Below are 115,343 nucleotides of genomic sequence, written 5' to 3'. Positions count from 1 at the left end.
CCTCACACCGGCATAGCCACTCACGACGTCACGAGTTCAACCTCAGTAACCAACCCGGTAGACGGGAATGCGGGACGAAGATCCACACATCGGCGACGACGCTGTCGCCTGCGTACTCGCGAATCACGGGGTCGGGGTCACGCAGAAGCAGCCGAAGGGTTTCCAATGTCACGTCGTCGATCTCACCGGTACGGCGGACCATGTGCGACACGGCGGTCAACCCCTGGCAGCGAAGCTCCTGCTTGCCGGAGGCGATGGCTCTGCGAGCCCGGGGAGCGATGACCTTGGCATCGTCGTGACACAGGGACAACCCAATCACGGCCACTCCGACCAGAGGATCGCCTCGATCAAAGGCGGCGTCGACCTGGTCGGCACACCTCGTGGGGTCATGCTGAATGTTTGCCCAATCCACTGGTCTCCCGACTACGCATTCTTCGTCCGCACCCATTGTGTGCGGAACTACAGTCTTCTAAGTAGGTCATGTCCGTGGACGCAACCCGCGCCTGACCAGAATCGATACCGGTTCTGACTGGTGGCTCTGGTTTCCCGTGATCCGTGGTTGTTCACACCTGTCCGCAGTCGTGTCACTGAGCTGGTTACCCGGAACTCGCACTTCCCTCGCGGTCCTTTGGCTCCTCCGCCCAGACGTCCCGGCCGTTGCTCCACAACTCTGAGGCGTGGTAGCCGAACCGATCGAACAGGCCGTCGTCCTGGTAGCGGCGCAGGTGCATCATCGGCGAGTCGTGGCCGACCAGCTTGGCCAGGTGCGGCGTCACGAGCATCTCGGAGTCGAAGCGGAAGACGCTCATCGCGATGTGCTCGTCTCCGAACCTCGCCTCGATGCCGGGCACGTTCCGAACCTGCTCGATCTCCGAGAGGGTGATCCGGATGCGGGTGGAGACCGTCAGCGGGACGTTCTCCACTTCCTCCCTGCGGCGGGTGACCTCGCTGTCCGGGTCACCGATCAGGAACCGGATCTTGCACCCCTGCTCGGCCTTGCGCTTGAGGACCTTGGCGAGGTTAGGGTGCTCCAGCCACAGGAAATAGTTGGTGTACCCGGCGAAGACGATCTCGTTTCGGGCCGAGGTGATCAGGTTGCGCCAGATCGACTTGGGGCACGCAGACCGGTACGGATAGACGGTCAGAACTTCTCGATCCGGGCCGGTCTTCACGGTGTTACGGATAGCCTCTGGCCACAACACGGACGTATCAACTCCTAATGCCTCAGCGGCGGCCAACTGGTGCCGGAGGTGCGGGACTCGCGCCTCATCCTGTAACCAGCGTTCCACCGTCTTAACATCCACTTCGCAGCGATCCGCCAGGTTCTGGTTGCTCAGCTTCGCATCGAGCATGGCGCGGCGTAAGGGGACGTTGGCCACGGTGCACCTCGGGGAGTGAGGACGTCAAGGACGTTTTCGACTCTAACTTTGAAACGTCCTGGACGTCTCTGGAACGCGGTGGGTTCGTCACTCAAATGGAATGACGCTTACTCCATGTCAACACCCGTGATTCTGGAAGACCTCCAGGCAGCATTTCCCGGATGGTGTATTTGGCGTAGTTCTGCGGGTCGTTTGTGGGCAACCCGGAATGGCCGACACCTCACCAACGAAGAGATAAATAAGGGCCTCTACCGGACAATCGACGCCGACGACGTCACCGAACTCGCCCAGCAGCTCCGCGACCAGGAGGGGCTGGAGGCATGAGCACTCTCGACGGGAAAGGGCTGCCTCAACGATGCCCGGCGGCCCTGGCTGCTGAGCGCCTACGCATCGGCCTCGAACACTGCGGCGTCTCGGCCGACATCCACGAGGGCCACGGTGTCGCCCTGGTCTCCGTCTGGACCGACCTCCTGGTCTGGACGGACGGACGTGCCTACCGCTGGTGGACGGGAAAGACCTCGACGAAAACGGGCCGCCGCCTGTACCTGGTCCACGGCGTGGACAACCCGATCACCGTCGCCCACTACGTCGCCCAACGGTACGAAGAGCTCCTCAAGGCGGCCTATCAGTGTGGAGACGTCGCGGAGCGCACGTCGTGATTCTGCTCGATGAGTGCCTGAGCCCACACGTGGCAATGCCTCAGCGAGATCACATCCGACTGGACTGGCAGCAGCCCTACCCGACACTTGAGCGGGCACGCTCGGTGACCTGGACCTGTTGGTGCCGTGCCACGGTCTACGAACTGTACGAGGGCGCCGGTCGGGCGTTTGTCCGGCGAACCATTCAACTCGACAGCGGCCATCAGGTCCAAGAGACCCTTCCCTGGCCAATCAATGAGGCTCGGGCGATCTGGATGGCCCTGCTGTCCGGAAGAGCCCGGTAGAACGGGCGTGGCGGCGCGGGATCTGGAGGGACCCATGTCGCCGCGCCTTCAGCAGACAGGAATACGACCGTCCGCTTTTCAGGCGGACTAATCACCCTGCTCGACTGATCAAGGCCGTGGTCAGGCGCGTGTGTGCGGTGGCACGGATGCGTCGGCGTGTGGGGACGTTGCTGTCAGTGCTGCTGTCGCCTCAGCCACGGTCACCCGGTGCCGGGGCCCGACGAAGGAGGGCTTCGGCGTCGATCGCCCCAGCCCCGGTCGGTGAGAACCGAAGTCTGCGATCGTCACGGCCCTGACCACCTCGATGCGAACAAAAACCCTGTCAGCCTTCAAGGCCAGCGCTTATCAATCCTCACGGAAATTTGCATCTAGATCGATGGCGAAGACCCTCAGTATCCTGGCACCCCCACTGACCACATGGCAGGTTAGGATACCGGAGTGACCCGTGAGTAACTTCAACTATAAGTGCACGGCCACATTAATCAAGTTTGCGCTCGTCGTCCTATCTGCATTAATCTCGCTCTCCGGCTGCGGCCGTCTCTTTTTCCATGAGACGTTCAAGGTGGACCCTGCCGCCGTCGAAGAAGTGCGCAGTGTGGGCAGAGTGGTACTCCAGGTCCAGTCGGACTGGACCTGGGAGGGTTCGACCCAGATTGACGAAATCTTACTGATGGACGTCGGATCCCCTACTTATGAAGAATCTCGCAATATCGCATACGAACGCTTACGTCAGCTCGGCTGGGCTGAACGCGCCAATGAGGTCCTAGAGTCACATAAATGGGGCCACATAGCAATTTCTTTCGATTCGCTCGATGGCCTAGACGCGTATGGACCCTTGGAGCAGCCATTGCGGGATGCAGCTCTGGCGGATCAAGCAGTATCTTCTTCGCTCATACTTGTTGATCTTGCTCCCCTGAGTTGAGCCTCCGCTTGTTGCATAGCTCTCTCGAAGAGACGATCGAGGAGAATTCATAGGCAGGATTCGCCATACCATTGTTGCGCATCCGTCAACTCGCGGTATGGAGTAGAGGGGTAAGTGGCGTTGATCCGACCCGATACTTGTTCAGCTTTCTCGCTGCAACTAATTAGGTAGGTGCGTGGGCGGCGCGGCCGCGACCGGCCGGAGAGCCGCAGCGCGGCCAGCGACCGCCCGACGCACGGCGAGGCGCCGAAGGCGGCTCGCCTTTAAACCAGTAAAGAAACTCTGAGCCCACTACACCCTGAGTGACACCTGTCCGTCTGATCCGGCCTGGTCATGCTCACTGGCTGCTGCGGCTTCGAAGCGGTCGCCGGGGGCCTCGATCTCGGTGAACTCCAGCGGGCGGCCGTCCTTGCTGAGCATCAGCCGGCGAACCAGCAACAAGGGTGTGCCGATGGGCTCCATGTTGAGGTCCTCGTAGGTCTCGCCGTAGGGCATCTGGGTGTGAACCGAGGTGATCCAGCGCAGTGGCCCGTGGGTTCGCTCCAGGTGGACGTAGTAGTCCTCGGGTTCGATCTCAGAGTCGATCTCCATACCTCTGCCTTCACCAGTGATCGTGGCGACCTGGTCGGCCAGGAGGTAGGAGCACAGGTGGATGCGGGCGCGGGTCTTGGTGTGCTGCCAGTAGGCGTAGCGGTAGACACCCATGCGGCCTCGGCGCACGCCCAGGACATCGGCTTTGCTGCCCTCGATGGTCATGAACAGCGCCGAGTTGGGAGTGACGCGGCCTGCGGTGCGTTCGGCCTCGCTGGCGACGGTGACGTGTTCCCATCCCTGCTTGGCGGGGTCGTACGTGGGGCTGAGCAGATCTTCGCGCTCTGAGCCGCCCATGAGGATCAGGCGGCGGTCAGGGGTGGGGCGAACGAAGGTGCCTCTGCCGTGGGCGACGGTGAGCAGTCCTTCGCCGACGAGCTGGGCGATGGCCTTGCGGATCGTCGGGCGTGAGGTGGCGTACTCAGAAGCGAGGAACGCTTCGCCGGGGAGTGCCTGTCCTGGCTGGTAGTGGTCTTGCACCACGTCGGAACGCAAGAGGTCGGCGATGATTCGCCACCGGGCGGCGCCCTTCTCGTCGGTCATGCCGAGTTCTCCTTCTTCCACGTTTGCTCTTTACAAGAGGTAGCACGTGTTGTTTACCATGTCCACATGGGCCAAGACGTAGCACGTGTTGGAGTACCTGTCGGGAGCGAGCGAAGGAGGACGTCATGAACAGCAAGGAGGAACCACAGCACCACACCGCCGACCAGCAGCCGGAATGGCTGGTCGATCTCGCACGGGTGATCAACGATCCGGGCTACGACCGATGGCGCTCGATGGTCGCGGCGACCGGAGGATGCGCCCACCCGGTGCACCTGGCGGGCGAGTCGCTGATCGTCAACGCGACCAGCGGTGAGGTGCTGTACAACTACCGCACGACGGATGAACCGTCCGGGCATCTGCTGGTGGCCTGCGGCAACCGGCGGGCCTCGGTGTGTCCGGCCTGCTCGGAGGTCTACCGGGCCGACACCTTCCAGTTGATCCGTGCGGGCCTGTCCGGCGGCAAGGGTGTCCCGCAGGAGGTGAGCGGGCATCCTCGGGCGTTCGTCACGCTCACCGCTCCCTCCTTCGGACCGGTGCACACGCGGCGGGAGAAGAACGGGACGCTGCGAGCCTGCCGTCCCCGTAAGCGGGACAAGGTCTGTGAGCACGGGCATCCGGTCGGCTGCCATGCTCGCCACGAGCCGGGAGACGGACGGCTCGGGCAACCCATCTGCGACCGGTGTTACGACTACGTGGGCGCGGTGCTCTGGCAGGCGCACGCGGGCGCGCTGTGGCATCGCTTCACTCTGGAAGTGCGGCGTACCCTCGCCAGCGAGGCGGGGCTGAGCCGTCGGGAGTTCGCCAAGCGGGTCCGGGTGTCGTTCGCCAAGGTCGCCGAGTACCAGCGGCGCGGCCTGGTGCACTTCCACGCCATCGTCAGGCTCGACGGTCCGGGCGGCGGAAGCGAGGTTCCTCCGGGCTGGGCCGATCACGACCTGCTCAGCCGGGCCATCCCTCCGGCGGTCCAGCGGGTCACGGTCGCCTCTCCCCCGAGTGATCTCGGCCGGTGGGATCTGGTCTGGGGCGATCAGCTCGACATCCGGCCCATCCTGCTCGACCAGACGGCGGACGGGCTCAGTGAACGAGCGGTGGCCGGCTACATCGCCAAATACGCGACGAAGGGTGCCGAAGCCTCCGGCACCGTCGATCATCGGCTGTCGTGCCCGGCGTGCGGCGGTCGGGGGCGGTTGAGCCTGATGGCGTCCTGCGGTCGCTGCCACGGGACGGGCTTGAAGCCAGGGCTGCACCTGGACACGCTCCCGGTCAGCGAGCATGCCCGGCGGATGATCCGCACCTGCTGGGAACTGGGCGCACGTCCTGAGTACAAGGCTCTACGGCTGCGGCCTTGGGCACACATGCTGGGATTTCGGGGCCACTTCTCCACCAAGTCGCGCCGCTACTCTACCACCCTCGGCGATCTCCGGCAGGTGCGCACCACGCACAGGGCCACCGAAGCACGCGAGCGGCACGGGCTCCCGGCCCTCGGTGACGAGACGACTCTCGTACTCGGTCACTGGCGGTTCGCCGGATCGGGCTACTCCCCCGGTGAGGCGATCATGGCCGAGCACATCCGCCAGAAGGTCGCTACCGCTCGAAAGATCGCCGCCGAACGGGAGGGCGGGTGACAGCACCCGGACCGCCCGGCGAACGGCGGCTCTACCGCATATGCGACGTCATGCACCTGCTCAGCATGAGTCGCAGCGTGATCTACGAGCAGATCAGGGCGGGCCGTCTGCGCTCCGTCACCCAGGGCCGTACCCGGCTCATCCCGGCCTCGGCCATCTCCGACTACATCGCTCTACTCGAACGGGAAGCGAGGGCATCATGACCGCACGACGCAGCCGAGGAGACGGCGGCCTGCACTGGGACGAGCAGCGAGAGCGCTGGATCGCCTCGGTGACGGTCGGCTACACCCCTGCCGGAAAGCGCATCGTCAAGAAGGCCAGCGGCAAGAGCAAGACAGAGGCGAAGGACAAGCTCAAAGAGATCATCCGCGACTATGACGACGGCCTGGCCATCGCTCCGGCCCATTACACGGTGGCCGACGCCGTGAAGTACTGGTTGCAACATGGCCTGGGCGGGCGCTCGGCGACCACGGTGAAGATGTACACCACGTTCGCCGACAACCACGTGATCCCCGCGGTGGGAGCGCGCAAGCTGCGTGACCTGTCGGTGGAGGACGTCGACCGTTGGCTTGCGAGCAAGACGGGTGAGCTGAGCACCCGTTCTCTCAAGCTGATCCACGGCATCCTCAACCGGTCGGTGAAGAGCGCCATGCGCCGCGACAAGGTGAAGCGGAACGTGGTCGATCTCTGCGAGATCCCGGAGGGGCGTGAGGGCCGTGCCTCCAAGGCGCTCACGCTCGCGCAGGCCGGCTCCATCATCGCCCTGGCTGAGCAGGCCAACCCGCGCATGCGAGCGTACGTGGTGCTCTCGCTGCTGATCGGTGCCCGTACGGAGGAACTCCGCGCGCTCCTGTGGTCTCACGTCGTCGCGTTCGATGAAGAGCGCAAGGCGTGGTTGCCGGTTACTGAGACGGGCTGGGAGAACGAGCAGTTCGCGATCTATGTGTGGCGGTCCGTGCGGCAGAAGGGAGACACCAAGACCGTCAAGTCGCGCCGTTCTCTCAAGCTCCCTCGGCGATGCGTGGACGCGCTGCGGACGCTCCGGGAAGAGCAGGAGAAGGCGGGGACAGAAGCGGGCCTCGTGTTCTGTACGTCGAAGGGCACCCCGATGAGCGCGGGCAACGTGCGCCGCGACGTACGGAAGATCATTGAGAAGGCGGGACTCCGTGGCACCGACTGGACTCCCCGCGAGATGCGGCACAGCTTCGTCTCGCTGCTCTCCGACTCCGGCGTCCCCATCGAGGACATCTCACGGCTCGTCGGCCACCGGAGCACGGTGGTCACGGAGACGGTCTACAGGAAGCAGATCCGGCCGGTGCTCATGCAGGGTGCGGAGGCCATGGACGACATCTTCGGGAGTTAGTCACCCAATTAGTCACTCACGCCCCGTCCTGAAGATCAGGAACGGGGCGTTTTGGCTGGTGGGCACTACTGGGTTCGAACCAGTGACATCTCGCTTGTAAGGCGAGCGCTCTACCGCTGAGCTAAGCGCCCGGGGTAATCCCGTTGGACAGACGGGACAACACCTTACGCCACCCGAGGGGTTTTCAGCACATCGGGAGACCAGGTGATCCCCGCGTCGGCGAAACCGGCGGCGCGCCAGCCGAGGAGGGCGGCGCCGAGCATGCCGGCCGACATGCCGAGAGCGGCCTGACGCAGAGGTGGTGCGTCGCGGAAGGCGAGGCGTTTGCCAAGGCGCTCGGCCAGCGGGACGGAGAGGAGGGAACCCGCCTCGGCGAGGCCGCCGCCGAGGACGATGGCCGAGGGGTCCAGCAGGAGCGTGTAGCTGGCCAGGGCCAGGGACAGCGCCTCGACCGCCTCGTCCCAGATCTCCATGGCGAGAGGATCTCCGGAGGCGGTCAGGGCTGCGACCTGCTCGGCGGTGACGGGAGCGGCGGATGAGGTGGCGCGGGTGGAGTAGCGACGTGCTACCGCGGAGGCGGAGGCGTAGGTCTCCAGGCAGCCGATCTGACCGCAGGCACACGGCTCGCCCTCCGGGAAGACCGGGATGTGGCCGATCTCGCCGCCCCAGCCGGTGTTCCCGCCGTACGGCTCGCCGTGCAGGATCACAGCGCCCGCGATGCCGGTGCCGATGGGCAGGAACAGGAAGTCGGAGAGCTCGCGACCGGCCCCGAGGACGCTCTCCGCGAGGCCTCCGGTGCGGACGTCGTGGCCGAGCATGACGGGGACGTCGAGCGGGACGAAATCCGTCGCGGGGACGTCCCTCCAGCCGATGTTCGCGGAGTAGAGAGCCGCATCCGCGGTGACCAGGCCGGGTACCGCGAGTCCGACACCCGCGGGGGCGCCGCCGCCCGCGGTGGCGAGGTCGTCGATGAACGATCGGATCGTCGCGACGACGGCGGCCGGGCCCCGATCCCGCGGGGTCGCGCGGCGGTCGGTGCGGATGATCTCGCCGGAACGGGTGACGAGGCCGCCCTTCATTGACGTTCCACCGACGTCAAGGGCAACAACGAAGGAGCTCATGCACCCATCCAGCGGCTCGAAGGAGCGGGACCGAGCCCGACCCTAGCGCACGGCGTACGCGCGCGGATGAGGGAGATCCACCGCTATGGCGAGGATCCACCAGAAAATCCGGCCACGGCCTCATACGCGACTTACGGGGACCTGAGTCCCGGTCTCGAACACCACGTACGCGTAGTCCCCGGGCGAAAACGGCCCCTCAGGGGACCCGGCGCAGCACCCTGGCCAGGGCGGCCTCCACCTCGTCGGCCAGGCCCGGGGCGCAGGCGACGGCCGGTCGGCCGTCGGCACGGGCGAGCCGCACCGAGCCGCAGGAGCGGCACTCCACCTCGCCGAGCCGGCAGATGAGCGCGACGGAGCCGCATGAGGAGCACGTGTCGAGCTCGACTTCATGGGTGCGCCGGCAGTCCGGGCAGATCAGCACCTGCGTCTCGTCGCACACCCCGCGCGTCCACGGGCTGGCACCACGGATCGGGTCGGTCTGCCTGGCCCCGCAGGAGAAGCAGGGCATGATCGCCTCCGAGAGGTCGGACCGGCGGGCGCCGCGCGAACGGGCGGTCGCCGGATCACCGCTTAGGGAAGTTCGGCGAGCACCTTGCGGTACTCGGCGATGTCGCGGGCCTGTGAAATCGGATTCACGACACGCCAGCGGACCACGCCCTCGCCGTCGATGACGAAGGTCCCGCGCTCAGCGATGCCCTTCTCCTCATCGAACACACCGTACGCCCGCGCGACCTGTCCGTGCGGCCAGAAGTCGGAGAGCAGCGGGAAGGTGTAGCCCTTCTGATCCGCCCACGCACGGTGAGCGAAGATGGAGTCAACCGAGATGGTGAGAACTTCAACGTCCTCGGGCATGTCGGCCATGAACTCGTCGCGGAGGGCGTCGAGTTCGCCGCCGCAGACGCCGGTGAACGCGAGAGGATAGAAGATCAGCACGATCTTTTTGCCCCGGTGGTCGGAAAGCTTGACCGGGGTGCCGTGCTGGTCACTCAGCTCGAAGCCCGGAGCCCGGGTCCCCACCTCGATCGCCATGGCCGGGGTTCCTTTCGTCGCATGAGGCATGCGTCATCATCCTGCCGTACGGCTCACGCGAGCCGTACGGCAGGGCGGACCCTTAGCGGCGCGCCTTGGGCGTCGCCAGACGCGTCCCCGACCAGTCGGGGGCCGCACTGATGCTGCTGGTCTGCGAGAGACCCGCAGTGGTGGCGTCTTCCCCGATGTCGCTCGGCTCCACGTGCCCGTCCCGGCCGGCTTTGGGAGTGAGCAGCCAGATCTGGCCACCATCGGTGAGGTTGGTCACCACGCTGCTCAGGGCGTCGAACAGATCACCGTCACCGTCACGCCACCAGAGCAGCACGACGTCGACGACGTCCTCGAAGTCTTCATCGACCAGCTCGTTACCGGTCAGCTCCTCGACGGAGTCGCGCAGATCGTCGTCAGCGTCCTCGTCCCATCCGACTTCCTGCACCACCTGACCCTGCTTGAGGCCGAGTCGTTCGGCCAGGCCGCGTTCGCCCTGGGCCTGACCCGCGGTCGCGCTCACGTTTGTCCCTCCTGCTTGGATGGCCCCGCAATCACACGGTGCTCAAAGTGCTTCGGCACAGTCCACACGCTGTGACCCTTAGTCGTCAACGGTCGCCACGGCAACGACTGGGCTACGTATGAATTAGTCCGACAAAAATGACAAACGGACCTGGCGTTCCAGATTGTCGACGTTGAGATCCACCACGGCGATGGACTGCCAGGTTCCCAGCGCGAGCCGTCCCGACAGGACCGGGACGGTGGCGTACGGCGGAATGAGGGCGGGCATGACATGCGACCGTCCATGCCCTCTTGAGCCGTGCGCATGCCTCCATCTGTCATCGGCGGGAAGCATGGCCTCCAGCGCCGCGAGCAGATCGTCGTCACTGCCTGAGCCCAGCTCCAGCAGCGCGACCCCGGCGGTCGCGTGGGGCACGAAGACGTTCAACAGACCGTCGCCCCCGCATGACCGGACGAAGCTCTCGCACTCGGAGGTGATGTCGTGCACCCGTTCCCGGGAACCCGTTACCACCTCGATCGTCTGAGATCTCACATACCGATCCTACGATCCATCGTGAGCTGCGATGACGACCGCACCCGGCGCGGAGCGCATCAGGTGCCCCATCCGTCACGCGCCCGTGCCGGGTAGATCACCTTATACGGGACGCTCCAGCGCTCCATGGGCGTATGAAAGGGGCGCGGAGGGCACTATGAGGGAGGGCCACTCGTTACACATATGCAAGGTTTCAGTCGCTCCTCCCCGCCCTGGGAGCCCTCCCCTCGTGAGGGCTCCGGATCCCGCCGGACGGCGGGATCCGGATTCACAGGGAGGGGACCTGTAAAAAAGAGGGAACCTCGATGTAACCTTTGACGGCAATTCGTCCTACCATCGGTGGTCTAGGCCACTTATGTACCCCTGCCAGCAGGGATCTCCTGGTTACCGGTAAGTAGAGATGCACTTTCCGGGGTAAGCGACCAGGATGGAAGACGACCTACACCAGACAAAAGTCCATCCTCGGAAGGCGAGACCCAGTGGCTTCCGGACGCCAGCGTTTCTCGATCATCAGCGACGGCCTACCCAGCCAGCTTCCTGATGTCGACCCCAGTGAGACCCAGGAGTGGCTCGAGTCGCTCGACAACGTCATCAAGACGGAAGGTCGCACTCGTGCTCGTTACCTGATGCTTCGGCTGTTGGAACGGGCCCGCGAGCACCAGGTCGGCGTGCCCGGCCTGCGTAGTACCGACTACATCAACACCATCCCGCCGGAGCGTGAGCCCTGGTTCCCGGGCGACGAGTACGTCGAGCGCCGGATTCGCGCCTACACGCGCTGGAACGCGGCGGTCATGGTGACCCGGGCCAACGCCCGCACCAACGTCGGCGGGCACATCGCCACCTACGCCTCGGCCGCGTCGCTCTACGAGGTGGGTTTCAACCACTTCTTCCGCGGCAAGGACCACGGCGAGTCCGGAGACCAGGTCTTCTTCCAGGGCCACGCCGCGCCTGGCATCTACGCCCGCGCCTTCCTTGAGGGCCGCCTCAACGAGGCCCAGCTCGACGCCTTCCGCCAGGAGCTCTCGCACGGTTTCAAGGGCCTGCCCTCCTATCCGCACCCCCGCCTGATGCCCGACTTCTGGGAGTTCCCCACTGTCTCCATGGGTCTCGGGCCGATCGGGGCGATCTACCAGGCCCGGTTCAACCGCTACCTGCTGAACCGGAAGATCAAGGACACCAGCCGGAGCCACGTCTGGTGCTACCTCGGTGACGGCGAGATGGACGAGCCCGAGTCGCTCGGCGCGATCGGCCTGGCGGCCCGTGAGGAGCTCGACAACCTCACCTTCGTCATCAACTGCAACCTGCAGCGTCTCGACGGCCCGGTACGCGGCAACGGAAAGATCATCCAGGAGCTGGAGTCCTACTTCCGCGGCGCCGGCTGGAACGTCATCAAGGTCGTCTGGGGCCGCGACTGGGATCCGCTGCTGGCGGCCGACGTCGACGGCGTGCTGGTCAACAAGATGAACACCGTCCCCGACGGCCAGTTCCAGACCTACTCCGTCGAGACCGGCGAGTACATTCGCGAGAACTTCTTCGGTGACGACCCGCGCCTGCGCAAGATGGTCGAGCACCTGTCGGACGAGGACATCCGCAAGCTGTCGCGCGGCGGCCACGACTACCGCAAGGTGTACGCGGCCTACAAGTCGGCCCGCGAGCACGTCGGCCAGCCGACCGTCATCCTCGCCCAGACCATCAAGGGCTGGACCCTCGGCAAGGACTTCGAGGCGCGCAACGCGACGCACCAGATGAAGAAGCTGTCCAAGGCCGACCTGAAGGAGTTCCGCGACCGGCTCTACCTGCCGATCCCCGACTCCGCTCTCGAGGCCGACCTCCCCCCGTACTTCCACCCGGGCGAGAACGACCCCGAGATCCAGTACATGAAGGAGCGGCGCGCGGCCCTGGGCGGTTTCCTGCCCAAGCGTGTGATGCGGGCCAAGCCGGTCAAGCTTCCCGGCGACGCCGCGTACGCGCAGCTGAAGAAGGGCTCCGGCAAGCAGAACGTCGCCACCACCATGGCGTTCGTCCGCCTGCTCAAGGACCTCATGCGCGACAAGGAGATCGGCCACCGGTTCGTGCCGATCATCCCTGACGAGGCGCGCACCTTCGGTCTCGACGCGATCTTCCCGACGGCGAAGATCTACTCGCCGCACGGTCAGACCTACGAGGCGGTCGACCGCGAGCTGCTGCTGTCGTACAAGGAGTCGACCGAGGGCCAGATCCTGCACGAGGGCATCAGCGAGTCGGGCTCGATGGCCTCCACGATCGCGGTCGGCTCGTCGTACGCCACGCACGGCGAGCACATGATCCCGATCTACATCTTCTACTCGATGTTCGGCTGGCAGCGCACCGCCGACCAGATGTGGCAGTTCGCCGACCAGATGGGCCGCGGCTTCCTGCTCGGCGCCACCGCCGGCCGCACCACGCTGAACGGCGAGGGCCTGCAGCACGAGGACGGCCACACCCCGCTGATCGCCTCGACGAACCCGGCGGCGGTCTCGTACGACCCGTCGTGGGGGTTCGAGGTGGCCCACATCGTCAAGGACGGCCTGCGGAGGATGTACGGCGAGCAGCCGGAGAACGTCTTCTACTACCTGACCGTCTACAACGAGCCCTACCTCCAGCCCGCCGAGCCCGCGGACCTGGACGTGGCGGGCCTGCTCAAGGGTCTGTACAGGTTCGCCCCTGCTCCGGCCGTCTCGGGCCCGAAGGCCAACATCCTGGCGTCCGGCGTGGCCGGGCCGTGGGCCGTGGAGGCCCAGCGGATGCTGGCCGAGGACTGGGGCGTGGCGGCCGAGGTCTGGTCGGCCACCTCCTGGACGGAGCTGCGCCGCGAGGCGCTCGCCGCCGAGGAGCACAACCTGCTCAACCCCGAGGCGGACAAGCGCGTGCCGTACGTCACGCAGGCGCTGTCGAAGGCCCAGGGGCCGTTCGTGGGCGTGAGCGACTACATGCGGGCGGTCCAGGACCAGATCGCCCAGTGGGTTCCCGGTGACTGGAGCTCGCTCGGCACCGACGGCTTCGGCCTGTCGGACACCCGGTCGGCGCTGCGCCGCCACTTCCACGTGGACGCGGCCTCGATCACCCTGGCCGTGCTCACCCAGCTGGTCGAGCGCGGTGAGCTCGACCCCGAGGTGCTGGGCGACGCCATCTCCATGTACCACCTGAAGAACGGCGTGACCGAGGCAGGGGGCGCCGAGAGCAACGACACCCAGTCCATGGGCGTGTGATCCTTTCCGGGCGGGTTCTCCTTTTCCATGGGGGCCCGCCCGGTTAGGGTGGAATCGCTTCCCCCGGCGAACGATTCCCAGGGGGAGCTTTTCCATGGCAAGAATCCTTAGGGCGGCCGCGACGGTCACCGCCCTGTCAACCGCGCTGGCCGCCTGCGGCGGTGGCGACGACGGAAAGCATGTCGCCGCGGGCGCCTCCGCGACGGCCGCGCCCTCGGGGACGCCCTCGGCCGCGCCTTCAGGGACGATCGCCTGGGGTCCGTGCACCGACATCAAGCGACCCGGCGGCCAGCCCCCCGCGCGGTCCGAACGCGCGCAGCAGTGCGGGAAGCTCAAGGTCCCGCTCGACTACACCAGGCCGGACGGCGAATCCATCGACATCGCCGTCATCCGCGTCAAGGCCTCGGGTCCCGGTAAGCGAATCGGCTCGCTGGTCTTCAACTTCGGCGGCCCCGGCGCCTCGGGGGTCGACACCCTCGCCCAGGCCGCCAAGGCCTTCACCAATCTGAACCGCCGCTACGACCTGGTCAGCTTCGACCCCCGCGGGGTCGGCCGCAGTTCGGGCGTCCGGTGCGACGGCAACGCGATGATGGACAAGTTCACCTCAATGAACACCCTGCCCACCAACGACGCCGATCGCGCCGAGATCCGGCAGACCACCAGGGAGTTCACGACGGCCTGCGGGCAGACCTCGGGCAGGCTGCTCCCCTATGTCGGCACGGTGAACGCCGCCGCGGACATGGACCGCCTCCGCGCGGCCCTGGGCGAGAGGAAACTGAACTACTTCGGCATCTCGTACGGGACGCAACTCGGCGCGGTCTACGCGACCAGGTTCCCGAAGAACGTGGGCCGGTTCGTGCTGGACGCCCCGCTGGACCCGAGCGTGTCCCTGGCCGATCGCACGATGGTCCAGACGAAGGGCTTCCAGCAGGCCTACGACGCCTTCCTGAAGGACTGCGTACAGGAACCCGGTCAGTGCGAGATCGGCACCGACGTGACCCTCGCGAACAAGAACGTCGAGAAACTCATGGACGACCTGAGGGACGAGCCGCTCAAGGTCGGTGACCGCACCCTGACGCAGGGGCTGGCGGGCACCGGCATCGCCGCCGCGCTGTACTCGGAGATGACCTGGCCGCTGCTCGACCAGGCGCTGGGTCAGGCGATCAAGGGTGACGGACGGATCCTGCTGGCGATGGCCGACAGTTACAACGGCCGCCTGCCCGACGGCAGCTACACGACGCTCATGAGCAGTTTCCCGGCGATCAGTTGCGTCGACACCGCGGAACGGCCCACCCCCGAGCAGCTGGCCACGGTCGAGGCCGAGACGATGAAGGTCTCCCCGCTGTTCGGCGGCAGCGGGATGGGCCTGATCTGCTCGATGTGGCCGGTCCCCGGCAGTGACGAGGCCAGGCGGGTCAACGCCACGGGCTCGGCCCCGATCATGGTGATCGGCGGCACCGGTGACCCCGCCACCCCGTACGAGTGGGCTCCGAAACTGACCTCGGAACTCAGGACGGGCGTGCTGGTGACCTACAAGGGCGAGGGGCACGGCGCCTACCTGTCCGGTGACGCCTGCATCGGCAAGGTGACCGACGCCTACCTGATCGACGGGAAGGTTCCCGCGAAGGGGGTCACCTGCTCGAACTCCTGAGGTGAGCCTCACCTGAATCCTCTGCCCGCCGCGGTCGCCCTGGTGACGCCTCCCACGTTGCCGGCGGGCCTAGCAGGTCTCCAGGCGGGGCAGCTCGGTTTCGAAGCGGAAGTCGACTCTGCCCAGGTGACTTTCGAGCAGGCTCGCGTGGACCTCCTCGATGAAGCGCATGCGCAGCAGTTTGATGGCGGCGAGCTCACCGCCCTCGGACTCCCCGAGGTAGACGACCGTTCGCTGATTCTCAGTGTTTGTCAGTGAGGACCAGCGAGCCGCCACGTTGCCGCAGCGGCGTTCCCCGTTGCCGGGGTTCCCGTTTCACCGGTGCGTGCCCGGCACGAATGCCGGGTCCTACCGCTCCTCGGCGGGCGTTTAACGTCTCCCCGCGACTCTGGGCGACGTCGGCCACGAGCGCGGCCAGGTTACGGGCGGCGTTCAGATCCCGATCCAGGACCAGACCACACGCCACACAGCTGTATGTGCGTTCAGACAGGGGCAGCTTGGCTTTCACCACACCACAACCCGAACACGTCTTACTGGACGGGTACCACCGATCGGCTGCCAGCAGCCGGCCGCCACTCCAGCCGGTCTTGTAGGTGAGCTGCCGACGCACCTCACCCATCCCGACATCGGCAACCACGCGGGCCAAGCGCCGGTTGGCCAGCATCCCGGACACGTTCAGATCCTCGACTACGACCGTGCCATACGTGGCCGCCAGCTTGGTGGTGAGCTGATGCAGGCCGTCGCGCCGTTGCCAGGCAACGCGGGCATGTGTCTTACCCAGCGCGGCCTTGGTCTTGCGCCAGCGCGCCGACGGCTCCCGGCGGCCACCCTCGGGAGTGCGCGGCCCGGTCCGGCGGGCCAGTTGCTTGTTCAGCCGCCGCAGCCGTTTCAGAGCCGTCCGATGATGCTTAGGGTTATCGATCACCTGACCGGTGGACAGCACCGCCAGCGCCTTGACCCCTAGGTCCGCCCCCACCACCGCCCCCGGCCTGGCCGGGGCGCTTTCGGCATGGTCGATCTCGCAGGTGAACGACACAAACCACCGACCGCCCTCCAACCGGACCGTCGCCGACAGAATCCGGCCGGTGCCCCGCTCCAGATGGCGGGCTAGTTTACGGGTGGACTCACACGTGCGGATCGTGCCCAGTCGCGGCAACGTGACGTGATGACGGTCGGCCTCGACGCGGATGGTTCCGGTGGTGAACCGACACGCGGGGGTGGTGCGGTGCTTGGGCTTGAAGCGGGGGAATCCGACCTTTCTGCCCTTGCGCTTGCCGGTGCGCGAGTCGGCCCAGTTCCTCAGCGCCCTTGCCAGTGTCTCCAGGCCACTGTTGTAGGCCTCTTTGGAGTTCTCACCCCACCAGGGCGCGACGGTGTCCTTGGCCGCATTCCACAGCCTGCGCAACGCATACAGGGACCAAGGAACCTCGGTCAACAACTCAGCAGCCACCCCGTAGCTCTGCTCCGCCTCCCGCTGTGACCAAGCCGCTTTAACCCGGTGCAGCGCCCAGTTGAACGCGAACCGCGCCGCCCCACCATGCGAGAGCAACCCGAACTCCTGCGCAGGAACGGGATCGAGGGCATAGCGATAGGCCTGATGAACCCGCACTACCCACCCCGCTCTTCACTCAGCGCGGTCAACTGATTACGTTAACCCTACCTTTGGGGGTGATCGACAGCTTCCAATAACGGGAAACCCGCCGCCGGGCACAGGACCGAACCCCGGCAACACGTACCGTCCCTCCGACATCTCGGTCCACCAGACAGAGAATGCCAAAGAACCGGTAAACACTGATGAGGCAATCAGCAGTCCATACCTCCTGACCGCCCTCCCCCAGCCTGCCCCTGAGCGAGTACTCCCCCAGTCGCGGCGGGTCCCCCGGCCGCAACGGTCTGATCTCCGGCACCGCGGACCCCTCGTTCCCTGTGCTTTGCCAGAACATTACACATCGGACGGGGGAACGATCACCCTTCCTCGCCGGGACGGTCGGACGAGATCTCCCATGGATGCGCCACGGTGATCCCCACCCTGACTCCATCCGGCGGTTGAACCGACAAAACAGCATCGATAGCCTAGGCCGACGCATCTCATTGGAGCTCAATGGCCCAACCACCAAAACACCCACTAGCCGCACCGCAGAACCTTCCCGGCAAACCGCCTGCCAAGCCCTCCGGGATCAAGGCTTCCACGGTGGTCACCATCACCGGGATCGGTGTCGTCTCTCTGCTTCTGGTCGGCTACTGCTCCGCGCAGCAGGACTACGAGGAGGTGGGCGCCGAGTGCGTCGACCTCAACAGCCGCCAGCCGGACGGTACGTACGAGGTGGTGGACGAGGACCTCTGCGACGACGACGGCGGTAGCGGTTACCACGGGTCACGCGGCGCCTACAGCTGGTACTACGGCGGCGTCAGGAACGGCGCGTACATCCGGCAGGGGACCACCGTGCGCCCCTCGGACGTCAAAATCACCAGCCGTAAGGGCACCGTGATCCAGCGGGGCGGCTTCGGCGGGCGCAGCGGGTCAGGTAGCGGGAGCTGATCCGGCACAGATGAGACGCGAGACCTCGCTCCCCCGTGCCGACTGGGAGAGCATCATCGAGGGCCACGGCCTGGCCTACCACCGCTCGGCACACCCGGTAGGCCTCACCCGCCCGTACTGGGACGAGGCCGTGCAGTACGTCTTCTCCATGGACGAGATCCTGGACCTGGAGAACCAGGTCGAGGATCTGCACCGGATGTGCCTGCACGCCGTGGAGCACGTCATCGAGAAGAACCGCTACGCCGACTTCGCGCTTCCGGACTGGGTGGCCTCGGAGATCGCCGCCTCCTGGGAGCGGAACGACCCGCACCTGTTCGGCCGGTTCGACCTGCGCTACGACGGGACCGGTCCGGCCAAGATGCTGGAGTACAACGCCGACACCCCCACCAGTCTGCTGGAGAGCTCGGTGGTGCAGTGGTTCTGGCTGCGCGACCGCTATCCCGACGACGACCAGTGGAACTCCATCCACGAACGACTGATCGCCAGGTGGCAGCAGATCTCGACCGGCCTGCCCACCGGACCCACGCACTTCGCCTGGACCAACATGGACACCTCAGGCGAGGAGGCGATGACCCTCGCCTACCTGCAGGAGACCGCCGACCAGGCCGGCCTCAAGACCGTCGCGCTGGCCATGGAGGACATCGGCTGGGACGACCTCAACCTGCGCTTCGTCGACATGGAGCGCCGGGTGATCCGCTCGCTCTGCAAGCTGTACCCGTGGGAGTGGGCGGTCGCCGATCCGTTCGGAACACGGGCGGTGCGCCAGCAGGCCTCGATGACCTGGATCGAGCCGCTGTGGAAGATGCTGCTGTCCAACAAGGCGCTGCTCGCGGTGCTCTGGGAGCTGTATCCGGACCACCCGAACCTGCTGCCCGCCTATCTCGACGGCCCCCGCGACATGTCCTCGTACATCGCCAAGCCGTTGCTCGGCCGCGAGGGCGCGAACATGCGGATCGTCGCCCCCGGCGAGCGCGTCGAGACCTCGGGCGGCTACGGCGCCGAGGGGCACGTCTACCAGGAGTTCCGGGCACTGCCTGTCTTCGACGGCTGGCGTCCCGTGCTCGGCGCCTGGGTGGTCCACGACGAGGCGGCGGGTGTCGGCATCCGCGAGACCTCAGGGTTCATCACCGACGACACGTCGTCATTCGTTCCGCACCGCATCGAGCTCTGAGTCCTGGAAAGAGAATGAAGCCATGAGTCCCACCCCCATCCCGGCCGTGACGCTCCTGCCCTCCGCGCCCGGCGGCGAGACGCTGTCGATCGCCGAAATCCTCGGACGCGGCGCGCTCGCGATCGCCTCCTACGCCGCCCTCGGCGTGATCCTGCTGATCATCGGCTTCTACGTGATCGACCTGGCCATCCCCGGTAAGCTCAGCCGGCTGATCAAGGAGGACCGCAACCCCAACGCCACCCTGCTCGCCTGCTCCGGGCTGGCCGCCCTCGGGCTGATCGTCGCGGCCTCCATCTGGTCCTCCGGCGGCGCCCTGCACGAGGGCCTGCTCGCGACGTTGGTCTTCGGCCTGGTCGGCATCGCCGTACAGACCGTGGCGATGATCGCCTTCGACAAGGTGGCGGGGGTCTCGGTGCGCGAGCTGGTCAAGGAGCCGGACCTCCAGCCGGGCGCCCGACTGCTGGCGGTCACCCACCTGGCCATCGGACTGATCACCGCCGTCGCGGTCGTCTGAGCGCGGTCGCGACCGCCGCGAGGACCCGATCGTGCCGGATGTACAAGATCGAGGGTCTTGCGCTGTCGGGAACCATGGCTGGTGCATCTCCGACGACCTGGCACTCTTAGTGGCGTGAGGGAACGGAGCGAGCGAGCGGTCAGGCACAGCGACGTCGTGACCGGGTCGGATGAGAGGGATCTCGACTCCGACCGGGTCAGGGAGGACACCACGCGCCGGCTGGAACGGGCCATGGGCACGCTGAGCACGGCCGCCATGTCCCGGATGGACGACCGGCTGATGTGGTTTCGCGCGCTCTCCGCGGAGGACAGGTCCTGGGTCGGGCTGGTCGCCCAGGCCGGGATCGCCGCCTTCGTGGAGTGGTTCCAGCACGCCGGCGAGGGCCGCCCGACGCCCAGCATCGAGTTCTTCGGCACCGCGCCCAGGGAGCTGAAGCGGTCCATCTCGCTGCAGCAGACGGTCGACATCGTGCGGGTCGTGGTCGAGGTGGTCGAGGCACAGACCGAGGAGCTGGCGGCGCCCGGCGGCGATGACCAGCTCCAGCAGGCGATGCTCCGCTACACCCGCGACGTCGCGTTCGCCGCCGCGCAGGTGTACGCGCGGGAGGCCGAGGCGCGCGGCGCCTGGGACGCGCGGCTGGAGGCGCTGATCGTGGACGCCCTGGTCAGGGGGGAGGTCGACGACGGCCTGCACTCCTGGGCCGCCGCGCTCGGCTGGACCTCCACGCCCGTCGTGGTGCTGGCGGGACAGACGCCCGACGACGACCCGCAGGCGGTGATAGACGCGCTGCGCGACCGGGGCCGCAGGTCCGGTCTGGACATGCTGGCCGGGGTGCAGGGCGACCGGCTGATCGTGATCGTGGGCGGTGCGGACAGTGTCGCCGCCGCGGCCAGGCACGTGGTGCCGCGTTTCGGAAACGGGCCGATCGTGATCGGGCCCGAGGTGGCGGACCTGCACTCGGCCGCCAGGTCGGCGCGGGCGGCGATGGCCGGGCTGCGGGCGGCCGCGGGGTGGCCGGACGCGCCCAGGCCGGTCCACGCCGAGGACCTGCTGGCCGAACGGGCCCTGGACGGTGACGCCGACGCCAGGGCACAGCTGATCGAGAACGTCTACCAGCCGCTGATCGGCACGCCACTGCTCGACACCCTGGCGACCTACCTGGAACAGGGCACCTCCCTGGAGGCGACGGCACGGCTGCTGTTCGTCCATCCGAACACGGTGCGCTACCGTCTGCGTAAGATCACCGAGTTGACCGGTTACCAGCCGACCGAGGGGCGATCCGCCTTCACTCTGCAGGTGGGACTGATCCTCGGACGCCTATCGGAAACGCCGGTGACGTAGCAGGCTTTACTTAACTTCCACGAAACCCCCACTGTAGGTTCCCTACAAAAAACTGGGGACAAACTTCGTCTGGATCTCTATCCGAGTATTGAACCTCTACAGGGCAGGCTGGATTTCGTGCTCGTCATCGTCGCTCCGGGCCAGGGTGCCCAGACTCCAGGCTTCCTCAGTCCATGGCTCGAACTACCGGGCCTGGCCGACCGGCTGACCGCTTGGTCGGAGCTGGCCGGACTCGATCTGATCGCCTACGGGACCACCGCCGACGCGGACGAGATCCGTGACACCGCCGTCGCGCAGCCCCTGCTCGTGGCCGCCGGACTGGCCGTCGCCGAGGTCCTGGGAGCCTCTCCCGACATCGTCGCCGGACACAGCGTGGGTGAGTTCACCGCCGCGGCCCTGGCCGGGGTGCTCACGCCCGAACAGGCCCTCGGCCTCGTCCGCGAGCGCGGCCAGGCCATGGCCAAGGCCGCGGCCATCACCGAGACCGGCATGTCCGCCGTCCTCGGCGGGGTCGAGGAGGAGGTCCTCGCGGCCATCGCCGCCAACGGGCTCACTCCCGCCAACGTCAACGGCGCCGGGCAGATCGTCGTCGGCGGCACGCTGGAGCAACTGGCGGCCTTCAAGGCGGAGCCGCCCGCCCGCGCCCGGGTGATCCCGCTGTCGGTCGCCGGCGCGTTCCACACCGTGCACATGGCCTCCGCCGTCGACAGCCTGCGCGAGGCCACCTCGGGCCTCACCCCGGCCGACCCCGCCGTCACCCTGCTGTCCAACAGCGACGGCGCGGCGGTCACGAGCGGCGCCGACTTCCTGGAGCGCCTGGTCACCCAGGTCGCCAACCCGGTGCGCTGGGGCGCCTGCATGGCCACGATGGCCGAGCGCGGCGTCACCACCATGATCGAACTTGTCCCCGGCGGCACGCTCACCGGCCTGGCCAAGCGTGCTCTGCGCGGGGTGACGACCGTCGCCCTGAAGACCCCCGACGATCTGGGAGCCGCGCGAGCCGCTCTCCAGTCGAATGAGGAGCGGTGACAGACGAATGAAGATCCCTCAGGGTTCTCCGGGCGCGAAGATCCTGGCCTTCGGCCACTACCAGCCTTCCCAGGTGGTCACCAACGACGACCTGTCCGCGACCATGGAGACCGACGACGCCTGGATCCAGAGCCGGGTCGGCATCAAGGAGCGCCGGATCGCCCCGGACAGCGAGTCGGAGATCGACCTGGCCGTGCAGGCGGGCGGCAAGGCGCTCGCCGCGAGCGGCCTGTCGGTCTCCGACATCGACCTGGTGATCGTCGCCACCTGCACGCTGGAGACCCAGATCCCCAACGCCGCAGGCCGGGTGGCCACCCGGCTGGGCATCGACGCTCCCGGCGCGTTCGACGTCAACACCGCCTGCTCCGGTTTCTGCTACGCGCTCGCGGTCGCCAACGACGCGATCCGCGCGGGTTCGGCCACCAACGTGCTCGTCGTCGGCACCGAGAAGCTCTCCCAGTGGATCGACTGGACCGACCGCGCCACCGCGGTGATCTTCGCCGACGGCGCGGGCGCCGCGGTCGTCGGCCCCTCCGACACCCCGGGGATCGGTCCCGTGGTCTGGGGCAGCGCCGGTGACAAGTTCGACGCGATCATCATCAAGGACCGCGACTCCTTCCTGCACCAGGAGGGCCAGACCGTGTTCCGCTGGGCGACCACCGCGCTGCACCCCGTCGCCAAGGAGATCTGCGAGCGTGCCGGAGTGGACCCCGCCGACCTCGCGGCCTTCGTGCCCCACCAGGCCAATCTCCGCATCATCGAGACGATCGCCCGCAAGCTCGGCGCCGAGAACGCCGTCATCGCCAAGGACATCGTCCTGGCGGGCAACACCTCAGCCGCCTCGATCCCCCTCGCCCTGTCCCGGATGATCGAACGCGGCGAGGTCCAGCCCGGCGGGCTCGCCCTGCTGCTGGGCTTCGGTGCGGGCCTGACCTACGCCGGTCAGGTCATCGAGATCCCCTAGAACTTCCGCGCGGCCCCGCCGCACGGAAAGCCAGAAGAAAACCCATTTCAAGGAGAACACGCGACATGGCTCTGACCGAGCAGGAGATCCTCGCCGGCATTGGCAAGATCGTCAACGAGATCACCGGAATCCCGGCCTCCGAGGTCACCCCGGAGAAGAGCTTCGTCGACGACCTCGACATCGACTCGCTGTCCATGGTCGAGATCGCCGTCGCCGCCCAGGACGAGTTCGGCGTGGAGATTCCGGACGACCAGCTCAAGCACCTCAAGAACGTCAAGGACGTCATCAACTTCATCCAGAACTGAGACGTCTCGATCCTTACCCCTAAGACCAGCGATTCATAAGGAGCGCAGAACGTGAGTACAGGCCAGGTACGTGTCGTCGTCACCGGGCTCGGCGCGACAACGCCTCTCGGTGGAGACGTCGCCTCGACCTGGTCGGCGCTCCTCGCCGGTCAGTCCGGGGTCCGCGACATCACCGAGGACTGGGTCGACTCCGTCCCGGTGAAGTTCGCCGCCTTCGCCGCGGTGGACCCGACCGAGGTCCTGCCCCGGCCGGAGGCCCGGCGGCTGGACCGGGTCGAGCAGTTCGCACTGGTCGCGGCACGCGAGGCGTGGGCGCACGCCGCGATCGACAAGGTCGACCCCGAGCGGCTCGGTGTCGTCGTGGGCAGCGGTATCGGGGGTATCACCACGATCCTCACCGCCTACGACGCCTTCAAGGAGAAGGGCTGGCAGCGGCTCTCACCGTTCACCGTGCCCATGCTGATGCCGAACGGCGCGGCGGGCTGGATCGGCATCGAGGTCGGCGCCCGCGCCGGCGTCCACGCCACCGTGAGCGCCTGCGCCACCGGCGCCGAGTCGATCGGGTACGCCATCGAGATGATCCGCTCCGGCCGGGCCGACGTGGTCGTGGCGGGCGGCACCGAGGCCGCCATCCACCCGATGAACATCGGCTCCTTCGCCGCCATGCGCGCCATGTCGACCCGTAACGACGAGCCCCAGCGCGCCTCCCGGCCGTGGGACAAGGGCCGGGACGGGTTCGTCCTCGGCGAGGGCGCCGGCATCCTGGTGCTGGAGTCGGAGGAGCACGCCCGCGCGCGGGGCGCCACGATCTACGCGGTGGCCGCCGGAGTCGGGTACTCGGCCGACGCCCACCACATCGCCCAGCCCGAGCCGACCGGTGCCGGGGTCATGCTCGCCATGCGCCGCGCCCTGGAGAACTCCGGCCTCACCGGCGGCGACATCAAGCACGTGAACGCGCACTCCACCTCCACCCCCGCCGGCGACGTGGTGGAGACGGTCGCGATCAAGGAGGTCATCGGTGACCACCCGCTGGTCAGCGGCACCAAGTCGATGACCGGTCACCTGCTCGGCGGCGCCGGCGGCATCGAGTCCGTCTTCACGGTTCTCGCCCTTCACGAGCGCCGCGCACCTGGAACGATCAACCTGGACGACCTCGACGACGGCGTCGAGGTGGACATCGTGCGCGATGGGCCCCGTGCTCTGCCCGGTGGCCAGATCGCCGCGATCAACAACTCCTTCGGGTTCGGCGGACACGACGTCGCCGTGGCCTTCACCAGCGTCTGACAGGAGCTCGCGATGACCGTGCTCGACGACGGGGTGGTGAGCGAGGCCTCCGAACAGGAGCCCCTTGATCCCCGTGACCCCCAGGTACGCCTCTCCGCTCTGCTCGACGAGGGCTCGCTCCGGCTGATCTCACCGGTCGACCGCAGCGGCATGCTCGCCGCGACGGGCCGGGTGGAGGGCGTGCCGGTCGTCGCGTTCGTCAGCGACGCCCGCGTGCAGGGCGGTGCGATGGGCAGCGAGGGGTGCGAGCACATCGTGCACGCCTACGACGTCGCGGTCCGCGAGCGGGTCCCGATCATCGGCGTCTGGCACTCCGGCGGCGCCCGCCTCGCCGAGGGGGTCGAGTCACTGCACGCGGTCGGCCGCGTCTTCGCCGCGATGACCCGCGCCTCAGGGGTAATCCCGCAGTTGTCCGTCGTCGTGGGTCCCGCCGCGGGCGGCGCCGCGTACGGCCCGGCGCTGACCGACATCGTGATCCTGGCCGACGAGGGCCGTATCTTCGTCACCGGTCCCGACGTGGTCCGTAGCGTCACCGGCGAGCAGATCGACATGGCCGGCCTGGGGGGTCCCGAGCCGCACAGCAAGCGCAGCGGCGTCGTCCACGTGGTCACCAAGACCGAGACGGAGGCCTACCTGCAGGCCCGCCGCCTCGCGGTGCTCCTCGGCCACCAGGGCCGGGTGCGCACCGAGGTCGAGGAGGTCGACTTCTCCGGCCTGCTGCCCGAGAACGTGCGCCGCGCCTACGACGTGAAGCCGCTCGTCAAGGGCCTGCTCGACGAGCCGGGCGTGGAGCTGCACGCCAAGTGGGCGCCCAACATCGTCACCACCCTGGGCCGTCTCGGGGGCCGGACCGTGGGCGTGGTGGCCAACAACCCGATGCGCCTGGGCGGCTGCCTCGACTCCGCCTCGGCGGAGAAGGCCGCACGGTTCGTCCGGATGTGCGATGCCTTCGGGGTGCCGCTGGTCGTCCTGGTCGACGTCCCCGGCTACCTGCCGGGCGTCGGGCAGGAGCACGACGGTGTGGTCCGCCGCGGCGCCAAGCTCCTGCACGCCTTCGCCGAGGCCTCCGTGCCGCGGATCACCCTGGTCACCAGGAAGGCGTACGGCGGCGCCTACATCGCCATGAACTCCCGCTCGCTGGGCGCGACCAAGGTGTTCGGCTGGCCGACGACCCAGGTCGCGGTCATGGGCGCGGTCGCCGCGGTCCGCATCCTCAAGCGCCGCGAGCTCGCCGCCGCCCCCGAGGAGGAGCGCGCCGCCCTGGAGACCAGACTCGCCGAGGAGCACGAGATCCTCGCCGGCGGCCTCGATCGGGCCATCGAGCTCGGCGTGATCGACGAGGTCATCAAGCCCGGGGAGACCCGGGGCGCCATCGCCAGGGTCCTGGCCAAGGCGACCCCCGCACGGGGCGCGCACGGCAACATCCCGCTCTGAACATCGCTCGCCGAGCCCCCGTCCCGGTCCCCGGGACGGGGGCTCACCCGTTGTGGCGAAATTCGAAGCGCCGACGGCGCCACCGGTACCGCTGAGCGGCGGATGAGCATGGGAGCCCGGTCTCCGAGCGGGTTCTCAGGGCCGAAGGGGACCTCACACTCCCCGTGCGAGGACTCCACGACCCGGTCTCCGGGGCCCGCGGGGCCGACGCCACCTGGCGGGATACCCGGTACGGGGACCGGGGTCAGACGGCGGCGTGCAGCCAGCGGACCGGTGCGCCCTCCCCCGCGTAGCGGAACGACTCAAGCTCGGCATCCCACTGCTTGCCCAGCAGGCGATCGATCTCCTCCTCCAGCACCACGCGGCCCTGGCGTGCCATCAGCATGGCGGAACGCAGCCGGTCTTCCGGGATCAGGATGTCGCCCGTGGCCCCGACGACGGCCGTGAAGGCACCGAGAGACGGGGTGTAGGCGTGCCGGGACCCGTCGACACCCGGTGAGGCGTCCTCGGTGATCTCGAAGCGGATCCGCTGCCAGCCCATCAGGGATGAGGTGATGGCCGCCGCGGTACCCACACGGGCCTCCCACTCGGCCTGTGCGCGCACGTGACCGGGCGCGGCGGGCTGTGGAGTCCAGGTCAGGTCTACGGGGACGCCAAGAACACCTGCGACCGCCCATTCAATATGAGGGCACAGCGCAGGCTGCGCTGAGTGGACGTAAAGCACGCCACGAGCAGACACCGGACCTCCCGTTTCGGTACGAGGTGCGCCTTCCCCAACGGCCTCGTCCCAGGATGATCACAAGTGACTGAAGGAGAGACTACCGTCGGTTGTGACATCGCACCAGAGGGGGGTCATACCAAGATGTTGCGACGCGGACGCTTGGCCAGGGCATCCTCGGAGCGACGAGAACCCCCACAAGCTGGTGAGCACCCCCGGAGGACCAGATGGACACCGATATGGAACGGGTCGAACCCATCCCTGGATCGCCCGCTCTGATCAGAAAAGGTCAGCTGCTGACCGACGCCTCGGGCATGGCCGCCACCGCCCGCTGGGCCGACGCCGTCACCGAGGCTCAAGGGATCTACCGGGTGCGGCTCTCATCGGGCGTGGACGTCTGCGACCTGGTGGCGTCGTTGCGGGAACGGGGGTTTCCCGCCTCCCCCAACCATGTGCTGACAGGCCAGCCGCTCTATTTCGGAGGTCCGGCCTCCCGCCCCTTTCCCAGCCGCGCCCTCCCGATGCCCGAGCCCGCCGCGGACGGGTCCGCCGCGGCCGCCGTGACGGTGGCACTGGCCGACACGGGCCTGGTGTCGCACCCGTGGTGGCGGACGAGCCCGTGGTTCCTGGAACGGGGACAGGAGGCCGCGGAGGTGCCCGACTCGGACGGCGACGGCGAGCTGGACCCCCAGGCGGGGCACGGCACGTTCATCACCGGGCTGGTCCTGCGGTCGGCCCCGGCGGCGAGGCCACGGCCGATCCGGATGCTGAACAGCCACGGCATCGGGGACGAGGCCGGGCTGCTGAGCGTCCTGGGCCGGCTCAGGGCCGAACCGCCCCGGGTGCTCAACCTGTCCTTCGGCGGGCACACCTTCGACGACGGCCCCTCCCCGCTGGTCGAGGCCGCCCTGGCGGAACTGGCCGGCACGGTCACGGTGGCCTGCGCGGGCAACACCGCCTCGGATCGCCCCTTCTGGCCCGCCGCCTCGCCCGGGGTGATCGCCGTCGGAGCACTGGACGCGGCGGAGCGGGCCAGGGCCCCGTTCTCGGCGTACGGCCCGTGGGTCGACGCGTGCGCCCGCGGCGAGTGGCTGTCCAGCACCTTCCTCGAACACGGCGCGTTCCGCGGCTACGCCTGCTGGAGCGGGACCTCCTTCGCCGCCGCCCTGGTGAGCGGGGCGATCGCGGCGGCGTCGGCGGACCGGCCCTCGCGGGAGGCCGCGGAACACGTCCTCGATCCGGCGAGGGCCGGGCGGATCCCCGATTTGGGAGTCGTCGTGCCCACGCCCGGCTAAAGTCTCACCCAGAGTGTTCTCTCGAATACCCACAGCGCTCCATGTGGTCCGGAGGTGCCGGTGAGCGATCAGCCCACGATCGAGGCCGTCCTGGCCGGCGACCAGGCGGCCTGGGACGCGCTGGTCACCCGCTTCACCGGCGCGCTGTGGTCGGCGGTGCGCGCCTACGACCTGAACCCGGCGGACGCCGCCGACGCGGTGCAGGGCACGTGGCTACGGCTGCTCGAAAGCCTGCACACCATCCGCGACCCGGACCGGATCGGCCCCTGGCTGTTCACCACGGCCAAGCGCGAGGCGTCCCTGCTCCGCCGGCGGCACCGGGGCGAGCGGCTGGTCGCCGACCCGGTGGACGCGGAACGCGTGTGCCTGGACACCGAGCCGGCCGACGCCGGGCACGTCCACGCCGATCCGGCGCTGACCGTGCTGACCGCCGACGAGAGCCGTCGCCTGTGGCAGGCCGTCGACCGGATGCCCGAGCCGTGCCGCTCGCTGTTCCGGCTGATGGCCACGGCCCCCGACGCGGGCGTCCGCCAGCTGGCCGGGCGTCTGGGCATGCCCAGCGGCAGTTACGGCCCCACCCGGGGGCGCTGCCTGAACCGACTACGCACCATGCTCACCGCTCGGGAGGCGACATCGTGACGCGGCATCCGACGACGATCGACGACGAGTCCCTGATAGCCGCGCTGCGCCTGGCCTCCGGGAACGACCCGGTGCCGGCCCAGGTGATGGCCGCCGCCCGCGCGGTCTTCGGTCTGCGGCTGCCCGGCGCCGACACGGCCCGCCCCGTGGTCACCTCCGCGCCACAGGGCGTCCGGTCCACCGAGGAGCCCCGGCTGCTGAGGTTCGTCGCCGCCGGGCTCACGGTGGAGTTGGAGGTCACCTCCCTGGACGGTCTGGTCGATCTGGCGGGCCAGATCTCCCCTTGTCCCGGGGCGGGCACGCTGGTCGAGATCCGCACGCCACACCTCACCGAGTCGCGCCCCCTGTCCCCGACGGGCCAGTTCGCCGTCACCGGCCTGCCGCCGGGCTGGTTCAGCGTGGTGTGCCACCGGCCGGAGAGCCTCCCGGTGGTCACCAGCTGGACCCGGATCCGCCCGTAGTTGGCCTTCGACGAGGCGCTCGCCGCCGCCGAGCGCGCGGTCGACCTCTCGGGCGGCGACCCGGCCCGAGCCCTCGCTCTCGCCCGTACCGTGCTCGCCTCGCTCCCCGCGTCCTGCCGGGGAAAGACCGGTCAGACGGGTGATCCGGACGGTGGCGGCGCGGTGCCGGAACGGGCCTCGGGCTGCCGGCACTGCGAGGCGGAGGCGGTGGCGCACCGGGCGCTGGCGGTGGCGGCGCGTGAGCTCGGTGACCTGCCGTTCGCCGAGGAGCGGCTGCACCGGGCGGTGGAGATCTCGCTGCGGGCCGGGCTGCCGCACCGGGCGGCCCAGGCGCGCCTGTCGCTGGTCCACATCCGCACCGAGCTGGGGCACCCGGAGCAGGCGCTGGCCATCGCCGCGGACGCCGAATCCGGCCTGACCCCGGCCGAACTGGGCAAGCTCGGCGTGCATCGCGCGATGGCGCTGGCGAGGCTCGGCCGCTACCGCGAGGCCGTCGAGCACTGCGACCGGGCCATGACCGTCCTCGGCGACGACGTCAGGTTCGTGGCCGGGGCGATGCTGAACCGCGGGCTCGCCCGGGTGTTCCTCGGGGAGTTCGAGGCGGCGGAGGCCGATCTGGGCCGGTGCGCGGAGCTGGCGAGGGACGCGGGCCTCGCGCACGTGCTCGCGCTCGCCGAGGGCAACCTGCCGTTCCTGGCCGCGCGGCGCGGCGACCTGCCCGCCGCCTTCACCGCCTACCGGCGTGTCCAGGACATCCTGCTCGACTACCCGGAGCGGCTGGCGACGGTCCGTTGCGACCTGGCCGAGGCACTGATCGCCGCCCATCTGCCCGGCGAGGCCCGGGTGCTGCTGGACATGGCGGTTCCCGAGCTGGCGGCGGCGGGCGCCGGAGTGGCCTTGGCCGAGGCCCGCCTGCTGCTCGCCAGGGTCGAGCTGCGCACCGGAGATCCGCGCCGTGCCCGGGAGAGCGCGGAGCTGGCCGCTCGTGAGCTGGCCGCGCAGGGGCGGACGGTCCTGACGCCGCTCGCCGAGGAGATCCTGCTGCGGGCCAGGCTCGCGCTGGACCCGTCCTCCGCCGGGCTACCGGCGACGGTGCCGGAGATGCTCTCGTGCGCCGAGGCCCTCGACTCCGCCGGACACCGGGATGCCTCCGCGGCGCTCAGGCTCAACGCCGCCGAGCTCGCGCTCCGGCTGGGTGACCGGCCGTCCGCCGAGGGGCAGTTGGCCCTTCTCGCCCGCTCGGGTCGCGGAGTGGTCGCCCGCCAGGCGACGGCACTGCGGCGGTCCCTGGCCGGCGACCGGCGGGGGGCGTTCGCGGCGGTGCTGGCGGGCCTCGCGGAGGTGGGGTCCGGAACGAAGGCGTTAGCGGACCCGGTGGTGCGCGCGCACGCCGCCAGGGAGGGTGCGCCGCTGGCCGAGTTCGGGCTGGCCCTCGCCATGCGGACCGGGCGAGGCCGCACGGTCCTGGCGTGGGCCGAGCGGTGGCGGGCGGTCACCGGGGGTGCGGGCCGGCCGCTCGCGCCCGGCCTGGCCGCGCTGCGGTCGGCGCTCGGCGAGTCGGTCCTGGTGGAGTTCGTCCGCCACGAGGCGGAACTGGCCGCCGTCGTGGTCACCGGGGAGCGCGTGACGCTGCGCCGGCTCGGCCCGTTCGCGACCGTCGCCGAGGCCACCGTCCGCCTCCGGTACGGGCTGCGCAGGACACATCTGCTCGATGGCCGGGCTCCGGAATCCGGCGCGGAGGCCGCGGAGCTGGAACGGCTGCTCTTCCGCCCGCTGCGTGACCGGCTGGGCGACCGGCCGCTGGTGATCGTGCCGACGGGGACGCTGCACATCCTGCCCTGGCCACTGCTGCCGATGAACGCCGACCGGCCGGTGAGCGTGGTGGCCAGCGCCGCCGCCTGGCTGGCCGGCGGGCAGGTGCCGGCCGTGCGGGGCGGGCGTGTCGTCGCGGTGGCGGGGCCGGGGCTGCGGTGCTCGGAGGCCGAGGCCCGCATGGTCGGCGAGTGCCACCCGGGGACCGAGCGGGTGGCGGCTCGGCGGGCGGAGGTGATGACGGCACTGGAGCGGGCGGACGTGGCGCACCTGGCCGCGCACGGAATGTTCTCCCCGCGCAGCCCGCTGCTGTCGAGCATCGATCTCGACGACGGCCCGCTGATGGCGTACGACCTGCTCCGGCTGCGCACCCCGCCGGGCCTGGTGGTGCTGTCGGCGTGCGACGCGGGGATGGCGCACGCCCCGGCCGACGGGGCGCCGCTGGGGCTGGCGGGCACGTTCCTGTCGCTGGGGACGCGCTGCGTGGTGGCCAGCCTGGTGCCGGTGCGCGACGAGGAGACGCTGGCTCTGATGACCGCCTTCCACGGGGCGCTGGCCGCCGGTGCCCCGCCCGCACGGGCACTGGCCACCGCGAGCGGGAGGACCGGGGTGGCGGGCTTCGTCTGCTTCGGGTGCGGGGATCAGCCGGTGGCGACCGGCCCCGGGTGATCGGCCGTTCGGCCGGCGGGCCTACCTGCTGCTCACCTCCAGGAGGGGGACGTGCTGCTCGGCGGGTGTCAGCGAGCCGTGGAAACCGACGAGTCCCGCCTCGTGCGGCTGGGCGACCGAGGCGGTGATGACGCAGTCGGTGTACGGGACGGCGAGGACATCCCCGATCCTGGGCAGCCACTCGGAGCGGATTCGCGGCCCGAACCAGCCGGATTCCACCGCCTCCTCCCGGGACGTCACCCACGCCTTTCCGGCGAGAACCTCACGCCAGGTGTCGAGAACCGCCTCTGCGGCGCCGGGGTCGGTGTAGATGTGGCGGGCCCTGGCCTCCCCACCGAGCAGGGCGACGCCCTGGCGAAGCTCGGGAACGGCGTCGACGTCGACGTACTCGGTGGCGTTGACCATGCCGTGGTCGGCGGTGACGTACATCGCGGAACCGGGTGGGAGCGTGTCGGCCAGTCGCTCGGCCATCCGGTCGACCAGGGCGAGCTGGTGGAGCCAGGCCGGGGTGCCCCAGCCGCTCACGTGGCCGGTGAGGTCGAGATCGCCGTAGTAGACCGTGACGTGGGCCCGGGGCTCGGCCAGCGCGTGGCGAACCCCGGCGATCCGGTCGTCGACCTCGTCGGCTCCGATGAAGCGCACACCACGCTGGACCGCCATGTTGAAACCGGTGGCCTCGAATTTGGAGGGGCCGACGTAGCTGACGGGGATTCCGGCCGCCGCCACGCGCTCGTAGACGGTCGGGTTCGGCTGCCACTCGTTGGGCGGGACCACGGGGCCGGAGGCGGTCCAGCGCAGGCAGTTGAGCAGGTAGCCTGCGCCGGGCACGGCGAGCTGACAGCTGAGCATGCCGTGCTCGCCCGGCGGCAGGCCGGTGCCGAGCGTGGCCAGGCTGGTCGCGGTCGTGGCGGGGAAGCCCGCGGCGAGCACCCTGTCGAGCATGGCGGACATGAACGGCGCGGTCTCCGGGTGGGCGCGGAGCAGTTCGGCGCCCATTCCGTCGACGAGGAACAGCAGAACCCGCTCGGCCGGGGCGAGGCCCAGGGGGTTGTCGCCGTCCATCCCGACCGCGGCCAGCAGTGAGGAGGAGAGGTCCGCGAGAGTGGCCGTGCCGTATGCGGGGATCTGTGCCCTCACGAGGCGGCCGTGCGGGCCGTTGCCTCTGACAGCGCCTTGGCGAAGGCCAGTACGTGGGAGACGGCCTCTGGCCCGTCGGCCGCCTCGCTCACCCGCAGGGAGAGGTCGTCGGCCGTGATGGCGCCGGTGTATCCGTGGTCGGCCTCGCAGTTCTCGTCGCCGCAGGTGGCCGGCTCCAGGTCGACATGGGAGATGGCGCCCCAGCCGATGGTGAGCGTGACCTCCGTGGGCGGCACGCCCGGCACGTAGGAGGCGGGGTCGGGGACGACCCTGGTGACCGCGACCGACTGGATCCGGCTGAGCCGCACCGCCTCGGTGGTCGTGGAGGCGTGTGACGCCGACACCCCCTCCACGGGCGGGTGCTCGTCGGTGTGGCAGACGAGTAGCCGGGTGGGTGAGAGCACCAGCACCGTGACGTGCCTGCGCACCTCCATGGCCGGGTCGAAGGTGGCCTCGTGATGCACGACGTAGGCGCCCACCTGCTCCTTGCCGAGCGCGGACTCGACCGCGTCGGCGACCAGATCGGGGTAGTAGCCACTGCGGTCGATGGCGTCGCGCAGGCCGGCGGACGAGAGTCGGGTTTCCCTCATGGGTCCATCCTGCCCTGTCCGGGGCAGCGCTTTCACCGGGAGCGCGCGACCTTTGGCAGGCGATGCAAATCGTGATCCGGCCCACCAGGGCCCCTTCCCGGCCGCGAGGACGTCCGCACCGGCCCTCGTCTTTCCCCTTCGATCGGTTTGGCGTGATCCTTTCGGGGCTACCGGGAGCAGTGGCGGTGGCGCCTGCCGCCCCAAGCCGCGACGGCGGGCGGTTCACCGCGTTCGGCGCCTGTTTCGCATATCCAAGAATGTTTTTCACCGCATCGAAATTTGGAAGCGGTGGATTTCCGGTGGAATCGGGGGATGAGGAAATATGACCGACGAACGTCAAGATCCGACGCGACGAACCGGTCTCGTGCTGACCGTCACGGCGGCCGTCGTGACGGCCGTCATAGGCGCGTCGCCCGCCCTGGGAGCGAGGTTCCCCGGCGACCTGATCCTCACCACGGTCCATGACGGCCCGTTCGAGGCGGGGGGCACCGGCACGTTCTCCATAGACGTCACCGCCGACCCCGCCTCCGCCGGGATCGGGTATCCGACCGAGGTCACCTACCGCTTCCCCGCGGGCCTGACCCCGGTACGGGCCTCCGGCGCGGGCTGGAGATGCCGGATCACGGCCGACGACATCGGCTGCGAAACGCGTGAGCTGGCCTCCCCCGGCTTCCAGCTTCCCCGGATCACGGTCGGCGTGGCCGTGGCGGGGGACGCCACCGGCACGCTGACCGCCTCCGGCAGGGCGGTCCAGGCCGTGGCCGTCCCCACCGGGACCCGCCCTGCGGCCGCCACCGTCGCCAGCACGGTCCAGATCGTCCCCGCGACGCCCGCGACCTGACCGAGGCCGGGGTACGCCGTGCTCTCCTGTCGTGGACCGCGGGAGAGCACGCTAGCCGAGGCGCCGGGGGCCGCCGTCCGGACGCGGTCCCTCGTGGCTGCGGAGCACGACCCGGGCGCCCAGCACGGTCACCCCCGACTCCCCCACCAGCACCGGGTCGAGGGTGAGCCGCGCCACCTCGGGGAGATCGTCCGCCAGCCGCCCGAGCCGGATCAACAGGTCCTCCAGCGCCTCGACCGCGACCGGCGGGTAGCCGTACTCGCCGAGGAGCAGGGGGGCGGCGCGCGGCGACCTGACCAGTGCCGCCGCGTCCTCGCGGGCCAGCGGGGCCAGCCGGTACGCCTCGTCGCGCAGCAGCCGCGCGGTGATCTCGCCGAGCCCGAAGGAGACGACCGCGCCGAAGGCGGGGTCCTCCATCACACCGGCCACGGTCGGCACCGCGGGCTGCGGAGCCATCCGCTGCACCGTGAGCACGGCCTCGGGTTCGAGTTGGCGCGTCAGGTCGGCGTAGGCGTCACGTACCCCGTCGGGTCCCGACAGTCCCAGGCGCACGGTCCCGGCGCGCTTGGCCGCCTCGGATCCCGCTGCCTTCAGCACCACCGGCCAGCCGAGCCCGGTCGCGGCGTCGACCGCCTCCTGGGGCGAGGTCACCGTCTCCGACGGCCAGACCTCCACCCCGTAACAGGCGAGCAGCCGCGAGGCGTCCATCTCGGCCGGGGCGTCGCCGAGAGCGGCGAGCACGAGGCTCCGTGCCGCGCCGGTGTCCACCCCCTCGATCTCCTCGGGCACCCCCGCGGGCTGCTCCAGCCAGCGCGCGTGCCGCACGACGTGGGCGAGCGCGCGGACCGCCTCCTCCGGCGCCGTGTACGAGGGGATGGAGCCCCGCTCGGGGGTGGCGCCGACCCGGAGTTCCCCGAGCATGCCGATCTTGCCCTCGAAGGTGGCCAGCACCGGTTTGCCGCAGCCGCGAGAGACGCGCAGCAGTTCGGCGCCGACCTCTTCGGCGTTGCCCGGGATGGGCGGCATGTAGATCGCGACCACCGCGTCCACGTCCGGGAGCACCGAGGCCAGGGCCGCGCCGAACTCGGCGGCGCCCGCCCGGGCGCCCAGGTTGACCGGCGGGCGGGGCTCCAGGCCGACCCGCACGCAGGCGTCGGCCGCCAGCAGCGCCATCGCGTCGGAGTTGCTGACCAGACCGACCCTGGGGCCGGCGGGCAGCGGCTGGTAGGCCAGTAGCTGCGCCACGTCGAACTGCTGGATCAGGTCGTCCACCCTGATCACCCCCGCCTGCTCGAACAGCGCGCTGAGCGCGGTGTCCGGCAGGCCGAGCACGGGCGCGGCGTGACCGGTGGGCACCCCCTGGGTGGTGCCGCCGCTCTTGACGACCACGATCGGCTTGCGGCGCGAGATGCGCCGCGCGAGGCGGGCGAACTTGCGGGGGTTTCCCAGCGACTCCAGGTAGAGCAGGATCACGTCGGTCCGCGGATCCTCCTCCCAGTACTGGAGCAGGTCGTTGCCCGACACGTCGGCGCGGTTACCCGCGGAGACGAACGAGGAGATGCCCATGCCCCGCTGGGCCACCCGCTGCAGCAGTGCGGTGCCCAGGGCTCCGGACTGGCTGAAGAAGCCGACCCTGCCGCGCTCGGGGAGGGTGGCGGCGAGCGTGGCGTTCAGCCGTACCGATGGGTCGGTATTGGCGACGCCGAGGCAGTTGGGGCCGACGACCCGCAGGCCGTACGCGCGGGCGATGCGCACCATCTCGTCCTGCCTGGCCCGCCCCTCGGGGCCGGTCTCACCGAACCCGGAGGAGACCACGATCAGCCCGCGCACCCCCTTCTCCGCGCACTCCTTGACCACGTCGATCACCCCGTCGGCGGGTACGGCGAGAACGGCGAGGTCCACCTCCCCGTCGATGTCCGTCACACTCGGGTAGGCCCGCACCCCCGCCACGGCTCGCACCTCGCGGTGCACGGGGTAGACCGGACCGGTGAAATCGGCGCCGAGCAGGTTGCGCAGCACGGTCTGGCCGACGCCGCCCGGCTCGCGGCCCGCTCCGACGACCGCCACCGAGCCCGGCGAGAGCAGGCGCTCGATCGAACGGGACTCGGCGCGGTGCTCGCGGGAGGCGGTCACCTCCTGGGCGGTCTCGGTCGGGGTGAGGTCGAGGGTCATCCGGACCACGCCGTCGGCGAAACTGCTCTGCGCGGTGTAGCCGACCTGTTTGAGGACCGCCATCATCTTCTGGTTGGCGGGCAGCACATCGGCGACGAAGCGGGCGATCCCTCGCTCCCTGGCGGTGGCGGCCAGGTGTTCGAGGAGCACCGAGGCGACCCCCCGGCCCTGGTGGGCGTCCTCGACGAGGAAGGCGACCTCCGCCTCGCCGGGTTCGATCCGGTCATAGCGGACGACCCCCACCATCTCAGTGCCGATCGTGGCGATCAACGCCACGCGGTCCACGTAGTCGACGTTGGTGAACCAGGTGATCTCCCGATCCGACAGCCGCGGCCGGGGGCCGAAGAAGCGGAAGTAGATCGACTCGGCGGACAGCCGGCTGTAGAAGGAACGCAACCGGTCGGCGTCGGCGGGCCGAATCGGGCGTACGTGGGCGGTTCCGCCGTCCGACAGGACGACGTCCGCCTCCCAGTGAGCAGGGTACTGAGCAGCCTCCACAGCCCCGAGAGTAGACGCGAATCTCACAAGACGGACCAGCGGCACGAATTCACGCAACGCTTGTGCATCGACTATGGTCCGGTGTCTGGTCAAGACCCCACACCCTGGCCGGAAGCTGTTAAGTTTTTCGCGACTAGAGGTACGGCTAGAGGCACGTCGGCATCGAAGGCAGCAAGGTGGTGACATCATGACGCGGGTGGTCGTGGTGGGCGATCTCATGACCGACGCGGTCGCGAGAGCTCGCTACCCGTTGGCGAGGGCCAGCGACACACCGGCGGTCGTCACCATGCACGGCGGTGGTTCAGGGGCCAACATCGCCTCCTGGCTCGCCGTCGAGGGCACGGAGGTCGCCTTCATCGGGCGGCGCGGCGCCGACATCACCGGTCGTAACCGCGACATGGAGCTGATGGGCTACGGCGTCGACGCCCGCCTCGTCATGGATCCCGAGCGACCGACCGGCACCTGCGTGGTGCTCGTCACCCACAAGGGCGAGCGCACCATGCTGTCCGATCCCGGCGCGAACGCGGCCCTGTCCCCCGAGGATCTGCCCCGCGACCTGTTCTCCCAGGGCGGGCACCTGCACCTGTCCGGCTACACACTGATCAACGAGGGTTCCCGCGACGCCGGCATGGCGGCGCTGGAGATGGCTCGCCGCTCCGGGATGTCCGTCTCGGTCGACTGCTCCTCCTCCGCTCCCCTGGAGCGCACCGGCGCCGAACCCTTCCTGGAGTGGACGCAGAGCGCCAAGCTGCTGTTCGCCAACGCCGACCAGGCGAAGGTCCTCACCGGCCGCGACGATCCCGCCGCCGCCGCCAAGGTCCTCACCGCCTGGTTCCCGCAGGTGGTCGTCAAGCTCCGCGACGAGGGAGCGCTCTGGTACGGCAACAACCGCCCCGACCCGATCAAGGTTCCCGCCGGGAGCGTGGAACGCGTGGTCGACGGCACAGGCGCCGGTGACGCCTTCACCGCGGGCTTCCTGCCGGCCTGGCTCGGCGGCAAGCCCCCGGCCGAGGCCCTGGCCTCCGGCTGCCACCTGGCCTCCCGGGCCATCTCGCACCTGGGCGCCCGCCCCCGCCTCTAACCGGGTCCGCCTGGCCGACAGGCCCGATTCGGCGGTCGTCTCACCTGGCCCCAGTCCCGCGACAGGGCACGGCCGTGCGGTTCGTGATCGTCACCGGTCAGGCACGCCGGCCGGTGGCGGGAACCGGAAGAGCTGATCGCGGCGTGCACGCCGCCGCAGGACGACCGCGTGCCGGTGTCGAACAAGACCGGCGCGACCCGGTGCGGCCTCAACCTGTTTCGGCTCCGGCGGCAGGCAGGTTCCGGACAGCTCTTTCCCGGCACCGCTTGCAGGGGAAACACAATACGGGGACGGAGAGCGTCCCACTTTCGACTGAGCCGAAATCCGCCGCACGAGTGACGAGGCGGAGACGGGTTTACGGCGACCATGGGAAAAGGTGGTGAACCACTCTTCGCCAGGAGGCAGTGTGCGGGGCAGCGAAGCGGAGCACTCGGAAAGCGGGATCGAGAGGTACGGGCGACCAGGCGACGAACGGAGCGTCGAGTTCCGGGTTCTGGGCCCCTTCGAGGTCTATGCCGCCGAGGACTCCGTCAGCCTCGGCGGCCCGCGGCAGCGAGCCGTCCTGGCCCGGCTGGTGGCCGCGGCGGGTACGGTCGTCTCCACGGACACCCTGATCGAGGATCTGTATCACGGCGCGCCGCCGGTGAACGCGCTGGCCTCGATCCATGTCCACGTGTCGAACCTGCGCCGGGCGATCGAACCGGCCCGGGCCCCGCGCACCCCGCCGCGGCTGCTGGTCGCCCGGCGGCCCGGCTACATGCTCGCCACCGCGAACATCGACGCGCTGCGCTTCGGCAGGCTCGTCTCCGACGCGGAACAGCGCCCGCCCGCGGAGTCGCTCACCCTCCTGGAGGAGGCGCTGCGGTTGTGGCGCGGCCTGCCCTACGGCGAGTTCGCCGGCGAACTGTGGGCGATCGCCGAGGTGAACCGCCTGTACGAGCTGCGCCTGACCGCGGTCGAGCGCCGGGCCCGGGCGTTGCTGGATCTCGGCCGCCCGCAGGCGGTGATCCACGAGCTGGAGTCCGAGATCGGGGAACATCCGCTTCGCGAGCGGCTGTGGTGGTTGCTCGCCCTGGCCCGCTACCGCAGCGGCCGGCAGGCCGACGCGCTGGCCACGCTGCGCCGGGCGCGGAAGGTCATCGCCGAACAACTCGGCCTCGATCCGGGCCCCGAGCTGCAGGCGCTGGAGAAGGACATCCTCCAGCAGTCGCGGTCGCTCACCTTTCCGCCCGAGCCCGCCTCGCTGCCGCGTCCCCCCTGGCCTCCCGTGTCCGCCGAGGTCCCTCCGCCGGGACCGGCCCACGTGCATCTGATCGGGCGGGATCGGCAGCTCGCCACATTGACGACCCTCCCCATCCGGATGGACCGGAACGGCATGGTGACCGCCGCGATCAGCGGTGAGCCCGGCATCGGCAAGACCCGGCTGCTGCAGGCGTTCCGCGACGACTGCGCCGATCTCGGCTACCTGGTGCTGTGGGGGCGCTGCCACGAGGGCGAGGGGGTGCCGCCGCTGTGGCCGTGGCTGCAGGTGCTGCGCGCGCTGGCCGAGTCCGTCCCGCCCCCGGATCGCCAGGCGCTGGGGGGACTGCTGAGCGACGAGCGGCTCACCGGCGCACCCGGGACGGCGTCACGCCACAGCAACCAGCTCATCGCGCAGTGGCTCATCGAGGCCGCGCGGCTCCGGCCTCTGGTGATCATCCTGGACGACCTGCACTGGGCCGACTCCGCCACGCTCGAACTGCTCCGGAACGTCGTCCTGCTGTCCGGGGCGCAGGCCAGGGACGTCTCGCTGACCCTGGTCACCGCGTTCCGCGAGGCGGCGTACCGCGACCTGACGGGTCCCCCCGGCGCCTCCCCGAACGATGCCTTCAAGCTCTCGGTGGACGAGGTCCTCTACCATCTCGCCCGTTACGATCTGGTGCGCATCCGGCTGAGCGGCCTGACCACCAGCGAGGTTCGGACCCTCGCCGAGGAGCTGGGCGGCAAGGTGGACGGCCCCGCGGCCGAGAGGCTGGCCGAGCGGACCGGCGGCAACCCGTTCTTCGTCTGCGAGAGCGCCCGCCTGCTGGCCCAGGGCCAGGACCTGGACATCGTGCCGGACGCGGTGGCCGATCTGATCAGGCAACGGCTGGCCATGCTCGGGCCGCAGACCACCGAGGTGCTCGGCATCGCCGCGGTGATCGGCAGGAGCTTCGATCCTGGCCTGGTCGCGGAGGTGTGCCAGGCATCGGAGCCGGGCGCGACGCACACCTACGGTCTGCTGGACCGGGCCGCGCAGGCCGGGCTCATCGTCACCGGCGACGGGTGCATGACATTCGTCCATGATCTGGTCAGGGAGACCCTGATCCACGACGTCCCGCCGCTGCGGAAGGCGATGATCCACCGGGAGGTGATGGCCGCGCTGTCGGCCAAGCCGAGCGCCGACGTGACGACCATCGCCCACCACTCGGTGGAGGCGGGCCCGGCGGCGTACCGGGAGACGGCGCACTGGGCCCGCGCGATGGCCCGGCAGGCGAGTTCCTGCGCGGCGTACGAGGAGGCCGCCGCCTGGTGGGGCCGGGCCGTCACCGCGCACGGCGCCTGTGGCGGCGACCTCGCCGAACACGTGGAACTCCTGCTCCAGCAGGTGCGCGCCCTGCTGGAGGCGGGAGACGCGATGGGCGCCCGCCAGGTCCGCGCGCAGGCCCTGCGGGTCGCCGGCCGCGCCGGAGCGGGCCCCGAGCTGACCGCCCGCGCCCTCACCGCGCTGGACGCCCCGGCCATCTGGACGCTGCGCAACCCGTACGAGCCGGTGGAACTGCGGCTGGTGGAGCAGTTCGAGCAGACCCTGCGGCGGCTGCCCGAGACCGACAGCGCCGAGCGGACGTTGCTGCTGGGCGGCCTGGCCCAGGAACTGTACGACGGCGGCGCCGGAAACCGGCGCTGCCTCTCCCTGTCCGCCGAAGCGGTCGCGATGGCGCGCCGGATCGGTGACGCGCACCTGCTCATGCGAGCGCTCAACGCCCGGGCGCTGTCCGTGCCGCAGGCGACCCGCATCGGCGAGCTCATGGAGATCACCGACGAGCTGCACGGGCTCGCGCTGAGTACCGGCGCGCCGGGATTCGAACTGCTCGCTCACATGATGGACACCCACTACAAGCTGGAGATGTCCGACCTGGAGGGGGCGGACCGAGTCGCCGCGCGCTGCGATGTCATGTTGGACCAACTGCAACTCCCATGGCCGCGGTTCCAGCACACCATGTGGCGGGCCAACCGGCTCACCCTGGCCGGCCGGTTCGACGAGGCCGACACCCTGTACGACGACGCCGAGCACCAGGCCCAGCGGCTCGGCATGTGGTACGCGGGCGCGGTCGTGGCGAGCGGCCGCCTCATGCTGTGCTACCAGCGCGGAGCCATCGCCGACGCCGGACCGTTGATCGACCAGATCGCCGGCATCCACCCCAGCGTGGACCACGACGCCCGGGTGCTGGAACTGTGCGCCCAGGGCCGCCTGGACGAGGCTCGGGCCCTGGCCCGGAAAGGATGGCCGACCCCGCCGATGGACTGGTCGTGGCTGACCATGACCTGTCTGCAGGGCGCGGCCCAGGCCGCCGTCGGCGACCTGCCGGCATGCCAGGTGACCTGGAGGAGGCTGCTGCCCTACGCCGGGCGGATCTCGGGCGGATCCGCGGTGGCCTGCATCGGTCCCGTCGACCACTTCCTGGGCCTGCTCGCCGCCGCCCTCGGCGAGACCGTCCCGGCCCCCGGACGCCCGGCGCCGCCGTAGCCGCCACGGTGGCCATCGTCAGGGCCACGCCCGCGGACAGCGGGCCGGGTGCGGGCCCCGGGCTCACACGGGCTGCGCGGCCGGCCACAGCGGGCGGCGATCGATGCGCGCGAGCACCTCCGGGGATCCGAACCGGCGGTCGATACGCCGGACCGCCTCGGCCCAGTCGGTCATGGAGCGCACCTGGGACAGCGTCTCGACCACGAAGGGATCGCTCCATCGCTCGACGGCACGCCGCCAGAGCACCTCCGGTGCCTCGGTCAGCAGGTTTCCCACGCACCCCTCGTAGATCGGCATGGCGCGCACCTCGCCGTCGGGCTCGATCTGCATCAGCGGGAAACCATGGCTCGCGACGAAGCCGGGGTGCATCATCAGGATGAAGTTGTCGGAGGTGGTCACCGCCAGCGACGCCGGCGCCAGTGACCGCAGCCGCTCGGTGTACTCCTTGCCGGTCAGGGTGCCGAGCTCCTTGTTGTCGAGCAGTTCGGTCTCGGCGAAGCCGGGCCGGCCGGCCAGTCCGGCCGGCACCGCGGCGGCCAGGTTGAGGAAGCGCATTCGCGGGAACCGGGGGGCGATGTCGGTGCAGAACTCCGCCAGCTGGTGGAAATTGCTCCGCAACACCGAGCAGTCGATTCCGAAGATCAGTGGAGTGCCGCCCTCTGCCGCGCGCCGGGCGGCGATGGCGTCCAGCAGGGCCAGGGCGTTCATCGTGCGATCGAAGGAGCCGGCCCTGCCCCGTACCCGGTCGTGCACCTCCGCGTCGGCCCCGTCGATGCTGACGGTGATCCGCTGGAACACCTGGGCCGCCTCCTCGGCGGCCTCGGGGGTGAGTGTCCATCCGCCGGTGTAGAGGTTGACGGCGATCCCCGCCCGGCCGATGTGTCCGGCGACCTCGTGGATCCCCTTGACCACCAGGGGTTCGCCGCCCGCGAACTCCACCGAGTCCGGGCGCATGGCGATGATCGCGTCGGCGAGCCGCAGCATGTCGCCGTGGCTCAGCTGCCGGGCCGGGCGCCTGCCCGACTCGGAGTAGCAGTGGACGCAGCGCAGGGGGCAGGCGTAGGTGACGTCCCAGATGATGTCGGTGGGCTTGTTCACAGGGGCGCTCATGAGAACCTCCTCGTCGAGAGCGGATGCCCGGGACGGGCGCCGGGCGCTTGGTCGTTCGTCCAGTGCCCGACCAGGTCGGCGTACAGGGGGGAGCGGGTCAGCAGGTCCGCGTGGGTCCCGGTGTGGGCGGCGGTGCCGTCCATCAGCAGGATGCGCCGGGCTCGGATCGCGGAGCTGATGCGGTGCGCGATGACGATGAGGGTGCCGGGCCGGGCGGCGAACGCGTTCTCGGCCTTCGCCTCGGCGGCGGGATCGAGATGACAGGTCGCCTCGTCCAGAACGACCAGGCGGGCCGGGGAGGCGTAGGTCCGTGCCAGGGCGATCAGTTGCCGCTCTCCGGCCGACAGCGCGCCGGGTTCGTCGATCTCGGCGTTGAGGCCGCCGAGCCGTTCGACGAGCGCCCACGCGCCCACCCGGTCCGCGGCTTCGCGCAGCCAGGCGTCCACGGTGCCGGCCGGGCACAGGTAACCGAGGTTCTCCCGGACCGTGCCGGCGAAGACGTACGCCTCCTGGGGCACGAGCGCCATCATGGAGCGCAGGCCGCGTTCCGCTATCGCCTCCAGCGGGAGCCCGCCGAGCAGGATCTCCCCGCGGGTCGGCCGCCGCAGCCCGGTGAGCAGCAGGGACAGGGTGGACTTGCCGATGCCGCTGGGGCCGACCACGGTCAGGTGGTCCCCCTCTGGTACCACCAGGTCGAGGTCGTGCACCACGGGCGTGGCCTGGGGGGCGTAGGCGAAGCCCAGCCCTTTGGCCCGCAGTTCGCAACCGGCGGGCGAGCCGGTGCCGAACGGCGGAGCGGGCACGTCGGCTGGGTGGGCGGTGCCGAACGGTGCGACGCCGAACGGTGCGGCGGCGGAGGGCGTGTCGTCGGCGGGCATCGCGATGGTCTCGGCGATGCGGCGCAGGGTGACGGCGAGGGCCACACCCCAGCTCGAGAGGATGCCGGTCAGCGACTGCAGGGCGGGCTGCAGGCCGGTCACCAGGTAGGTCACCGCGCCGACGACCTCGCCCACGCTCAGATGCCCCTGCCGCGTCAGCGGCTCAGCGGCGATGACCAGGCCGAGCAGCGGCAGGTGGGCGCCGATGGCGACGATCAGCCGCCGGAACACGCCGGCCCGGGCCAGGGCGTGCGTGGCCGCGGCATGGGCGTCCACCGCGGCCCGCACGGTGGCGTACGCCTGCTCGCGCGCCCCGCAGGCGGCGATGTCACGCGTGCCCTCCAGGATCGGGGTCGCCTCGGCGGTGAGCGTCTCGTCGGCGAGGATCAGCCGTCGCTGCCGGACCAGCAGCACCCGCAGCAGCCAGACGCACACCGCCACCGCCACCAGAACGGGCCCGGCGACGATGGCCGCGGCCAGGGGCGAGAGCACCAGCAGCCCGGCCAGCGCGGCGATCAGCGAGATGCCCAGCCCGTGCGTGGTGCGCAGCAGTGCGGACACCAGGTTCCGCAGCGTCTCCACCTGCCCGGTGAGACGGCTGACGGCGGCGGTGTCCGGCCTGTCCCCACGGGCGGCGCGGGTCACCGTGGCCGTGACGACGGCGCGCACGAGGTCGTCGCGCAGCGGCTCCACCACCGCGGCCAGGTGGGGGAACATCAGTCGCGTGGCCGCTGTCTTGAGCAGCATCGCGATCGCGAGCAGGCCGAGCCAGGCCAGGCCGGTACCCGGGCGTCCGGCGAGGAAGCCGTCGTCGATGGCGCCGGCGATGAGCAGCCCGGACAGCAGTCCCGGGACGGCCTCCACCAGGGCCCAGGCCAGGGCGAAGGCCAGGGGCCGCCTGCGGGGGCGCAGCAACGCGAGCAGCAGCCGGAACCCGCCGGGGGGATGCCCGTCCTCTCCCAGACGGAGGACGAGCGCCGCCGTGAGCGGGGCGGATGCGGGGGTCACAGCCGAGCCGGGCACGATTCCTCACTCCATGAGCTGTCGTCGCGGGGGTCTGGGCCGACGGCGAACAGGGCGCGGTACGCCGGGTCCTGCCACAGCGCCCGGTGCGTGCCCCGACCCCGGATCCGGCCGCCGTCCAGCCACACCACGTGGTCGGCGCGGGCGGCGGTGGCCGCGCGGTGGGCGATGACCAGGCGGGTGGTCCCGCGCATGCCCTCGACCAGCGTGCGGGTCACCTGGGCCTCGGTCGCGGTGTCCAGGCTGGACGTGGCGTCGTCCAGCACGGTCAGGCGGGCCCGCCGCACCATGGCGCGGGCCAGGCCCAGCCGCTGGAACTCCCCGCCGGACAGCGGGGCGGTGGCGGCGGGGGTGTCGTAGCCCTCGGGCAGGCGGCGGATGACATCGTCGACATGTGCGGCCCGCGCGGCCTCGCGGACGCTGTCGCGGCCGAGCGCGGGCCGGCCGTAGGCGATGGCCGAGGCGAGGTCGCCGCCCAGCAGGACGGGGCGTTCGAAGGCGTAGGCGACCGCGCCGCTCAACGCCTCCGGAGCCACATCTGCCAGGTCGCAGCCGTCCAGCAGCACCTGCCCGCGCTCGGGGTCCAGCAGCCGCCCGGCCAGCATGGCCAGGGTGCTCTTGCCCGCCCCGGACGGCCCGACCAGGGCGGTCAGCGCTCCCGGGGTGACGTCCAGATCGATGGCGTCGAGAAGGTGGGAGCCCTCGCGGGTCACGGTGACGCCGCGGAACGACAACGCGCCGGGGCCGTCCGGCAGCGGGCGGGTGCCGGGCACGAGGGGCGGCAGCACGAGGACCTCCTGGATGCGGCGGGCCGCGGCGCGGGCCTCGGCGACCCCCAGGAGCGCGTCGACCTGTTCGATGAAGCCCACGCCCATCGCCGCGTAGCCGGCCACGGCGAGCAACTGCCCCGGCTGCAACCGGCCGTCGGTGACGCCGAGCCCGGCCACAGTGAGCACGAGCACCTCGATGACGGGCAGCAGCAGGGTGATCTGCCAGACGCCCCGCGCCTGGGCCCGCCACATGGCGTGACCGGCGTCCGACAGGTCGGTCAGCGGGCTCAGCACCCGGGTGATCTCGCGATCGGCGGTGCCGGACGCCCGCACCGTGCGAATGCCGGCCAGGGTGTCGGTCAGGCGTGCGGCCAGACGCCCGTGCGCGCTCTGATACCGCTCGTACACCCCGGACAGCCGGTTGACGAAGAGCCGCACGATCACCAGCGCGACGGGTACCCCGATCAGGAAGGCGACGCCCGAGCGCCAGTCGGTCACCAGCAGCATGACGATGCCGCCGCTCGTGCTGATGATCTCGGCGACCGTGTACAGCAGGGTGAGCGGTACGCGCCCGGCGCTCGCCGTGTTGCTCACCAGCCGGTTGGCCAGTTCCCCGGCCGGGAAACGGCGGGCGCCGGCGGCGTCGAGCCGGAGAAGGTGGGAGGTGAAGCGCAGGCGCAGGGACGCCGTCGCGGACGCGGTGGTCGCCGCGCCGGCGATGGCGCCGATGAGATCGGCGCAGGTGGCAACGGCCAAGACGAGCGCGAGGAAACCGGCGGCTCGCGCGCCCTCGCCGGACACCACGCCGTCCACGGCGGTGGCCAGCGCGGCCGGCAGGGCCAGGGCGGCGGCCGTCGACAGGGCGACGGCCGTCGCGGTCACCGCCAGGGGCGCCCAGAGGCCGCGCGCGGTGGCGGCGAGGAGGCGATCACCGTCCCGCCGTGTCACCTGCCCGGCGTGGGAATCCGAGGCTTGGTCCGGCATTAGAGGGCCGCGATACCGGTTATGAAGCTCGGCAACGTGCAGGTGCACCCGCAGGGATACAGCCTGGTCTCCTGGGCGGCCGGGAGCAGGTCAAGAGCGGTGATGTCGAGTTCCATCGGTTTTCCTTTCTTCTCTCACGCCACCGGGTCGAGGCGGCTTGGGTACCGTCCGGCCGGCGGAAGGGCACAGCCGGAACGCACGTCCCGGGGAACCGGTTCGGCGGCTCGCGCCTCAGTCGGCGCGGTCCTGCCCGCCGCGCAGGAAGCCGAGCACGCGCTCCCTGACGGCATGCCCGCCGATGTCGGACAGCGGGTCGTGGCCCGCGCCGGGAATCTCCAGGTAGGTCACCGGCTCGGCGTCGGCCCGGTGGGTTCGCCGCAACCGCTCGTGCAGGCGGCGGGAGTGGCCGACCGGGATGATCGGGTCATGCTCGCCGTGCACGATGAGCAGCGGCAGCCGGATGCGGTCGGCCAGCCGGAGCAGGTCGCGCGGCCCGAGGTCGTCATCGTGGATCTCCTCGCACCCGCCCAGCCGGTCGATCAGGTTGCGGACCGAGGCCGGCCCGTCCTCGTAGAGCAGCCGGCCGGACAGGAACGGCGCGACGGCCACGGCCCGCTCCCACAGGTCCGGCTCCGCCGCCGCGGCCAGCAGCGCCAGGTACCCGCCGTAGCTCGCGCCGTAGAGCATGGGCCGCGGCCGGCCCGGGCCGCGCCCGGCCGCCAGGTGGCGGCCCAGCCGCAGGATGTCGGCGAGGTCGGGACCGCCCCAGACACCCTGGATGCCCTCGCGGTGTGCCGCGCCGTAGCCGGTGCTGCCCCGCTGGTTGGGCGCCACCACCGCGATCTCCTCGGCGGCCAGGCGCTGGAACAGCGGGTCGAAACTGAGCTGCCACGCGGCCTCGGGGCCGCCGTGCAGCGCCACCACCAGGCGCGGGTCGTCGGCCGGATCACCGTACACGACGGCCTCCGTGCTGCCCGCCGGTGCCGGATACTCCCTCGCCCGCGGCGAGGCCCACCCGGACCAGTGCTCGCCGGTCGCGGCGAGGACGCGCGGCCGGGACGGGTCCGGGATCGTGATGACGCCCGTCGGGCGGTCGGCGGCGCTGTGCACCAGATGCAGGCCGGCGTCGGACCAGTGGGCCATCGGATGCAGGGCGCCGGGCGGCAGCTCGATCTCGCCGGGGGCGTCCGCCGTCAGATCATGGACCAGCAGGTGGGAGCGGACACGGCGGGTGACCGACAGGGCCAGGAGCCGCCCGGTGGGGTCCAGCGCCAGCGGGGCCACGCTGCCCTCGACGGCGTTCAGCCGATCCGGGAAGGCCGTCGGCGCCGGGTCGTCGAGGCGGCGCACGCCGAGCCGGTAGCCGCCGCCACTCGGCGCGGCGGTCAGCAGCACCCCGCCGCGGGGCGCGGCCAGCAGCAGGTGCTCGCCGTCGGGCAGGCCGAGGGACGTGATGGTGCCGCGCGTCAGATCCAGGACCACGGTGCCCGCCCCCGGATCGGCGGCGGCCAGCGCCAGGGTGTGCCCGCGCTCGTCGAGCCAGGCCGCTCCGCCGATCGGGTGCGGCACCCGGGTGATCTGTTCCGGCGGCACGACCCCGCCGGGCAGGCGCCACACCGCGGTGCCCCCCTCCCCGTCCATCTCCAGCACCAGGGCGGGAGTCCGCGCCGTGCCGGGGAGGAGCCGCAGACCGCCTCTTCGGACGGCGATCAGCTCGGTCTCCTCGACCGGCCGCCCGCCCTCCGCACAGGACCCGGCGAAGGTGAGCCGCGAGCCGTAGGCGCCGGACCGGCACAGCAGCAGGCCGCCGTCGTCCGTGGGCAGCGGCACGCTCGCCGCGGTCTCGCCGTCCCGGGTGCGCACCGCCCGAGGCCGGGGCTCGGGACCGGTGAGATCCCACAGCTCCGGATACATCGCGGGGTCGCGGTCGTCGGCGGCCAGGCAGGCGGCATACCTCCCTCCGGGGGAGAAGCGGAAGTTCAGCCGGTGAACGAACGACCGCTGCCGCCCGCCGGCCGCGGCGACCGGGCTCACCGTCTCGGAGGTCATCACGCCTCGCCGCCGCGCGTCCACACCTCGGCGCCCGTCTCGGCCATCCACCGGCGCGGACCGCCGTGCCGCAGCCGGTACAGGAAGTCCAGTATCCCGGCCAGCCCGGTGTTCCAGGCGACGGAGACGTCCTCGCCGGAGAGCTCGTCGGGCACCACCATGAGCCCGTCGCGCAGGACGGCGCGTGCCCACAGGGACGCCGCCAGTTCCTCCGCCTGGTCGTGGTAGGCGCGCTCGCCGAGCAGGTCGGCCATGTCCAGCAGGAACTGTCCGTCGCCGGCGATCCCGTGACACGCGGCCGTCCCCGAGGCCAGCCGGCTGCCGTGGACGGCCAGCGTGGCCGCGTGGGCGGCGTCCCGGAAGCGCTGGTCCCCGGTCGCCGCGTACAGGCGCACCAGGTAGGTACCGACGCCGGAGGAGCCGTTGCACCAGTGCGGCAGCTTCGCCCCGCCGCCCGGGCCCTCGGCCCACCAGGCGCTCTCCCCGTGGTAGTCGGCCACGCCGAGCAGGGTCTCCCCGGCGAGCAGGGCGGTCTCCAGGCAGTCGTCCCGGTCGAGCGCGACCCCGGCGGCCAGCAGGTACGCGCCGACCCCGGCGACGCCGTGCGCGAAGCCGTAGTGCTCCGCACCCGCCAGCACGGAGGCGAAGTCCGCGGGGATGGGCCACAGCACACCGTCCGGGGTCCGCCGCGCCGCCTTGAGCAGGCCATCGGCGCAAGCGTCCGCCTGGTCCCGGAAGCGCGTGTCGCCGGTGGCGCGCCACAGGTGCAGCAGGGCCGTCCCCGTCCCGGCCGCGCCATGGCAGATGTCCGGGTTGGGCCAGGTGACCGGCAGGTCCAGCCCCAGCTCCACACCGGCGGTGCGCAGGCTCTCCTTGTCGAGTGCGCGGCCGGCGTCGTGCAGGGCCACGGCGATGCCCGCCCGGCCGAAGTACAGCCCCGGGGAGGGGCGCTGTTCGCGCGCCAGCCGCCGCACCGTCCAGTCCGCCGCGTCCCGCAGGGCGGCGGTCAGGCTGGCCCGGGTGTCCGGCGGCAGCGCGTCGTCCGCCCGGGCGGGGTCCAGCACGGCGGCCCACAGCGCCATCACCCCGGCGGAGCCGTACTGGACGGCGCACGGGTCGGAGGTCAGGCCGAAGCCCCAGTTGGGCCACAGGCGGGCGACCGGCTGCCCGCCGCTACCGGGTGACATGGTGCGTAACGTGTAGGTGAGCCCGTCGTGGAGCAGACGGTCCTGCTCGGCCGTGCCCAGGCGGAAGCCGGCGGTCCGGGTGGCCGGCCCCAGGGCGGCGACGTCCACGTTCTCCAGGAACTCCCGCACCCGCGGCAGGTCCCAGCGCTGCGCGGGATCCTCGCGCATCAGGCCCAGGATCAGCGGGGACAGCGCGGTGGCCAGCGGGTCACCCGCGGCCGCCACCCGCACCACCGTCTCCACCCGCTCGTCCCAGGACCGCGCGTCGGCGGGCCGGTCCCGCAGGTGGGGCGGCTGGCAGGAGGTGGCCGTGAACAACGTCGTCGCCCCGAGCGCGTACAGGTCGGCCTCCACGCCGAGCGCGGGAGCGTACAGGGCGGAGTTCACCTGCTCGGGCGGCGCGTAACCGGGGGTGAACGCGCGCCCGGCCGGCGTGCCGGGCACGGCGGCCATCTCCAGGTCGATCAGGCGGCAGTCGCCGTCCTCCGTCACCATGATGTTGTTGGGCGTCAGGTCACGCAGCACATGGCCCTGTTCGTGCACGACGGCGACCAGCGCGGCCATCCGGCGCAGGACGCCCAGCACGGCGCCGGGCCGGTCGTCCTTGGAGGCCTCCCAGCCGTTCAGCGGGGTGCCCGCGATGTGTTCCTGCGCCAGGAACAGGTTGTCGTTCTGTTCGAAGAGGAGCACCTTGCGCGCCGTGACGCCCAGCGGTCCGAAGATCTCCAGCATGCGCGCCTCGTGGCGCATCCGGTCCCGCTCGTCGGTGCCGTCGAGCCCGGCGCCCAGGTGGGGACGCGCCTGCTTGATCACCACCTGGCCGTCGTCCGCGCGGTCCTCCGCCAGGAACACCCCGCCCTTGGCGCCGTGCCGGATGGCCTCGCGCACCACGAACCGATCGGCCAGCAGCACCGCCTGCGGTGCCGTGGTCCGCACCGGAGCCTGGCCCGACTCGAAGGGACACTCCGCCCAGGCCGGCGGGGAGTACCACGCGTTGCGCTCATCGAGCGCCTGGGTACCGTCGGGCGCGGTCAGCCGGGAGGCGTAGGAGCCGTCGTTGTCGAGCACGCTGGGCGCCGAGAACACCCCCAGGCGGTAGTACACCAGGCTGCCCGGCCGGTAGATCCGGTCGGAGAGGATCGGCGCGCCCGGCAGGCCGTAGGTGGCCTCGTGCAGTTCCTCCGCGATCTCCACCGCGCTCGCGTCGTCGGGCGGGTAGACCGTGATGAACTTGCCCACCGATCCACGGTCCTGGTTGCGCGCCACGAGCCGGCCCAGTTCGTCGAGGTCGGTGGCGTACTTGAAGGGGCAACGGCGGCGCCCCAGCACCCGCACCGCCCGCGCCAGCACCACCGAAGCCGACAACGGCGTCGCCGCCACATGCAGCTTCCAACCCTGCGCCCGTGTGGTCGCGTCGGCCGGAGTCACGTACGTCCAGGGCGAATCAACGTGGAAATCCCAATCCGGGACGCCGTCGATCCCGGGCATCGAGTCCTTGTCACCCGCTACGCGGCGCAATGTCGCACGGGCGATGTCCTCCAGGACGTAACGGTCTGCGCCGGAGACGCCGTCCCCCGCCGAGCCACGTTCACTCACGACGCCGAATCTCCATTCGTGTTCTCCGGCATGGGCCGGTGCCGAGCCATTGGTGTGATCCCCCGGACGCGGACCAGCCTGTCAGCGGCGCCTAATGGTGGTCTTAAGGTCTTCACGCCCGTGGGCCGGCCCGTGCCGGGGTGCGCGTTAAGAGCGGCTAAGCGGCCGGTAAGAACCTCTCGATTGTCTTCGGCATCGTCAGGAACACACACCAGCAACTCCCCGACCCCCCCAGAGGAGAGCTCGTTGAGCACCAAGTTGGACGAGTACGAGGCAGCGCTCGAGGAAAGCCGTCAGGGGCTCACGGTCGATCCGGCCATAGCCCCGCTGTTCTCCGTCGGCTGCGAGGACCGGCTTTTCGCACGGTGGATGCTGCGGTACAACGCACACGGCGTTCACATGACGCATGACGTCGAGCGCTGGATCGCCGGTGCGGGCGAACGGTGCGCCGAGCTGGGCATGGACCGGCTCGGAAAGGCACTCAAGGCGCATTCCCGCGCGGAGGCCGGCCACGACCGGATGATGGTCGACGACACGAAGGCCATCGCGAACTGGTGGGAGGAGCGCTTTGGCGGCCCTGTCGACGCCGACGCGCTCCTCGCCCAGCCTCCGCTGGCCAGCGCCGGCTTCTACGGCAAGCTTCACGATCAGGTCATCGCCGGTCCCGTGCCGTTCGCCCAGCTCGCCATCGAATACGAGATCGAACGGCTCTCGATCACCATCGGACCCATCCTGCAGGCCAACTGCCGGCGGATCTTCGGCCCCGACACCTCCTGCTACAGCTTCCTGGCGGAGCACGTGGAACTTGACGCCGGTCACACCGCCTTCAACCAACGCCAGCTCGACGGCATCCTGACGGAATCCCCCGAGCATCTGGGCACGATGGTGGAGACCGGCAGGGCCGCGCTGGCGTCCTACGCCGCCTTCATGGCGGAATGCATGGGGCTGGCGCAGGGCGACCTGGAAGCCGAACGGGTCGGCGCGTGAACCTCGCGTTCACCGGCGCCTCGCCGCGCCGTGCCGCCGGTGAACGCAGCGGTGTGAGCACGCGTGCTCACACCGCTGAGCTACGGGTTCGCAGGCAGTCCGCCGGCGAGCCGGCCGCTGACTGGCTCGCGGAGATCCGCCGCTTCCGCGCCGAGGTCTTCTACGACCGGGGCCGCAGGCCCGGCTTCCAGGTCGGAGACGCGGAGTTCGACGACCCGCAGGATCTCGATCTCGACGCGTTCCACCTGACCGCGTACGTGCCGGACCGGGAGGAACTCGCCGCCTGCGTCCGCCTGGCGCCCCCCGGCGCAGCCGCCCGGTTCCAGGTCCGGGAGCATCTCGGCGAGCAGGCGTACATCCGGCTGCTCGCCGAGATCGGTGCCGACCCCGCGTCGCTCTTCGAGGCCGGGCGGCTCGTCGTCGCACCGTGGACGCGGGGCCGGGGACTGGGAGCGCGGATGGTGGCCGCGGTGATGGCGGCCGGCCAGGCCCTCGGCGCCTCGATCATGGTCTGCACCTCCGGTACCGACGACGGGCAGGACATGCTGTTCGGCCGCCTCGGCTGGCGCCCCTGCCCCGGTGGAGAGCGGTACTCCGCGCACTACCGGGACACCGTGCGCGTGCTCGCGCATCGGGTGTCCGAAGGGGCCCACGAGTTCGAGACCGTCGCGGCGCGACTGCGGCGCCACTTCGTCGACCTGCCACGCGCCGAAGCCACTCGCGTCCCGCTGTGACGTATCCGACGCCGTGCCGGGCCGCACTGCGCGGCCCGGCACCTGCCGTAACCTGAGAAAGGGCTGGGAAGCTGAGCACGCTCCCCGTTTTCAGTCCGGAATTCTTTCGGAATCCGTATCCCACCTACAAACTGCTGCGCGAAAAACATCCCGTCTGCCGCACGACCATCCCGTTCACCGATGTCGACGTCTGGCTGGTCAGCCGGTACGAGGACGTCCAGGAATGCTTCGCCGACCCCCGCCTCAGCAGCGACTACGCGAAGGCGCCAGTCAATTTCCACAGGGCCGGACTGGCGTTCGGCGGCGACACGGTCGGGTCGCGCACCATGCTGAATCTGGATCCCCCGGACCACACCCGGATTCGGAAACTGGCGGCCGCGACCTTCACCGAACGGCGCATCGCGCAGTGGCAGACGGCCATGCGGTCGATAACGGATTCCCTCCTCGACGCCGTACCGGCGAAGGAGCCGGTGGACCTGCTGGACGCGATCGCCGCCCCGCTCGCGGTGCAGGTGATCTGCGCCGTGCTGGGGGCTCCCCCCGGTGACAGCGTCTCGCTCCGCGAGTGGGGAGACCTGATATTCACCGCCGACCCGGCCCATCGCCATCTGGCGGTCGAGGCCATGGAATCACTGATCGCGTACTCGGGCGACCTCATCGCCCACAAGAAGAAGGATCCGGGCTCCGACCTGCTGTCGGAGTTGATCGAGGCGAGCCGCGGGCCTGGCCTGCTCGGCGAAGACGAACTGCTCGCCACAGTGCTCGGGCTCGTCGTGGCGGGGTACGAGTCGACCATCGCCATGGTCGGTGACATCTTCCTGGCCTTGCTGGATCACCCGGACCAGCTCGCGCTGCTCCGCCGGGACCTCGGGCTCGCCGATGCCGCGATCGAGGAGGTGCTCAGATACGACGGCCCCCAGGCGTCGTCCTTCTGGCGCTTCCCCACCGAGGACGTGAAGATCGGCGGAGTGCCGGTGGCGGCACAGGAGACGGTCCTGCTTCTCGTCGGATCCGCGCACCGCGACCCCGCCCGCTATCCGGATCCCGATAGATTCGACATCCTCCGGGAGGACAAGCGCCATCTGGCGTTCGGGCATGGCATTCACCGCTGCCTCGGCGCGCAACTGGCCCGCCGGAACACCAGGACGCTCCTCACCAGGACGCTGGAACGGTTTCCGGCGATGTCGCTGGCCGTCGACCGCGCCGACATCGAGTACAAGCCGAACCTGATCGTGCGCGGGCCCGCCTTCCTGCCTCTGATTCTTGATCACTGACCGCGCTCACGGACTCCGCCGGCCTCACCGGCGGACATCGAGACCCCGCATCACCGGCGGAGGTCTTTCCCCAACGGAAGGAAGATCACGATGGAACTCGACATCCAGGCTCTGGACATGCTCCCCGCCCAGGCGGAGAGCTCCCTTATGCCGTGCCTCGGCGTCACCTGCATCAGGTGGAGCTGCCTCACCGACATCACCACCATCACGACCGGCCTCTAGTCCACGACGATCCGCGGCGGATCAGCACGGATTCCCGCGAACCGTTTCCCGAAGGAGAACGATGGAACTGGACATCCAGGCTCTGGACATGCTCCCCGCCCAGGCGGAGAGCCCCCTTTTGCCGTGTGCCAGCACCTGCTCCCCGTGGAGCCTGGTCATCGACATCATCACGTACACCAGTCGCTTTTAGTATGCGGCGATCCGCGCACATGTATCGAGGCGGGTCTCCCCGGTAGGAGCGTCGGCTGAGAAAGAGGATCGCGGGGAGCATGTCCAGGCTCTGGACATGCTCCCCGCCCAGGCGGAGAGCCCTCTTCAGACGATGCGCAGCCCGTTGCGCGGCGTCACACGCGCGCTCTCGGCGGTGTTCACGAACGGACCACCTCACCGTGGGAGAGCAACTGCCCGGCGTCGGCCGCGTCGATCACGTCGGCGACGAGCTTGAGGTACTCGACGAGGACGTCGTGCCATTTCATGTAGGCGGCGAAGTCGTGCAGGTGGGTCAGGAAACGCAGCGCGGCCATCCTGCCCACGGCGGCGAGGTCCAGGGCGGCGGTGTAGCCCTCCAGGACGCGGCCGATGAACATGTCGAAGTCGAAGTCCCGGCGCCCGCCGAATCGGCGGATCGACGCGCGAAGCTCCACCAGCTCGCCGATGATCCACCCCACGTCGGACTCCGGCGGACCGGCGGCCAGGTTCTCACCGGTCAGCAGGCCGCCGTCCATGTCGGAGGTCAGGGGCAGGAGAATGCCCAGGCCGGGACCGCCGTGCAGCAGGGCGTGCGGTGCCTCCGCCGCCGGGACGCACCACGCCGCCACCGTGGCCATCCGGTCCCGGCCCAGCATCTCGGTCGCGCGGCGGTGCAGATCGGCTGCGGCGCCGGGCCCCAGCCCGCCCCGCAGCCAGGAGAGCAGCCGCAGCAGGCCGTCGGGGAGCGGTAGGTCGGCCTGCGGCAGGGGGACGGCGTGCAACCGGGCCAGGGCCGCGCCGGTCTCCGCGAAGGTGTCCGCCGCGATCCGCGCGATGTCGGTGTCGCTCCCGCCCGACCTCGGACCGAGGATCATGGCCGCGAGCGATCGAGCCTGGCCGGTCCGGTACGTCACGCCGGTGGCGTCCGCCCGCTCCGGAAGCGTGAACCCGACCCGCCCGCGGGCCGCGATCCGGACGGCGTCCAGGACGGCGGGATCCGGTGTGCGCAGCGCGCCGCCCCTGTGCGGCCCGGGACGCCGGGTCCACCGGTAGTCCCCCTCGGCCGACCGGGCGATCGCGGTCAGCACGTAGCCCGTGCCGTAGGAGTCGGTGGCTCGGCTCACTGGTCCTCCTTCCCGCGCGTGACGCGCAGCTCCGTCAGTCGTTCGATCAGGGTGGGAAGCGGGGCGGCCCCCAGAGCGTCCCGTCCTCGGGTGTGGGTGCTCAGGACCGGCACAGGGTCGGCGACCACGACGTTGGGCCGGTCCTCGATCGCCGTACGGTGCTGCCGGTAGGCGTACGAGCGGGCGGCTCCCGGTGGCGGGGCCGGCGCGATCCCGATCAGCGCGGAGGTGCACTGGAGCGCCAGCAGCATGGGAGTGTCGGCCAGACCGTTGGCGAACCGGCCCAGGAAGTGATAGGTCGCCGGGTAGACCATCACGGTGTCGGGCCAGCCGGCGTAGTCCACGTGCGGTGATTCCGGCTGCGGAGCGTCCGGCCAGGCGTCGACGGGAACGTCCTTGCCGACGAGGGATGCGATCGCCTGCCTGCTGACGAACCGCTCCGCGCTTCTGGTGACCACCACCCGGACGTCCAGGCTTCGGTAGGAGTGCCGCAGCCAGTTGAGCCAGTACGGCAGGAAGGCGGCGCCGAGCGAGCCGGTGGCGAGGATAAGCAGGCGCTCGGCGTGGAACGGCGGCGGGCCCTGGGGCCGCCCGGACTCACTCATCGGCGTCCGCCATGGCGTGGAGCAGGCACTCGGCGTCCGCGAGCGCCGCCCGGAACCCCTCGGTCCCCGCGACGCCGGCGAGATTGAGGATGATCTCGTCGACGCCCGCCTCGCGGTAGTCGCGCAGCCGTTCGACGACCTCCTCCGGCGTGCCGTACACGTAGACACCCGCCTCGACCAGGGCCGCGGCGCCGGCGCGCGGGTCGGCCGGGTCGGCGGGCACCCCGGCCCGGCGGAGCATGTCGGTGTAGTGCGGGGCCCGCAGATGGTCCGCGGCCGCGCTGTGCGCGAGTCTGCGGGGATCGCGGCCGGGGCCGGCCAGCGCCACATGCACGACGGTCGCGACGCGGGGCGGTGTGCCGCGGCCCGCGGCTCCGGCGACCAGGGCGGGAAGCAGCGTGTCCCGGACGTAGTGGGGCGGCGTCATCCAGGTGATGGCCACGTCGGCGACGGCGCCCGCCGCCCGCGCCATACCCGGCCGAATGACGCCCAGACCCACCTCGACGGGCGGGTGGTGCATCGGGGGCAGTCCGGTGGCGGCGACGCAGGCCTCGCAGGCGTGCTCGACGGTGCCGCCGTCGAGGAAGGCGCGCACCGCTCGGGCGTACCCGGCCGCGGCCGCGGCCGGCCTGTGGTAGGGCGCGCCGCGCAGCGCCCGGACCAGGTCCGGGGTCGCGGCGCCGTATCCGGCGACCACCGGCCGGCCGGTCAGCACCGCCAGGCTACGCGCCTGCACCGCCGCCTCCATCGGGTGTCGCAGCGGCATCAGCGTCACGCTCAGCCCGCACGGCACCCTGATCCCCCGGCCCGCCAGGTAGGCGATCGTCTGATGCGTCTCGGTCAGCACGGATTGTCCCAGCCAGAGTCGGCCGGCCAGCCCGCTCATCACCAGCTCTCCGAACGGCACGACCGTGTCGGGGCGCGTGTGCTGGAGCGGGAACAGCAGCCCGGGCGCCATGGCCCCCCTCGTTTCCTGAAGCCTTGGCGGTGCCGCGGGTCACCGTCGGGTGCCCGCGACACCGACACCGTCACCCGAATCCGTCAGCAGCCGGACTCGATGGTGTACGCAATGAGGCAGATGTGCGCGGTGAGGTAGCTCGTCCGCGGCCAGGCGCCGGGAGCGTCGCTACCGGGGACCGCGGCGACCTCGGCGAGCGAGGTGTACGCCTCGGCCCCCTCCATCAGCAGCTCAGTGGACATGTGTGTCACCTCCTTTCCTGGTCCTCGTAGGGTCCGGACCCGGGTTCGGGCCCGGAGGTCTCGAAGGGCAGCGTCGGCGAGCCGAGGTTGCGGTACACCGCGCCGGGTTCGACCCCGGCGGCCCGCAGCGCCTCGCGCAGCGCGTCGTCCCGGTCGCCGCCGAGCTCGGCGTGGGCCAGCAGCCCGGCCGCGATGGCGTGCGAGCGGTGCTCGCCGAAGCTGAGCCTGTGTGTCCCGGGCCGCGGATCCTGCGGCTCCCACGCCCAGCCGACGCCGCCGCCGAGCGCGGCGACATAGGCGGACAGATCCTGGCGCAGCCCGCCGGTCGCGGTGGCCGCCGCGCCGATCTCCGGCACCGCGTGCCAGGCACGGCGTCCCAGGTAGACCACGATGCTGTCGCGGCGCGGATACAGATCGCGGGCGGAGAGCACCTTGGCCCGGTAGGGGAGTCGCAGCTTCTCCAGCCGTTCGAGCACCGCGCCCCACAGGGCGGGGGCGGCGTCGGCCGTCTCGGCGCCCAGGTACAGCCGCAGACACGCGCCCTCCTCCAGGCCGTGCCCCGCCGAGCCGTTCACCAGCAGGAACCCGGGCGAGACCATCGGCTGTACGGCCGGCAGGCCGACCCGGCGAGCCGGCCCCGCGGGGGTGGCGACCTCGTCGCCGAGCCGGGACTCGGGGATTCGCACGCGCACCCCGTTCAGCCGGACCACGCCGGGCGCTCCGGGCTCCACCATGGCCAGGGCCGGGGAGTCGTGGTGCGGGACCACGGCCCGCAGCCGGTGCTCGAAGTCCGGGTCGCGCAGCGACTTGTGCTGCGCTCCTTCCGTGGGCTCGCGGCCGGTGTGGAAGGCGTCGTACAGCGCGTCGGCCAGCGCGCTGCGCAGCGCCTTGGGGCCCTCGGCGGTGATCTCGCGGCCGTCGACGGTGGCCGAGGTGAGATCCGCGTCGACGCGTACCCGGTCCAGCGATCGCTTCATCGTTCCTCTCCCAGCCCCAGCGTGGTGGTGAGCTCGGCGGGTCGGAGCAGGGCGGTGCGGCCGACGCCGGCCACCGCGCGTTCCAGGGCGCTCAGCCGGCCGCGCTGGTGGGCCGCGACGACGATCCGGTCGATCAGGTGCCATCCGGCGAAGGCCGCCGCCCGAGCCGCCAGCTCGTGGTCGTCGCGGGCCGCGGGCCTGGCCTCGAGGTAGCCGGTCCAGAACGCCTCGACGTAGGGGCGCAGGGCCTCGAAGCGGCGGGCGCCGTTGGCGATGACCTCGCGTTCGCTCATGCCGTCCTCCGGGCCGGCCATGCCGAGCACGCCGCGGTAGAGCCATTCGCCGGCGAAGGCGCCCACGTCCCGTGCGGCATCGGCGAGCCGGGCCTCTTCCCAGTCGGTCAGGTACAGCGTGCCGTCGTGGTGGAGGAACTGGTCGAGCCGCAGGTCGCCGTGGACCAGGACGTGCGGGCCACGGCTTTCCCGGTCGCACAGGTCGCCGATCGCCTTGGTGATCACAGGATCGCCGTGCAGGATCGCCCACGCCTCCAGTTCCGCGCCACTGGCGGCGGTATAGACCTCAAGCGGCAGGGCCACCAGGCGGTCGCGCGGCGGCAGCGGCGGCTCGGAGGTGTCCGCCTCGATGGGCCGCGGCGCGCGGAGGGTGTGGAGCGTTCCGATCTGGATCCCCGCGGCGTGGGCGAGGTCCCAGGTGAAAGCGTCCTCCCCGGCGAGGTCGGCTCCGCTGTCCGCGTCTTGCAGCAGCGTGAAGGCCAGCAGTCCGGAGGCGTCGTCGCCGCCCAGGAAACGGGGCGCGTTGATCACCGGGTGCGCGTCGAGCGCCATGCCCATCGCCCTCGTGCGGTCCACCCTCCGGCGGACCTGCTCCGCCTCCCCGATGGTCCGCTTGACGAAGACGGGGACGCCGGCGTCGGTCACGCCCGCCCAGGAGTCGTTGCGGCCGAAGAACGCGGTGACCATGTCCTCGCGCAGAACTCCAAGCCGGAGCGCCGTGAGGAACTCCGCGACCTCCGGGACCTGGTCGAGCGGCACCGGGATCGGCTTCGGCCCCTCACCCACGGCCATCACCGGCCCCTGGGCGGGAAACGCGGCACGACCGGACGCCGGTGGCCTCGCCGGTGCGCGAGCACCGGCATTCCGTAAGCATGACTGTGTCTCTTTCGAAGCCCGATGAATGACGATCGACGGCAGCGCCGCGCGGGAATGACGGGGACGAGCCCGAGGTGGGACCTGCGGCCTCGCCGCGGACTCGTCGTCGCACGCACCGCGGGGTCCGCGGCCGACGCCGTGGTGACCTCGCCTACGCGGCCGGGGGAACACGGGCGGCGGACCGCCGTCATGAACGTCCTCCCCTGCCGTTCGGCGTTCGTCAGCGGACGGTTTCGGCGCAGGTGTTGTTCGTCCTGCAGGTGTGGCCGCAGGTGACCTCGCAACCGGCCAGGGAGCTCTCCGCCTGGGCGGGGAGCAGGTCAAGAGCGTTGATGTCGAGTTCCATCGGGTTCGTCCTTTCTTTGGTGAGAGATCTCCGCCTGCGCCGCGGCGGCCCTCATGGCCGCCCATCGGCCGGCGGAGTTCGCGGGGCCGCCTGGGCGTGATGGTCGCCAGGCGCGCCCTACGACGGAGTCAGCTGATGATGAGGTGCATGAAGGTGACGCCGCAGGTCGCCAGGCAGGTGACCTCGCAACCGGCCAGGGAGCAGGTCCAGGGCCTTGATGTCGAGTTCCGCCACCTTCCCCCTCACCTACTGGCTCGTGACTTTGCAGGTGTAGCTGCAGGTGCCCTTCGGCGGGCAGGTGATCTCGCACGCGGCCAGGTGGCTCTCCATCTGGGCGGGGAGCAGGTCAAGGGCGTTGACGTCGAGTTCCATCTCGTTCTCCTTCCATGCGCGATCATTTCGCCGGTGCGGCGAGTTCATCGCACAGGGAAAGCATCGCGACGGGTGCTTAGGAATCGCTTTCGGCTGGAATGACACCGTGGCCCGGACTCTTGTCTCCAGCTCTTGTCAAAGAACCAGACGAGCCTCGCGAGAAGCGCTCCGGCTCGCCTTTTTCCTGGTCACGGCGGTGCCCGGGATGCTTACGAAGCTAAAGGGGTTCTCACATCGTGAGACCGGAGGCGATCGACGGACCGGCGCGTGGCCTGCCGGGCCTGCCGGGCCTGCCGGGCCTGCCGGGGCACGTCGTGCGACGCCGTGCGGACGAGCCGTTCCTCGGTCGCCCGGTCGGCCACGGACGTCTTCCAGAGCCTGGCGAGGGCCGTGATCGGCGAGGCCGGCGCCCGCGGGCAGGCAGGCCTCGACCTGGCCGTCGTGGACTCCACGGCGGCCCGTGCCCGTCATCACGTCGCGGGGACGGTCCTCCACCGGAGCCACCGCAGGGGAAAGGGGCTCTACAAAAGGGACAAGAACCCATGCCAATGAGCCGGGCGGGGACGGGCCCGAGGCACGGGCCGAACGCCGGCGGCTGCCGGGCCTTCTCCCGATTCGGCAGGCCGGGGCAGGCGGTGGCCGCCTTCGGATCGCCGGACCCCGGCCTCGGCCCATACCTCCGGACGGGAGAACCGACCTCCGCCCGGCGCTCCCCTAGCTGGTTACCGCCAGGGCGAGGGGCAGCACGGCGGGGGCTCCGGCGTGGCGGAGCATGGCGGCTCCCAGGGTCATCGTCCAGCCCGTGTCGATCCGGTCGTCGACCAGCAGGAGCGGCCCCTGGGCCGAGGCAACGGCCGCGCCCAGGGCGGAGGGCATGGCGAGGGTGCCCCGGATCGCCTGGACCCGCTGCGCGCTGTTGAACTGCCGTCCCGGCGGGCCCGACCGGTAGCCGAGATCGCCCAGATAGGACAGGCGCCCCACCTGGGCCAGCCGCTCGGCCAGGCTGCGGACGAGCTGCGGGCGGCTGCTCGAGGGCACCGCGACCACGCCCACCGGGCGCTGCGCCCACTCCCAGGACGACAGCACCTTGACCATGGCGGCGAAGACGTCGTCGGGGATCGGCCCGTCGGAGGCGCCATCGGCCAGCAGGCCGCGCAGGCGGTTGCCCCAGCCGATGTCGGTGAGCCTGCCCAGCACCCGCCCCGGCTCGGCGCCCAGTTCCGGCCTGATCCGGCCCTTGAGATCGGTCAGCCCCGTCGGCCACTGCCTGCGCGCCTCGACCTCCACCCCGGGCCTGCGGAGCCGGTCGGCCGCCGAACGCACGGCCTGGGAGTCCACCTCGGGCGAGCGGTGCGCGCCGGTGCAGTTGTCGCAGCGCCCGCACGGGGCGGCGGTGTCGTCGTCCAGGCGGCGGCGGAGGAACTCCTCGCGGCAGCCGGTGGTGTCGAGGTAGTCGAGCATGGCCCGCTGCTCGGCCTCCCGCTCGGCGGCGACCCTGGCGTAGCGCGGGGCGTCGTACTCCCAGGGCTCGCCGGTGGACTCCCAGCCGCCCCTGACCCGGCGCACGGCGCCGTCGACGTCGAGGACCTTCAGCATGGTCTCCAGGCGGCTCCGGCTGAGATCCACCCGGTTCTCCAGGGCGGCCGTGGACATCACCCCGCCCTCCTCCAGCGCGGCCAGCACGGCCCGCACGACGGGCTCCGGCGGGAAGGCCAGCGAGGCGAAGTACGCCCAGATGTCGCGGTCCTCGGCGCCGGGCAGCAGGATCACCTCTGCCCGCTCGACCCCGCGGCCCGCCCTGCCGACCTGCTGGTAGTAGGCCACCGGGGACTGCGGGGCCCCGACGTGGATGACGAAGCCCAGGTCGGGTTTGTCGTAGCCCATGCCGAGCGCGGAGGTCGCGACCAGCGCCTTGATCTTGTTGTCCAGCAGCGCCTGCTCGGCGGCGAGCCGCTCGCTCTGCTCGGTCTGCCCGGAATAGGCGACCACCTCGTGGCCCTGTTCGCGCAGGTAGGCGGCGATCTCCTGGGCGGCGGCCACGGTGAGCGTGTAGACGATGCCGGAACCTGGGAGCTCGTGCAGCGTGCTCGCGAGCCAGGCCAGGCGCTGCTCGGCGCCGCCCAGGCGCACGACCCCGAGATGGAGACTGTCGCGCTCCAGCGCGCCGCGCAGCACCAGCGTCTCCTCGCCCATCTGCTCGGCGACGTCGCGGGTGACCCTGGCGTTGGCCGTGGCGGTGGTCGCGAGGATCGGCACGCCCTCGGTGAGTTCCCCGAACAGCGTGCGCAGCCGCCGGTAGTCGGGACGGAAGTCATGGCCCCAGTCAGAGATGCAGTGCGCCTCGTCGACCACGATCAGGCCCGCGCTCTCGGCCAGCCCGGGCAGCACGTGGTCGCGGAAGTCGGGGTTGTTGAGCCGCTCGGGGCTGACCAGCAGCACGTCGACCTCCCCCTCGGCGACCTGGTTGTAGACCTGCTCCCACTCCTCGGGGTTGGCCGAGTTGATCGTGACCGCGTTGATCCCGGCACGCTCGGCGGCGGCGATCTGGTTGCGCATCAGGGCCAGCAGCGGGGACACGATGACGGTGGGCCCCTCACCCAGCTCGCGCAGGAGCGCGGTGGCGATGAAGTAGACGGCCGACTTGCCCCAGCCGGTGCGCTGCACCACGAGCACCCGGCGCCGGTCCATGACCAGTGCCCTGATGGCCGACCACTGGTCCTCGCGCAGCCGGGCGTGCTCCCCGGCGAGCGCCCGCAGCCGCCCCTCGGCCTCTTCTCGCAGCATCTGCTCTTCGCTCACCGGTCATTGGTACCAGGTCCAGCCGACTGTTTCACTCCGGACTCCGGTGGCGTCCTCCGCCCGGCGGACGTCGCGCGCTGATGGCCGAACCTTGACCGAACCGCCGGAGCCTCCTCGGTTCCACCCGCGAGCACCGGTAGGACAGTGGAATCACCAACCGGGCACACCAGGGAGAATCGCGCTCCACTCACATGCCGAACCTCAGCAGACTGCGCGCCGACACGGTGGCGGGGATCACGACGGCCTCCGTCGTCCTGCCCCAGGCGATGGCCTACGCCACCATCGCCGGGCTGCCCGTGCAGGCGGGCCTGTACTGCGCGCTGGTCCCGATGATCATCTACGCGCTGCTCGGCACCTCACGCCCGCTGTCGGTCAGCACCACCTCCACCCTGTCCGCGCTGACGGCGGCCGCCCTCGCGGCGACGCCCCCGGGGACCGCGCCGATGACGGCCGCCTCGACGCTGGCCGTGCTGACCGGGGTGATCCTGCTGGCCTCGAGCGTCCTGCGACTGGGATTCCTCGGCGACTTCATCTCCGACCCGGTGATGACCGGCCTGAAGAGCGGGATCGGCCTGACCATCGCGGCCGGCCAGCTCGGTACGGTGATCGGCGTCCACGCGGAGGGGACCAAGGTCTTCGACCGGCTGCTCTCCGCGGCCGGCAGGCTGGGTGAGGCCAACGTGCCGACGATGCTCGTGGCGGCCGCGGTGGTACTGCTGCTCGTCGTGCTTCGGCGGGTGCCCCGTGTGCCGGGCCCGCTGGTGGCGGTGACGGTCGTCACCCTGATCAGCTTCCTGGCGCACCTGTCCTCGTACGGCGTGGCCACGATCGGCAGGGTGCCCAGCGGCCTGCCGCCCCCGCTCCTGCCCGACCTCGGCCTGGTCAGGGCACTGGCGCCGATGGCCCTCGGCATGGCGCTGCTCTCCTTCGTGGAGTCGATCAGCGCGGCGAGGATCTTCCGGCACCGGGACGACCCGCCGCTCGACGCCGACCGGGAACTGCTCGCACTCGGACTGGCGAACGCCCTGGGCGGGATCTTCCGCGCCTACCCGGCGGCGGGCGGCATGACGCAGAGCGAGATGAACGACGCCTCCGGCGCCCGGAGCCAGCGGGCCGAGATCGTGACCGCGCTCTGCACCGCGGTGGTGCTGCTCCTCCTCGCCCCGGCCCTGTCCCCGCTGCCCACGGCCGTCCTGGGCGGGATCGTGCTGACCATCGCGGCACGCCTGGTCGACGTCCACGGGCTGGCGGCGATCTGGCGGGCCAGCCGGCCGGAGTTCGCGCTCGCCTGCGTCACGATGCTGGTGGCGGTCGGCCTCGGCATCATGCAGAGCGTGCTGGCCGCGGTCGTGATCTCGATACTCCTGCTGCTGCACCAGGTGGACAACCCGCCGATCTACCCCCTGGGCCGCGATCCGGAGTCGGGGGCCTATCGCGACCTCAGGCGTCACCCGTCGGACGAGACCGAGCCGGGGCTGCTGATCGTGCGTATCGAGAGCCGTCTGTACTTCGCCAACGCCCGGCGAGTGGCGGACCGGGTGAGGTCGCTCATCGAGGCCACCACCCCCCGGCCCCGGGCGGTACTCCTCGACCTGACCGGCGTGCCCGGCATGGATCTCACCGCGGTGTCGGCGGCCAGGGAGTTCTACGGCCTGGTACGACAGCACGGCATCGACCTGTGGATCGCCCTCGACAGCCTCCAGCCCCTCGAACTCCTCGGGCGTATGGGCATCGGAGGGTGGCTGTCCGACCGGGGACGGCTGCACCCTGACGTGGCGGCCGCCGTCACGGCCTACCACGCCCGCGGCTCCTAGGCGCCGCCCCTTGGATCCGCCGCCCACCCCGGTCAGGCGGTGCCTCGCCGCGTTGTCGCCGGTCACCACGGCGAGACCCGCCAGGCGGGGCCTAGGCGTCCAGGTGTTCGGGGAAGGCGTTGATCGTCACCCGGTGCATGCGGCGGCGCTCGGTGTAGTCGGCGACCGCGTAGTGCTGGGTGCTCCGGTTGTCCCAGAAGGCCAGCGTGCCCGGCCGCCAGTTGAGCCGGACCTGGTACTCGGGAGAGCGGATGTGGTCGATCAGGTAGGGCAGCAGCGCCTCGTTCTCCCGGTCGGACAACCCCACCAGCCGCGTGGTGGAGGAGCGGTTGACGAACAGCGCCTTGCGTCCGGTCTCGGCGTGCGTGCGCACCACGGGACGCTCGATCGGCGGCCACTTGGCCTGGACCTGTTCCAGGTCGAAGTCGTGCCCCTTGGAAATGGCCTTCTTCATCGAGGCCGTGATGTCGTGGATCGCGGTGAGCTCGTCGCAGAGCCGCTGGATGGGCGGCGAGAGCGTCTCGTAGGCCAGCTGGGCGTTGGCCCAGAGGGTGTCACCGCCTACGGAGGGCAGTTGCACGCAGCGCAGCAGCGAGCCCATCGGCGGGACCGGCTCGAAGGTGTTGTCGCTGTGCCACTCGTCGCCGCCCTCGCCCTTGGGGTCGGTCTGGTCGAGGACGTGGATGGCGGTGCCGCCGTCCTTCTTGAAGGCGGGGTGGTTGATCGAGCCGAAGTTCTCCGCGAAGCGGATGTGCTCTTCGTCACTGATGTGCTGGTCACGGAAGAAGAGGACCTTGTACTCCAGCCAGCCTCGCCGGATCTCCCGGACCTCTCCCTCCGACAGTGGCTTGCGCAGGTCGACACCGCTCACCTCGGCGCCGATGTGCCTGGTCACGGGCTTGAACTCGATCATCTTCGGACGCCCTCCATCGTGGCCGCACGGCATTCGTGAAGGTTAGGTCATCCTTACCCAGCCCTCTTTCCGAGCCTAGCCCGATCCATTAAAACAAGCAATTGCTTGGTAAGGCACACGTGCCGGACCGGTGCCGGTCGAGGGTGCTCCCCCGCCCGCCGCGGACACCCTCGCGGGGAGGTCGCGCCAGGTCGGCGAGGAGCGGGGGAACCGGCAGGCTCCGCGCCATGGTTTGATGCATCCACTATGGACGTCACCACCTGGTATCTCGAACAGACCTCACGCTCGGACCTGCTGCCCGCCAGGCCGCCGTCGATCGAGGTCGACGTCGTACACGCCGAGGTGCCCTCGCCCGAGTTCAGCCGGTTCCTCAGCACGGCCGTCGGCGGAGAATGGCACTGGACCAACCGGCTGCCGTGGACCTGGCGGGAGTGGAGCGACTGGCTGGAGAGCGGCGTGGAGACGTGGGTGGCCTATCACCGTGGCACCCCCGCGGGCTACGTCGAGCTCGCCCCCCAGGACGGCGCGGCGGTCGAGATCACCTGCTTCGGCCTCCTGCCGTGGGCGATCGGCAGAGGCGTCGGCGGCCGTTTGCTGGAGGTCGGCACCGCCAGGGCCTGGGACCTGGCCGACCGGCAGCCCGGCCGGGAGCCGACCCGGCGGGTGTGGCTGCACACCTGCTCCCTCGACAGCCCGGTGGCGCTCGCCAACTATCAGGCCCGCGGCTTCAGGATCTACGACACCAGGCTGAACGTGCCCGGCGACGAGTACGAGGGGGAGACCCCCGGGCCCTGGCCCGGGGCGGGCCCCAGGACCCGCGACACCGCCTGACACCCCGCCCGGAACGGCGGCGGGCCGGGGAAGGCCCGAAGGTGTCGGATGAGCTGGGTATGGTATCGAGTCTCGGTACCATACCCGGCCTCCCGCCGGACGCCCCGGCCCGAGGCTTCCCAGGGAGCCGGTGCAGACGGTTCGACCACGAAGACAGAAGGAGGATGCGCCTCCCCCTCGGCCTGACGGCCGGGGCCCGCGCGCAGGAAATCAGATGGCTCGACGGACGACCACACCCCCGACCGACGAGGGCTTCGAGGAGCGGATCGTCGACATCGACGTTTCCACCGAGATGCGCACCAGCTTCCTCGAATACGCATATTCGGTCATCTACCAGCGTGCACTGCCGGACGCCAGAGACGGCCTCAAGCCGGTCCAGCGCCGCATTCTCTACTCGATGAGCGAGATGGGCCTCCGGCCCGACCGGGGCCACGTCAAGTCCTCACGCGTCGTCGGCGACGTGATGGGCAAGCTCCACCCGCACGGCGACACCGCCATCTACGACGCGCTGGTCCGGATGGCCCAGCCGTTCTCGATGCGCCTGCCGCTCATCGACGGGCACGGCAACTTCGGCTCCCCCGACGACATGCCCGCCGCGATGCGCTACACCGAGGCCCGGCTGGCCTCGGCCGCCATGGCCGTGGTCCAGTCGATCGACGAGGACACCGTCGACTTCAAACCCAACTACGACGGCCAGGAGACCGAGCCCACGGTCATGCCGTCGGCCTTCCCCAACCTGCTGGTCAACGGGGCCACCGGCATCGCGGTCGGAATGGCCACCAACATGGCGCCGCACAACCTCGTCGAGGTCGTCGCCGCCGCCCGCCACCTGATCAAGAAGCCGGAGGCGACGCTCGACGACCTGATGCGGTTCGTCCCCGGCCCCGATCTGCCCACCGGTGGCACGATCATCGGCCTCGACGGCATCCGCGACGCGTACGCCAAGGGCCGTGGCACCTTCCGGATGCGCGCCAAGTGCGCCGTCGAGCAGGTCAGCCCCCGCCGCAAGGGCATCGTCGTCACCGAACTGCCCTTCAACGTCGGCCCCGAGCGCGTGGTCACCAAGATCAGGGAGCTGGTCACCGCCAAGAAGCTCCAGGGCATCTCCGACCTCAAGGACCTCAGCGACCGGCACAAGGGCCTCCGCCTGGTCATCGAGATCAAGAACGGCTTCATCCCCGAGGCCGTGCTGGAGGAGCTCTATCGGCTCACCCCGATGGAGGAGACCTTCGGCATCAACAACGTCGCGCTGGTCGACGGCGAGCCGCGCACGCTGGGCCTGCGCGAGCTGCTCCAGGTCTACGTGGACCACCGTATCGACGTGGTCCGCCGTCGTTCGCTGTACCGCAGGCGCAAGCGCGAGGAGCGGCTGCACCTCGTCGAGGGCCTCATCGTCGCCCTGCTCAACATCGACGAGGTGATCCGGGTCATCCGTTCCTCCGATGACTCCGCCCAGGCCCGCGAGCGCCTGACGCAGACATTCCAGCTGTCGGAGATCCAGGCCAACTACATCCTCGACACCCCGCTGCGTCGCCTGACCCGCTACGACAAGCTGGAGCTCGACCGCGAGAGCCAGACGCTGCGCGACGAGATCGCCGAGCTGACCGCGATCCTGTCCTCCGACGACAGGCTCCGCAAGGTCGTCTCCGACGAGCTCGCCCAGATCTCCAAGACCTTCGGCACCCCGCGCCGCACGGTGCTGCTGGAGTCCTCGGGGGTGGCGAGGAACGTCTCGGTCCCCCTGGAGGTCGCCGACGACCCCTGCCTGGTGCTGTTCTCGTCCACCGGGCTGCTGGCCCGCACGGCCGACGCCTCGCCACTGGCCGGCGACGGTGACCGCTCGGCCCACGACGTGCTGGTCTCCGCGGTGCGGAGCACGGTCAGGGGCGAGGTGGGCGTGGTCACCAACCAGGGGCGGATGATCCGGGTCCAGGTAGTCGACCTGCCCACGCTGCCTCGCTCGGCCAACCCGCCGTCGCTGTCCGGAGGCCACCCGGTCACCGAGTACGTCACCTTCAACCCGGGTGAGACCGTCGTCGGCATCGGCTCGCTCGACCCCGACGGGCCCGGCCTGGCCCTGGGCACCGCGCAGGGCGTGGTCAAACGGGTCGTCCCCGACTACCCGGCCAACCGCGACGACTTCGAGGTCATCGGCCTCAAGGACGGCGACACCGTGGTGGGCGCGGTGGAGCTGACGAGCGAGGACCACGACCTGGTCTTCATCACCTCCGAGGCCCAGCTGCTGCGCTACCCCGCCTCCGTGGTCCGCCCCCAGGGCCGCCCGGCGGGAGGCATGGCCGGCGTGCGGCTGGACGGAGACGCCGTGGTGATCTGGTTCGGCGTGGTAGACCCCTCCCGCGAGTCTCGGGTCGTGACGATCGCCGGCTCCTCGACCGCACTGCCAGGCACCCAGATCGGTGGCGCCAAGGTCTCCGACTTCGCCGAGTACCCGCCGAAGGGTCGCGGCACCGGCGGTGTCCGCGTCCAGCGGTTCCTCAAGGGCGAGGACGTCCTGTTGCTCGCCTGGGCGGGCCCCGGGCCGGCCCGCGCGGTCTCGGCCGTCGGCAAGCCCGTGCCGCTCCCCGAGGAACTGGGCCGCCGCGACGGCTCCGGGGTCCGGCTCACCCACACGGTGTCGGCCGTGGGCGGCTCCCTGTGCGCCGAGGACGACCGGCAGGACCAGGGGGAGGCCACCTCCCCGGAATGATCCTCATCCCCCGCGCAGGACACCGAGGAGCCCCCGTCAGGACGACGGGGGCTCCTCGGCGATGACGGGTCCCGCGTACCGGACGCCGGCGTCGCGTTCTCCGGCCCCCGCGACGCCACCCGGCAGGTCTCGGCTTTCGGGGCGTGCCCCGTCCCGCACGGGGCTCGGGACGCGCCCGGGATCTCAGGTGAGCGCCCCCTGAAGTGCGAACCTGATGGCCATCAGCAACTGCCAGGGCTCACCCGACTCCCAGAAACGGATGACCCGGGCGACTCGATCCGGCGGATCGAACCCGCCCGCCCCGTACGGCCCGAAACACCCCGCCTCCACGAGGACGGCCACGAACGGGTCGTCCTCCTTCAGGGACCGGGTGTAGGCCGCCGCGTCGAGCAGGGCCAGCGCCGAGCGCGCGTTGCGCCCCCCGTCCCTGGACTCCACCCGGTCCAGCCTCCGCCTGCCCTGGTCACGGAGATAGTCGGCCAGCGATTCCGTCCTGCTCATTACCCTCTCCACCTCCCGGACTTCGAGTGACGACATCATCACTCAATGTGAGTCCAGACGGTGGGATCTTGGTGAAGTCGTCACCTGAGGCGCCCCCGACAACCCTCGCCGAATGGGTATGACGCATCATTGGTTCGTTAGCCCCATCGACCGAGGGATACGTACGTGAGTGCCTTTGACGACCTGCTGGCCGCCAACGAGGAGTTCTCCGCCACGTTCACCAACGCGGAACTGACCGGCAAGGCGGCTCGTGGCCTCGCGGTGGTCACCTGCATGGACTCCCGGATCGATCCGCTGGGTCTCTTCGGCCTGAAACCAGGCGACGCCAAGATCCTCCGCAACGCCGGAGCCAGGGTGACCGACGACGTGCTGCGCACGCTCGTCCTGGCGGTCAACCTGCTGGCGGTGGAACGGGTGCTGGTCATGCCGCACACCGACTGCGGCATGACCAAGGTCACCGACGACGAGGTGCATGCGATCGCCGCCCGCCGCGGTGTCGACACCCGGAGCCTGGACTTCCACACCGTCCCCGACCAGGACGCGGCGCTGCGCCACGACCTCACCCGGATCAGGACCAGCCCGTTCCTCCCGGCGGGCATGCCGGTGGGCGGCGCCGTCTATGACGTGCGCACCGGCAAGCTGATGCCGGTCGACATCTGAGCCTCGGGGGTTCCGGCCCGCCGCGGCCCATGGCCCGGCGGGCCCGCTACGCGTCGATGTGGTCGCGGTCGATCTCGGCCGAGCTGCTCACGATGAACTCCCGGCGCGGGGCCACGTCACTGCCCATCAGGAGGGCGAAGATGCGCTCGGCCTCCTCGATGTCCTGGATGCGGACCCTGCGCAGGGTGCGGTGGCGGGGCTCCATGGTCGTCTCGGCCAGCTGGTCGGCGTCCATCTCGCCCAGGCCCTTGTACCGCTGGACCGGGTCCTTCCAGCGCTTACCCCTGCGCTCCAGATCACGCAGCACCTTGTGCAGCTCGGCGTCGGAGTAGCAGTAGACGTATTTGCCGTGACCTCGGCTGGGGTTGATGACCTCGATCCGATGCAGCGGCGGCACGGCGGCGAAAACGCGCCCGGCCTCGACCATCGGCTTCATGTAGCGGTGGAACAGGGTCAGCAGGAGACAGCGGATGTGCGCCCCGTCGACGTCGGCGTCGGCCATCAGGATGACCTTGCCGTAGCGAGCCGCCTCGATGTCGAAGGATCGGCCGGAACCCGCCCCGATGACCTGGATGATCGCGGCACACTCGGCGTTCTTGAGCATGTCCGCGACGGACGCCTTCTGCACGTTCAGGATCTTGCCCCGGATCGGCAGCAGGGCCTGGAACTCCGAGTCGCGGGCCGCGCGGGCGGTACCCAGCGCCGAGTCACCCTCGACGATGAACAGCTCGCTGCGGTCGACCTCGTCGCTGCGGCAGTCGACCAGCTTGGCGGGGAGCGCCGAATTCTCCAGAGCGGTCTTGCGGCGCTGGTTGTCGCGGTGCTCCCGGGCGGCGATACGGGCCTTGGCCGCCGCGACGATCTTCTCCAGGACCGCGCGGAGCTGCGGCTTCACAGTGCGCGACGGGTTGGCGAGCAGTTCCTTGAGCTCACGCGAGACGACGTGGGCGACGATCCGGGAGGCCGCCGAGGTGCCCAGGACCTCCTTGGTCTGGCCCTCGAACTGCGGCTCGGGCACCCGGACGGTCACCACCGCGGTGAGACCCTCCATGATGTCCTCGCGGGTGACCGGGGCGTCGCCGTTCTTGAGCAGGCGGGTCTCGCGCAGTTGCTCGTTCAAAGTGCGGACGAGGGCGCGCTCGAAGCCGTTGACGTGGGTGCCGCCCTTGGGGGTGGCGATCACGTTGACGAAGGACCTGACCGTGCTGTCGTAGCCTTTGCCCCAGCGCACCGCCACGTCCACGGTGAGCTCGCGCTGGACCTCGGTCGGGGTCATGTGCCCCAGGTCGTCGAGGACGGGGACCGTCTCGTGGAAGTGGCCTACGCCCCGCAGGCGCAGCACCTCGCAGACCGCCTCGTCCCGGGCGAGGAACTCGGTGAACTCCGAGATGCCGCCGTCGAAGTGGAACTCCTCCTCGGCCGGCTCCTCGCCGCGGCTGTCACGCACGGCCAGGGTCAGTCCAGGGACCAGGAACGCGGTCTGGCGCAGGCGGACATGGATCTCGTCGAGGGAGACCTCGGCCTCGGGGAGGAAGATCTGGTGGTCGACCCAGAAGCGCACGCGGGTGCCGGTGACCTTCTTCGCGGCGGCGCCTCCGTCACGCAGCCCCGACCTCTTCTTGAACTTGGCCTTGGGCCCGTCGCCGTCGAAGACGCCGGGAACGCCCCTGCGGAAGCTGATCTCGTGGATCCGGCCGTCACGGTCGACCTCGACGTCCAGCCGCGAGGAGAGGGCGTTGACCACGGAGGCGCCGACGCCGTGCAGGCCACCGGAGGCGCCGTAGGAACCGCCGCCGAACTTCCCGCCGGCGTGCAGCTTGGTGTAGACGAGCTCGACGCCCGCCAGGCCGCTCTTTGGCTCGACGTCGACGGGGATGCCCCGGCCGTTGTCACGGACCTCGATGGAGCCGTCGGCGTGAAGTTCGACCTCGATGCGGGTGCAGTAGCCGGCCAGGGCCTCGTCGACCCCGTTGTCCACGATCTCCCACAGGCAGTGCATGAGACCGCGGCTGTCGGTCGACCCGATGTACATACCGGGGCGCTTGCGGACGGCTTCGAGCCCCTCCAGCACCGACAGGTGGCGGGCCGTATAACCCGTCTCCGCGCTAACTGCGGTCACACCCACTCCCAGCTCTGTCGAACACGTGTGCGCAGCTTACCGTTCTTCCCGCCACGACGCGTACAAGCTTGCCATCCGGTGGACAACGGCGTTACATCCAGCGTGATCATCGTTACTTTCGGCCGCTTTCCGCTCTGGGCGTAGCAGGGGGTCGATTGGGAACGTTCGTATCGGGTTAGATGTTCTCTCAAGTGACTGACGCCAGATCCTCCACCTCAGGGGATGACCTGAAAGGCGATACGTGACTGGAACCCTCGCCCCCGCCAAGCAGCTGACCGCTGCGGACCGCTGTGACCGGTGCGGCGCCCAGGCCTACATCCGCGCGACCCTGCCCGTAGGTGGGGAGCTGCTGTTCTGCGCCCACCACGGGCGTCAGCACGTAGCCGTGCTGAGAGACAAGGGTGCCAACATCCAGGACGAGTCTGCGCGTCTCAGTGACGCTCCGGCAACGGCAGGCAACGACGAACGATGACCAGACGGATGGAGCCGTCATCGGACCCGATAGTGATATCGGCCCGCCACTGTGAAGCCATGGCGCTCGTAGAGCGTCCTGGCCGCCGTGTTCGACTCCACCACTACTAAATATGCCCGCTGCGTGCCCTGCTCCCGCGCATGTGTGAGCAGGGCGCGCAACACCTTCCGCCCATGGCCCTTGCGCCGCGCGTGCGGCACCACGGCCATGGAGTAGATCCCGAACCACTCCCCCTGGACCACACCCCGCCCCACGGCCTCCTCGCCGAGCGAGGCGTACGTGGCGGGCACACCGGTGAGGATCCGCGCGGCCGTCGCCAGACCGTCGCCGCCGAACCTCCCGTCCACGCTCCACCAGGTGTCCAGCCATGCCCGCGAGGGCGCTTCGGCGAGATCGACCTCTTCTCGCGACGCGCCGACGCCGTTCCCGGACGCCTCGGGCACCAGGCTCGCCGTCATGATCAGCGTCGGATCCACCACCCGATAGCCGCGCGCGTGCAGCAACGCGTCCAGGCCGGGCGTGGCGCCACCCCCCACCGAGAAGACGCAGGGCAGGCCCCGGTCGGCGTAGAACTTCTCCGCCACCTCGACGCCCGCTTCCAGATCCTCCGGCTCGCCCAGCGGCAGCACGGAGTTGGCCCGCTTGGTCACCCCGTCCGCCGCACGCAGGATCCAGCCCCCCTCGTCCACCCGGTGAGTCGCCGGCCAGGCCTGGTCGACCAGCCGGTCGAAAACCTCAACGATCATGCTGCAGGATCCTAACCCCTTGGTCGCCGCACTACGCTCGGTGAATGTGCTGATTCTGCTACCCCCGTCCGAGGGAAAGGCCGCACTGGGTGACGGCCCGGCCCTCGACCTGCCCCGGTTGAGTTTCCCCGCCCTCGCCCCGTCCAGGCGACGCGTCCTGGACGCGCTCATCGCCCTGTGCGAGGGTCCCGCCGCACGGGAGGTGCTCGGACTGTCACCCGGACAGGCAGGTGAGATCGGCAAGAACCTGCTTCTGCGCACCGCGCCCACGCTGGCCGCGGCCGACCTGTACACCGGCGTGCTCTACGACAATCTTCACCTGGCCTCGCTCTCCCCCGAGGCCGCGGCGCGGGCCTCGGAAAGTCTGCTGATCTTCTCCGGCCTGTGGGGGCTCCTCCGGATCGACGACCGTGTACCCCCGTACCGGCTGTCGATGGGGGTGCGACTGCCGCCGCTGGGCGGTCTTGGCGCCTTCTGGCGCCGATCGGTCACCCCGCTGCTCGACGCCGAGCCCGGCCTGGTGGTGGATCTGCGCTCGGGCACCTACGCGGCGGCGTGGCAGCCGGGCGGCAGGGCGGTGGCGGTGCGGGTGCTCAAGGAGGGGAAGGTCGTCAGCCATATGGCGAAGGCCACTCGCGGCGTCATAGCCCGCTCGCTGCTGGAGGGGGACATCGATCCGCAGAGCCCCGAGGAGCTCACGAAGATCCTGGACCACCTTGGGCACTCCGTCACTCTCTGTCCGCCTCCCGAGGGGAGGAAGTCATGGATACTCAACGTAACCGTGTGATATTCGCCACATTCCCCTTGCGAGCCCACGTCAAGACCTCTCGCGCCCCGGTTCACGCCGGGACGAGGCGGAGCCGCCCGCAGGCCCGCTCGAACTGCTGAGCGGGATCACCCAGATAGGACCACGGCAGCCTGCTGACCCTGCCCCCCGTACGTGTCAGGTGCCCGCGCGCGGGCCTGCGCAGGTCGGCCAGGTAGAAGGCGGCCCCGAACAGGTTGTGCGCCTCTATCGACCGTGGATGGCTGTCGCCGCCCAGCCAGCGGCCCGCGTGCGAGACGATCTCGCGCAGCGCCCCGTCCGAGAACCAGCCTCCGCGTGACATCGGTGACCGCTCGGCGGCCACCTGCTCGAAGTGCGCCAGCGGCAGCAGGGCCGCCATCGGGTCCCCGTCGGGCGCCCGCGACACGGCCTGCCTGGCGAACTCCAGCATCTCCTGGGCGCTGCCGCCCCAGGCCGGGGACAACGTCATGAGCCTGGCCACATTGGCCGGGAACAGCGTCGGATAACGGCGAACGGCTTCGAACCAGACCGCGTCCCTCTCCTGGCGCGGCCGGTCGAGGCCGAGGTAGAGCCACATGATCGACTCCCAGGGCACCGGATCCGACGGCACGAGCGCCGCCGCGGTGAAGAGCGGCTGCCTGGCTCTCTCCATCGCCGCCTGGAACGCCTGCAGACGCTGCGCCTGCACGGCCCGGGCCTTGACATCCGGCTTGATCGTCCAGGCTTCCTCGATGCGGGTACGCCCGAGCCAGAGCCACAGGTCGGGGTTGGCCCGGTCATGGAGCGCCAGCGCCTCGATGGCGCCACTGTGACCGACGGCCGCCCTGGCCAGCGCCTCGACCCTGAGCGCGCGCCTCTCCGGATCACCGCGGGCCGCGCCGAGCGTGAACGTACCGCTCTCGAACACCCTCCGGCGCACCGCGGCGACCGCGTCGTCGAGCACCACGTCCGCCCACGGACGATCGACGATCACCCGCAGCCTCCGGGCGCGAATCCTGTCAACTTCGGCCACACCCATGAGGCGGGAGCCTAGAAGTTCGTTTCACACTCCGTGCTACCGACCTGTTACACCGGCGTTAACGACGTGGGGCCCGCACCGGACGGTGCGGGCCCTCTGTCAGAGAATCTCAGTCAAGGTAGTCACGCAGGACCTGCGACCGAGACGGGTGACGGAGCTTGGACATGGTCTTGGACTCGATCTGCCGGATACGCTCGCGGGTCACCCCGTAAACCTTACCGATCTCGTCCAGCGTCTTCGGCTGACCGTCGGTCAGGCCGAATCGCATCGAGACCACGCCCGCCTCGCGCTCGGACAGCGTGTCCAGGACGGAGTGGAGCTGCTCCTGCAGGAGCGTGAAGCTGACCGCGTCGGCGGGGACGATGGCCTCGGAGTCCTCGATGAGGTCACCGAACTCGCTGTCCCCCTCCTCACCCAGCGGGGTGTGCAGGGAGATCGGCTCGCGGCCGTACTTCTGGACCTCGACGACCTTCTCAGGGGTCATGTCGAGCTCGCGGGCCAACTCCTCGGGAGTGGGCTCGCGCCCCAGGTCCTGAAGCATCTGCCGCTGGACACGGGCCAGCTTGTTGATCACTTCGACCATGTGGACCGGAATGCGGATGGTCCGCGCCTGGTCGGCCATGGCTCGGGTGATCGCCTGCCGGATCCACCACGTGGCGTAGGTGGAGAACTTGTAGCCCTTGGTGTAGTCGAACTTCTCCACCGCGCGGATCAGGCCCAGGTTGCCCTCCTGGATCAGGTCCAGGAAGAGCATGCCGCGGCCGGTGTAGCGCTTGGCCAGCGAGACCACGAGACGGAGGTTGGCCTCCAACAGGTGGTTCTTGGCCCGGCGGCCGTCCTCGGCGATCCACTCCAGCTCGGCGCGGACGTCGACCGGGAGCCTCTCGCCGTCGGTTCCCAGCTGCTCCTCGGCGAACAGACCGGCCTCGATCCGCTTGGCGAGCTCGACCTCCTGCTCCGCGTTGAGCAGGGGGACCTTGCCGATCTGCTTGAGGTAGTCCTTGACCGGGTCGGCGGTGGCGCCGGCGGCGGCGACCTGCGGCACCGGGGCGTCATCGTCGTCATCGGAGAGGATGAGGACCTCGTCCTCGTTGACCTCGATGGCCTCGGCCTTGGGCTCCTCCTCGGCCTCGGCCTCGGCTTCCACCTCGACCTCGACCTCGACCTCGGCGACGGCCTCCAGGTCGAAGTCCTCGAGCTCGACGTCCTCAAGCTCGATGACCTCGTCGTCATCGCCGGCGAGCGACTTCGACTCGGACACGGGGGCCGGAGCGGCCGCCTCGGGGCCGGCCTTCTTCGGCGGGGCCGGAACCGGCTTCTTGGCAGCCGGGGCGATCTTCTTGGCCGGCGCCGCGGGCCTCTTGGCCGCGGGGGCGGGCTTCTTGGCCGCTGCCGCGGGCTCGGAACCGCCGACGACCGCGGTGACGGTCTCCGGCTGCTCCTTGGCCGCCGCGGCGGTCTTGGTCTTCTTGACGGCGGCGGGCGCGGCCGGGGCAGTACGACGCTTGGCCGGAGTGCGGGACTTCTTGGGAGCCGCGGAGTCCTCGGCAGTCAGCCGTACGGTGATGCCCTCTTTGCTGAGGCTTCGCAGGATTCCAGCGACCTGCGCCATCGGAATGTCCGCTTCCTCGACGGCCTTGCGGACATCCTCGGACTCGAGGAACCCCTGCGAGCGCCCCCGCTCCATCAGCTGCTGAATGACGGGCTCGTTCAGCTCGGATGGCTTCGAGCGAGTCGAACTTGCAGGCGACACGAACACCTCTCGAAGGAAAGCGAGACGAGAATGGACCCAGATGCCCAACTAGGGGCACTTCTACCTCTAGTTGTGGTTAGCGAGGCCGCGCGAACCGCGACGCACCTGTCCAGCATTGTGGCATGACACCGTGATCCATACGGCCGCCTCCTGGCGGTTGCCCTCCACCCTAGGCCGACCAAGAGAGTAGTGCGTACGGAAGCGAGGCACCGATACCCGAAAGCAACCGTTATGACTGTTTCATTCAGTCACTCTTCGTGGCGGCGGGAACGTGAATCGCGAGCACCGTGACGTCGTCATCCTGCTCATATCCAGACAACATCCGGTCGACAAGGAAATCTAGCAACATGTGGGGGCTTCCGACCACTTCGGCCGGCGCTTCGGTCACAACAGAGCAAAGATCAGCGAGTCCGGCATCAAGACCACGTTTCCGGTTCTCCACCAGACCGTCCGAATACAGGACGGCGGTGTGGCCCGGCGGGACGCAGAACCTGAACTGCCTGCGACTCGTGGGCCAGCCCAGCGGGGTGCCCGGCTCGCCGTCGCACAGTATCGGCACGCCCTCGGGGGAGACCAGCAGGGGCGGCGGGTGACCGGCCAGCGCCAGCGTGCCCTCTCCGGTGCCGGGCTCGACGACCATGTAGGCGAGCGTCGTGACCTGCTCCTCCTCCTCGGTCGCCTCGAAGACCCGGTCGAGGCCGGTGAGGACCGCCGCGGGCGGCGGGTTGGTCAACGCCAGGGCCCGCATGGCGTTGCGGATGCGGCCCATCCCCGCCGCGGCCTTGACGCCCTTGCCCATGACGTCGCCGACCACCGCCGCGACCCGGCCGTCCTGGAGCACGAACGCGTCGTACCAGTCACCGCCGACCTGCACGTGGCGGCTCCCCGAGCGGAACCGCTGGGCGAGTACCAGCCCCCTGACCACCGGCAGGCGATCGGGCAGCAGGCTGCGCTGGAGCGTCTCGGCGGTGCGGTGCTCGCGCTCGAACAGGGTGGCCCGCTCCACGGCGAGGGCGCACTGCCCCGCGAGCGCCTCCAGGAACACCCCGTCCTCCTGGGAGATCTTCTGCGGGCGGGTGAAGGAGAACCTCAGTGCCCCGAGCGCGCGACCCGCGGCCAGCAGCGGCAGGCCCACCCAGGCCCGCTCGTCACTGTGGGCGATGAAACCGGTGACGCTGTCGTCGTCGCCGCCCGCGTCGACCAGTTGGGCCCGCAGGCTGTCCGGCGACTCGGCGAAGACCGGGCGCCGGCTGTTGACCGCCATGGTCATCACGCTGGAGTGCGACAGCGGGATCTCCTCGCCGGGCGCGCCCGGAACGTCGGGGATGCCGCCGCTGTTGACCAGCTTCAGCGCGGCCCGGTCGACGTCGAGCAGCGCCACGGCCGACCGGTCGGCGGCCAGCGCCGTACGCCCCACGTCGATGATGACCTGGACCACCTGCTCGACGGTGAGCGCCTCGGCGAGCAGCGCCGTGGCGCCCTGCAGGCGCGCGGTGCGCAGGGCCGCGGCGCCGAGCTGGTCGGTCAGGCGGCCCCGCATCTCCTCGGCCTCGCGCTGCGGGGTGACGTCGGTGTTGGCTCCCACCCATTCGACGACCCGGTTGTGCCGGATGATCGGGACGGCGCGCACCTCGAAGTGCCGGTAGCCGCTGGCCCGGGTGCGGACCCGGTAGCTCCACTCGAACATGATCCGGCCACGCAGCGCCTCACGCCAGGCCTCCTCGGTGTGCGGGCGGTCGTCCGGGTGGACGGCCTCCAGCCAGCCGTGGGTCAGGTACTCCTCCAGCCCCTGGCCGGTGATGGCCCGCCACTGCGGCGCGTCCTCCTCCACGACGCCGTTGGGCGCGGTGATCCAGACCAGCTGGGACTGGGCCTCGACCAGCGAGCGGTATCGCTCCTCGCTGCGCCTGAGATCCTCCTCGACCTGCCTGCTGTCGGTGATGTCGACGCCGACCAGGCAGATCGCGCGCAATGCGCCCTTGTCATCATGGATCGGAGAGAAGGTCAGCGACCAGTGGTGGGTCTCGCCACCGGCGGTGCGCACCCGGATCCGCTGGTCGCCGTCGACCGAGGCTCCCCCGACCATGCTCCGCACCGAGCCCTCGATCAGGGCGGTCAGATCGGCGGAGAGCAACTCACCGGGGACCCGGCCGACCAAGCGCTCGGCGGGCAGGCCGACCACGTTGGCGAAGACCTCGTCGACACGCTCGAAGCGACCTTGGGGGTCGAAGAACGCGAAGGCGAACGGCGACTGCGACAGCAGGCCCTGCAGCAGGCCGGAGTCTGAGATGTCCACACCCGACTCCCGGGGACGGGGCACGGAGGTTTCGGCGCTCATGGTCGGCACCTCCGTCGCGTGCCAGGGTCTCCCACGAGGCACATCTCCAAACTTGCGAATTGGCGTAGCGCGGCTCCGGGGGACCGGATCCTGGAGTACATCATCGGCGATGGGCAGGTGCGGACGGAAGCCCTGCCCAAGATGCGGTCAGCACACCCCGGAAACGCCACCGCTCCGATGGCCGGGATCCCCGGGCCGACACGCCGGGGCTCCCGTACGGGCGGCGACCAGTCGGCGTTGCGCCTTCGAACGTTTGCGGCCAGGACCCTAGCAGGATCGCGCCGGACCGTCCCGGCAACTGCCCACCTCATCTCCGTCGGGCTTGCAGGCGAGATCAGGCTACTGACTCGCCGTCAATTCGGCTCCCTCTTCGGGGACACTCACTTACTCCACTGTTGCAGGATTCAGTCAAGATACGGGGCCAGCTTCCCATATCAGGGCGCCGAGGGTTGACACTCCCGAGATAAGTTGTGGAATGAGAACGCACGTCCTCGCCGACACATCCGGGGGATGCCCCGGGAAACTCCGGAGGAATGCGACATCCATGCCCGTTCTTGCCACCCGCTCCACCGGGCCTTCAACGACTTGTCACGAGCCGGTGACATCTCACCTGGCCGCCGAGTTCCTGACCGTTCCCGTCGAGACCGTCGGCAGGTGCGTGGCAGAGGTCTGTGCCTGCGCGGAGCACCTCGGCATCGAGGCGACTCCCGAGGTCGTCGAGCGTGTCGCCCGCGAGCATCTGCTCGCCCTTGTCAACTCCGCGCCGCCGCCCCGCGGTCCCCGGTAGCATCGGGGAACCCGGCCGTCTCTACGCACCGTTTGGACCGGGATTGCGAGAAGGTTGGGACGTGAGCGAGCGAAGCGAGCGGGCCGATCCGCACGGCGACGACCGCGATGGGCTCACGCGGCCGACGGGGGAGGCTGAGACTGTTTGAGCCGGCGACAGCGTCGAGACCCCAGGGAGAGCCAGTCCCCTGAGGCGGTCTTCTCCGAGATGTTGCTCGCCGCTCGCGAGCTGCTGGCCGTACGCAGCCCGCTGGACGCCGAACTCATGGTCTCCGACATGGTCGGAGCCTGGTGGGGGCGCCGGCTGAAAGGCGGGGACGCCGAGCAGGTCCTCGGCGAGGGCCTGGTCGACTACGCGGCCAAGGCAGGCTCGCCCGCCGCGCTCACCCTGCTGATCGCGCTGGCCTACCTCGGCACGGCCCGCCAGGCCGCCAAGGCGGAGGGCGCCGCGCTGGCGCTCATGGAGCGCGGTGTGGCCAGGCCCCGCTGGGCCGACCGGCTGGGCGCGGTCAAGACGACCGGCTGCTTCGTCTCCCGCGACGCCTACGGCGACCAGGACACGGTGGTGTGCACCTTCGGCTACCGGGGCGCCGACAGCGGCGAGGACCGGCACGCGCTGGTCGTGATCGTCGACTACAACATGCGTGGCATCGCCCGTGACGCCTGGGTCTCGTCACACGTCGACAAGCTGCTGGAACAGGCCAGGGCCGAGGCCGAGGACAACCCGATGCTCAGGTTCGGCCAGATCGAGCCGCAGCAGGCGAGGGCCCTGCTCGAATCGGCGATGAAGGCCACCGCGGAGTACGGCCACCGCAGGACGGCCGCGCCGGTCAGCGACAGCTACAGCGCCTACCACGCCTTCGCCAGGTCCCGGATCAAGGCGCTGCCGCCCGGCCGGAAGCGGCCGGCCCCGCTGCACAGCGAGGCCCCCTACAGCCGCGACCGCCGGGCGATGCTGGCCGCCGAGTTCCTCTCCTCGGACGCGGCCGAGCACCTGTCCGACCCCTCCGCGGCCTCCCGATGCGCCGATCACATCATCGACTACGGCTGCGACCAGGATTTCGGCCGTCCGCTACGGGTCAGCCCGACCAAGTGCGAGACCTTCCTGCTCGACTGGCTGCCGCGCAAGGTGATGCTCAACACCGCCGAGCAGGAGGCGGTGCCGCACGTGCTGGGCGCCTGGGCGCGCTTCGCCGCCGACCGGACCGGGCTGCCGGACGAGGGGCTGCGAGCCACCCTCGACGCGGTCTGGGAGGCGACGGGCAAGTTCGCCGAGTCCTACCGCGATCCGACGACCTTCGGGCTCGACCGCGACCTGCTCGACCGGCTGCTGCCGGACGGCGACCTGTCGGCACTGGCCAGGCGGGTGTTCGCGTTCCCTTTCCTGCAGGGCACGCACGGCGAGATCCAGCTCGGCCTGCTCAACCCCGCGGACGACACCGATCGGCGGATCCTGCTGGGCATCGACCACGCGGGCGAGCTCACCCGGCCCGGCCACGACGAGCATCTCGCCTGGCACGAGGAGATCGCCGCCCGGCTGTGGGAGGGCGATCCGCCGCAGCTCTGGGAGGCCGCGCAGCGGCTGCTGGACCTGGGCCACGACCGGCACGACGTGCTGCACGTGCTGATCGAGATCGCCGAGCGCATCGGCGACGACCCCGAGGAGCTGGCCATCGCCCTCGACGACATCGCGGACATTCCCGACGAGCCCCCGGTGTAGGTGAGCCATGATGATCGATCTCAACGCCGATCTGGGCGAGGGCTTCGGGATCTGGCGGCTGGGCGAGGACGAGGCCCTGCTCGAACTGGTGACCAGCGCCAACATCGCCTGTGGGTTCCACGCGGGTGATCCGCTGACCATTCGCCGCACGTGCGCGGCGGCGATCGACCGCGGGGTCGCGATCGGCGCCCAGGTGTCCTACCGGGACCTGGCCGGGTTCGGCCGCCGCGAGATGGACGTCGACCCGGAGGAGCTCTGCGCCGAGGTGCTCTACCAGCTGGGGGCGGTGGACGGCATCGCCAGGGCGATGGGCGGCCGGGTCTCCTACGTCAAGCCGCACGGCGCGCTGTACAACCGGATCTGCCGCGACCCCGAGCAGGCCGGGGCCGTCGTGGCGGCGGTGGCCGACTACGGGGACCTGCCGCTGTTGACCCTGCCCGGCTCCGCCGTCCACGAGATCGCCGCCGGGGAGGGGGTCACCACGGTCGTCGAGGCCTTCGCGGACCGCGCCTACACCGGTGCCGGAACGCTGCTCTCCCGCCGCTCCCCCGGCGCCGTGCTGCACGACCCCGGTACGGTCGCCGCCCGTGTGGTGCGGATGGTGACCGAGGGCGTGGTCGAGGCGGTGGACGGCTCGCTGGTCCCCGTCGAGGCGCGCTCGATCTGCGTCCACGGCGACACTCCCGGCGCGGTGCTGATGGCCCGGGCCGTCCGCGACGGCCTGGTGGACGCCGGGGTGCCGCTGAGGTCCTTCACGTGAGGGGCCGGCGGTGATCCGGCGGGCCGGGGAGTGGTCGCTGCTGGTGGAGACCGGCTCGCTGGAGATCTCCCACCGGCTGGACGCCCTGCTGCGGGCCGCTCGGCCGGCCGGGGTGGTGGAGATCGTGCCCGGCCCCACCACGGTCCTCGTCACCGCGCCGGGGGCCGACCTGACGCGCCTGCGGGACCGGCTCCTGCGCCTGCTGGAGACGGGGTCCACGATCGGCGCTGGTAGCGCCGCGCCGGCGCCGGCCGTGACCGTCCCCGTCGTGTACGACGGCGCGGATCTCGACGAGGTGGCCGTGCTGAGCGGCCTCTCCCCCGGGGAGGTGGTCGAACGGCACACCGGGCGGGAGCTGGTGGTGGGCTGGCTGGGCTTCGCCCCCGGGTTCGCCTACCTCACCGGGCTGGATCCCGCGCTGCGCGTCCCGCGGCTGGACACCCCTCGAACCTCGGTGCCCGCCGGATCCGTGGCGGTCGCCGGCCCCTACTCGGCGGTCTACCCCTCGGCCTCCCCCGGCGGGTGGCGGCTGCTCGGCCGCTCCACGACGGCGGTCTGGGACGTGACCGCCGACCCGCCCGCCCTGCTCACCCCGGGGACGCGGGTGCGTTTCCTGGCGGTCGGCGAGCCATGATCGAGGTGATCGCGTCGGGGCCGTACGCCACGGTGCAGGATCTTGGCCGGCCCGGGTACGCCCACCTCGGAGTGCCCCGCTCGGGTGCCGCGGACGAGCCGAGCCTGCGGCTGGCCAACCGCCTGATCGGCAACCCGGAGGGCGCCGCGGGGATCGAGCTGACCTTCGGCGGCGCCCGGCTGCGCTTCACCACCGGGGCCTGGGTCGCCGTCACCGGGGCCGCCTGCCCTTTGGAGCTGCTGCGAGCGCGCGGGACCGCCCCGGACGACACGGCCCCCGGCGGGCCGGTCCCACAGGGGATGTGCGCGCCTTTCTGGGTGCCCGCGGGCGGCGAGCTGCGCACCGGGACGCCGGAAACCGGCCTGCGCACCTACATCGCCGTCCGTGGAGGCCTCGACACGCCCGTCACGATGGGGAGCCGGTCGGCCGACTCGCTGTCCGGGCTCGGCCCTCCCCCGCTTCGTAGCGGAACGGTCCTGCCCGTGGGACCGGCGGGCGGCCTGCCGCCGATCACCGTGGACGCGGCGCCCTCGCCGGAGCTCGGAGCGGGCATCCTGCTTGTCCTGCCGGGTCCCCGGGAGGACTGGTTCGTCCCCGGAGCCCTGGCCACCCTCTGCGCGGAGCCGTACGAGGTCGGCCAGGACAGCAACCGGGTGGGCGTGCGAATCCGCGGTGCCCGCCTGGAACGGGCCCGGGACGAGGAGCTGCCCAGTGAGGGCATGGTGGCCGGGGCCGTCCAGGTGCCGCCCAGCGGCCAGCCGATCGTGTTCCTCGCCGACCACCCGCCGACCGGCGGCTATCCGGTCATCGCCGTGCTGACCTCGGCGAGCCTCGCCAGGGCCGCCCAGCTCCGCCCCGGCGACCGGGTACGCTTCCGCCGCGGCTGAACCGCTCCTCGGCGAAGCCAGCGGGAGGGCACCGCGAACCCGGAGGCTTCGGTTGTGACGGCTAGGGCAGCAGCTCGGACACTCGCTCGGTCTCAGCTGCGAGGGCCGCGGCGGGCACCTCCTCCAGGAGATCGACGACGATCCCCTTGTCCTCGGTCTTCCAGATCCCGGCCACCCGGCCCTCGTGGATCACGACCGGGGAGATCCAGCCGGCGGCCCGGCTGACCCTCGCCTTCGCCGCGGCGGGCAGAAGGGGCTCCAGGTCACGAGGGGCGGCGAGGATGTACTGGTCGAAGCCCGGCAGGAGGTGGACCCCGGTGGCGGGCCGGGTGCGGGCCAGGTCGTCGAGGTGCTCGGCGAGCATGACCATCGGCCTGCCGCCGACCTCGATCTCGGCCAGCTCGGGGGTGAGGTCCCGGAACCAGCCGCGCAGCGTCGCCTTGCGGGCCGCCCCGCGGTAGAGCCAGCCGTCGAACGTCTCGGGGGTGCCCGGACCGTGGGCACCGAGGAAGGAGCGGAGCAGGCGCACGCCGCCCTCCTCTGCCGAGGGGGGTTCCGCCGGCCAGCCGGGCACCCAGTCACGGGGGCTGACGAAGGTCACCCTCCCCTCGCGGGGCGGGCCGTAGCAGAGCTCACCGAGAAAGCTCAGCGGCTTGAGCAGGGCGCCCCAGCCGGAGGTGAGCGCCTCCTTCAGGTGGGCGTCGCCGGTGATCTCGATGACCCTGTCGACCAGCTCCTCGCGAGTGAGGGCGCGGCCGGCGAGCGCCTTGGGCACGGCGTCGAGGATGGCGGCGACCTCGGCGGCGGTGACCCCGTGGCCCCGCTGCCAGGAGCCCCTGTCCCAGTTGCGGAACGAGCCGAGGACGGCGGCGTAGCAGGCCAGCTCGTCGGCGGGGACGAGGTGCAGGGTGCCGCGCGCCGTCCAGGTCTTCACCAGGCTGCGGTCTCGCCACAGGGCATCGTCGATCTCGTCGGGTCTCGGCCGCGCGCTCCGCACGGCCACCGCCAGGCCGGCGGCGGAGGCCACCTGTGCCTGCACCCCGGTGAGCCTGCGCACGACGGAGACCGCGTCCGGCCCGTCTGCCGGGTCCACGAACTGCCGCTTCAACCGCCACGCGAGTACCTGGGGCCAGGTGACCGAGACAACCATGGCCCACTTCTACACTCCGCCCCCGACAGAAAGCACGCCCGTCCCGCCGCCGGGTGCCTCCCCGAGGACCGTGAGACGCCCCGCCCGACCGGGCCGCGGGCCACCGGCACGGCCGGGTCACCGGGTGAAGCCGATGTCCTGGTACCTCAGGTCGTAGAAGCCTCGGGCGCCGAAGTTGGCGACCGTGCTCTTGACCGCGACGTTCTGCGGTCGCTGGTAGAGCGTCACCACGTTGACCGCCTGCCAGATGAGCTTGTCGGCGGCGTTGGTATCGGCGATGGCCCGGCCGGGGGCGAGGGCGGCGGTCGCCTTGTTCATGGCGGCGTCGATCTGCGGGGAGCCGATGCGGCCGAGGTTGGCGTTCCACTGCCCGGTGTCGTCCGGGCGCCTGGTGGCGTCGGCGTACTGACCGTAGGCGCTGGAGACGGGAAACGGCGTGCCCATGTACGCGAAGGCCGTTATGTCGTAATTGCCGGGAATTATGTATTTGGTGAAGTAGTCATCGGTGGGTACCGACTGGAGAGTGACCCCGACACCGATCTGGGCGAGCATGTCCTGGACGAGCTCGGCCTCGGACTTGGTGAGCTGCAGGCTGGACGGCAGGACGAAGCGCAGGTTCAGCTCCCTGCCGTCCTTCCTCCTGACCCGCCCCTCCAGCTTCCAGCCCGCGGCGTCCAGCTCCCGCCCGGCTTGAACCGGGTTGTAAGTACCGATCTCACCGGCGTTGTCCTGGTAGCCCTCCTGGGTGTTCATGAAGAAGTGGTTGTTCAGCAGGACGATCGGCCAGTCGAGGCCCTGGAGGTCGGACTGGGCGATGGCCTGGCGGTTGATACCCATCGCCACGGCCCTGCGCACCCTCTGGTCGGACAGCAGGGCGCTCTCGCCGTTCATCGTGATGTGCCGGAAGTCGGGTCCGGCCGCCTGCCGCACGATCGCGCCCGGGGTGGCCTTGACGCGCGCGTAGTCGGGCGCGGACGGACCGATGTCGAAGGTGTCGAGCTCACCGTTGCTGAAGGCCCCGACCAGCGCGTCGCTCTCCAGGGAACGGTAGATGATCTGGTCCAGCTTGGCCCGCTCTCCCCACCAGCGGTCGTCCCTGGCGATGGTGACGGTCTTGGCGGTCGAATCGAACGCGACGAACCTGAACGGGCCGGCGGTCACCGGGATACGGTTCAGCCAGGCGTTGTTGAACGCCTCGGGGGTGGCGTTGGTACTCCGGGGGTACAGCGGCGCGAACAGCGACTGCCAGTCGCCGAAGGGTTTGGCGAAGGTCACCACGACCTGATGGTCGTCCTTGCCCCTGGTCACCTTCTCGATGTCCTGGTAGCCGGTGGTGCCGGCCACCCGGTAGTCGCCGTCGCGACCGTTCATCGCCTGCCACTGGGCCCGGTAGTCCTCCCAGGTGATCGGGGTGCCGTCGGACCACCTGGCACGCGGGTCGAGGGTCAGGGTGACGACCTGCTTGGGGCCGTCCGAGGTGACCCTGCCCGCCGACAGGTAGTCGGTGTTCGGGGAGATCTGCCCCTTGGCGTCGGAGCGGAACGGCGAGGGCATGAGGGCGTCCATGACCTTCTTGACCGTCGCCAGGTTGCCGTCGACATGGTTGAGGTTCCAGTTGGACGGATACTCGCCGAGCCCCCAGCGGAGCACCCCACCGTCCACGACCCGGTCGCGGGCGACGGGGTTGACGTCGTAGGCCTTGATCGCAGAGATGGGCCCGCTCCCCGTCCCGCCCCCGCCACCGCAGCCGGTCAGAACCGGCGGGATCGCCAGGACCACGGCCAGCACGGTGGCGAGCGCGCCCACGCACCGGATCGATGTCACTGTTTTCCTCCCGGAGGATACGACTGGGCGAACAGAAGGGCACTCGGCTGGATCATCCGGCGCCGGACCTCTCGGCGAAGTGGCACGAGACTCCGTGGTCGTCTCCGAGCCGGTGTACCTGGGGTTCCTCCTCCACGCAACGCCTTCTGACGGTCTCGTCGAGGGACCTGAACAGGGGACAGCGGGTGCGGAAGCGGCAGCCGGAGGGGGGATCGGCCGGGTTGGGCAGGTCTCCCTCCAGCAGGATCCGCCTTCTGGACCGTTCCACCGCCGGATCCGGCAGCGGGACGGCCGACAGCAGCGCCCGCGTGTAGGGATGCATCGGAGCGTCGTACACCCGGCCGGCCGGCCCGATCTCGGCGATCCTGCCGAGGTACATGACCGCGACCCGGTCCGCGATGTGCCGGACCACGGCCAGGTCGTGCGCCACGAGCAGGTACGACAGGCCCAGGCGGGTCCTCAGCTCCTCCAGCAGGTTGAGCACCCCGGCCTGGATGGACACGTCGAGCGCCGAGACCGGCTCGTCCAGCACGACCAGCCGGGGCTCCAGGGCGAGGGCGCGGGCGATGCCGATGCGCTGACGCTGCCCCCCGGAGAAGTCCTGCGGATAGCGGGCGGCGTGGCCGGCCTCCAGGCCGACCATGCCGAGCAGCTCGCGGACCCTCGGCCCCACCTCGCGGCTGCCGTGCGTGCGCAGCGGCTCGGCGAGAATGTCGTAGACGGTCATCCTCGGGTCGAGCGAGGCCAGCGGGTCCTGAAAGACGACCTGCATGTCGCGCCGGACGGCCATCCGGTCACGGGCGCTCATCTGTGAGGTGTCGCGGCCCAGCACCGTGATCCCGCCGCTCTGCGGTGCGGCCAGTTCGAGGATCTCCATCAGGGTGGTCGTCTTGCCGCAGCCCGACTCCCCGACCAGGCCGAGCGTCTCCCCCTCGCGGATGTCGAAGCTGACACCGTCCACCGCGCGGACCGTGCCGACCCGCCGCCGCAGGAGCCTCCCCCTCACCAGGGGATAGTGCTTGACCAGGTTCTCGACCGCCAGGACCACCTCACGCCCGCCACCTGGCCGTGGCGACTCTCCGACGACGGGACCGGGGCCGGGTACCTCCCCCGCGATGGCGCGCACACCGTAGATCTGGGCGGGTGACCACCCCTCCGCCTCGATCTCGCCGGAGCGTATGCACGCCGCGAGGTGGCCGGGCGAGCCCACGCGTACCGGCTCGGGTTCGGACTCGGCGCACGCCGGGACGGCGATCGGGCAGCGCGGCTCGAACGGGCAGCCCGGCGGCAGCGCCGCCGGTGACGGCGGGCTGCCCTCGATGGGCACCAGCGGCTGCTCCCGGCCGCGGTCAAGGCGCGGGATCGAACCGAGCAGGCCCATGGTGTACGGCATGCGGGTGCGGTAGTAGACCTCGTCCACCGGGCCGACCTCGACGGGGCGCCCGGCGTACATGACGAGGACCCGGTCGGCGAACCCGGCCACCACCCCCAGATCATGGGTGATGACGACGATCGCCGCGCCCGTCTCCCGCTGCGCCGTCTTCAGCACCTCCAGCACCTGAGCCTGGACGGTCACGTCGAGCGCGGTGGTCGGTTCGTCGCAGAGGATCACGTCGGGGTCGTTGGCGATCGCCATCGCGATCATCGCGCGCTGGCGCATGCCGCCGGAGAACTCGTGCGGGAACGCCCTGGCGCGCTGCGCCGCGTTGGGGATGCCGACCAGGTCGAGCAGTTCGACGGCGCGTCTGGCGGCCCGCGCGGGGCCGATCCGCTGGTGGACGCGGACCGCCTCGGCGATCTGGTCGCCGACCCGGTAGACGGGGGTGAGCGCGGAGAGCGGGTCCTGGAAGACCATCGAGACGGTCTTGCCGCGGAACGCGGTGAGCGTCCTGTCCGGGGCGCCCAGGATCTCCTGTCCGCGCAGCCGCACCGACCCGGTGACGTGGGCGTGCGGCGGGAGCAGGCCCATCACGGCCAGCGAGGTGACCGACTTGCCGGAGCCCGACTCACCGACGATCCCGAGCACCTCGCCCGGACGGACCGCGTAACCCATCCCCCTGACCGCGCGGACCGCACCGGGGCCCAGGCCGAAGGTGACGTCGAGGTCGCGCACCTCGAGCACGGGGTCGGCGGGCACGGGGTCGCTCCCGGCCCTCAGCGGCAGGGGGTCGCCCCCGGCGCCGCGCCCGCCGGTCCGGCCGCTCCGGGATCTCGCGTCCGCGGTTCGCTCGCTTGTCATCCGTTCACCCACTCCTGCGGGCCGTGGGGTCGAAGGCGTCGCGCAGGGAGTCGCCGACCAGGTTCACCGCGAGCACGGTGACGATCAGCAGGCCCGCGCAGAACCAGAACGTCCAGGGGGCGTAGAGCGCCGTCTGGGCGCCGTCCGCGATGAGGCTGCCCAGCGAGACGTCCGGCGGCTGGATGCCGAAGCCGAAGTAGGAGAGGGACGTCTCGGTGAGGATCGCGGCGCTGACGTTCAGCGTGGCGTCGACGACCAGCAGCGAGGACATGTTGGGGATGATGTGCCGAAAGATGATCCTTGTCGGCGGCACGCCCATGAACCTGGCCGCCTGGATGAACTCCCGCTCCCTGAGCGAGATGGTCATGCTCCGGACGATCTTCGAGGTCACCATCCAGAGGAAGAGCGCCAGCACCAGCACGAACATCGGCCACTGTCCCCCGGCGAAGAGCGGGGACATGATCGCCAGGATCAGGAAGGCGGGGAGCACGAGCAGCAGGTCGGTCGCCCAGGTCAGCGAACGGTCGGTCCAGCTTCCGAAGTATCCGGCGAAGGCACCCACCACGGCCGCGAGTGCGGTGCCGACCACCGCGGCGAGCAGGCCGACGACCAGGGACCTGCGCATGCCGCGCAGCGTGACCGCGTACACGTCGGCGCCGGTCTGCAGGGTCCCCCACCAGTGCTCGGTCGACGGCGGCGCGAGAAAGGCCGTGAAGTCCTTGGCGGTGTAGCTCCAGCGGGTGAGGTAGGGGCCGGCGAAGGCCAGCAGGAAGATCAGCGCGAGGAGCGCGGAGCCGGTCCGGCCCCGGCCAGAGCGCAGCAGGCGGCCCATGACCACCCGCAGCCGTGAGGGCGCCTTGATCCTGTCCAGGGACGCCCGCTGCTCGGTGAGCTCCTCCTCGGCGATGGTCATCTTCGGTTCACCCCACCCGGACGCGCGGGTCGAGGACGGCGTGCAGCACGTCGGAGGCCAACGCGGCCAGCAGCACCGCCAGCGCGGCGAAGCAGCTGATCGCGGCGACGGTGTTGATGTCGTTGGTGGAGATCGAGTCGACCAGCTGCTCTCCCACGCCGTGCCAGCCGAAGATCTTCTCGGTGAAGGTGGTGCCGACCAGCAGTGCCCCGAAGGTGAAGGCGAAGTAGGTGACCACCGGGATCAGCGCGGTGCGCAGCGCGTGCCGGGTCAGCGCGGCGCGGCGGCTCAGCCCCTTGGCCACGGCCGTGCGGACGAAGTCGGCGCCGAGCACATCGAGCATCATGTTGCGCTGGTAGCGGCTGTAGACGGCGGCCAGACCGAGCGAGAGCGACAGCGTGGGCAGCAGCAGATGCTGGATCCGGTCGATCCCGGCGGCGGCGGGCCCGCCCTGGAGCCCGGGGGTCGCCTCTCCGCTGACGAGGAGGATCTGGGCGCCGACGGCCTCGTTGAACCGGACCGCGGCGATGATCAGGATGTTGGCCAGCACCACCGTGGGGACCGCGAGGACGACGAAGGAGAGGGCTGTCGAGAGCCGGTCGAAGGCGCCGTACTGCTTGACCGCGGCGTAGGCGCCGACCAGCACGCCGGTGACGCTGCCGACGAGAAGCCCGACCGTGATCAGGCGCAGGGTGACGCCGATCCGGCGTCCGAGGTCGTCACCGACCGAGCCGCCGGCCACCGTCCTGCCGAAGTCGCCGTGTGCCAGGGCGCCCGCCCAGGTCAGGTAGCGCTCGAAGAGCGGGGTGCGGTCGTTGAGGTTGAGGTCGGTGAGGCGGGCGTCGACGACCGCGGGGGGGATCGGCGGGTTGCGGCCCTCGTAGTTGGATCGCGGGTCGAGCGCGGAGGCGGCCAGCATGTAGGCGAGGCTGGTGGCCACGACGATCAGCACCAGGTAGTTGAGCAGCCTGCGGGCAAGGAATCCCGCCATCTTTCCTCCTCCGGAGCCCCGCCGCTGTCGGTGACCATCTTGCTACACTCGGCGACCGATGGGCTGCATAGCGTACCGAATCGGAGGGATCTCGGTGGACGGTGACACCGGTCGGGCCCGGAATCACTTTCCGGAGAGTTCGTCCACGGCCGCGCGCAGGTCAACACTGGTGATGGTGGTCAGGTCGGCGGCGGTGGCGGTGGTGCCGCCCAGGGCGGCCAGGCGGACGTCCCTGCGCATCGCCGCGCGCTCGAAGAGCGAGCGCGCGAACCTGCCGTTGCCGAGGCCGTCTATCAGCCCCTCGTCGCAGACCCAGGCGAAGACCTCGGCCAGGTCACGCCGGGCCGCGTCGTCGAACCTGTCGCCCGAGGACTCGGCGAGCAGCACCGCGATCTCGGTGAGCTCCTCGGCGGAGTACGAGGGAAACCGCACCCGCTGGCTGAACCTGCTGCCCAGGCCGGGATTGGACGACAGGAAGGCGTTCATCTCCCGCTCGTATCCGGCCAGGATGATCACCAGCCGGTCGCGGTCGTCCTCGGCCCGCTTGAGCAGCGTCTGCACGGCCTCGGTGCCGAAGGCGTCGCCCCCGCTGTAGCCGGAGTTGACCAGGCCGTAGGCCTCGTCGACGAAGAGCACCCCGCCGAGCGCCCGGTCGACCAGCTCGTTCGTCTTGATCGCGGTGGCGCCGAGGTGCTGGCCGACCAGGTCGGCCCGCTGGGCCTCCACCACGTCGGGCTGGGAGAGCAGGCCGAGCGCGGCGAAGATGCGGCCCAGGATGCGGGCCACCGTGGTCTTTCCGGTGCCCGGCGGCCCGGCGAAGACGAAGTGCCGCATCTGCGGCGGGGTGGGCAGCCCCCGCTCCTGACGCATCTTGGCCACTCTGAGCTGCGCGGCGATCGCGTGTACCTGCCGTTTGACCGGTTCGAGACCCGCCATGCGGTCGAGGTCGGCCAGTGCCTCCTCAAGGGAGGGCGCGGCCTGGTAACCCCGGTAGCGGGCGGTGAGCTCGTCGAACGCCTTGACGACGTCCTCCAGGACCGTGGTGACCAGATCCTCGGTGCTGGGCGCGCCGCCCGCCCCCACCACGCGCACGTCCCTGGCCTGCGCGGCGGCCTCCACGAGGCTGCGGACGAACCGGGCGTTGCCCAGGTCGTCGACCATCAGACGCCGGTGGATGTCCTCGAATCGGGTGAGCAGCGCGGGCGCGGCCTCCGGTGACATCCGGTCGCCCCGGCGCCTCTGCAGCAGCTCGGTGATCTGGAGCAGCTCATCGGGGGCGTAGCTGGGGAAGCGGACCCGGCTTGCGAACCGGCTGGACAGGCCGGGATTGGACGACAGGAAGGTGGCCATCTCCTTCTCGTATCCGGCCAGGATGACGACCAGCCGGTCGCGGTCGTCCTCGGCCCGCTTGAGCAGCGTCTGCACGGCCTCCGCGCCGAACCTGTCCGGCTGGCCGTCACCGGAGTTGATCAGGCTGTACGCCTCGTCGATGAAGAGCACCCCGCCGAGCGCCCGGTCGACCAGCTCGTTCGTCTTGATCGCGGTGGCGCCGAGGAACTCCCCCACCAGGTCGGCCCGCTGGGCCTCGACCACGTAGGGGGTCTCCAGCAGGCCGAAGGCGTAGAAGATCTTCGCGACGGTCCTGGCCACGCTGGTCTTGCCGGTGCCCGGGGGGCCGACGAACACGAAGTGCCGCATCGGCGGCTCGGTGGAGTATCCGGCCTCCCTGCGTAACCTGGCCGCCTCGATCGAGGCGGCGATCGAGCGCACCTGCTCCTTCACCGGGGCCAGGCCGATCATGGCGTCCAGTTCTCCGAGCGCCTCCTCCACCGAGATGGGCGGCGGCGCCTCCCGCTCGCCGGTCACCGCGGCGGGTGCGGGGGGACCGCCCCCGCGGACCCTGAGCCCGGCCTGGCTCCGCTCCCCCGCCGTCAGCGCCGCCCGCACCCGGCGGGCCTGGAGGAAGCGCTGGACGAGCACCCCGGCCGCCACCGCGTACGCGGCCCAGATGGCGGTGACCGGCGCGAGCCCGGGGATGACCGCGCCGAGCAGGACGGCCACCAGCCCGGCGGGCACCAGTGCCATGGCCGTGCTCACCCACGGGGTGACCCAGCGGATGAGGTGGGCCGCGCCGGCCACCAGGGGGGCGAGGATCACCAGCGCGGTCGGGACCGGCGAGTTCCAGCCGGACGCGCCCTGGAAGATCATCAGCACCGACAGCCAGGCGAGCACCACGAGCAGGGTGGCCGCGGCGCGGGGAAAGCTCAGGGTCAGCGCCGCGAAGCCGAGCAGCGTCAGCGTGACGAGGAGCGTGTTGAGCACCGACCAGCCGAGGCCGAACGCCAGCCCGACCGCTCCGACCAGCACCGCGATGTAGATCAGCCTGCGCAGAGGTGGCGAGAGCCGGAAGTAGCCCAGTCGCACCCGCTCGAACAGATCCCGTGCGGCCGCGCGCCCCGCCGGCTGGGCCCTGCTGGATTCCCGCATCACGCCTCCCCGGTCCGCCCCCGGTTATACCGCACCGGGGGGACGTTTGCGCGTGCCTGAGCGTCGCGCCACGCCGCCGCGCGGGCACGATCAGATATGTGGATGAGAATGGATGAAATCCACGCCCGAGGCGGCAAGCTCCAACCGGTGCCGCACCGGTGGCCACACCCTTCCCTGTGCCGTCTCCGCGCCCCGCGCGCGGCGGTTCGCGCCCGGGTGCCCGCCGGGTGGGAGTACCAGGTCCCCGCACCCGTCCTGCCCGGGGAACCGGCCAGGTGACGGGCATGGGAATGTCACCGCCGGGCAAGGCGGTCCGCGCTCCCGACGGCCGCTCTTCCTGGGTGCGGCTCAGCCTCGGCGGGCACGGCCCTGGTGCCGGCCGGGATACTCGCCGACCACGACCTGCTTGGGGGTGATCCTCAGCAGGTCGGACTCGGTGTCGCCGATCGCGATGCCACGCACCTCGGCCCAGAGGCCGCGGCCCTGCGGGTCCGCGACGAAGACCGCCACCCTGGGGTCGCGCTCGGCGGCCTCCCACGCGTCGGAGGCGGCGATCAGGCGTAACTCGCCGCTCGGACCGACCGAACTGACCGCGCCGACGGCCAGCGCGCGCGGGCCGCCGGGGTCGACGTAGGCGAGCACCACCCCCCGCGCGTAGGTGAAGGCCGCGCGCACCTCCCCGCTGAGCCCCACCGGCGGGGAGGCGTCGCCGGGCAGGCGGCCGCCACAGCCGTCGCACATGACCAGCGAGGCGCGCCAGGGACCCGGCGCGCCCCGCCACCACGCCCGCACCGACCTCGTGGCGAACACCACCGACGAGACGACCGGCAGCGCGTTTCCGGCCCGCCAGGCCCACTCGCCCGCCTGGCCGAGCCCGAGCACCATGGCCGCGGCCGCCGTGCCGAGCAGGAGCGCCGCCGCGGCGGACAGGGCCAGCGCCACCGCCAGCCCGCGGTCCGCCGCCAGCACCCTGCCGAGGCCCAGGGCGGGACCGGCCCCGCGGTACGCCCAGCCGAGCACGAGCGGCACGGCGAGCGCGGCGAGCGCCCAACGCCGTTCGTCCAGGACCGCCGCCACCAGCACCACCGCCACCGGCACCGACCAGGCCCGGCCCGCCACCAGCCAGAGGGTCACGTTGACGTCCCGCCGGGCCGTACGGTCGTCACCGGCCGCGGCGAACTCGGTCAGCGCCCTGACCGGCCGCCCGCGCCAGGCCTCGACGAGCACGCGCAGGACGAGCAGTACGGCGCCGTTGAGGAGCACCAGCCCGGCGAGGCCCGCCCAGAGCACTCCCGTGGCGTCCGGCGGCGGTCCGGCCAGGAGCGGTGGGGCCTCCGGCGGGAGCGTGGCGACGACCGCGACGTACGCGGCCACGACGACCAGGGTGATCAGGATCGACGTGCCGAGCCAGAGGTCGCGGGCGAGCATGCCGGGCACGTACGACCAGAGCCCGACCCGGTGCGCCTGCCTGAGGGTGATCACCAGGACGGCGAGCGGCACCAGACCGCCACCGATCCTCGCCACGCCTGCCAGGCCGAACCCGAACTCCGCCACGCAGACCGCGACGAGGGCGACGGCCAGCAGGACGCGGATCTGCCGTGACCATGTCTCCAGGGCGCGCCTGGCCCGGCCCGTCTCGCGGGGGTCGACCGGCCAGGCGGGGTCGTGGTGGGCACGTGGGCGCTCCCAGCGCAGCCAGGTCAGGCCGAGGTTGATCCTGGCGCCGGGATGGTCGGGCAGGCGGCGCAGCGCGTCGCGGTAGGCGGCCCGCGCGCGGGAGTACTCACCGCGCAGCAGCGCGAGGTCACCGGTGAGGACATGCGGGTCCGGCTCCTCCGGCGCGTAGCGGACGGCCCTGGCCGCCTGTGCCCGCGACTCGCGCCAGCGGCCGGGCACCCTGCGCAGCGCCGCCCCCAGGCGCATCCGCGCGGCCCAGGAGCCCGGCGCGAGGCGTACCGCCTCCTCGGCGGCGGCCACGGCCTCCGCGTCGCGGCCGAGCCGCTCGAACGCGAGGCTGGCGAGGCGGTATCCCCAGTCGGCTCCCGACTCGGATCGGGGGTCGAGGTCCAGCGCCCTGCGGGCGGCCTCCAGCGCGGCCTCGGGATGGTCACGGCCCAGCAACGCGGCGGCCACGGCACACCACTGCCGGGGGTCGCCGGGATCTCGGGGCGGCGACACCGGGGCCGAGTCGCGCCCGCCGGCCCCGCTCACCACGGCGGCTCACGGGCCTCACGCTGACTCCCCACGATCGCCATGGTCCGTGGGAGATCACCATTTGCCTAGATAACGGTATATGCCTGTATCTCTCTAGAGAGGTCACTCAAAGCGTCACCGCGAACACGGACTGTCGATCGATCGCGAGCGACAAGGTACACATATCCATGGAAATCCATCATCGAATGCCACCCCGCGCACTGCCACACTTCGCCTAGGCTGCGACGTATGTTCGTCCAGGCTGACAACTCCTGAGCGGCCCATGACCACCATCATGGCCAAATCCAGGGGTGGGGACGGCGGCTCACCGGCACCCGGAGCCAGCCGGTGGTCGATCCTCGCCCTGCTCTGCTTCAGCCTGCTGCTGATCGCGGTGGACGCCACGGTGCTGCACATCGCGGTGCCCACGCTGACGGCGGCCCTGGAGCCGACCTCCGTGGAACTGCTGTGGATCATCGACGTCTACTCGCTGGTGGTCGCGCCGCTGCTGCTGACCTTCGGCACGCTCGGTGACCGCTACGGCCGCAAACGGCTGGTGCTGGCCGGATACGTGGTCTTCGGCGTCGCCTCGGCGGCGGCCGCGTTCGCCCCGACCCCGCTCGCGCTGATCTCGGCCCGAGCACTGCTCGGCGTCGGCGGTGCCATGATCATGCCCGCCACCCTCTCCATCATCCGGCAGGTCTTCACCGACCGGCACGAGCGGGCGATCGCGCTGGGGGTGTGGAGCGCGGTGGCGGCGGCCGGGGCCGCGGTCGGCCCGCTCATCGGCGGGCTGCTCGTCGAGAAGTTCTGGTGGGGCGCCGTCTTCCTGATCAACGTCCCCATCCTGATGGTCCTGCTGCCCACCGCGGTCAGGCTTCTTCCCGAGATCCCGAGGCGCTCCGACCGGCCGTGGGACGCGCTCAGCGCGCTGCTGTCGGTATTGGGCATCCTCGGCGTGGCCTTCGGCCTGAAGGAGACGGGTGCCGGGCATCTCGGCGGGGTGGCGGTCCTGCTGGTCGGGGTCTGGCTGCTGACCTGGTTCGTCCGCAGGCAGCGGCGACTGGCCTTCCCCCTGCTCGACCTGGAGCTGTTCCGGCGACGGGCGTTCTGCGCCGGGGTGGGCGGCGTGCTGCTGACCGTCTTCGCCCTGGTCGGACTGGAGCTCATGCTCGCCCAGTACCTCCAGCTGGTCCTCGGTGACAGCCCGCTCGGGGCGGCCGTGCGGATGCTCCCGCTCATGATCGCCGCGATCGCGGGCGGCCTGGCCGGGGCCCGGCTCCTTCGGCGGTTCGGAATGCGCGCCACGATGAGCGGCGGGCTGGCGCTGACCGCCCTGTCCCTCGCCCCCACCCTGGCCTGGGGTACCGAGGGGCATCCGGTGGCCCTGACGTTCTGCTTCGTCGGCATCGGCTTCGGCATCCAGGTCGCCCTGCTGGCCGCCTCCGACACGATCATGTCGGCCGCGCCCGAGTCGCGCGCGGGCGGCGCCGCCGCGATCGAGGAGACCGCCTACGAACTGGGTGCCGGGCTCGGGGTGGCGGTGCTCGGCACGATCACCACGGTCGTGTACGCCCCCTCGCTGGGCCCGGTTCCCGGCGTCCCTCCCGAGATGATGCACCAGGCCCGCCAGTCGCTCGCCTCCGCCGCGCACATGGCGCGGGAGATCGGCGGCGGCGCGGGAGACGCGCTGCTCTCCGCGGCCCGCGTCGCGTTCGTCTCCGGCCTGCACACGACGATCATGGTGAGCGTGCTCCTGCTCGGCTGCACCGCACTGGCCGTGATGCTCCTGGTACCCCACCGCTCCAAGAGAGACGGGGAGGGGAGTGACTCCTCCTGAGGGGTTTGGAAGGTCCTCGCTCGGTCATCTATCGGTCAAGCCTGGGCAGGAACGGTGAATCTAACCAGAATGAGGAACCGTGCGACGAACCCTCCATGATCTTGCCTCCCTGGCCGCCAGGCTGGGAGTGGGCGGGATCTTCTTCGCCAACGGCTGGCACAAGCTCGAAGCGGGCCTGACCGCCACCGCCGGGCAGTTCACCACCCTGGGGGCCCCCGCGCCGGGCGTGTGGGCCGCCACCACCATGCTGACGGAGCTCATCGGCGGCGCACTGCTGGTGGCCGGGCTCGCCGTGCCCGCGTGCGGGCTGCTGCTGTTCGCCGAGGCCCTCGCCGTGTTCGTACTGGCCAGTGGCGAGACGGGCCTGCCGCTCACCGGAGGCGACGCCAAGCTGATCGTGGCACTCGGGGCCGCCTCCATCCTGCTGGCGGTGGGCGGCGCGGGCCGCCTGTCGGTCGACCACATGGTGGTGATCAAGCGCCGTGAGGCCGAGGCCGCCGAGGACTTCGCCGCCGAGACCGAGGCCGACGACGTCATCGCCGCGCTGCGCGAGCCGGAGACCCCTCCGGCGCCCGCACTGCCCGCCTCCGGGAAGAAGCCCGCCGACACCGAACCCGCTCCGGCCACCTCCGAGAGCACCGTCGACACCGCGGAGTTCCCCGCCGCCGCCCGTCCGCGTACGCGTACCCGCAAGCCCTCCTCCGGCACCGCACCCGCCGCGCCACCCGCGCCGCCCACCTCCGGCAAGGCCGGCGACACCCTCGTGGCGGGCAGGAAGGACGAGCCTTCCGGAACCTGAGCGGACGAATCCCGCAGGCCCGGCCGCCGCACGACCCACCGCGGTCGCGGGTGGTGCCTCGACACCATCACCGCCGACGCCGGGAGGCGACCGCGGAACCGCCGGCCTGACACCGGCCGGCCGTCAGTCCCTGCCCTGCCAGGTCGTCACGCACGCCTCGTTGCCCTCCACGTCCGCCAGCACCCAGAAGGAGGGCGCCGAGGCGTCGGACAGCAGCACCCCGCCCGCGGCCAGGGCGGCCTCGATCCGGTGGGGCGCCTCGTCGTGGGGGACCGAGACGTCGAGATGGATCCGGTTGCGCTGCGCCCGGGGCGCGGTCATCCGCTGGAACCAGATCGCCGGCCCCTGCCCGACGGGATCCACGAGCGCGCCCTCGCCACCGGAGGCTCCGGGCTCGTCGTGATAACCCATCACCGCCTTCCAGAACGGGCGGACGGCGGCGATGTCGATCGCGTCGATCGCGATCTCAAGGACCTGGACCGACCGCACCTCACGGCCGCCCACGTCGGTGCCGGTGCTCAACCCGAGCTCGGCCACGACCGCGGAGATCCGACCGGCGAGCTCGACCTCGACCGGCGTCACCGCACCGGTGACCGGTGAGCGCAGGGTCAAGACCACCCGGCCGGGGCGGACGTCCATCTCCAGGCTTCGCTCCCCTTCCGCACCGGCCACCGCCACCGCGCGCGCGACGACCTCGACCGCCCGCGCGGGCGATGCCACGGCCACCGACGTGCGCACCACGTCCAGGACGTAGCGCCACCCGAGATCGCCGACGGCGTCGGAGATCTCCCGTCGGCTCAGCCTCTTGTCACCATCCGGAACCTGCTGCGTCATACCACCATGATCGCAGCGCCCCTCCCCTCACGGGACCCCGTCGGCGTGCTCAGAGCTCGAAGCGGGCCACCCGGCGGAGTTTGTTCACCGCGTCCAGGGCGGCGACCTTGTAGGACTCGGCCAGGGTGGGGTAGTTGAAGACGGCGTCGACCAGGTAGTCGATGGTGCCGCCGCAGCCCATGACCGCCTGGCCGATGTGGAGCAGTTCGGTGGCGCCGGTGCCGAAGACGTGCACGCCGAGCAGGGCGCGGCTCTCCGGGGAGACCAGGAGCTTGAGCATGCCGTAGGTGTCACCGATGATCTGGCCCCTGGCCAGCTCCCGGTAGCGGGAGACGCCGACCTCGAAGGGGACGTGGGAGGCGGTCAGCTCGTCCTCGGTGCGGCCGATGAAGCTGATCTCGGGGATGGTGTAGATGCCGATCGGCTGCAGGTGGTGGATACCGCGCAGCGGTTCCCCGCAGGCGTGGTGGGCGGCGATGCGGCCCTGCTCCATGGAGGTGGCGGCCAGGGAGGGGAAGCCGATGACGTCGCCGACGGCGTAGATGTGCGGCGCGGTGGTGCGGTAGTGCTCGTCGACCTGGATCCGGCCCCGGGCGTCGGCGGCCAGCTCCGCGTTCTCCAGCGCGAGCTCGTCGGTCATGCCGTGGCGGCCGGCCGAGTACATCACCGTCTCGGCGGGGATCCTCTTGCCGCTCTCCAGCACGGTCAGCGCCCCCCGGGAGCGGCGCTCCACGGCGGCGACGGTCTCGCCGAAGCGGAAGGTCACCGCCAGGTCGCGCAGGTGGTACTTGAGCGCCTCGACGATCTCCAGGTCACAGAAGTCGAGCATCCGGTCGCGGCGCTCCACCACCGTCACCTTGGTACCCAGCGCGGCGAACATCGAGGCGTACTCGATGCCGATCACCCCGGCCCCGACGACCACCATGGAGTCGGGGATGTCCTGCAGCTTCAGGATGCCGTCCGAGTCGATGATGGTGTGGTCGTCGAACTCCACGGTGTCGGGGCGGGCCGGCCGGGTGCCCGTGGCGATAATGATCCTGTCAGCGGTGACCTTGGTCTCCTGGCCGTGCTCGTCGACGACGCCGACCGTGTGCGGGTCGACGAAGTGGCCCATCCCGCTGAGCATCGCCACGTGGTTGCGCGACAGCTGGCTGCGGATCACGTCGATCTCCCGGCCGATCACGTGCTGGGTGCGGATGCCCAGGTCGGCTGCGGTGATCTCGTCCTTCACCCGGTAGCTCTGGCCGTACATGCCGCGCTGGTTGAGGCCGGTCAGGTGCAGGACGGCCTCACGCAGCGTCTTGGAGGGGATGGTGCCGGTGTTGATGCACACTCCGCCGAGCATGTTGCGCCGCTCGACGAGCGCGACGCGCCGTTCGAGTTTCGCGGCGGCGATCGCGGCCTTCTGCCCACCCGGCCCGGAACCAAGAACGATGACATCAAAATCCCACATAGGGCTCAGTGTGAACGCACCGGGCGATCTCAGCCAGACTTGTGATCCCGCGCTCACCGGGGGCTTCTCGCCTCCCTCGGCCGGGAAAGGCATCCCCGACCGCTTCGAGCACCGGCACCGTGGCGGGGAGGCGATTCACCCGCCGGGTACCCCGGCAGCACCTCGCTGGACATGACGAGCGGTCCGGACCGTGGTGGCCTGATCGGCGGCGGCCTGGTCGGCACCGCCGCGAGCCGCCGTCTCCGCCGGCCCCGGCGCACCGGCACCTCGCCCCGTCACCGTGTCTCAGACAAGCATCTCCCCTGGCGGCGGCCGCACGCCGCCGCCCCGTGCCGTTACCGCCCTACACCGCCGCCCCCACATGGTCCACGATCGCGGTCGCCCCTTCCTGGCGTGCGCAGTTGGCGCAGCAGAACCAGCGCCGATCGGCCTCGACGCCGTGCCCGACGATGCGGACCCCGCAGTGCTCGCAGATCGGCGCCATCCGCTGGATCGCGCACTCGAAGCTGTCGAAGACGTGCACCCCGCCCCGGGTGTGCACCTCGAAACTCATGTCGTAGTCGTTCCCGCAGGTTTCACAGGTCGCCATGTTTCCCCCCGAAAAATCGTGGCTTTCCGGTGCAGTCCTACCCAGGTATCCACGAGTCAGACAATCCTTCCCGCCGCGATCGCCGCCGCGACCAGCGCGAACACCGCCGAGACGGCCAGCAGCAGGGGAAGCAGCCGGGCGGACCTCTCGCGCGCCACGAGACGGGCGCGGTTGGCGTCGATCCACTCCTTCAGGCGGGGCCAGGCGTAGGGCAGCGCCTGGTGGACCAGGTACGCCCTGTCTCCCCGGTGCTCGACCAGCCCCGTGAAGCCGTGCAGGACGCCCTCGGACCCGGCGGGGATTCCGGCCTCGCGGGCGACCACCTGCCCGTCGGCGTCGATGGCGACGAGCCTCAGGAACACCGCCGGCACGCGCTCCCGGTCCGCCGGGTCCAGCGCGGCGAACGCCGACTCGGCAAGCGCGCCCAGCCCCGGATCGTCACAGGCCGTGCGGACCCTGGCCGCCACCTCGGCACCGGCCCGCAGCAGCGGGACCGTCTCGGGCCCCGGCGCTTCCGTCCGGGGAACGGCCGGGCCGGCGGCCTGGCCGGCGGCGATCAGGGCGATCAGCAGGTCGCGGGCGGCGGGTCTGGCACGGGGATCCTTGGCGAGCGCGGCAGCGGCCAGGGGCCGCAGCGGGCGGGGCAGCGGGCTCAGGTCGGGGTCGAGCGAGAGGATCCGGTGCATCACCGCGCCCAGGCTGCCCGCCGCGAACGGATCCTCGCCGCTCGCGGCGTACAGCACGATCCCGCCCCAGGCGAACACGTCGGCGGCGGTACCCGCCTCGCCGCCGGTGAACACCTCGGGCGCCGTGTACGACGGCGCGCGCGGCCTGAGCCCGGTGGCGGTCAGCGCGGTTCCCAGGCCGGGGCTCAGCCCGAATCCGAGGACCCCGGGCCCGTCCCTGCCGAGGAACACCTTGTCGGGGGTGAGGCCGCGGTGGACGACCCCGGCGTCGTGGAGGGCGGTCAGCGCGACGGCGATCGCCGTCGCGAGGGCGTGCAGGTCGTCACCGCCGAAGATCTGTCCGGCCCCGCGCAGGCTGGGGCCCTCGACGTACTCGCTGACGATGTACGGCCTGGGCCCGTCCAGATCCGCGTCCAGCACCCCCGCCGTGCAGAACGAGGCCACCCGCCGAACCGCGGCGGCCTCACGACCGAACCGCTCACGCAACTCCGGATCACTCCCGGCGTCACCGTGCAGCACCTTCACCGCCACACGCCTGCCCACGGCGTCGTACGCCTCGTAGACCACACCCTGACCACCCGCACCCAACCGCCCGGCCAGCCAGTAACCGCCCAACCGCTGCGGATCACCCACGATCAGTTCCCGCGCCACTCTCATGGGGTGTTTGATGCGATCCTCGGATGAAAAGTTTCTGCTAACCGGGGCAGACGTTGCGATAGGGCAGGTCACCGAGATAGGTGCGCCACTCCTCGCGCGAGAGGGTGCGGCCCGCGCGCTCGCAGACCGCCCGTGCCACCGCCGTCGGCTCGACCGGATACTCGTCCAGGGTGCCGGCCGAGTCGACGACGACCAGCCGGGCCCCGTCGGGGCTGAACGCCAGGGACCGGAACTCACCGCTCTGCGCGGCGATCGGCGGGCCGAGACGGCGTCCGGTCGCCACGTCCCACAGCCCCACCGAACGGTCGTTCACCGCGCCGGCGACGACGTCTCCGCGAGGCGAGAAGGCCAGGATCGCCTTCGGGGCCGGTTCACTCCTGATCAGGTTTCCCACCCGCTTCCTGCTCCGGGTCTCGAACACCGAGATCCGCCCGACGTTGTCGACCGCGGCGAAGCGGGCGCCGTCCTTGTCGAAGGCCAGCGCGGTGGTCGGGATGGTGACGGTGGGCGCGCCGTACGTCTCGCCGAACGGCTCGCCCGTCGAGGCGTCCAGCAGCCGGTGCTCTCCCCCCGCGACCGCCAGCGTCCTGCCGTCGGGGGTGAAGACCAGCCCATCGACCAGTTGCTGGGGTCTTGACCAGCGGAGCCGGCCGCTGGGCACGTCCCACAGGGTGATCTCCCCGTCCGAGGCGCCCGTCGAATCGAAGTAGAGGGTGTAGGAGGCCACCGCGGTGCCGTCCGCGCTGATCGCCAGGGCGAACACCTGTCCCGCTCGGGTCGTCTCGACGGCGGCGATCCGCTTGGCGGTGGCGACGTCCCATACGGTCAGCCGGGAACTGTCACCACCGGTGTTGGCCACCAACCGTCCGCCGTCCGCGCTGAAGTCCATCGCGAAGGCGCCGTCGGCGCCTTCGGGCCCGACGTTCAGCGTGCCGGTCCGGGTGCGCCGGCGCACGTCGCGGATGACGATCTCACTTGCCCCCTCGTCTCTGGACGCGAGCAACCGGCCGTCGGGGCTGAGCGCCGCCCAGTTGGTCCCGGGCCCCTTCAGCGGGGTGGGCCTGGTCAGCGCGCCGACGTCGAGGGTCGTCACCGAGTCCTCGGTGAGGTAGCGCAACTCCCGCCCGTCCGGGTCGAAGGCCACGATGGGCATGAACCCGTCGAGCTTCTGGGTGAGCAGGAGCCTGCCGTCCCCTACCCGCCAGACCCGCAGGGTCGTGTCGGTCACCGCGGCCAGGAAGCGCCCGTCGGGGCTGAAGACCAGATCTCCCCCGGCGCTCCCCTCGAAGAAGCGGTCCAGATCGGCCCCGGTGGACGCGTCGCGCAGTTCGAGCTTCCTGCCCCGGGAGACCGCGACGGTCCCGCCGTCCGGGCTGTAGGCCACCCGCGGCCCGCACCCGTTACAGCGGGTGCCCAGCGGGATCTTGCGCAGGTCGTCCAGCGTGAAGGCCGCCGGCTCCCCGTCCAGCCCGCCGACGGCGATCCCACGCCCGTCCGCGGTGATGTCGAAGTCGACGCCCGCGGCGGGCGGGTACAGCTTCCTGCCGTCCAGGTGGTTCCAGACCGTGAGTCCCTCCCCCTGGGTCACGATGAGCCAGTCGTCGGACCGGCCGAAGAACGCCCCGGTGTCGCCCCCCGCGTCGCGCCCCTGGACGGCGAGGACCGCGCCGGTCGGCTTGCCGGTCGCCACATCCCAGATCTTCAGCTTCAGGCCGCTGATCACGGCGAGCAGCCTGCCGCTCGGGCTCAGCGCGATCACGCGCAGGTCGTCACCGATCCCGGTGAGACCACCGATGCGCCTGCCGGTCCGCACGTCCCAGAGTCGTGCCTCGCCGTCGCTCGCGCTGACGAGCGTGCGCCCGTCGGCGCTCAGCGCCCTGAGGGTGTGTATTCCCGCGGCCGGGTCGTGGAAGGTCGCCGTCTCGCGCTGGGTCAGCGAACCGGTCAGGCTCGCCCTGGCCTCGGGCACCGGCGCCAGCTTCCAGGCGGCCACGCTGAGCAGCATGGCCCTGACCGGCTCGGCGATCCGCAGCGCGTCGGCCGTCGCGGCGAGCCGGGCGGCCGTCGCCTGGTCACGCTGGGAGGCGATGACGGCGCTGCGCGCGTCGGCCACCCTGCTCTGCTGCACGGCGAGCACCCCGGCGACCAGCGCGGCCGTCAGCAGCACGGCCAGCGTGCCGGACAGCACCCGGCTCCGACGGGCGCGGCGCCGGGTGAGGGCGGCACCCGCCTCCAGGAAGTCCCGCTCGACCGGGCTGAGCGTGATGTTGCGGCGTCCGGTGGCCGCCCAGCGCATGGCGTTCTCCAGGCTGCTGCCCTGGAACAGGTCGCCGTCCCGGTGCCCCTGGGCCTGCCAGCGCCGCGCCGCGGTCAGGATGCCGCGGTGTACGGCAAGACCGTCCCGGTTGGCCTGGACCCACATGCGCAACCTCGGCCAGGCCTGCGGCAGCGCGGGCCGCGACAGCCAGACCTCCTGGTCGTCGTGGGCGACCAGGTACGAGAACACCTCCACCAGGCGCCGGACCGCGGCCACCTCGCCCTCCTCGCGCCCGTCGAGGAGCTCGGCCCACCGCGCCTGCCGTACGACCAACTGGTCGTCGTCGGTCACGGTGACCAGTCGCAGGAAGATCTCGGGGGCGAGCTCGCGCTCGGCCGGGCCGAGCGCGACGTAGGCGTCCTCGGCGAGGGTGCCTAGCGCGGGGTCGGCGGAGGCCGCGCGGATTTGGGCCCCGGCGTCGCTGCCCGCCGCCAGCAGCCTCGGTGTGTCGATGGCGCCGTCCCCGCTGACCAGGGCGAGCAGCAGGTCCCTCGCGGTGGGCCGCGCGGCGGGGTCCTTGGCGAGGGAGGCGGCGACGAACGGCCGCAGGTGCTCGGGGAGCATGTCCAGCTGGGGCTGTACCGACAGCACGCGGTGCATGATCCCGCCCAGGCTCTCCGCCCGGAACGGGTCGGCACCCGTCGCGGCGAAGACCATGATCCCGCCCCAGGCGAAGACGTCGACGGCGGCGCTCGCGCGCTGGCCCATGAAGATCTCGGGGGCCATGTAGGTCGGGGTGCCCGCCACCATGCCGGTCGCGGTCAGTGACATGTCCTCGGTGCGGGCGACGCCGAAGTCGATCACGCGGGGACCGTCGGGACCCAGCAGCACGTTGTCGGGCTTGAGGTCGCGGTGGATGACCCCGGCCTCGTGGACGGCGGTCAGCGCGGTGGCGATCGCCGTGGCGAGACGGTGCAGGTCTCCTCCGGTGAAGCGGCGCCCCTCGGCGACGGCCCTGCGCAGGCTGGGGCCCTCGACGTACTCGCTGACGATGTACGGCCTGGGTCCGTCCAGATCCGCGTCCAGCACCCCCGCCGTGCAGAACGAGGCCACCCGCCGAGCCGCGGCGGCCTCACGACCGAACCGCTCACGCAACTCCGGATCACTCCCGGCGTCACCGTGCAGCACCTTCACCGCCACACGCCTGCCCACGGCGTCGTACGCCTCGTAGACCACACCCTGACCACCCGCACCCAACCGCCCGGCCAGCCAGTAACCGCCCAACCGCTGCGGATCACCGTCGATAAGTGTCGCGCTCAACTCACACTCCGTTCAACGGCAGATTGGACGCCCCCGAGGACGGCGAAGTTCGCGGAGTGCCGAACATTCCGAACACGTCTCGCCCTCCTTGCGTGCACGGTGACGAAACTCTCGCGGCCGGCGTGGCCCGTGGTCCGCTGGGCGGCCTCGACGAGGCCGGGAACACCGACCAGGATGCCTGCCTCCGGCCGGCCGGGGAGGACCGTTCGGAGATCGGAGACGTCACAGGCCGGCCGGTCGCCAGATTAGCCGGGCCCGCACCGGACGTGCCGCGTTCGGCGCGCGTCCGCCGCGAAAAACACGTCGTGCCGTGGCGGCCGGGAGCTGGCCGCCACGGCCGGCCGGAGATCCCGGCGGCACGGGTCGTGACGATCCCGGCGATCAGCGTCCAACCTCAGGCGACCGTCACGGTACGCACGCGCCCAGAGTCCCTCCGTAGCCAAACCGGTTGATCCAGAGGGCGGGAGCGGACTAGGTTGGCTCGCACGGACTTTCGCGCGTGCCGGGCCCACCAGCCTCGGGCACGCCGGTGTCAGGCGACGCATAGCATGGCGAGCCCGAGGAGGGGAGGAAGATCATTCGACGCGTCAGGATCATCCGGCGGCGGCGCGCACATCGCCCCGCCCGCGCCTCCGGTCTGGATCTGAGGTCTCCCTCGGGTCGCCCACTCCCCTATTGACCTGGTCTTTACGGCAGTCTTATGCGGCGATCTGTAGATATTTCATATAACGGAACCATCACGCCGGGGGGCTCAATGAAGAGACTTGTGGTCGTGCCACCATATGTCGCACGGCTCAAGATCAGGGATATTCGTTCCGCGACACGCCGTGGAGTGACCGGCGACGCCAAGGTGGTTGATCTCAGCGCCTACACGGGCCGCAACGTTCTGCGCTTTCCACAGACGAGCGGCCCCACCTCCGCCGCCTGACCACCATCGCGAAAGACCCGCCCGGGCGGGTCTTTCTCCGTTTCCGGCTCCTTTCCGTGCACGGTCCGGCCGTCGGCCTATTCGCCGCCCGGTGCCTTCCGGGTGCGAAACGGCACGCGCACGGTGGAGGCCGTCTCGTTCATCGTCCCTCCGATCCCGCCTCGTACCCGCTCCGGCCGGCGGCCGCGGAGACGAAGTCCGCGAAGGTCCCGCGTCCGTCGGGGTGGTCGGGTGCGAGGTGCACTCCGCGCCGGAAGGCGGCGGCGACCCTGCCGGGTACGGGCAGCGGCATGACGAGCCCGCGCCTGCCGGTGACCCGCAGATAGGTCCGCGCCGCTTCGGCCGCGCTCACGATCTCCGGGCCGCCCATGTCGGGCACCCGTCCGGCGGGTGCGCCCAGCGCCAGCTCCACCATCCGCTCGGCGACCTCGGTGACCTCCACCGGCTGGACGTCCGTCCCGGCCGGGACCGGCATGACCTTCGACTTCGCCAGTTTCACCAGCTTGAGCACCACCAGATTGTGGAACTGTGTCGTGCGCAGGATGGTGTACGGCAGTCCCGAGTCCTCGATCAGCTTCTCGACCTCGTGCTTGTGCCGGTAGTACGTGTACGGGTGCCGGTCGACGCCGACGATGGAGATGTAGACCAGATGGGCCTCGGGAGGCGTTACGGCGATCAGCCGCCGGGCGGCCTCGACGTCCGCCGAGGAGTCGCGCGGGTCGCTCGCGAGGTGGATGACCGTATCGACCCCGTCGAGGGCGGGGCCGAGTCCCGCCCCCGTCCTCAGGTCTCCGACGTGGGGCCCGCGCGTACGGCTCAGCACCCGGGCCGGACGACCGGTCCTGGCGAGGCGGTCCACAACATGGCGGCCAAGGACTCCCGTACCACCGGTTATCAGAATGTTTTCTGTCATACCCCTACGAACCGGCGACCTCTTTCAAATGTGACAGCTTTTCCGGATTGAGCACGACACGCAGGCCGACGACGGTCTCGGCGGAGACCTCGATCACGAAGATCGCGATGACCTCTCCCCCGTACCGGAAGAGGACCGCGTCCTGACCGTTGACATCGGCGTGGGCGAACTCCGCCCGCCCGTACCTGCCGGCGATCCCGGCGAGGTAGCGGACGACCTTATCCCTGCCGGTGATCGGCCGCAGCGCGGCGCGCACCTTGCCGCCACCGTCGGCCCAGACGACCACGTCGTCGGCGAGCAGCCGCTCCAGCCCCGCCAGGTCGCCGCTCGTGGCGGCCGCCAGGAACCGTTCCACGATCCTGCGCCGCTGCTCACCCGGGGCGTCGAACCTCGGGCGCTCACCGACCCCGCGCCGGGCCCTGCCGTACAACTGGCGGCAGTTGGCCTCGGACAGATCGAGCACCTCGGCGATCTCGCGGTAGCCGTAGGAGAACGCCTCCCGCAGCACGAAGACGGCCCGCTCGGCCGGGGTGAGCCGCTCCAGCAGGAGCATGAGGGCGATGGACACCGCGTCGCGTTGCTCGGCGGTCTCCATCGGACCGAGCGCGCCGGTCGGCGCGGGCTCGGGGAGCCAGAAGCCGACGTAGCGCTCGCGGGTGGCGCGGGCGGCGGTCAGCCGGTTGAGGCAGAGGTTGGTGACCACCTTGGCCAGCCAGGCTCCCGGGGAGCCGATGTGCTCACGCTCGGCGCCGCTCCAGCGCAGGTAGGCATCCTGGACGACGTCCTCGGCCTCGGCCGCCGAGCCGAGCATCCGGTAGGCCAGGCCGAACATCCTCGGCCGCTCCGCCTCGAACTCCTCGATCACCCGACCAGGGTGCCAGACGGATCGGAGATCCCCGCCGCCGCCCTCGCACGACCTCGCGCGCGGTCGCAGACGGCGGCGGGAGGACGCGGCGGCCATGCCCACCGGTGGCCGGCCCAGCCGTCCCCGACGATGCGGGGAGCCGACCTGTCATCGTCGACTCCCCGCGTCGATCCGCCATCTCACGTTGGATGGCGCTGGAATCAGCTGCAGCCGCTGGTGGAGCCGCAGCCCTCGCAGACGTAGCAGCTGCCCGCCGGGCGCATCTTGGTACCGCAGGTCATGCAGAGCGGCGCGTCGGCGGTGCGGCCCTGGTGGGACTCCAGGGAGCCGGCCACCCGGGGGGTCTCCACCGGCACCGCTTCGGCTCGGGTCTGAAGCTCCTCGATGGGGGCCGAGGTGGCGAGCTCGGCGATGACCTCGTCGGCGTGGATCGGGGCCGGGTCCTCACCACGCTGCTGGGCGGCGCGCTCGGAGGCGGAGAAGATGCCGAGGGCGGCACGGTCCTCGTAGGGCAGGTGGTCCAGGGCCAGGCGGCGGAAGATGTAGTCCATCACCGAGGCCGCCATCCGGATGTCCGGGTCGTCGGTCATGCCGGCCGGGTCGAAGCGCATGTTGACGAACTTGCCGACGTAGGTCTCCAGCGGCACCCCGTACTGCAGGCCGATGGAGATGGCCACCGAGAAGGCGTCCATGACGCCCGCGAGGGTCGAGCCCTGCTTGGACATCTTCAGGAAGACCTCGCCGAGGCCGTCGTCGGGGTAGGAGGAGGCGGTCATGTAGCCCTTGGCACCGCCCACGGTGAAGCGGGTGGTGGTGCTGGGACGCTGGTTCGGCATCCGGCGACGGGTCGGGCGGCTGATCTCCACGACCTGGATCTCCGGCTCGGCGACGGCCTCCTTCGCCTCGGTCTTCCTGCCGGCGGCCGAGAGGGGCTGGCCGACCTTGCAGTTGTCGCGATAGACCGCGAGGGCCTTCAGGCCGAGCTTCCAGCCCTCCATGTAGACCTGCTCGATGTCCTCGACGGTGGCGGACTCGGGGAGGTTGACGGTCTTGGAGATGGCGCCGGACAGGAACGGCTGGGCCGCGGCCATCATCCGGACGTGCCCCATGGGGGCGATCGCGCGCTCGCCCATGGCGCAGTCGAACACCTCGTAGTGCTCGCGACGCAGGCCGGGGGCGTCGACGACGTGGCCGTGCTCGGCGATGAACTCGACGATCGCCTCGATCTGCTCCTCCTGGTAGCCCAGCTGCCGGAGCGCGCGCGGGATCGTCTGGTTGACGATCTGCATGGAACCGCCGCCGACGAGCTTCTTGAACTTGACCAGGGCGAGGTCGGGCTCGATGCCGGTGGTGTCGCAGTCCATCATCAGGCCGATGGTCCCGGTGGGCGCGAGCAGTGAGGCCTGGGCGTTGCGGTAGCCGTTCTTCTCACCGAGCCTGAGGCACTCGGCCCACTGCTTGGAGGCCTCGTGGTGGATGTCGCCGTCCATCTTCTCGAACGTGCGCAGGGCCTCGTTGGCGTCGTTGTGCTTGCGCATGACCCGCTTGTGCGCGTCGGCGTTGCGGGCGTAGCCGTCGTACGGGCCCACGACCGCGGCCAGTTCCGCGCTGCGGCGGTAGGAGGCGCCGGTCATCAGCGAGGTGATGGCTCCGGCCAGGGCGCGGCCGCCCTCGGAGTCGTAGGCGTGGCCGGTGGCCATGAGCAGCGCGCCGAGGTTGGCGTAGCCGATGCCGAGCTGGCGGTAGGCGCGGGTGGTCTCGCCGATCTTCTCGGTCGGGAAGTCGGCGAAGGTGATGGAGACGTCCATCGCGGTGATGATCAGCTCGGTGATCTTCACGAAGTTCGCGATGTCGAAGGTGTCGTCGTCCTTCAGGAACTTCAGCAGGTTGATGCTCGCCAGGTTGCACGAGGAGTTGTCCAGGTGCAGGTACTCCGAGCAGGGGTTGCTGGCGGTGATGCGGCCCGTCTCGGGGCTGGTGTGCCAGTCGTTGATCGTGTCGTCGTACTGGACGCCGGGGTCGGCGCACTCCCAGGCGGCCTTGCCCATCTTGCGGAACAGGCTCCTGGCGTCGATCTTCTCGATGACCTCACCGGTGAGCCGGGCACGCAGGCCGAACTCCTCGCCATTCTCCACCGCGCGCATGAACTCGTCGGAGACGCGCACGGAGTTGTTGGCGTTCTGGTACTGGACGGAGACGATGTCCTTGCCGCCCAGGTCCATGTCGAACCCGGCGTCACGGAGGGCGCGGATCTTGTCCTCCTCGCGCGCCTTGGTCTCGACGAACTCCTCGATGTCGGGGTGGTCGACGTCGAGGACCACCATCTTGGCGGCACGGCGGGTGGCGCCGCCGGACTTGATGGTGCCCGCGGAGGCGTCCGCCCCGCGCATGAAGGAGACCGGGCCGCTGGCGGTGCCGCCGCTGGAGAGAAGCTCCTTGGAGGAACGGATCCTGGAGAGGTTGACGCCGGAGCCGGAACCGCCCTTGAAGATCACCCCCTCTTCCTTGTACCAGTCGAGGATCGACTCCATCTGGTCGTCGACGGCCAGGATGAAGCAGGCGCTGACCTGCTGCGGCGACGCCGTGCCGACGTTGAACCAGACGGGGGAGTTGAAGCTGAAGACCTGGTTGACCAGAGCGTGCTTGAGCTCGTGGTCGAAGATCTCCACGTCCTCCTCGGCGGCGAAGTAGCCGTGCTCGACCGCCGTACGGGTGTAGACGCCCACCACCCGGTCGATCAGCTGCTTGAGGCTCCACTCCCGCTGCGGGGTGCCGACCGCGCCGCGGAAGTACTTGGTGGTCACGATGTTGGCGGCGTTGATCGACCACGACTCGGGGAACTCGACGCCACGCTGCTCGAAGTTGACCGAGCCGTCGCGCCAGTTGGTCATGACGACGTCGCGGCGCTCCCAGGACAGCTCGTCATAGGGGTGCACGCCTGGGGTGGTGAAGATGCGCTTCATCCTCAGGCCCTTGCGCGGCCGCTTGCTCCCACGTGCCACCGCGCCGGCGGTCTCCGTCATGACTTCCCCCTCCTGGGGCTCCGCGAGCCCTCATATCGGACCACACCAACACGCCGCTCACCCCCGGCGCCCGGGGTCTTTCTCAGTCTTGCTCGCTGGAGCGCCCCGCCCGGAGCTGCTCGATCTCCGCCTCGAAGTCGGCCAGGGTCTCGAATCCCCGGTAGACGGAGGCGAACCGCAGGTACGCCACCTCGTCCAGTTCGCGAAGTGGCCCCAGGATCGCCAGCCCGACCTCGTGGGCAGCGATCTCGGCGCATCCGGTGGCCCGGATGCTCTCCTCGACCCGCTGGCCCAACTGCGCCAGGGAGTCCTCTCCGACGGGTCGCCCCTGGCAGGCCCGCCGGACCCCGGCGATCACCTTGTCCCTGAAGAACGGCTCCGTCACGCCGCTGCGCTTGCTCACCATGAGCAGGACCGTCTCCTGCGTGGTGAACCTGCGCCCGCACTCCGGACAGGTGCGCCTGCGGCGGATGGCGCCGCCGTCCTCGGTCGCCCTGCTGTCGATGACTCGCGTGTCCGGATGACGACAGAACGGACAGTGCACGCGCGTCGCCTCCTTGAGCTGCGAGAGCGGCTCACCCACCTCACCTGCCCCATGGCGCGCATGACGAGACGCTCGCGCACGCCCCTCGAATAGTCGAGAGGCGGTAATGGAAACACAATCTGTGGTGAAGTGTTGCGGTGCAGCCACTAGATGTTGTGGTCTAACGGTAGAAGTGCGCGACCATGAACGCAAGTTGAAAGGCCCTCGCCACACGAAGTCGCTGATCAGCCATCACGTCTCGGCGTGTCGCCCCTCGGGCGACGCCCTCCCACCTCACGCGCCCCTTCCCTCACACGCGCCCCAGACGATATGTCAGGCAGGACCCCTGTCGAACCCTCCCGTACGGCTCGCCCACGCCTTCCCCGAACCCGGCCGGCCAATCCCACGCGCCCCACGGAGCACGCCCCTTCTCAGCGGATGAGGCCCTCGGGGAGATAGAGCCGGGTTCCGGGCCGAATCTCGGAGCCGGCCAGCCCGTTGAGGTCCATGATGCGGCGGACCGTCCGACCGGCCTCACCCTCCGGCGCCAGTGCGTCCGCGATCTCCCACAGCGTGTCGCCCGCGTGCACCGTGACCCGGGGCAGGCCCTCATGACCTGTCCGCTCGCCCGCCAGGGCCGTGTCGATGCGCCCGCCGAGCCAGAGCGCCCCAAGGGTGAACAGCACGAGCACCGTCACCGCCACGATCCTCCCACGCCGGGTGAGCCGGAGCGGCCGCCCGGCGGTCCTGGGCCGGGCGACACCCGGGCGGCGGACGCCCGCACGAACCACTCCCGTCCCGGGCGCCTGCCCCCGCACCCCCCGGCCAAGCCCCTGACGGGGCCCCTGCCGAGGTCCCCGCCCGCGCCTCCGCCCCACTTCACGCCCGAGTCTCGGCGTCGGCTCGCACCCGGCCTCCGGCTCCCGCGGCCGCCCGGCCGCCCGCTCGCGTCCGGGCCGCCCCGGCCCCCTTCCGCCTTCCGGACTCCGCCCCGCCCCGGCCCCCCTGCCGGATTCCGGCGCGGGAGCGGGCTCCGATCTCGGTGGCGGCACGAGGCGAAGCAGCGGTGCCCCCGGCGATCGCCGCGCGGTCCCGGATCTCGGCACGGTCATGGATCGTGGTGTCGTCGCGGTCGGTTTCACGGTGGCCCCCATCCCCTCGACCTGGCCGAACACATGTCGAAGAAAGATCGGTGAATCGAACACGATGTCGATCGAACTCCCGTACGATGTTGTACACCACGGCGTCGCCGATATCGAGGACATTCGAACAATTGTTTGAATATGATCTTCGGCCGTTGTATGGTCGCTGTGTGCGACACATCAGATACAGACCGGGAGGCGAGGAGTTCGTATGAGCCAGCACAACGAGAACGGTTCGGCCGCCAGCGACCTGGCGGTGCGAAGGCGTGACTCCCTTGGCCTCACCCCCAGGCAGCGGAAGATCCTTGAGGTGATCCGCGACTCCGTGCAACAGCGCGGTTATCCGCCGTCCATGCGGGAGATCGGTGAGGCGGTGCAGCTCACCAGCACCTCCAGCGTGTCGCACCAGTTGACGGCTTTGCAGCGCAAGGGCTACCTGCGGCGTGACCCGCACCGCCCCCGTGCTCTGGAGGTGCGCCTGCCCGGCGAGCCCGTGCTGTGGGTGGACCCCGACTCCGGCGAGGACGAGACCCCGGTCAGCCGCCCGACCGCCGCCTACGTGCCACTTGTCGGCCGGATCGCCGCCGGTGGTCCGATCCTCGCCGAGGAGAGCATCGAGGACGTCTTCGCCCTGCCCAAGCAGCTCGTCGGCGAGGGCACGCTCTTCCTCCTCCAGGTGACCGGAGACTCGATGATCGAGGCCGCCATCGCCAACGGCGACTGGGTGGTCGTACGCCAGCAGCCGGTGGCCGACAACGGCGACGTGGTCGCGGCGATGATCGACGGCGAGGCCACGGTCAAGACCTTCAAGCGCAGGGACGGCCATGTCTGGCTGGTCCCGCACAACCCCAACTACGACCCGATCCCGGGTGACGAGGCCACCGTGCTCGGCAAGGTCGTGGCGGTCCTCCGCAAGCTCTGAGGCACGCACCCAAGAACGCACGACACGCCGGGCGACCGGCACCCCGACGTCGGGGTGC

General features: G+C 70.8%; 94 protein-coding genes and 1 tRNA gene. 42 read left to right on the top strand and 53 right to left on the bottom strand.

Annotation, left to right across the window (positions count from 1 at the left end; all coding sequences use genetic code 11):
• Nucleotides 1–28: 28 nt before the first annotated feature.
• Both AB0J58_RS15245 and AB0J58_RS15240 read right to left on the bottom strand, forming a co-directional pair.
• The gene (locus AB0J58_RS15245) at nt 29–412 is read right to left on the bottom strand and encodes a hypothetical protein (RefSeq protein ID WP_364215368.1); all 384 of its coding nucleotides are present in this window, start codon (nt 410–412) and stop codon (nt 29–31) included.
• Between the two features lie 184 nt (nt 413–596).
• Nucleotides 597–1,172, bottom strand: coding sequence for a hypothetical protein (locus AB0J58_RS15240; protein ID WP_364215365.1), 576 nt, complete (start codon nt 1,170–1,172; stop codon nt 597–599).
• A gap of 527 nt (nt 1,173–1,699) precedes the next feature.
• Here AB0J58_RS15240 and AB0J58_RS15235 point away from each other — a divergent pair.
• Both AB0J58_RS15235 and AB0J58_RS15230 read left to right on the top strand, forming a co-directional pair.
• The gene (locus AB0J58_RS15235) at nt 1,700–2,038 is read left to right on the top strand and encodes a hypothetical protein (RefSeq protein WP_364215362.1); all 339 of its coding nucleotides are present in this window, start codon (nt 1,700–1,702) and stop codon (nt 2,036–2,038) included.
• Between the two features lie 729 nt (nt 2,039–2,767).
• Nucleotides 2,768–3,244 carry a hypothetical protein gene (locus AB0J58_RS15230; RefSeq protein WP_364215359.1) on the top strand — a complete coding sequence of 159 codons (477 nt, stop codon included), beginning with the start codon at nt 2,768–2,770 and terminating at the stop codon, nt 3,242–3,244.
• Nucleotides 3,245–3,535: 291 nt separating this feature from the next.
• On the opposite strand, the gene AB0J58_RS15225 is transcribed toward AB0J58_RS15230, so the two are convergent.
• Entirely contained in the window at nt 3,536–4,378 is an 843-nt protein-coding gene (locus tag AB0J58_RS15225) for a GntR family transcriptional regulator (RefSeq protein ID WP_364215356.1), read from the bottom strand.
• 125 nt (nt 4,379–4,503) lie between these two features.
• Between AB0J58_RS15225 and AB0J58_RS15220 the strand changes: the two genes are divergently transcribed.
• From AB0J58_RS15220 to AB0J58_RS15210, 3 genes are read left to right on the top strand one after another with little or no spacing between them, the layout of a single operon-like run.
• Complete coding sequence (locus tag AB0J58_RS15220) at nt 4,504–6,003, top strand: replication initiator (RefSeq protein ID WP_364215353.1); 1,500 nt, start codon at nt 4,504–4,506, stop codon at nt 6,001–6,003.
• Entirely contained in the window at nt 6,000–6,206 is a 207-nt protein-coding gene (locus tag AB0J58_RS15215; protein ID WP_364215350.1) for a helix-turn-helix domain-containing protein, read from the top strand. Before AB0J58_RS15220 ends, AB0J58_RS15215 begins: the two co-directional genes overlap by 4 nt.
• On the top strand, nt 6,203–7,366 hold the full coding sequence (locus tag AB0J58_RS15210) for a site-specific integrase (protein WP_364215347.1): 1,164 nt from the start codon (nt 6,203–6,205) through the stop codon (nt 7,364–7,366). The genes AB0J58_RS15215 and AB0J58_RS15210 overlap by 4 nt, the downstream gene beginning before the upstream one ends.
• Before the next feature lie 56 nt (nt 7,367–7,422).
• Here the strand turns inward: AB0J58_RS15210 and AB0J58_RS15205 are convergent.
• The 6 genes from AB0J58_RS15205 to AB0J58_RS15180 form a co-directional block, all read right to left on the bottom strand.
• A tRNA-Val gene (locus AB0J58_RS15205) sits at nt 7,423–7,497 on the bottom strand.
• 33 nt (nt 7,498–7,530) lie between these two features.
• A complete protein-coding gene (locus AB0J58_RS15200; protein ID WP_364215344.1) occupies nt 7,531–8,487 on the bottom strand; it encodes an ROK family protein in 957 nt (318 codons plus the stop codon).
• A gap of 196 nt (nt 8,488–8,683) precedes the next feature.
• Nucleotides 8,684–8,995 (bottom strand): hypothetical protein, encoded by a 312-nt coding sequence (locus AB0J58_RS15195; RefSeq protein ID WP_343967726.1) that lies wholly within the window; start codon nt 8,993–8,995, stop codon nt 8,684–8,686.
• A gap of 62 nt (nt 8,996–9,057) precedes the next feature.
• A complete protein-coding gene (locus AB0J58_RS15190; protein ID WP_343967724.1) occupies nt 9,058–9,516 on the bottom strand; it encodes a peroxiredoxin in 459 nt (152 codons plus the stop codon).
• An 82-nt stretch (nt 9,517–9,598) separates the two neighbouring features.
• Nucleotides 9,599–10,027: a DUF3052 domain-containing protein gene (locus AB0J58_RS15185; RefSeq protein ID WP_030920118.1), complete on the bottom strand. Its 429-nt coding sequence runs from the start codon at nt 10,025–10,027 to the stop codon at nt 9,599–9,601.
• Between the two features lie 123 nt (nt 10,028–10,150).
• The gene (locus AB0J58_RS15180) at nt 10,151–10,558 is read right to left on the bottom strand and encodes a secondary thiamine-phosphate synthase enzyme YjbQ (RefSeq protein ID WP_364215340.1); all 408 of its coding nucleotides are present in this window, start codon (nt 10,556–10,558) and stop codon (nt 10,151–10,153) included.
• 479 nt (nt 10,559–11,037) lie between these two features.
• On the opposite strand from AB0J58_RS15180, the gene aceE reads away from it, so the two are divergent.
• Both aceE and AB0J58_RS15170 read left to right on the top strand, forming a co-directional pair.
• A complete protein-coding gene (gene aceE, locus AB0J58_RS15175) occupies nt 11,038–13,785 on the top strand; it encodes a pyruvate dehydrogenase (acetyl-transferring), homodimeric type (RefSeq protein WP_364215337.1) in 2,748 nt (915 codons plus the stop codon).
• Between the two features lie 94 nt (nt 13,786–13,879).
• Nucleotides 13,880–15,436 (top strand): alpha/beta hydrolase, encoded by a 1,557-nt coding sequence (locus tag AB0J58_RS15170; RefSeq protein WP_364215334.1) that lies wholly within the window; start codon nt 13,880–13,882, stop codon nt 15,434–15,436.
• Between the two features lie 241 nt (nt 15,437–15,677).
• On the opposite strand, the gene tnpB is transcribed toward AB0J58_RS15170, so the two are convergent.
• On the bottom strand, nt 15,678–17,045 hold the full coding sequence (gene tnpB, locus AB0J58_RS15165) for an IS607 family element RNA-guided endonuclease TnpB (protein ID WP_364215332.1): 1,368 nt from the start codon (nt 17,043–17,045) through the stop codon (nt 15,678–15,680).
• A gap of 582 nt (nt 17,046–17,627) precedes the next feature.
• Here tnpB and AB0J58_RS15160 point away from each other — a divergent pair.
• From AB0J58_RS15160 to AB0J58_RS15120, 9 genes are all read left to right on the top strand, one after another.
• On the top strand, nt 17,628–17,975 hold the full coding sequence (locus AB0J58_RS15160; protein WP_364215329.1) for a hypothetical protein: 348 nt from the start codon (nt 17,628–17,630) through the stop codon (nt 17,973–17,975).
• 10 nt (nt 17,976–17,985) lie between these two features.
• Entirely contained in the window at nt 17,986–19,146 is a 1,161-nt protein-coding gene (locus tag AB0J58_RS15155; protein ID WP_364215326.1) for a glutathionylspermidine synthase family protein, read from the top strand.
• 22 nt (nt 19,147–19,168) lie between these two features.
• Entirely contained in the window at nt 19,169–19,660 is a 492-nt protein-coding gene (locus AB0J58_RS15150) for a DUF350 domain-containing protein (protein ID WP_364215323.1), read from the top strand.
• A 231-nt stretch (nt 19,661–19,891) separates the two neighbouring features.
• Nucleotides 19,892–21,001, top strand: a complete 1,110-nt coding sequence (locus AB0J58_RS15145; RefSeq protein WP_051753216.1) for a helix-turn-helix domain-containing protein — start codon at nt 19,892–19,894, stop codon at nt 20,999–21,001.
• 117 nt (nt 21,002–21,118) lie between these two features.
• The gene (locus AB0J58_RS15140) at nt 21,119–22,030 is read left to right on the top strand and encodes an ACP S-malonyltransferase (protein ID WP_364215321.1); all 912 of its coding nucleotides are present in this window, start codon (nt 21,119–21,121) and stop codon (nt 22,028–22,030) included.
• Between the two features lie 7 nt (nt 22,031–22,037).
• Complete coding sequence (locus AB0J58_RS15135) at nt 22,038–22,994, top strand: beta-ketoacyl-ACP synthase III (RefSeq protein WP_364215318.1); 957 nt, start codon at nt 22,038–22,040, stop codon at nt 22,992–22,994.
• Between the two features lie 65 nt (nt 22,995–23,059).
• Nucleotides 23,060–23,299: an acyl carrier protein gene (locus AB0J58_RS15130; RefSeq protein WP_030920149.1), complete on the top strand. Its 240-nt coding sequence runs from the start codon at nt 23,060–23,062 to the stop codon at nt 23,297–23,299.
• Nucleotides 23,300–23,350: 51 nt separating this feature from the next.
• Nucleotides 23,351–24,583, top strand: a complete 1,233-nt coding sequence (gene fabF, locus AB0J58_RS15125) for a beta-ketoacyl-ACP synthase II (RefSeq protein WP_364215315.1) — start codon at nt 23,351–23,353, stop codon at nt 24,581–24,583.
• A gap of 12 nt (nt 24,584–24,595) precedes the next feature.
• Nucleotides 24,596–26,017 carry a carboxyl transferase domain-containing protein gene (locus AB0J58_RS15120; RefSeq protein WP_364215312.1) on the top strand — a complete coding sequence of 474 codons (1,422 nt, stop codon included), beginning with the start codon at nt 24,596–24,598 and terminating at the stop codon, nt 26,015–26,017.
• 244 nt (nt 26,018–26,261) lie between these two features.
• Here the strand turns inward: AB0J58_RS15120 and AB0J58_RS15115 are convergent, their stop codons facing one another.
• Nucleotides 26,262–26,756: a DUF3145 domain-containing protein gene (locus AB0J58_RS15115; RefSeq protein WP_030920167.1), complete on the bottom strand. Its 495-nt coding sequence runs from the start codon at nt 26,754–26,756 to the stop codon at nt 26,262–26,264.
• Between the two features lie 206 nt (nt 26,757–26,962).
• Here AB0J58_RS15115 and AB0J58_RS15110 point away from each other — a divergent pair, with 206 nt between their 5' ends.
• From AB0J58_RS15110 to AB0J58_RS15095, 4 genes are read left to right on the top strand one after another with little or no spacing between them, the layout of a single operon-like run.
• A complete protein-coding gene (locus tag AB0J58_RS15110) occupies nt 26,963–28,030 on the top strand; it encodes a S8/S53 family peptidase (RefSeq protein ID WP_364215309.1) in 1,068 nt (355 codons plus the stop codon).
• Between the two features lie 60 nt (nt 28,031–28,090).
• On the top strand, nt 28,091–28,669 hold the full coding sequence (locus tag AB0J58_RS15105; RefSeq protein WP_364215306.1) for a sigma-70 family RNA polymerase sigma factor: 579 nt from the start codon (nt 28,091–28,093) through the stop codon (nt 28,667–28,669).
• A complete protein-coding gene (locus AB0J58_RS15100) occupies nt 28,666–29,130 on the top strand; it encodes a hypothetical protein (RefSeq protein WP_364215303.1) in 465 nt (154 codons plus the stop codon). Before AB0J58_RS15105 ends, AB0J58_RS15100 begins: the two co-directional genes overlap by 4 nt.
• Nucleotides 29,131–31,611, top strand: a complete 2,481-nt coding sequence (locus AB0J58_RS15095; protein ID WP_364215301.1) for a CHAT domain-containing tetratricopeptide repeat protein — start codon at nt 29,131–29,133, stop codon at nt 31,609–31,611.
• 21 nt (nt 31,612–31,632) lie between these two features.
• On the opposite strand, the gene AB0J58_RS15090 is transcribed toward AB0J58_RS15095, so the two are convergent.
• Both AB0J58_RS15090 and AB0J58_RS15085 read right to left on the bottom strand, forming a co-directional pair.
• Nucleotides 31,633–32,748, bottom strand: coding sequence for a nucleotide pyrophosphatase/phosphodiesterase family protein (locus tag AB0J58_RS15090; protein ID WP_364215298.1), 1,116 nt, complete (start codon nt 32,746–32,748; stop codon nt 31,633–31,635).
• On the bottom strand, nt 32,745–33,338 hold the full coding sequence (locus AB0J58_RS15085; RefSeq protein WP_030920184.1) for a DUF5998 family protein: 594 nt from the start codon (nt 33,336–33,338) through the stop codon (nt 32,745–32,747). Before AB0J58_RS15085 ends, AB0J58_RS15090 begins: the two co-directional genes overlap by 4 nt.
• 322 nt (nt 33,339–33,660) lie before the next feature.
• Here AB0J58_RS15085 and AB0J58_RS15080 point away from each other — a divergent pair, with 322 nt between their 5' ends.
• Entirely contained in the window at nt 33,661–34,179 is a 519-nt protein-coding gene (locus AB0J58_RS15080) for a hypothetical protein (protein WP_364215296.1), read from the top strand.
• Nucleotides 34,180–34,230: 51 nt separating this feature from the next.
• On the opposite strand, the gene AB0J58_RS15075 is transcribed toward AB0J58_RS15080, so the two are convergent.
• Complete coding sequence (locus AB0J58_RS15075) at nt 34,231–36,849, bottom strand: bifunctional GNAT family N-acetyltransferase/acetate--CoA ligase family protein (protein ID WP_364215293.1); 2,619 nt, start codon at nt 36,847–36,849, stop codon at nt 34,231–34,233.
• A 187-nt stretch (nt 36,850–37,036) separates the two neighbouring features.
• On the opposite strand from AB0J58_RS15075, the gene AB0J58_RS15070 reads away from it, so the two are divergent.
• Nucleotides 37,037–37,930, top strand: coding sequence for a sugar kinase (locus tag AB0J58_RS15070; protein WP_343982790.1), 894 nt, complete (start codon nt 37,037–37,039; stop codon nt 37,928–37,930).
• Nucleotides 37,931–38,336: 406 nt separating this feature from the next.
• Nucleotides 38,337–41,696 (top strand): BTAD domain-containing putative transcriptional regulator, encoded by a 3,360-nt coding sequence (locus AB0J58_RS15065; RefSeq protein ID WP_364215290.1) that lies wholly within the window; start codon nt 38,337–38,339, stop codon nt 41,694–41,696.
• 63 nt (nt 41,697–41,759) lie between these two features.
• On the opposite strand, the gene AB0J58_RS15060 is transcribed toward AB0J58_RS15065, so the two are convergent.
• From AB0J58_RS15060 to lanL, 6 genes are all read right to left on the bottom strand, one after another.
• On the bottom strand, nt 41,760–42,806 hold the full coding sequence (locus AB0J58_RS15060; RefSeq protein ID WP_364215287.1) for a radical SAM protein: 1,047 nt from the start codon (nt 42,804–42,806) through the stop codon (nt 41,760–41,762).
• A complete protein-coding gene (locus AB0J58_RS15055; protein ID WP_364215284.1) occupies nt 42,803–44,707 on the bottom strand; it encodes an ABC transporter ATP-binding protein in 1,905 nt (634 codons plus the stop codon). The genes AB0J58_RS15060 and AB0J58_RS15055 overlap by 4 nt, the downstream gene beginning before the upstream one ends.
• Nucleotides 44,689–46,425 (bottom strand): ABC transporter ATP-binding protein, encoded by a 1,737-nt coding sequence (locus tag AB0J58_RS15050; protein ID WP_364215281.1) that lies wholly within the window; start codon nt 46,423–46,425, stop codon nt 44,689–44,691. The genes AB0J58_RS15055 and AB0J58_RS15050 overlap by 19 nt, the downstream gene beginning before the upstream one ends.
• Before the next feature lie 35 nt (nt 46,426–46,460).
• Nucleotides 46,461–46,577, bottom strand: coding sequence for an ALQxL family class IV lanthipeptide (locus tag AB0J58_RS15045; RefSeq protein ID WP_343967042.1), 117 nt, complete (start codon nt 46,575–46,577; stop codon nt 46,461–46,463).
• A gap of 115 nt (nt 46,578–46,692) precedes the next feature.
• Nucleotides 46,693–48,510 carry a prolyl oligopeptidase family serine peptidase gene (locus AB0J58_RS15040; protein WP_364215278.1) on the bottom strand — a complete coding sequence of 606 codons (1,818 nt, stop codon included), beginning with the start codon at nt 48,508–48,510 and terminating at the stop codon, nt 46,693–46,695.
• The gene (gene lanL / locus AB0J58_RS15035; protein WP_364215276.1) at nt 48,510–51,293 is read right to left on the bottom strand and encodes a class IV lanthionine synthetase LanL; all 2,784 of its coding nucleotides are present in this window, start codon (nt 51,291–51,293) and stop codon (nt 48,510–48,512) included. The genes AB0J58_RS15040 and lanL overlap by 1 nt, the downstream gene beginning before the upstream one ends.
• Before the next feature lie 258 nt (nt 51,294–51,551).
• Here lanL and AB0J58_RS15030 point away from each other — a divergent pair, with 258 nt between their 5' ends.
• The 5 genes from AB0J58_RS15030 to AB0J58_RS15010 all read left to right on the top strand — a co-directional run bounded on the left by AB0J58_RS15030 (nt 51,552) and on the right by AB0J58_RS15010 (nt 54,700).
• On the top strand, nt 51,552–52,280 hold the full coding sequence (locus tag AB0J58_RS15030; protein ID WP_364215273.1) for an iron-containing redox enzyme family protein: 729 nt from the start codon (nt 51,552–51,554) through the stop codon (nt 52,278–52,280).
• Nucleotides 52,281–52,333: 53 nt separating this feature from the next.
• The gene (locus tag AB0J58_RS15025; RefSeq protein ID WP_364215270.1) at nt 52,334–53,014 is read left to right on the top strand and encodes a GNAT family N-acetyltransferase; all 681 of its coding nucleotides are present in this window, start codon (nt 52,334–52,336) and stop codon (nt 53,012–53,014) included.
• 326 nt (nt 53,015–53,340) lie between these two features.
• Nucleotides 53,341–54,288, top strand: coding sequence for a cytochrome P450 (locus tag AB0J58_RS15020; protein WP_364215267.1), 948 nt, complete (start codon nt 53,341–53,343; stop codon nt 54,286–54,288).
• A 90-nt stretch (nt 54,289–54,378) separates the two neighbouring features.
• The gene (locus AB0J58_RS15015; protein WP_364215264.1) at nt 54,379–54,510 is read left to right on the top strand and encodes an ALQxL family class IV lanthipeptide; all 132 of its coding nucleotides are present in this window, start codon (nt 54,379–54,381) and stop codon (nt 54,508–54,510) included.
• A 61-nt stretch (nt 54,511–54,571) separates the two neighbouring features.
• Complete coding sequence (locus AB0J58_RS15010; protein ID WP_364215261.1) at nt 54,572–54,700, top strand: ALQxL family class IV lanthipeptide; 129 nt, start codon at nt 54,572–54,574, stop codon at nt 54,698–54,700.
• A gap of 178 nt (nt 54,701–54,878) precedes the next feature.
• Here the strand turns inward: AB0J58_RS15010 and AB0J58_RS15005 are convergent, their stop codons facing one another.
• The 9 genes from AB0J58_RS15005 to AB0J58_RS14965 form a co-directional block, all read right to left on the bottom strand.
• Entirely contained in the window at nt 54,879–55,823 is a 945-nt protein-coding gene (locus AB0J58_RS15005; protein WP_364215259.1) for a hypothetical protein, read from the bottom strand.
• Nucleotides 55,820–56,428, bottom strand: a complete 609-nt coding sequence (locus AB0J58_RS15000) for a flavoprotein (protein ID WP_364215256.1) — start codon at nt 56,426–56,428, stop codon at nt 55,820–55,822. The genes AB0J58_RS15005 and AB0J58_RS15000 overlap by 4 nt, the downstream gene beginning before the upstream one ends.
• Nucleotides 56,421–57,386, bottom strand: coding sequence for an LLM class flavin-dependent oxidoreductase (locus AB0J58_RS14995; RefSeq protein WP_364215253.1), 966 nt, complete (start codon nt 57,384–57,386; stop codon nt 56,421–56,423). Before AB0J58_RS14995 ends, AB0J58_RS15000 begins: the two co-directional genes overlap by 8 nt.
• An 83-nt stretch (nt 57,387–57,469) precedes the next feature.
• Nucleotides 57,470–57,628: a hypothetical protein gene (locus AB0J58_RS14990; RefSeq protein ID WP_364215250.1), complete on the bottom strand. Its 159-nt coding sequence runs from the start codon at nt 57,626–57,628 to the stop codon at nt 57,470–57,472.
• Between the two features lie 5 nt (nt 57,629–57,633).
• Nucleotides 57,634–58,605: a T3SS effector HopA1 family protein gene (locus AB0J58_RS14985; protein ID WP_364215247.1), complete on the bottom strand. Its 972-nt coding sequence runs from the start codon at nt 58,603–58,605 to the stop codon at nt 57,634–57,636.
• The gene (gene lxmK / locus AB0J58_RS14980) at nt 58,602–59,690 is read right to left on the bottom strand and encodes a class V lanthionine synthetase subunit LxmK (protein WP_364215244.1); all 1,089 of its coding nucleotides are present in this window, start codon (nt 59,688–59,690) and stop codon (nt 58,602–58,604) included. The genes AB0J58_RS14985 and lxmK overlap by 4 nt, the downstream gene beginning before the upstream one ends.
• Nucleotides 59,691–59,994: 304 nt before the next feature.
• Nucleotides 59,995–60,120 (bottom strand): ALQxL family class IV lanthipeptide, encoded by a 126-nt coding sequence (locus AB0J58_RS14975; RefSeq protein ID WP_364215241.1) that lies wholly within the window; start codon nt 60,118–60,120, stop codon nt 59,995–59,997.
• A 246-nt stretch (nt 60,121–60,366) separates the two neighbouring features.
• Nucleotides 60,367–60,492: an ALQxL family class IV lanthipeptide gene (locus tag AB0J58_RS14970; protein ID WP_364215238.1), complete on the bottom strand. Its 126-nt coding sequence runs from the start codon at nt 60,490–60,492 to the stop codon at nt 60,367–60,369.
• Nucleotides 60,493–61,206: 714 nt separating this feature from the next.
• The gene (locus AB0J58_RS14965; protein ID WP_364215371.1) at nt 61,207–63,276 is read right to left on the bottom strand and encodes a RecQ family ATP-dependent DNA helicase; all 2,070 of its coding nucleotides are present in this window, start codon (nt 63,274–63,276) and stop codon (nt 61,207–61,209) included.
• Nucleotides 63,277–63,482: 206 nt separating this feature from the next.
• Between AB0J58_RS14965 and AB0J58_RS14960 the strand changes: the two genes are divergently transcribed.
• Nucleotides 63,483–65,105, top strand: coding sequence for a SulP family inorganic anion transporter (locus AB0J58_RS14960; RefSeq protein ID WP_364215235.1), 1,623 nt, complete (start codon nt 63,483–63,485; stop codon nt 65,103–65,105).
• A gap of 91 nt (nt 65,106–65,196) precedes the next feature.
• On the opposite strand, the gene AB0J58_RS14955 is transcribed toward AB0J58_RS14960, so the two are convergent.
• Nucleotides 65,197–66,018, bottom strand: coding sequence for a TauD/TfdA family dioxygenase (locus tag AB0J58_RS14955; protein ID WP_364215232.1), 822 nt, complete (start codon nt 66,016–66,018; stop codon nt 65,197–65,199).
• A 246-nt stretch (nt 66,019–66,264) separates the two neighbouring features.
• On the opposite strand from AB0J58_RS14955, the gene AB0J58_RS14950 reads away from it, so the two are divergent.
• On the top strand, nt 66,265–66,849 hold the full coding sequence (locus tag AB0J58_RS14950) for a GNAT family N-acetyltransferase (protein WP_364215229.1): 585 nt from the start codon (nt 66,265–66,267) through the stop codon (nt 66,847–66,849).
• A gap of 214 nt (nt 66,850–67,063) precedes the next feature.
• Entirely contained in the window at nt 67,064–69,556 is a 2,493-nt protein-coding gene (locus AB0J58_RS14945; protein WP_364215226.1) for a DNA topoisomerase IV subunit A, read from the top strand.
• Nucleotides 69,557–69,739: 183 nt separating this feature from the next.
• Here AB0J58_RS14945 and AB0J58_RS14940 read toward each other — a convergent pair whose 3' ends face one another.
• Entirely contained in the window at nt 69,740–70,057 is a 318-nt protein-coding gene (locus AB0J58_RS14940) for a hypothetical protein (RefSeq protein ID WP_343979150.1), read from the bottom strand.
• Nucleotides 70,058–70,222: 165 nt separating this feature from the next.
• Here AB0J58_RS14940 and AB0J58_RS14935 point away from each other — a divergent pair, with 165 nt between their 5' ends.
• Entirely contained in the window at nt 70,223–70,717 is a 495-nt protein-coding gene (locus AB0J58_RS14935) for a carbonic anhydrase (RefSeq protein ID WP_343979153.1), read from the top strand.
• Between the two features lie 46 nt (nt 70,718–70,763).
• On the opposite strand, the gene AB0J58_RS14930 is transcribed toward AB0J58_RS14935, so the two are convergent.
• The gene (locus AB0J58_RS14930; protein ID WP_364215223.1) at nt 70,764–72,836 is read right to left on the bottom strand and encodes a DNA topoisomerase IV subunit B; all 2,073 of its coding nucleotides are present in this window, start codon (nt 72,834–72,836) and stop codon (nt 70,764–70,766) included.
• A gap of 241 nt (nt 72,837–73,077) precedes the next feature.
• Between AB0J58_RS14930 and AB0J58_RS14925 the strand changes: the two genes are divergently transcribed.
• Nucleotides 73,078–73,308, top strand: coding sequence for a hypothetical protein (locus AB0J58_RS14925; RefSeq protein WP_030920243.1), 231 nt, complete (start codon nt 73,078–73,080; stop codon nt 73,306–73,308).
• 17 nt (nt 73,309–73,325) lie between these two features.
• Here the strand turns inward: AB0J58_RS14925 and AB0J58_RS14920 are convergent, their stop codons facing one another.
• Nucleotides 73,326–74,054, bottom strand: a complete 729-nt coding sequence (locus AB0J58_RS14920) for a GNAT family N-acetyltransferase (RefSeq protein WP_364215220.1) — start codon at nt 74,052–74,054, stop codon at nt 73,326–73,328.
• Nucleotides 74,055–74,100: 46 nt separating this feature from the next.
• Between AB0J58_RS14920 and AB0J58_RS14915 the strand changes: the two genes are divergently transcribed.
• Entirely contained in the window at nt 74,101–74,841 is a 741-nt protein-coding gene (locus AB0J58_RS14915; protein WP_364215217.1) for a peroxide stress protein YaaA, read from the top strand.
• A gap of 52 nt (nt 74,842–74,893) precedes the next feature.
• Here AB0J58_RS14915 and AB0J58_RS14910 read toward each other — a convergent pair whose 3' ends face one another.
• From AB0J58_RS14910 to AB0J58_RS14900, 3 genes are all read right to left on the bottom strand, one after another.
• A complete protein-coding gene (locus AB0J58_RS14910) occupies nt 74,894–75,859 on the bottom strand; it encodes a hypothetical protein (protein WP_364215214.1) in 966 nt (321 codons plus the stop codon).
• Between the two features lie 109 nt (nt 75,860–75,968).
• Nucleotides 75,969–77,612, bottom strand: a complete 1,644-nt coding sequence (locus tag AB0J58_RS14905) for an RNA polymerase sigma factor (RefSeq protein ID WP_343979255.1) — start codon at nt 77,610–77,612, stop codon at nt 75,969–75,971.
• A gap of 244 nt (nt 77,613–77,856) precedes the next feature.
• Complete coding sequence (locus AB0J58_RS14900; RefSeq protein ID WP_343979166.1) at nt 77,857–79,950, bottom strand: SpoIIE family protein phosphatase; 2,094 nt, start codon at nt 79,948–79,950, stop codon at nt 77,857–77,859.
• 544 nt (nt 79,951–80,494) lie between these two features.
• Here AB0J58_RS14900 and AB0J58_RS14895 point away from each other — a divergent pair.
• From AB0J58_RS14895 to AB0J58_RS14875, 5 genes are all read left to right on the top strand, one after another.
• Nucleotides 80,495–80,737 carry a hypothetical protein gene (locus AB0J58_RS14895; RefSeq protein ID WP_343979168.1) on the top strand — a complete coding sequence of 81 codons (243 nt, stop codon included), beginning with the start codon at nt 80,495–80,497 and terminating at the stop codon, nt 80,735–80,737.
• A gap of 207 nt (nt 80,738–80,944) precedes the next feature.
• Nucleotides 80,945–82,456 (top strand): hypothetical protein, encoded by a 1,512-nt coding sequence (locus AB0J58_RS14890; RefSeq protein ID WP_343979258.1) that lies wholly within the window; start codon nt 80,945–80,947, stop codon nt 82,454–82,456.
• Between the two features lie 7 nt (nt 82,457–82,463).
• Complete coding sequence (locus tag AB0J58_RS14885; protein ID WP_364215211.1) at nt 82,464–83,216, top strand: 5-oxoprolinase subunit PxpA; 753 nt, start codon at nt 82,464–82,466, stop codon at nt 83,214–83,216.
• 10 nt (nt 83,217–83,226) lie between these two features.
• Nucleotides 83,227–83,850, top strand: coding sequence for an allophanate hydrolase subunit 1 (locus AB0J58_RS14880; RefSeq protein ID WP_364215208.1), 624 nt, complete (start codon nt 83,227–83,229; stop codon nt 83,848–83,850).
• Nucleotides 83,847–84,737 (top strand): biotin-dependent carboxyltransferase family protein, encoded by an 891-nt coding sequence (locus AB0J58_RS14875; RefSeq protein WP_364215206.1) that lies wholly within the window; start codon nt 83,847–83,849, stop codon nt 84,735–84,737. Before AB0J58_RS14880 ends, AB0J58_RS14875 begins: the two co-directional genes overlap by 4 nt.
• A gap of 61 nt (nt 84,738–84,798) precedes the next feature.
• Here the strand turns inward: AB0J58_RS14875 and AB0J58_RS14870 are convergent, their stop codons facing one another.
• The 7 genes from AB0J58_RS14870 to AB0J58_RS14840 all read right to left on the bottom strand — a co-directional run bounded on the left by AB0J58_RS14870 (nt 84,799) and on the right by AB0J58_RS14840 (nt 96,555).
• The gene (locus AB0J58_RS14870) at nt 84,799–85,887 is read right to left on the bottom strand and encodes a winged helix DNA-binding domain-containing protein (RefSeq protein WP_364215203.1); all 1,089 of its coding nucleotides are present in this window, start codon (nt 85,885–85,887) and stop codon (nt 84,799–84,801) included.
• 117 nt (nt 85,888–86,004) lie between these two features.
• Entirely contained in the window at nt 86,005–87,711 is a 1,707-nt protein-coding gene (locus AB0J58_RS14865; RefSeq protein WP_364215200.1) for an ABC transporter family substrate-binding protein, read from the bottom strand.
• Between the two features lie 52 nt (nt 87,712–87,763).
• On the bottom strand, nt 87,764–89,950 hold the full coding sequence (locus AB0J58_RS14860) for an ABC transporter ATP-binding protein (RefSeq protein ID WP_364215197.1): 2,187 nt from the start codon (nt 89,948–89,950) through the stop codon (nt 87,764–87,766).
• A gap of 4 nt (nt 89,951–89,954) precedes the next feature.
• Nucleotides 89,955–90,863, bottom strand: coding sequence for an ABC transporter permease (locus AB0J58_RS14855; protein WP_343979192.1), 909 nt, complete (start codon nt 90,861–90,863; stop codon nt 89,955–89,957).
• Nucleotides 90,864–90,870: 7 nt separating this feature from the next.
• Nucleotides 90,871–91,854: an ABC transporter permease gene (locus tag AB0J58_RS14850; protein WP_364215194.1), complete on the bottom strand. Its 984-nt coding sequence runs from the start codon at nt 91,852–91,854 to the stop codon at nt 90,871–90,873.
• 123 nt (nt 91,855–91,977) lie between these two features.
• Nucleotides 91,978–94,341, bottom strand: coding sequence for an AAA family ATPase (locus AB0J58_RS14845; protein ID WP_364215191.1), 2,364 nt, complete (start codon nt 94,339–94,341; stop codon nt 91,978–91,980).
• A 348-nt stretch (nt 94,342–94,689) separates the two neighbouring features.
• Nucleotides 94,690–96,555 (bottom strand): tetratricopeptide repeat protein, encoded by a 1,866-nt coding sequence (locus AB0J58_RS14840; RefSeq protein WP_364215188.1) that lies wholly within the window; start codon nt 96,553–96,555, stop codon nt 94,690–94,692.
• Between the two features lie 262 nt (nt 96,556–96,817).
• On the opposite strand from AB0J58_RS14840, the gene AB0J58_RS14835 reads away from it, so the two are divergent.
• A complete protein-coding gene (locus tag AB0J58_RS14835) occupies nt 96,818–98,374 on the top strand; it encodes an MFS transporter (RefSeq protein ID WP_364215185.1) in 1,557 nt (518 codons plus the stop codon).
• Between the two features lie 79 nt (nt 98,375–98,453).
• On the top strand, nt 98,454–99,173 hold the full coding sequence (locus AB0J58_RS14830; RefSeq protein ID WP_364215182.1) for a DoxX family protein: 720 nt from the start codon (nt 98,454–98,456) through the stop codon (nt 99,171–99,173).
• A gap of 123 nt (nt 99,174–99,296) precedes the next feature.
• Here AB0J58_RS14830 and AB0J58_RS14825 read toward each other — a convergent pair whose 3' ends face one another.
• The 10 genes from AB0J58_RS14825 to AB0J58_RS14780 all read right to left on the bottom strand — a co-directional run bounded on the left by AB0J58_RS14825 (nt 99,297) and on the right by AB0J58_RS14780 (nt 113,919).
• The gene (locus tag AB0J58_RS14825; protein ID WP_364215179.1) at nt 99,297–100,007 is read right to left on the bottom strand and encodes a VOC family protein; all 711 of its coding nucleotides are present in this window, start codon (nt 100,005–100,007) and stop codon (nt 99,297–99,299) included.
• Between the two features lie 49 nt (nt 100,008–100,056).
• Nucleotides 100,057–101,460, bottom strand: coding sequence for a Si-specific NAD(P)(+) transhydrogenase (gene sthA, locus AB0J58_RS14820; protein ID WP_364215176.1), 1,404 nt, complete (start codon nt 101,458–101,460; stop codon nt 100,057–100,059).
• A gap of 343 nt (nt 101,461–101,803) precedes the next feature.
• A complete protein-coding gene (locus AB0J58_RS14815; RefSeq protein WP_364215173.1) occupies nt 101,804–102,049 on the bottom strand; it encodes a hypothetical protein in 246 nt (81 codons plus the stop codon).
• 56 nt (nt 102,050–102,105) lie between these two features.
• Nucleotides 102,106–103,392 carry a serine/threonine-protein kinase gene (locus tag AB0J58_RS14810; protein ID WP_364215170.1) on the bottom strand — a complete coding sequence of 429 codons (1,287 nt, stop codon included), beginning with the start codon at nt 103,390–103,392 and terminating at the stop codon, nt 102,106–102,108.
• A 37-nt stretch (nt 103,393–103,429) separates the two neighbouring features.
• On the bottom strand, nt 103,430–106,969 hold the full coding sequence (locus AB0J58_RS14805) for a WD40 repeat domain-containing serine/threonine-protein kinase (protein ID WP_364215167.1): 3,540 nt from the start codon (nt 106,967–106,969) through the stop codon (nt 103,430–103,432).
• Nucleotides 106,970–108,036: 1,067 nt separating this feature from the next.
• Nucleotides 108,037–108,810, bottom strand: a complete 774-nt coding sequence (locus AB0J58_RS14800) for an SDR family oxidoreductase (RefSeq protein WP_364215164.1) — start codon at nt 108,808–108,810, stop codon at nt 108,037–108,039.
• 4 nt (nt 108,811–108,814) lie between these two features.
• Entirely contained in the window at nt 108,815–109,675 is an 861-nt protein-coding gene (locus AB0J58_RS14795; RefSeq protein ID WP_364215161.1) for an RNA polymerase sigma-70 factor, read from the bottom strand.
• A gap of 200 nt (nt 109,676–109,875) precedes the next feature.
• A complete protein-coding gene (locus AB0J58_RS14790) occupies nt 109,876–112,698 on the bottom strand; it encodes a vitamin B12-dependent ribonucleotide reductase (protein ID WP_364215158.1) in 2,823 nt (940 codons plus the stop codon).
• Nucleotides 112,699–112,780: 82 nt separating this feature from the next.
• Nucleotides 112,781–113,242, bottom strand: a complete 462-nt coding sequence (gene nrdR / locus AB0J58_RS14785) for a transcriptional regulator NrdR (protein WP_343979261.1) — start codon at nt 113,240–113,242, stop codon at nt 112,781–112,783.
• A gap of 410 nt (nt 113,243–113,652) precedes the next feature.
• Nucleotides 113,653–113,919, bottom strand: coding sequence for a LysM peptidoglycan-binding domain-containing protein (locus AB0J58_RS14780; protein WP_364215155.1), 267 nt, complete (start codon nt 113,917–113,919; stop codon nt 113,653–113,655).
• Between the two features lie 655 nt (nt 113,920–114,574).
• Between AB0J58_RS14780 and lexA the strand changes: the two genes are divergently transcribed.
• Nucleotides 114,575–115,285 (top strand): transcriptional repressor LexA, encoded by a 711-nt coding sequence (gene lexA, locus AB0J58_RS14775; RefSeq protein ID WP_343972512.1) that lies wholly within the window; start codon nt 114,575–114,577, stop codon nt 115,283–115,285.
• Nucleotides 115,286–115,343: the final 58 nt, after the last annotated feature.

This window comes from Streptosporangium sp. NPDC049644 (genome assembly GCF_040675205.1).
GTDB classification, from domain to species: domain Bacteria; phylum Actinomycetota; class Actinomycetes; order Streptosporangiales; family Streptosporangiaceae; genus Streptosporangium; species Streptosporangium fukuiense.
Note: the sequence above shows the minus strand (reverse complement) of the source record. Positions and strands in the feature narration are given on the sequence as shown.

Coding starts and splice junctions, on each gene's coding strand:
- AB0J58_RS15170 (WP_364215334.1), top strand. CDS start 13,880: ATGGCAAGAATCCTTAGGGCGGCCGCGACGGTCACCGCCCTGTCAACC.
- AB0J58_RS14950 (WP_364215229.1), top strand. CDS start 66,265: ATGGACGTCACCACCTGGTATCTCGAACAGACCTCACGCTCGGACCTG.
- lexA (WP_343972512.1), top strand. CDS start 114,575: ATGAGCCAGCACAACGAGAACGGTTCGGCCGCCAGCGACCTGGCGGTG.
- AB0J58_RS14790 (WP_364215158.1), bottom strand. CDS start 112,698: ATGACGGAGACCGCCGGCGCGGTGGCACGTGGGAGCAAGCGGCCGCGC.
- AB0J58_RS15145 (WP_051753216.1), top strand. CDS start 19,892: ATGGGCACGCTGAGCACGGCCGCCATGTCCCGGATGGACGACCGGCTG.
- AB0J58_RS15220 (WP_364215353.1), top strand. CDS start 4,504: ATGAACAGCAAGGAGGAACCACAGCACCACACCGCCGACCAGCAGCCG.
- AB0J58_RS14885 (WP_364215211.1), top strand. CDS start 82,464: ATGATGATCGATCTCAACGCCGATCTGGGCGAGGGCTTCGGGATCTGG.
- AB0J58_RS15045 (WP_343967042.1), bottom strand. CDS start 46,577: ATGGAACTCGACATCACCGCTCTTGACCTGCTCCCGGCCGCCCAGGAG.
- AB0J58_RS15190 (WP_343967724.1), bottom strand. CDS start 9,516: ATGGCGATCGAGGTGGGGACCCGGGCTCCGGGCTTCGAGCTGAGTGAC.
- sthA (WP_364215176.1), bottom strand. CDS start 101,460: ATGTGGGATTTTGATGTCATCGTTCTTGGTTCCGGGCCGGGTGGGCAG.
- AB0J58_RS14855 (WP_343979192.1), bottom strand. CDS start 90,863: ATGACCATCGCCGAGGAGGAGCTCACCGAGCAGCGGGCGTCCCTGGAC.
- AB0J58_RS15135 (WP_364215318.1), top strand. CDS start 22,038: ATGAAGATCCCTCAGGGTTCTCCGGGCGCGAAGATCCTGGCCTTCGGC.
- AB0J58_RS14970 (WP_364215238.1), bottom strand. CDS start 60,492: ATGGAACTCGACGTCAACGCCCTTGACCTGCTCCCCGCCCAGATGGAG.
- AB0J58_RS15060 (WP_364215287.1), bottom strand. CDS start 42,806: ATGAGCGCCCCTGTGAACAAGCCCACCGACATCATCTGGGACGTCACC.
- AB0J58_RS14900 (WP_343979166.1), bottom strand. CDS start 79,950: ATGAGCGCCGAAACCTCCGTGCCCCGTCCCCGGGAGTCGGGTGTGGAC.
- AB0J58_RS15010 (WP_364215261.1), top strand. CDS start 54,572: ATGGAACTGGACATCCAGGCTCTGGACATGCTCCCCGCCCAGGCGGAG.
- AB0J58_RS14825 (WP_364215179.1), bottom strand. CDS start 100,007: ATGACGCAGCAGGTTCCGGATGGTGACAAGAGGCTGAGCCGACGGGAG.
- AB0J58_RS15040 (WP_364215278.1), bottom strand. CDS start 48,510: ATGACCTCCGAGACGGTGAGCCCGGTCGCCGCGGCCGGCGGGCGGCAG.
- AB0J58_RS14850 (WP_364215194.1), bottom strand. CDS start 91,854: ATGGCGGGATTCCTTGCCCGCAGGCTGCTCAACTACCTGGTGCTGATC.
- AB0J58_RS14800 (WP_364215164.1), bottom strand. CDS start 108,810: ATGACAGAAAACATTCTGATAACCGGTGGTACGGGAGTCCTTGGCCGC.
- AB0J58_RS14910 (WP_364215214.1), bottom strand. CDS start 75,859: ATGGGTGTGGCCGAAGTTGACAGGATTCGCGCCCGGAGGCTGCGGGTG.
- AB0J58_RS14985 (WP_364215247.1), bottom strand. CDS start 58,605: ATGAAGCGATCGCTGGACCGGGTACGCGTCGACGCGGATCTCACCTCG.
- AB0J58_RS14875 (WP_364215206.1), top strand. CDS start 83,847: ATGATCGAGGTGATCGCGTCGGGGCCGTACGCCACGGTGCAGGATCTT.
- AB0J58_RS15130 (WP_030920149.1), top strand. CDS start 23,060: ATGGCTCTGACCGAGCAGGAGATCCTCGCCGGCATTGGCAAGATCGTC.
- AB0J58_RS15110 (WP_364215309.1), top strand. CDS start 26,963: ATGGACACCGATATGGAACGGGTCGAACCCATCCCTGGATCGCCCGCT.
- AB0J58_RS14965 (WP_364215371.1), bottom strand. CDS start 63,276: ATGCTGCGAGAAGAGGCCGAGGGGCGGCTGCGGGCGCTCGCCGGGGAG.
- AB0J58_RS15020 (WP_364215267.1), top strand. CDS start 53,341: ATGCTGAATCTGGATCCCCCGGACCACACCCGGATTCGGAAACTGGCG.
- AB0J58_RS15155 (WP_364215326.1), top strand. CDS start 17,986: ATGAGACGCGAGACCTCGCTCCCCCGTGCCGACTGGGAGAGCATCATC.
- AB0J58_RS15080 (WP_364215296.1), top strand. CDS start 33,661: ATGACCGACGAACGTCAAGATCCGACGCGACGAACCGGTCTCGTGCTG.
- AB0J58_RS14940 (WP_343979150.1), bottom strand. CDS start 70,057: ATGAGCAGGACGGAATCGCTGGCCGACTATCTCCGTGACCAGGGCAGG.
- AB0J58_RS15070 (WP_343982790.1), top strand. CDS start 37,037: ATGACGCGGGTGGTCGTGGTGGGCGATCTCATGACCGACGCGGTCGCG.
- AB0J58_RS14945 (WP_364215226.1), top strand. CDS start 67,064: ATGGCTCGACGGACGACCACACCCCCGACCGACGAGGGCTTCGAGGAG.
- AB0J58_RS14860 (WP_364215197.1), bottom strand. CDS start 89,950: ATGACAAGCGAGCGAACCGCGGACGCGAGATCCCGGAGCGGCCGGACC.
- AB0J58_RS14845 (WP_364215191.1), bottom strand. CDS start 94,341: ATGCGGGAATCCAGCAGGGCCCAGCCGGCGGGGCGCGCGGCCGCACGG.
- AB0J58_RS15200 (WP_364215344.1), bottom strand. CDS start 8,487: ATGAGCTCCTTCGTTGTTGCCCTTGACGTCGGTGGAACGTCAATGAAG.
- AB0J58_RS14960 (WP_364215235.1), top strand. CDS start 63,483: ATGCCGAACCTCAGCAGACTGCGCGCCGACACGGTGGCGGGGATCACG.
- AB0J58_RS14835 (WP_364215185.1), top strand. CDS start 96,818: ATGACCACCATCATGGCCAAATCCAGGGGTGGGGACGGCGGCTCACCG.
- AB0J58_RS14810 (WP_364215170.1), bottom strand. CDS start 103,392: ATGAGAGTGGCGCGGGAACTGATCGTGGGTGATCCGCAGCGGTTGGGC.
- AB0J58_RS14815 (WP_364215173.1), bottom strand. CDS start 102,049: ATGGCGACCTGTGAAACCTGCGGGAACGACTACGACATGAGTTTCGAG.
- AB0J58_RS15225 (WP_364215356.1), bottom strand. CDS start 4,378: ATGACCGACGAGAAGGGCGCCGCCCGGTGGCGAATCATCGCCGACCTC.
- AB0J58_RS14955 (WP_364215232.1), bottom strand. CDS start 66,018: ATGATCGAGTTCAAGCCCGTGACCAGGCACATCGGCGCCGAGGTGAGC.
- AB0J58_RS15150 (WP_364215323.1), top strand. CDS start 19,169: ATGAGTCCCACCCCCATCCCGGCCGTGACGCTCCTGCCCTCCGCGCCC.
- AB0J58_RS14870 (WP_364215203.1), bottom strand. CDS start 85,887: ATGGTTGTCTCGGTCACCTGGCCCCAGGTACTCGCGTGGCGGTTGAAG.
- AB0J58_RS15000 (WP_364215256.1), bottom strand. CDS start 56,428: ATGAGTGAGTCCGGGCGGCCCCAGGGCCCGCCGCCGTTCCACGCCGAG.
- AB0J58_RS14995 (WP_364215253.1), bottom strand. CDS start 57,386: ATGGCGCCCGGGCTGCTGTTCCCGCTCCAGCACACGCGCCCCGACACG.
- lxmK (WP_364215244.1), bottom strand. CDS start 59,690: ATGGCCGTGGGTGAGGGGCCGAAGCCGATCCCGGTGCCGCTCGACCAG.
- AB0J58_RS14890 (WP_343979258.1), top strand. CDS start 80,945: ATGTTGCTCGCCGCTCGCGAGCTGCTGGCCGTACGCAGCCCGCTGGAC.
- AB0J58_RS15085 (WP_030920184.1), bottom strand. CDS start 33,338: ATGAGGGAAACCCGACTCTCGTCCGCCGGCCTGCGCGACGCCATCGAC.
- AB0J58_RS14990 (WP_364215250.1), bottom strand. CDS start 57,628: ATGTCCACTGAGCTGCTGATGGAGGGGGCCGAGGCGTACACCTCGCTC.
- AB0J58_RS15120 (WP_364215312.1), top strand. CDS start 24,596: ATGACCGTGCTCGACGACGGGGTGGTGAGCGAGGCCTCCGAACAGGAG.
- AB0J58_RS14920 (WP_364215220.1), bottom strand. CDS start 74,054: ATGATCGTTGAGGTTTTCGACCGGCTGGTCGACCAGGCCTGGCCGGCG.
- AB0J58_RS15015 (WP_364215264.1), top strand. CDS start 54,379: ATGGAACTCGACATCCAGGCTCTGGACATGCTCCCCGCCCAGGCGGAG.
- AB0J58_RS15195 (WP_343967726.1), bottom strand. CDS start 8,995: ATGCCCTGCTTCTCCTGCGGGGCCAGGCAGACCGACCCGATCCGTGGT.
- AB0J58_RS15235 (WP_364215362.1), top strand. CDS start 1,700: ATGAGCACTCTCGACGGGAAAGGGCTGCCTCAACGATGCCCGGCGGCC.
- AB0J58_RS15210 (WP_364215347.1), top strand. CDS start 6,203: ATGACCGCACGACGCAGCCGAGGAGACGGCGGCCTGCACTGGGACGAG.
- AB0J58_RS14895 (WP_343979168.1), top strand. CDS start 80,495: ATGCCCGTTCTTGCCACCCGCTCCACCGGGCCTTCAACGACTTGTCAC.
- AB0J58_RS14975 (WP_364215241.1), bottom strand. CDS start 60,120: ATGGAACTCGACATCAACGCTCTTGACCTGCTCCCCGCCCAGGCGGAG.